Genomic DNA, 115,343 nt, shown 5'->3' with positions numbered 1-115,343 from the left:
TTCAATAAAACGCATAAAGGCGATTTGACCTTCTTTTGTGTACTTGTAAACACCTGCATCTTCCAAGACACGTTTGAAAATCTGACCGACCGAAGCACGCACAATTGATTGAGCTGATTCTGCCGTTATATTTGAATGGCTAGCTTTTAACTGTTCAGCCCACACTTGATGATAAGGAGCCACTTCTTTTATTTGCCCCAAAAGAAATTCTTCAACTTCTTTTAACTCATTTTTCAAACGAGATGGGAGAATTGCCAAGCCCATGACCTCAATCAAGCCGATATTTTCTTTCTTGATGTGTTGAACATCTTTATGCGGATGATAAATACCATCTGGATATTCTTTTGACGTTTGATTGTCCCGAAGAACCAAATCTAACTCAAACTTACCATTTTTTTGACGTGCTATTGGAGTAATCGTATGATGTAGTTCACCATTTGACTCAGCTAAAATCTGAACAGTCGGATCGGAGTAACTGCGCCATTTCTGTAAAATTTTATCCGCCAAATCTACCAATGCGGATTTATCAGTTGATTGCAACCTTAAAACCGACATGGGCCAGTTGACAATACCAGCTTCTACATTTTCAAAACCTGCAAAGATGAAAGTTTTGTCCAGCTCTGCCTTTTCCATAGGAAAAGTATGTCGTCCACCTTGATAATGGTCGTGAGTGAGAATGGAGCCTCCTACGATAGGAAGATCCGCATTGGAGCCTGCAAAATAACCTGGAAAAGTCTCTACAATGTCCAAAAGACGCGCAAAAGTACCACGGCTGATAGCCATAGGAGTATGTTTGCTATCTAAAAAGATACAATGCTCATTAAAATAAGCATAGGGAGAATACTGAAAGCCCCATTCTCGTCCGGCTAAGTCAAAGCGGATAATTCGATGATTCGCTCGCGCTGGATGATCTAGTCGCCCTTGATACCCTTCATTTTCAAAACAAAGCTGGCAAGCTGGATAGTGGCTCGTCTTGGCTTTCTTAGCTGCTGCAATTTCCTTGGGATCTTTTTCTGGTTTAGAAAGGTTGATCGTAATCTCCAAATCACTATATTCAGTCGGTGTTTGATAGGCAATATTCTTAGTAATGGCTTTGACCTTGATATAATCATTGCGCTTACTAAGCTCATAAAAATCAGCAATAGCTCGTTCAGGATCTTGTTCATAAGTTTGCCAAAATTGCTGATTGAGCTGACTAGGTGCTGGCGTGACTAAATTCATCAACTCTGCCCCAAGAATATCCTGTTCTGCAAGAGTTGAGCCGATTTTTCCAACTGCTAAAGCAACTTCTAGTAAATCATCTTTGAGATCAATTAAGCTGGTTGCTGCTGTCTCTTGCTTTGCAGCTTCTTCTCCAACCAGACTCATGACGCGATTTGTCAAATAAATTCGGTCGATTTCTGTAAAAGAGCTATTTGCTATGACCTCTGTTACAAAGGCATTCAGTAAATTTCGTGCCATTGATTTTCCTTTCTTTTATAGAAAGGGCTGAAATCCTCGTCAGCCCTTATTACTATTATGTAAAACGCTCGCTTAATCCAACACACGGCTGCCACCAGCGATTTCAGCAATATAGAAGCTCGGTGCATAACCTACGACTTCTTCATATTTTTGCCCAACATTTTTTTGAAAAGCTTCCACTGCATCTTTGCGAACCAAAGCAATGGCACAACCGCCAAATCCTGCTCCTGTCATGCGAGCGCCCAGCACTCCTTCTTGCTCCCATGCAGTATGAGCCAAGGTATCTAACTCTAATCCTGTGACTTCATAATCATGTTCAAGTGAGACATGAGACGCATTCATTAAGCGACCGAATTTTTCCAGATTGCCAGCTTGCAAAGCAGCTTGAGCTTGAAGTGTCCGTTGATTTTCCAATACAGCGTGACGAGCACGTTTGAGTCGATTTTCATCTTGAATTAAGTAGCTGTATTCATCAAAATCCAACTCATTTAATTCACCCAAGGTTGCAATAGAGAGTTTTTGCTTTAATTCCTCGACTGCTTTTTCACACTCTGCACGGCGTTCATTGTACTTGGAGTCTGCTAGTTCACGACGCTTGTTTGTATTCATGATGACAACCACAGTGTCTTTGAGATCAAGCGGTACCAACTCGTATTCGAGCGTGTTCGTATCTAAGTAAATTGCCCGTTGATATGCTCCCATGCCAATGGCAAACTGATCCATGATTCCAGAATTAACACCGATAAATTCATTTTCTGTTTGTTTACCAATTTTTACTAAATCTAAACGCTCTAATTTTAAATCAAATAGTCTCTCTGCAATTATTCCTGTTAGTAGCTCTAAAGAAGCCGATGAAGAGAGACCTGAACCATTTGGGATATTTCCAAAAACATAGACATCCATCCCTTTATCAATGACATGTCCTGCTTTTTGCAAGAAATGAAGCACCCCTTTCGGATAATTCGTCCAATTATGCTCTTTTTCAAAACGAAGATCTTCTAGCGGCACCTCAATAATCCCTTTGTCTTCAAAATTTGCTGAGTAAAAACGAAGTAAATTATCGTCACGCTTGCGCGCCACTCCGTAAGTTCCTAGCGAAATAGCTGCAGGAAAAACGTGACCACCATTGTAGTCTGTATGCTCACCAATTAGGTTAATGCGACCCGGTGAAAAGAATGTATGATCTGCTTCTGTTCCAAAAACTGTTGCAAAATCTGAACGTAATTGTTGAATAGAAAGACTCGTTGACATAAAAGTCTCCTTTTGTAATCGTTTTATTTACTTCTATTATATCCCTTTAAGGAATGAAAATCAATAACTTTACTAAAATTTTACTCACCATTTTACTTTTTGTAAAAAATATATCCGAGAGTCAAAATCTTGCCTCATTTCTCTATACTCATCATATAAAGCTTGTCCACATGATGCATCTGTCAAACTAAATCCAACTATATCAAAGAAAACCTTACAGCTGAATTAGTTTATAAGATACAGTTTTAGAAGTTCGAAAGTTTATTTTTATATCTATTCAAAGGTGACGGCCCGGCCGTTTTCTGTCGCACTGTAGGTCAGGTCCTTGAGATTGATGACCACTTGGGCTGTCACAGACTGGTCTGCATTGCTACGGACAATCCGGAGACTATTTTCATCCAGTAGATTCACTTCAATAGTGCCATCTAGGTCAAAGGCAGCAGACTGATTGCGGTAACTGAAAAGTTTGAGCAAGGCTTGCACAACTGGACGCTTGACTTCTTCAGCAATCTCCTCATTACTGTAATAATGACGGTTGATATTGCGGCCTTCCTTAGTGTTTTCTAGCAGCTCAAGGTCATTTTTCCCAGCTAAGAAACCAACATAATAGACCTGTGGAATTCCTGGAGCAAAAGCCTGAATCAGACGACTAATGAAGTACTTCTTGTCGTCATCGCCCAAGGCTGAGTAGTAAGTCGAGTTAATCTGGTAAATGTCCAGATTGTTGTACTCAGCTGAGGAATACTTACGCTTGACATTAGCCCCAACCTTATATAGTTCATTGGTTGCAAAGTCAATTTCTTTATCAGTCAGAATATCCTTAACATCAACAACCCCAATACCATCATGAGTATCCAGTGTTGTGAATTGCTTCATAGGACTCATCTCAAGCCACTTGACTAGACGCTCAGCTTTACCACTGTATAGAGAATAAAGAGTTACCATCGGCAGCGCAAAATCATAGACAAAGTAGCCATGCTCTGCAATCTTGAACTGGATAGAATAATGCTCATGAATTTCTGGTAAAATATCCGTCCCAAACTCAGCAGCTTGCTGCTGGACTTTTTCTAAGAGATCCCAGATTTCTGGCTCAACAAAGAAATCATTGGTATCTAACTTTTTGACTGCATAGGCAAATGCATCTAAACGAATCAGATCACAGCCATGCTCTGATAGTTGACGCAATGTTTTCTTGATGAAATCATTAGTTACCTGACTGCGAACATCTAGATCAATCTGCTCTTCACCAAAGGTGTTCCACAGATACTCGGTGCTTCCATCTGCAAAGACGATTTCCTGCTTAGGCGCCCGATCCTTACGTTTATAAATCAAATCAACATCAGCTTGCGTCGGACGATTTTCTGGCCAAAACTTATCCCAGCTGAGAAAGAGGTCACGATACTCACTCTGATCCTTCTTTTCCTGAAAATCCTTATAATACTTGGACTGGCGTGAAATGTGGTTAATCATAAAGTCAAACATGAGATAATATTTCTCGCCCAGCTTTTCTACATCCTCCCAGTCACCAAAGGCTGAATCAACCTCTTCATAGTCTACTGGGGCGAATCCCCGGTCACCAGTTGATGGGAAGAAAGGAAGCAAATGCACTCCTCCAACCGCATCCCCAAAATGCTTTTCTAAATTGTCATATAAATCTTTTAAATTCTCCCCCAAGCTGTCTGAGTAAGTAATCAGCATGGTCTTATTTTGAATAGCCATAGTCTTCTCCTCTAAAATCTTGTCTTATATACTCTTTCCCGTGCGCTGAATAGAACACGCCCTAAGCTCTGTGCGAAAGATGAATCTTCCAAGATGCTGAAGCTTCTTTTTCAGATTCCCTATTTTCCACAGCCGTTACTAATTCTGTAGTTTACGGATGTGGTTGCCTTTGTATACATTGTGAGCTTTTTACAGTCTTTGTATCTTGAACTTACTTCACTGCTCCGTTGCTCATTCCAGCAATAATGTTGCGCTGGAAGATGAGATAGACGATAGTTATGGTGATAATCCCAACAACATAAGAAGCAAAGCTTGGTCCATAATCATTAAAGTATTGACCTGTGTAGTTATATTGGAAGAGTGGCAGAGTCCACATCTTGGAGTCTTTATTGAGTACCAAGAGAGGAAGCATGAAGTCATTCCAGAACCAGAGGGCATTGATAATCATGGTTGTCGCATGCATGGGTTTCATCATAGGAAAAATAATCTTAAAATAAGTTGTAAACTTTCCAGCACCGTCAATTTCTGCTGCCTCATCCAGACTGTCCGGAATGGAAATCTTAATGTAACCTACATAGAGAAAGAGAGTCTGTGGAACAGCGTAAGCCAGATAGAGGATAATTAATCCCCAAGTGTTAGCTAGACCTAGCTTACTCATCATAACTGTAATAGGAATCATGATAACTTGAAAAGGAACGAAAATCCCTAAAATCAAGAGCGTATACATAATACCAAAAGCTTTTCTCTTAGACATATTACGTGCTATAGAGTAAGCAGCCATGGGAATAAAAATCATGACAACAGCCAAAGATACAACCGTGATTACAATTGAATTCCAATAGTAGCCTCCGATACCATCAGCCAAAAGGCGTTGAAAATTCTCTAAGGTCGGTTGAGTCGGAAATCCGAAAAAATTATTAACGATGTCTTTGGTAGACTTAAAGGAACTAAATATTGTTGCTAAGAGTGGAATTAAAATGATAATAGATCCCAGTGTTAGCAAGATATATTTACTGAAATTAGCTTTTCTTTCTGCATTTTTCATCAGGTTTCTCCTCTTAGATTTCAAATTTCTTAGATACTCTCAACTGGATAATAGAAATAACCGCAATCAAGAGGAACAAGATAACTGCAATGGCATTGGCATAACCAAATTGATTGCTCTTAAAGGCATAGTTGTATACCAGAAGTCCTAGAGAGGTGGTCGCATTATTCGGACCGCCGCCTGTCATGGCAAAGACCTGGTCAAATGCTGTCAAACCACCTTTTAGAGCCAAGATAAATACCATGGAAACGCTTGGTAGGAGATAAGGAAGTTCCACCTTCCAAAAGATTTGTTTGCTACTAGCTCCATCAATTCGAGCTGCTTCTGTTATTTCAGCAGGAATTGACTGTAGACCAGCTAGAAAGATGATAATAGGCATAGCTACCCCTTGCCAAAGCAAGACGAAGATTGCTGCAAAGATTGCGCCACCATTTGTTCCTAGTAGGCTGGTTTTAAGAAATTCAATTCCTAAGGCATTCCCTATAGCTGGCAACCCGTAGTTAAAAAGTTGCTTAAAGATAAGAGCCACAGTCAATCCAGATAGGACAGCGGGGAAGAAAAACCAAGCTCGGAAGAAAGTTTTTCCCTTTATCTTCGAGTTGAGAGCTCGCGCTATCCAGATTCCCAGCATAATCTCACCAACCACCATACAAATAGTAATGATCAATGTAAATCCTATCGCGTTCATAAACTTAGGATCGCTCATGAGGAGCATAAAGTTATTGAGTCCGACAAACTTATAATTATAGGTCAAACCAGTCCAGTTTGTCAGGCTGTAGAAGGCACCCTGAAACATGGGCACATAAAAGAATACAGCCTGTAGTACAAGGGGAACTATGACAAAGAGCCAGCCCCAATATTTCTCAATCAATTTTTTCATAGTAGATCTACTCCTACTCTACGTCTGCTTTCATCGGATTGAAGAAGGCATTTAGTGCTTTCGCCATATCCTCTTTGTTTCCAGTTGTAATATAGTTCCCGGTCAAGGTATAAAAATCACTTTCACTGGCCCAGTCTTGAGCTAGCCAAACGAGGTGTCGGTCTGTAAATGCTAATTCAGCAAGACCAGCTAGCGGTGCATCTGAACCTGCTTCCTTGACACCTTCAATAGCTGTTGGTGAGCCGTCCACATCATAATATTTCTGCATAACTTCTGGACGTGACATATATTCAACAAAAGCATTGGCTTCTTTCTTGTGCTTACTACTTGACGAGATAGACCAAGCTAGGTCTCCCGCTCCAATGGTCAAGCTTTGTCCTTTTTGCTTTCCAGGGAAAGGGAAAGTTCCAACATTAAACTTAGGATCTTGCGCATTGATTGCTGTGATAGCCCAAGAACCATTTGGAGTCATCAGGGCATCGCCTCTAGCAAAGGCACCGACAACATCAGTATAGCCTGCTCCCTGCCAGTTGGTCTGCATGGCCCCTTTTTTGCGGAATAAATCTAACAGCCTGAAATCATCTTTAAGCACTGAATCTGAAGACTTGATGGCATTTGGCTTGGAAAAACGTAGGTAATCATTCGCTTCCTTACCACCTCCTGTAGAAGTGGCAAGAGCTAACTGATGATAACCATTCAAGGTCCAAGTATCTGCTCCTGCAATGGCAAAAGGTGTTTCCCCTTTTGCTATAATCTTATCAACTAATTCCTCAAATTCCTCCCAAGTCTCTGGAACTTTCAATCCCAGTTCTTTAAATTTATCTTTGTTGTAATAGATACCGTATGCATTAGCAGTATAAGGAATATTGTAAATCTTTCCATCTATCGCATATTTATCTGCGTAATGATTCTTAACTCGCTTAATATAGTCTTTGTCAGATAAATCTTCAAAGTACCCAGCCTTAGCCCATTCTTGCAATTCGATAGACTGGGGATAGATATTGACAACATCTGGGATATCTCCAGCCAGAACGCGCGTTTTGAGTACTTCCCCAGCATTAGGGACGTTTACCACTTTCACATGCACATTCGGATTTTCTTTTTCAAAGTCTTTAGCAATCTCACGAAGGGTATCAACCATTTCACCCTTTTGATTGAAGTACTCAATCGTTACCTTACCATCTGTCGACTCCCCTTGGTTGCCGCAAGCTGATAGACCCAGAAGGGTTAGTCCTGCTGTTACTAAGAGACCAATTTTTTATACCATTTCATTATTCCTTCTCCTTATTGCTTTTTAACAAAAACATACTGTTTACTGAGGAAATCTCCTTGAGGGAGAACAACGGTCAAACCAGCATACATCAACTCTGCACCTGAATATAGTTGATTGGTACCTTCCAGTGAATAGAGCGCATCCTCTTCTAATCCTTTGAGTTTTAGTGTGGTTTCTATCTCTTCGACAGTTGCTAAAACCCTTACATAAGTTACAACCGAGTGTTCTTTGTAGTTGAACTGCACCGCTGATTCGTTGGAACCTTGACTCGGATTAATTAATCGAAATTGCTGACCGAATTGAATAATTCTGCGAATAGATTTATAATGAGCAACTTGAGCTGCGATTTCATTCAACTCTTCTTGAGGAAGACTGGTCAGATCCAATTCATAACCCAGATTTCCCATCATAGCAACGTTACCTCGTGTTTCAAGAGGTGTAATCCGTCCCACCTGATGATTAGGTACAGCTGACACATGGGCACCCATTGAAATAGTCGGATAAAGATAAGAAGACCCATATTGGATTGACAAGCGAGCTATGGCATCGGTATTGTCACTAGCCCAGACTTGAGGGAAATACCGCATCATACCAAGGTCATTTCGGCCACCGCCACCTGAGCAGGACTCAAAGAGAATATTCTCATATTTCTCTGTCAAATATTTTACAATTTCATAAAGCCCCAAGATATACTTATGCGACTGCATTTTGGTCGCCAGATAGTTAGTGCCATTCCCAAGATTGGTAATATTACGATTCATATCCCATTTTATGTAGTCAATATCGTGCTGACTCAACAGCTGATCCAGTGTTCCTTTGATATAGGCTACCACATCTGGATTAGCATAATCCAATACGAGTTGATTGCGAGAGTAGGTATGATCCCGATCAGGCACTTGAATAGCCCAGTCTGGATGTGCCCGATAAAGCTGACTGTCTACGGAAATCATTTCTGGCTCAACCCATAAACCAAATTGCAATCCTCTGCTATGAACTTCTGCTATGAGCTCCGTCAAACTGCCACCTATCTTATCTTCATTGACAAACCAGTCGCCCAAAGCCCGATTGTCATCAAAACGGTTGCCAAACCAGCCATCATCGAGAACAAAGAGCTCAATACCAACTTTCTGTGCCTCATCTGCTAACTCTAGCAACTTCTCTTTTTTGAAATCAAAGTAAGTTGCTTCCCAGTTATTGATTAGAATTAGCCGCTCTCGCTTCGCAAAAGCTTTAGGAATGATATGCTCTTGAACAAAAGCTTGGCTCTCATGACTAAGACCAGTCAAACCCTGAGCCGAATAATTCAACAGAGCAACAGGACTATAGAAAGTCTGCCCCGCTTCCAGTTTCCAAGCAAAGTTATCTTCATTGATACCGATACCTAGCCGAACTTCACTCAACTGATTTTGCTGAATCCAAGCTTCAAAGTTTCCGCTATAAAGGAGCTGAATTGCCCAAACTTGACCGGCCTCTTCCGTCGTTTCACTGTCACAAAGGATAAGGCTTGGAGTCTGCGCGTGACCAGAAGCTCCTCGGTTGGAAGCTATTTTGAAAATCCCCTGTTCTAGCTTGTGACGACGAACTGTTTTTTCCCTAGCATAAGCTCCCTGTAAACTAATCACATCATAAGCACCTGCCGGCAAATCTGTCATTAAGCTCAAGTTCTTATGTATGACTACTGTCTCTCTACCGATATTTTCCAGCTTAGTAAAGGTTGCAATGGTATTGCTATCCTCAAAAGCTGTGTAATAGAGAGTGAGGCGTAAGTGAGCTACTGTATCCTCTAAAATAAAGGCCAGTGTTTCTGCATCTTCTGTACTGTGAGGGCTAGGCAGTCCTGGAACTTCCAAACCTCCCATAATCAGCTGACTTTCAACAAACCGAAAATCTGTTACTTCATTATTAGCATGTTGGACTTGCAGAGAAGGTTGCCGGAAGTCTCCTAAACCATGCTGCCCCAAAACCTGCCGCTGGGTATCTAAGCTAAAACTCCGCTCATTCGACTTCGGATTACCAGAAAAAGCATGATCTCGCTCAAATACTGTATTGGAAAAATGATAGGATTCGATTTTTCTGCCTAAGTGTTTAAGCAAAAGGTAGCCATCCCTTTCCTCGATGATAAGACTGGAATCTTTTGTATTGATGTAGAATAGATGCTTGTCTATTTTGATAGCCATTTCTGAACCTCCATATTTACTAATATTTTACCTTTTGAAATCGCTTCCTAAAATAGAATTATGTTAGGGAAATATGGTAAAATGTTAGGTGACAATAAAAAATACAATACTATTTCTAATGTACGGAGATGTAAAAAGTATGCTTATATTTTCTGAATACCAGACGGGAACAATTGATTTATTATTAGACTTTTACGGCTATGAGGATTGCCAGCCGAACTATTCTTTCGGGCCTGCTATTCGTGACGGTTTCGTCCTTCATTTTATTACAAAAGGCAAAGGTGTCTTTCACTATAAAGGAGAACAAATTTTCCTGAAAGCTGGTGATTTATTTCTACTAAAACCAAACGAACTAACTTACTATAAAGCAGATTTTGAAGATCCTTGGTCCTATTATTGGCTCGGAATTAGTGGAACAAAGGTTTCGGATTATTTTAACTTATCAGAAATTGGCAAAACAGGATTTCTAAGAAATTCAAGTACTAGTCCTACTGATAGTTTGGGAAAGTTTATTATAGATATTATTCAAGAAGCTGAACATTCCCAATCTACTATGTTAAGTCATTTACAACTTCTCGCCATGCTCTATGAACTACTATTTAAACTAGGGAAACTCGCACCAAACCAACAGCTCCTGAAACAACAAAATTCCACTTATCAGTTGTATATAGATACCAAACGTATTCTAGAAACTCGCTATCCGCTTGAACAACTGAGCATTCAAGGTATTGCTAATGAACTAAATGTCAATCGCAGCTATTTGACAACCATTTTTAAAGAATACAATGGACTCTCTCCCAAAGAGTATCTGCATTATATACGCATGCATCGAGCTAAACAACTCCTCGAAAGCACCCGTGAGCCTATCCAATTTATCGCCTATTCTGTCGGTTTCTCAGATCCCCTTTACTTTTCAAAGGCTTTTAAAAAATATTTTGGCTTTTCACCCAGCTCATTTCGAGAACAAAGTTAAGTTTTACTAAACTTAACTTTGATATTTACTATTTTTTGAGTTATAATTTATGTAGACAGTAAATTAAAAAGGACCAAATCAAATGGCTACGATTAAGGATATTGCTCAGGCTGCTGGTGTCTCTCCGGCTACGGTCTCTCGCGTACTCAACTACGACCCTGCCATGTCAGTCAGTGATCGCACCCGAAAAAAGATTTTTGATATTGCAGAAGAATTAGAATATAAAAAGACAAAGCGAAGAGACAAACGATATTCCCAAAACCGCAGAATTGCGATCGTAGAATGGTACACAGAAGAGGAGGAACTAGACGACCTCTACTACTATGCCATTCGTCTTGGGGTAGAGAAAAAAGCCCAAGAGTTGGATTATGATGTTATGCGCTTTTTCAATAATGAAACATTAAATCATCTTGAGCAAATTGACGGCATCATCGCGATTGGAAAATTCAGCCCTCAAAAGATAAAGGAGCTGGAACTCCACACAGAGCAGCTTGTTTTTATTGATAGCAATACACTTACCTATGGACATAGCTGCGTTACGACAGACTTTGAAAATTCCGTTACAACTGTTTTGAACCACTTCTTAGAAAAGGGACACCGACAAATTGGGCTGTTAGTGGGGCAAGAACAAACTTCTGACAAAACCACTACCTTATCTGATCCACGCTTGGTAACCTTTAAAAATTATCTAACCGAAAAACAACTTTATCAGGAAAAATACGTTAAAATAGGAAACTTTTCATCTGAATCAGGTTATTCTATGATGAAAGAATTGATTGAAAATTTAGGTGACCAATTTCCAACTGCATTTTTCATGGCAAGTGACGCCTTAGCTGTTGGCGCCCTTCGAGCACTTCAAGAAGCGGACATCCCTGTACCAGATCGTGTTAGTTTGATTGCTTTTAACGATACATCTATTGCAAAGTACGTCTATCCACCACTCAGCACGGTTACTGTCTTTACAGAAGAAATGGGCAGACAAGGCTTGCAACTGCTGCACGAGGAATTTCAACATCCTGGCTCGACCATTCCACGCATGGTAACACTTGCTACCACCCTAACCCTTAGAAAGAGCAGTTTATAGAAATGAAAACATACGAAATTTTATTTGACATTTTAAGTCGAGAATCTGACTATATCAGTGGTGAAAAATTAGCACAGGAGTTAGGAATTTCACGCACTTCTATCTGGAAAGCCATTCAACATTTGGAAAAAGAAGGCATTCATATTGAATCGATAAAAAATAAAGGCTATAAGCTCCTTTCAGGTGATTTATTGATTGCTGAGAAAATCGAAAAAACTGCTCCCATTCAAGTTTCCTTCAATCCAAACTGCAAATCCACTCAACTTGATGCCAAAGAAGGAATTGAAGCTGGTAAGCCTGCCAATACGCTCTATCTTGCTTCTTCTCAGACAGCTGGTCGTGGACGCTTTGGCAGAAGTTATTTTGCTCCAGAACAAGGAGGAATTTATATGACGCTTCACTTGAAGCCCAATCTGCCTTTCCCACAAATTCCCGCCTATACTATCCTGACTGCTGGGGCCATTTATAAGGCTATTAAAGATCTCACTTTAATGGAAATGGACATTAAATGGGTCAATGACATTTACTACAAGGACAAGAAAATAGCAGGCATTTTAACCGAAGCTATTACTTCTGTCGAGACGGGCTTAGTCACTGATGTGATTATTGGAGTGGGCATCAATTTCGCAATCTCTGATTTTCCGAAAGAGTTAAAAAATAGGGCTGCCTCTCTCTTCCACGAAAAGCAACCTATCACACGCAATGAACTCATTGCTGAAATTTGGAAAGATTTTTATGAATGTGATCCAGACGAGCTGGTTTACCTTTACAAACAACACTCCCTTGTCTTAGGTCGGACGGTCACTTTTTGCCAAAATGACAAAGACTACAAAGGAGTTGCCAAGGAAATATCAGATACCGGGCAGCTATTGATCCAATTAGATACCGGACAAGAAATGTGGCTAAACAGCGGTGAAGTTTCTTTAACAAGTTGGTAAATAAAAGAAGGAGATAAATTGAATAAACATCAACTTGTCTCCTTCTTTTTTCGGCACAAAATCAATGACCTTTGTGCTTTTCTTTGCGTTTTTGCTGTTTTAATTGGAATTTTCTATTTTGCATATATTCTTTTTGATCTTTCAATCTGGAACGTTTAGCTTGTTTATCTAACTCTTGTTGCAGTTTTAGTGCATCTTGTGATTTCGTTGAGCGTTTTTCACGCTTCATTTCTTTTTTTGCTAATCGCTGCAAGCGTTTGGGATTTGCACAATGTCTTTTTTTCTTTAGTGCAACAGCCGGGCTAAATTGTAGTTGTGAAAACTTCTGATTAACAAATTCCAAAACCTCGTTCATTTGGGGCTCAACTCCAAATGTCACCCGACAAACGGACAAACCTTGAGCATTTTCTTGCTCAAATAGGCCATAATAAAAGCCATTTTCAAAGTATATGGTCAATTCTAATGAAACATGTTCCATACAGCATCCTCCTTAAATACATTACAAAGAAGGGACAACCAAGGAGGAGGGTTACTGATAGTCGTGACCTACTTCAATTGTCATTAGAAAAACAAATCTAGCCTGTCACGAATATGTTCGGACTACCAACCGAAACTGTGTTTTTATCTTTGCACTTTTATTTTACAGCAAGCAGAATATTTTTTCAAATTGAAAAGAAAAGGTTGAGGATTTTCACCCCAACCTTTCTTGTTATTTTTTACGTTTGATATGTTTGTCAATTTCGTCCACTATTTTACCCATGACATAGCTCACCTGTAAATTGCGAATCACTAGAAGCGCCCAGAAAACGGCAAATAAATAGTGTCCTGACATCATTGCTTCGTTAAAAAAATACGTTTCAATTGCTGTGAAAAAAGCTGTTGTAAGAAATTGTTGTCTTGTCATGATTCTATTATAGCACGAAACAGCAGAAAAATCTAAATTCAGTCCTCTTGAACGGTAATTTTTTCCGCTAAGAAATCAAATCCTTCTGGAATGACCGTATTCTCTTTTTCTTCAGCTTGTGGTGCATTTTCTCCACGCGCTTTAGCCGAAAATTCAGCCCGAATCCCTGTCCAATCTGTCATAGAAACCGCCAAGATGTCTGGTGAAAATCCAGCAGCATTGCTTAATAAATTCCCAAACATGGTGTTGAGATTTTCCCGTTTCATGGTCTGTTCTGCATTAAAGCTTGACTCAAATGCAAGAATAGCGTGGTTTTCGTTAGCTGCGACGGGTTGTGAGCCGACTAAAAGTGCCTTATCTGCTCCGGCTAAACTTTCAATAATTTCTCCCCAAGCATTCTGCAACTTGGTTAAATTACTGCGAGCCAGGCTAGGATTTTCAACTGCTTCTTGCAGAATGGCATTCACTTTATGGCGGTCTACTCGATAACCCTTGCTTGTTTTGGCTGAGCGTGTTTCCTGTACTGGCTTACTAGGTGCGGAACTTGACTGCAAACTTGCCAATTGATTTTTAAGCTGGCTGATTTCTTCTTTGAGCGTTTCTATCTCGCCTGCTATATTGGAGGGTAATTCTGCTTTATCTTGCCCTTCTGCCAGTCGAATGGTCATCATTTCTGTATAAATCTTGGGTTGCAAGCTGTTCTTGATTTCCGCAAGGCTCTTCGTTGCAATCTCAATCAACTCAAACAATCTTTCCTGCGGAGTCTTGAGGTTTTCTAAAAAGCTTTCACTCGTATGCGTATTTTCTCCACCCGTTTTAACGATGAGCAAATCTCTGAAATATTGCAGCAGGTCTGTGACAAAGCGAGCCATATTTTTGCCGCTGTCGAATATGACATCAAGATTTTTTAATGCCACTGACGTATCATGCGCTAATACAGCTGCTACATAAGCGTCTAGCGCACCTAGACTAATAGAACCCGTGATTTCTTCAGAAATAGCCGTTGTCAGCTGATTGTCTTGGGTTAGGCTGAGAGCTTGATCTAAGATAGATAGAGCGTCTCGCATACCGCCTTCTGCTCGTCTTGCAATAATCTGCACCGCTTCATTTTCAAAGTCAATATTTTCTTGCTGCAAAATCCACTCAATGTGCTCTACAATATCTTTGGTTTTAATCGACTTGAACTCAAAGCGCTGAACACGCGAAAGGATGGTTGCTGGTATTTTATGCAGTTCTGTCGTTGCTAAAATAAAGACAACATTCTCTGTCGGCTCTTCCAAAGTCTTAAGAAGCGCATTAAAAGCGCCTGTTGAGAGCATGTGAACCTCATCAATGATATAAACCTTGTGCTTCGCTAGACTGGGAGCATAAGTAGATTTGTCACGAATATCTCGGATTTCATCCACACCATTATTAGAAGCCGCGTCAATCTCAATGACATCTTCTAGGCTTCCTTCGGTAATGGCTTGGCAAATATAACAGTCATTGCAAGGCTCTCCATCCTTTTGGTTGGGGCAATTCATTGCCTTAGCAAAAATCTTGGCTACGCTGGTCTTTCCTGTCCCTCTGGGACCTGAAAAGAGATAGGCATGACTGATTTTATCCTGTTCAACTGCCTGCCGCAAGGTTGTCGCCACAACCTCCTGCCCAACTAGCTGACCGAAGGTTTGGCTTCTGTATTTTCGATATAAAGCTTGATACATTAGGCTTTGTCTCCAAACATTTCAAAATTCCAACTTGTTTTCTCTAGCAGGAGAGCCACAAAATTTTCCAGATATTCTCGGTCAATCTCATCATAATCTGCTACCAGATGAGAATCCAAATCCAGCACTCCTACTAAGCGGTCGTTTTTGACCATTGGTACTACAATCTCGCTGCGAGCTCTGCTATCACAGGAAATGTAGTTACCATACTGAGTAACATCTTCGACGATCACCGTCTGCCGTTTGGCGGCGGCTTCTCCGCAGACTCCTTTTCCCAGCCCAATATGTACACAGGAGACACCACCTTGAAAAGGTCCTAACACCAACTCGTTTCCGTCATAAAGATAAAAGCCAGTAAAAACGGAATGTGGCAAGGCTTGGTTTAGCAGAGCAGAGCTGTTTGAGAGATTCGCCAACGCATTGCTTTCGCCCTCTAGTAATGCTTCAAGCTGCGCTAAAAGTAATTGATAATTTGAAATTTTTTCTGATTGATTCATACTTTCTATTATATCAAAAAAACAGCCTCGTGACTGTTTTTTCGCAAGTGGACAAATCATTCTTCTTATTTCCTGTTCCAATACATAGAAATATCATCCCAAAAGTTCTTTACTAGCTGCTGGTGATAGACTTTAGGAGCGGTTGAATGTTTCACTTTCTGCCAAAGAATAGCAGCAACTTTTAGTTTTGGCTGAAAAGCAGCATTATTCTCATCAGCACAAAAGTCTTTGAGAAATTGATTCCATTGGCAACTAGCATTATCGTATTTTGCGTAAGTTGATTGTCCCTGATAAATGGCTAACATGTCTCGCAGAGTAAATCGGTCATTCCCCTCAGCTTTTACCTTTCGCCAAGCTGCCGCCATGTCCGCTGTAAACTTGAATGAACTGCTACCCGTCTGCTGAGCGAAAAACTCCCGAAATCGGGTATTAAATGCAAAACCACAAGTAAGTAAGGGCGTGTCTAAAGTAAGCTCTACATCTTTCTCTTTCTTAGTCTTTAAACGGACTTTCTTTTGAGCAACATTCCCTGCAAAATATTGTTTGATTTGTGCTTCTAGCTCTTTTTTGACCCCTGAATGCTCCTTCCCCAATCGTTTGCAAATGTCTGCCAATTCTGCACGATACCAATAATATTGAGAAAACTCTTGATAAGTTTTTATCGTTGTAAAATCCGGTCTATCCCGCATGATGTGTTTCCCTTCCCTCTTTTTCATAACCTATTATACCACCAATAAAGTCATTCCTCAAAAATGATAGATTTGTTAGTTTATAAAAAGTCGTTCGAGGGTCGGACGAAGTGAATCAATTTTGGTTGAGACAAGCCGACCCTCGGACAGGATAAATTAGTTTTGGTTTGTTCTATTCGCTCGGCGGACAGAATGAATTCCTTTTGGTTTTGCTTGTCCGCTCGGCGGACGGTGTGAATCTCTTTTAGTTTATCTTATCCGCCCAGCGGACGGAGTGAATCTCTTTTAGTTTATCTTATCCGCCCGGCGGACAAGATAAACTTCCCTTTATAAACATAGAACAACAAAAAAGCTGGAAAATAAATTTCCAACTCTTAAGGGGTGTGTTGTTAAGAAACCATTTCTCCTGTGAGTACATTGATAGACTTGACAGCACCTGTTGTATCAGTATAGCTGACCGTCTTGTTTTCAGGATGATAGGTAAACTTTTCTAAGCTCAAACCATATTTAAAAGCAATTTTAATCATTTTTGCTCGGAAATCTTGCAGAGACAATCCATAGCTTGCTGCGCGTGCCTTTTCAGCTTCTTCTTCAGCATTAACTGTTGGTTTTTCAGTCCCTTCTGAATTTTCCTTTTCATCATCTACCTCTTTACTTGCAGAGTCGTCTTTCTTATCTTCTGGCTCTTCATTTGGTGCATAATTCTTGCCATCATCTGATTGGTTTTGCTTACCATGGTCGCTGTCATTACCAAAGCCATCATCAGAGTGAGGACGATCGTTTGGATTTTGCACATAATATTTCACCGTAGCAAGGAAATCTTCCATGCTATAACCCTCTGGCGCGTTGTAAAGACCTTCGTCAAACCAAGAGAGAGAAATATTGTGATAATGATCATGGTGCGGAATAATCAATTGCCCATTCTTGTAATCCACAACATAAGCCGTATGATATGGCATTGCCTCAACCGGAACTTTTTTAGCTGGTGTCACACGCTCATAGATTGCTTGTGCAGTCTCTTTTTGAGGTTGTTTTGGATCCGTACTTGGCTTCTCCTCTTTCTTTTCCGGAGTTTTCGTTTTCAGATACTCTTCCGTCGCTTTACGCTCAGATTCTGACAAATCATTCTTAGGAATATAGTGGCTGTGTGTCATGTGTGGAGCAGTATAGCCATCTCCTTCATCTTTAATCACATCATGTGGATCAAAGATATAACCGTCCGATGTTGCATAACGACCTACAGCTTTAGCTAATGCTACTTCATCAGCCGTATAAGCAATTTGCGAATTTGCTTTGCCTGCACGATCAGGGTGCACTTCGGCGGAGAGTTTCAAGACTTGGTCTAGCAAAGCCAATTTATCCGCATTCTTGTCTGCCACTTTTTGGAGCAAATCATTCACTTGAGCCAGTTTATCACTTGCATTTCCCTTTTCTTCCAGTGCTTTTCGGATAGACATCAACACAACTTTCGCTTTCTTTGCAAATTCTGTGTTTTGACCAGCAGAATCATTATCTGAACCAGTTGCTTTCACCATTTCAGCTAACAAAGCTTTTGCTTTCGCAAGCAGGCTCTCTTTCTCTTCTATGCCTAATAACAGATTTGAGTTGAGACCATTTATTTGCTCTTCAAAGTTTGCTTTTTGACGTGCATCTGAAACCTTCTCTAACAAAGCTTCTGCTTTAGCAAGGAAAGTTTTGATTTGCTCATCGCTAATTTCCGTTTCAGCAGATTCTTCTTTCTTCTCGTTTTTATCAGAAGTTTTGCCAGTATCTTGCTGATTTTTATCTGGTGTTGCTTGATGATCTTGTTGCGCTTGATCCGACTGCTTAGCTTCAGAATAATCCGCACCCGGCGTTATCATCTGCGCAATCTTTCGTTCCAAGTCAGACATTTTATTGTAATAGATAAAATGATAATGATTGCCGTGCGGAACAGCCACTCCATTAGAAGTCCGCTTTGTAATCTGTGCTGGGTCAAATACCAGACCGTCTGATTCTACATGCCGATAACTCAAAGGAGTCGCATACAATTGCCGCAGTAATTTAATGATTTCAGCTTTATTTCCGCGCTTCGTTTCAGTTTGTTTTGGAGCTGGTTGAGAAGGCTGAGTTTGCTGATTTCCTATATGCTTAGACGTTCCCAGATTAGCAGGACGATAGTCCAACGATGGATGGTTCATTCCTCTGTTTGACCGAGGAATTTGACCTGAATTGGACGGATATTGTGGACGACTTTTGCCTGTTTTATTGTCCCAATAGTTTTGAGCAGCAGCTAACTCACTAGGAGACAAATCGCTCTTTGGAATGTAGTGGAAATGATTGCCATGCGGCACGATAAAAGCATCACCTGTATCCTCAATGACATCAGTTGGATTGAAGACATAGCCATCGTCTGTCGTATAACGACCTTGCGCACGAGCTTCTTTGACAGCTGTTGTTACAGTTCCTTTTGAGCCCTTATGCCCTTTCCTACTGTATTCTTCCCTTTGACGAGCAATTTCTTCTTTTGTCCGAACATTGCTGGTATGATTTGGATCTTTCAGATAAAGATAATACTTGCCATTCACCTTGATAATGTAACCGTCTTTTACTTCGTTGACAATATCAGACTGCTGCAAAGTGTAGTTTGGATCGCGCATGATCAGTTCTTCACTGATAATGGCATCGTAAGGAACTTTCCCATTGTAATAGTGATAATGATCCCCGTGAGAAGTTACATAGCCTTGGTCTGTAATCTTAACGACAATCTGCTCTGCATTGATTCCTTCTTTGGCACTTATTTCATCTGGAGTTAAATTCTCAGCCTTTTTCCCTTTTTCTTTGGACTTACTATCAACATAAGCCACACGATTGTCTGCTTTGCTAGAAACACTCTGATAACGCCCCAGCTCATACGCACAAATACTCAATGCAAGAACTGCAATAGAACCAATGATATATTTTTTCTTCATATTTCTCCTCATTTTTTTAATTCTTTTGCCAATACCGCTAGATTGGCGTCTAGATTTTCAAGATAAGTTTTATTATTTTGTGGGTCAGCCTCCAAAGGATTCAATTCTTTTAATTTCACTCCTGTAGATTTGACCAAGGTTTTAGCAACTTTTGAAGAAGCATTGCTTTCCACAAAAATTGTCTTGACCTTGTATTGTTTCACAAACTCTTCAATTTCCGTCAGCTGACGTGGACTAGGCTCTTGCTCTGGTGAAATCCCAGCAATTCCCAACTGAGTTAAACCAAATCGTTTCGCTAAGTAAGAAAAGGCCGTATGCTGCGTCACAAATGTTTTTTGTTTCGCCGCTTTAAAAATCGGTTGATATTTTTTAGTCAACTCTTTTGCCTTAGCTACCAGCTCTTTCACATTTTTTTGATAGGTTTCTTTATTTTTACTATCAATCTTCGAAAGTTTATCCGCGATAATTTGCGCTTCTTCTGCCACTTTTTCTGGATCTAACCAAGTATGCGGATCGTATAGAGTTTTTTCATCCACTCCCTCACCAGCAGCAACATCTTCTAATCCCGGCACACGCTCCAGCTTCATACCTTCTGACGCTTCAAGAACTTTTACTTTGGATTTTTTCAAGTTTGGATCTAGTTTTCCTGCCCACGACTCCAAGGTATGAGAATGATAAACAAAGACATCTGCATCATAGATAGCTGCTACATCGTTGGCTGATGGTTCAAAAGAATGAATACCGCTACTTGACTGAATCATCCGAACATCATTTAAATCGCCTGATACTTCTTTGACCATAGCATAAATCGGATAAAAACTTGTTACAATTTTCAGACCTTTACTCTGTTTTTTTGTACTTGTTCCACACGCTGTCAACAACAAAGTCAACCCTACCACAAAAATAGAAAATATATATTTCTTTAATTTCATATATCACTCCTCAACTAGTGTTTAACCAGTTTATTAACTGGTTAATATGATACCACGATAGAAATTAACTGTCAAGAATTTTTTATCTATTTTTTTAACAATAAGAAAAAGTCCTCTAAATTAGAAAACTTTTAATCTTTTATATCATTGCTCTTTTCTCTACGAATCTCTTCTAGCATTCCTGCTTCTTCGGCTGTTAATTCATATTTTTCTAATAAATCTGGACGACGTTCATAAGTCTTTTTCAAACTCTCATACAGACGCCATTTTCGAATATTTTCATGATGACCGCTCATCAAAATATCTGGCACAACCATTCCACGAAAATCATAAGGACGAGTATATTGAGGATATTCTAAAAGACCTGATGAAAAACTGTCATCAGTATGACTAACTTCCTTACCAAGAACTTCAGGAATCAGTCGTACTGTTGCATCGATCATCGTCATAGCAGGCAACTCTCCACCGGTCAAAACATAATCTCCAAGAGAAACCTCGTCTGTCACCAAACTTTTAATCCGCTCATCATAACCTTCATAATGCCCGCAGATAAAGATTAATTCTTCTTCTTGAGAAAGTTCTTCCGCATAGGCTTGATTAAACGTTCGACCAGCGGGATCTAACAAAATAACCCGTGGCTGTTTTTTTTCAATCGCATCATAAGCATCAAAAATTGGTTGCGCTCTGAGCAACATTCCTTGACCGCCTCCATAAGGCTCATCATCAACATGTCGTGATTTCTCTGCATTTTCCCGAAAGTTATGATAGTGAATCTCTAACAATCCTTTTTCACGCGCCTTGCCAACTATTGAATGCTCCAGCGGAGCAAACATCTCCGGAAATAATGTTAAAATATCAATCTTCATCATCCAGTCCTTCCGGAATTTCCACATCTACTCGACTATTTTCAAGATCAATATTCAACACAACAGGCGGAATATAAGGTAACAGTAAATCACGCTTGCCTTTTCGCTTTACCACCCAAACATCGTTGGCACCCGGTTGCAAAATTTCTTTAATAGCTCCAATCAAAACATCCTGTTCATAAACATTCATGCCGATGATTTCATGATAATAAAATTCGCCCTCATCTAAATCCGATAAGTCTTTCTCAGCCACTTTCAAGGTAAAATCACGATATTTTTCAATGTCATTGATATGATACATTCCTTTGAATTTGACAATATCAAAATTTTTCATCTTGCGATGACTGGCAATTTCCACATTCATGACAAAATTATCCTTCTTGTCAAAAAGAGCTAAAACACTTCCTTTTTTGAAACGCTCCTCTGCAAAATCCGTCACAGACATAACACGCATTTCACCCTGCAAACCTTGCGTATTCACAATTTTTCCAACATTATAATAGTTCATTTTCTCTCCAAATACTAGCATTATTCTATCTATTCTATCATGAATAAAGGGAATTCTCAAGAAAACAAAAACCCCACCAAGATAAATCCTTAGTGGGGTAATTGGGGAATGACATCATTCCTCTGATTTTAAATCGCCTTAAGCAACTCTAAAACCTTGATTTATTAGGCTTCCGCAATTTCTTGCGATACTCTATTATTTAAGAGTAACTGAAGCTCCAGCTTCTTCCAATTTAGTTTTGATTTCTTCAGCTTCTGCAGTTGCAACACCTTCTTTAACAACAGTTGGTGCTCCGTCAACAAGTTCTTTAGCTTCTTTAAGACCAAGACCCGTGATTTCACGAACAGCTTTGATAACGCCGACTTTCTTGTCGCCTGCTGCAGTCAATTCAACGTCAAATGAATCTTTTGCAGCGGCAGCTTCACCAGCACCAGCAGCAGCTACAGCTACAGGAGCAGCTGCAGTTACACCAAATTCTTCTTCGATAGCTTTTACAAGGTCGTTCAATTCAAGGATTGAAGCTTCTTTAATTTCAGCAATAATATTTTCAATGTTCAATGCCATTGTCATTTCCTCCAAATATGTTTTCGTTATTTATTATTAGTTTGTAGCATAGGCTACGCGCAACTTAAAATTAAGCTGCTTCTTCTTTGTTGTCTGCAACCGCTTTGACTACAAGAGCAACATTGCGAACTGGTGCTTGAAGCACAGATAGTAGCATAGATAGAAGTCCTTCGCGATTTGGAAGAGTTGCAAGAGCAACGATTTCTTCTTTAGATGCAACAGCACCTTCAATAGCTCCACCCTTAATTTCAAGTGCATCAGCTTCTTTAGTAAAATCATTGATGATTTTTGCTGGTGCTACAACATCTTCATTTGAAAATGCAACAGCAGATGGTCCAACAAATGCATCAGCAAGACCTTCAAGTCCAGCTTTTTCAGCTGCACGACGTAAAATTGAGTTTTTAATAACTTTATACTCAACTTCGCTTCCACGAAGATTACGACGAAGAACTGTGTCTTGTTCAACTGTAAGACCACGAGCATCCACAACAACGATACTTGCAGCTGCTTTCATTTTTTCAGCAACTACATCAACTAGTTCCGCTTTTTTAGCAATACTTGCTTCACTCATTTAGTGTTTCACCTCCGTAATTATTTTGCTTGGGAAATTTTTCCAAAAGAAAAACGCGCCCAAACCTAGACACGAAAGTACAATACGTTTCTTTTACATGATCCGTTTTGTCCTCGGTAGGATCTTTATGAGTCGAGCTCCCCTACTGTCTTAGGCAGTTTTTTCAAACCAATGATTATTGTAACATAAGAAAAAAAAGATTGCAAGAGTTTTTAATAATTTTTATAATTAGAACGAAAATCTATTCTTTTTAGTTAGCAGATTTATTAAATTGTTGGAAAAAAGAGAAAATGGTAAAGGCTAATACGAAAAGACGATAGAATGTTTCATTTCTACCGTCTGTCTGATGTGTTTTTATTCCTTGTTCAGTTCGACACTGGTTTTTTAATCTTCCCAAAATCAACGATAATCTATTAAAGTCTTTTCTTTTAGAATGACAGGTATGCTAAAAGCTATGATTTCCGCTAATACAGTAGCAAGCACATCGTATACGTCAAATACTGCACTAGTATTAATCAATGGTAATAGCTCATTAATAAAAGACATCAGTACAAACACTATACATATATACATAAGTGTCTTTTTAGAAAATTCAATAGTTGAGACTTTATTTGTACTGAATGTTGGACTAAAAGGTTGTTTTAGCATAGCTGTTGCAATCCATGCTCCTCCAAAACTAGGTGTGACATAAAACATAGGAACAACTGAATTAATTGAATAATATTTTCTTAAAAATATTGTGAGTAGCCAAATTAATAATCCTAAAATCGCCATAATTTCAATGGAACTGATTCTCAATTTTCTTTTCTTCATATGTTCCAACTTCTCATCAACTTTCAATTTATCCATTTCTATTATACTAAATATCCCACCCTTATCTCATCATAACAAAAAATATGACAATCTTGTAATATCAGTGTTTCCATTCAGCCTAGTTTTATCTTTTCAAACATTTCTTCTTGCAGATTTAAATGCTAAAGTCCTCCGTAATAAAAAATTCACTAGTTCATCGTAAATGCTCCCAACATTTTACAAGCCTAAAATGCTTCCTTCAATCTTCAAAAAATGGAAGGATATAGGCTTTTTCTTCCTCTGTACAGGCAACAAGCGGGAGGCGGAGTGGTCCGACTTCAAACCCTTGAGAATTTAGCACAGCTTTAAGTGGTGCTGGGCTTGTCACAGAAAAGAGAGCTTCTATTTTTGGTAACAGCTGACGTTGAATCTGAGCAGCTTTTTTCAGCTTACCCTCATCTAAAGCAGCAAACATTTCATAAAAGTCATCTCCATTGGTATGAGCCGCAACAGATATAACCCCCTGTGCTCCGATTGCCTTTGCATGAAAAGCTTGTCCGTCTTCCCCAGTATAAATTAGAAAGTCCTGTGGAGCGTTTTCAACCAAATGAGTAAGAGCATCTATGCCTGTACAATCCTTGATTGCAATAATATTTGGCAATTGTGCTAAGCGCAAGGAAGTTTCTACTGTCAAACCAGCAACCGTTCGGCTAGGAACATTATAAACGATGACTGGCAGATTTGAAGCTTCCGCAATCGCTTTATAATGCTGATATAGACCTTCTTGAGTCGGTTTGTTGTAATAAGGTGTTACTGCAAGTCCGGCAGCAAAACCACCAAATTTGTCAACTTCACGCACGAATTCAACTGAATCTCGAGTATCATTTGTACCAATTCCGGCTATCAGCGGAACTCGCCCTTTTACAATCTTTTGAACTGCTGCAAATAATTCCAGCTCCTCTTCATGCGTCAGAGTTGGGCTTTCGCCTGTCGTTCCTGCGATAATCAATCCTTCTGTATGATGCGCTAAAAGATGTTCAATCAGCTTAGAAAGAGCCTCAAAGTTAATGCTACCGTCCTCTTTAAACGGTGTTACAAGTGCTGTTATGATTCTTGCTTTTTTTAAATCTTCTATAGACATAACTATCGTCCTCCTAGCCTGCAAAATACAACTATACGAATATTATCTCACATTTTACTTCAATTTGAAAATGACCTCTGCTGTTGGATGCACCAAGCCACGTTCATGCAAGGTCTCAGCGATTTGAACAGAATTCCAAGCAGCACCTTTAAACAGATTGTCTGAAACCACCCACATATGGATGCCTTTTTCAGCGTCCAAATCCTTGCGGATACGACCAATAAATGTTTCTTTTTTGCCGACAGCATTAACAGCCTGAGGGTAGATTTGATGAGCAACATCATCCTCTAATACTGCTCCTGGAAAGTTCGCAATAGCTGCTTTGACTTCTGCGATGGGTGCTACTTCTTTTGTCTCGATGTAGACAGACTCTGAGTGCGCTGAAAGAACAGGGATACGAACACAAGTAGCAGAAACCGCAATCGTGTCATCTTCCATGATCTTCTTGGTTTCATTGGTCATCTTCATCTCTTCGTAGGTGTAGTCATTGTCCGTAAAGACATCAATTTGAGGAAGAGCATTAAAAGCAATCGGATAATGTTTCTTGTCACCGCCGGAAGGCAAAATCTCAGCCTTAACATCACGCGGATTGACACCGTCATTTAAGACCTCACGCAGTTCACGCTGAGTTTCAAGAATAGCTCCCATACCAGCTCCAGACACGGCCTGATAGGTCGATACGATGATGCGCTCTAAGCCCCATCTCTGACGAATCGGCTCCAAAGCTACCATCATCTGGATAGTGGAGCAATTTGGGCAGGCAATAATTCCGTTATGAGCATCAAGTGCATGTGCATTGACCTCTGGTACAACCAAAGGAACATCAGGATTCTGACGGAAATGAGAGGTATTGTCAACGACAACCGCTCCTGCCTTGACAGCGTATGGAGCATACTTGGCAGACGTTGAGGCGCCTGCTGAAAAGAGAGCGATATCTACACCTTCAAAGGCAGTCTCCGTTGTTTCTTCAATTGTGATGTCTTGGTCTTTAAATTTCAAAACTTTCCCCGCTGAACGAGCTGAAGCCAAGTAGCGTACTTTCTCAATCGGAAGAGTTGATTCTTCCAGCATTTTAATCATTTGAGCTCCAACGGCACCTGTAGCACCTACCACAGCAACTGTGTATCCCATAACATACCTCTCTGAATTTTCAAAAAATTTGTGTATTGCTGGTATTATACTACTTTTCTAAAGAATTGAAAAGACTTAGAAGAAAAAAATCCCCACTAAAAAGTAGGGATTGAGGGCACTTACGTGTGATGAGCAGGTTCACACAACTCATCAAGGTCCGCTCCTGCGTATATGACCTCCCATGCTCAATATGTGGCTTGCGCCACCTATCGACTCATCGCATATCTAGCATTCTACTATAGAGAATCCTAAAAGTCAAACTATTTTTTATGAGAGATTTTCTAGCTTATCCATATTTGAAATTGGTGCCTTAAAAGAGTAAAATAGTTTTTAGGAGGATAAAGTTATGGATACTACGAAACAGCCTGTCCCCATGCCTCAAGATAGGCGAACAATGGCTATATTGCTAGGAGCTGTGGGTGGTTGCCTAGACGTTTTTTCGCATATACAATTTAGTACACTAATCGCCACTCAGACAGGGAATATTATTTTAATCGTAGCCGATTGGGATGGACCAACCGTAAAGACCGCTTACCGTATCCTTTCGCTTGTCTTCTTTACCTGTGGCTTTATCCTTGGTATTCTACTTAAGGAACGGGCGCAAAGCTCACATTGGCGTACTTGGGGAGTCTTACCATTGACTCTCACGACTTTCCTCTTTCCTTTTTTTCATTCTCATTATTTTATCTGGGTGATATTACTTGCAACCTCTACAGGCATGGTCATGCTAACTTATACAGGCTCAAAAATCGAGTCTTATCCCTACATGATTATGATGACTTCAGGAAACTATCGGAGAATGGTCACTGCTTGGTATGAATATATTCGTTTTAAAGATCGTAGACATATTATTAGAAGGCAAGCGGCTAATTACTCTATGATTGTCGCTAGTTTCATCGGCGGTGCTATTTTTACTGGATTTCTCACACGTTTCATTCATCAATACGCTATCTGGACAGTCACTACTATTTTGACGACTATTATCATTCATTATACCAGATACAATCATATACATCACTTAGAGCAAAAAAATATCTAACACTCAATGAAAATCGAAAAGCAAACTAGGAACTAAGTAAGACAAAAAACCGAACCAATCCTCTTGGGTAATGCTCACAAAGAGAATTGGTTCGGTTTTTGCTAGTTCATCAATACTTGCCTGCGATATTTCATTTATCGATCCTCTTCCTCATCTATCAATCTCACAAATACTTGCTTCCTTCTTTAATGCTGAGTTTGCTCAGCCTGTCTTTGTATTTTTCGATAAATTCCCGCACCCAGTCGGGATTGGTCTTGGAGTAGTCCCGAAGTGCCCAGCCAATGGCCTTATTGATGAAAAACTCGGTCTTATTAAGATTATTAATCAGGATTTGCTCTAGCAGCTGGACATCCGTTTGCTCTTTTTGAAGTAATTGGTGTTCGATAGCCAATCGGCGCAACCAAATGTCCTCATCCGTACTCCAATCCAATACTATTTTCTTTGTCTCAGGATAGTGTAAACAAATATAACCTACCGAGCGACACAAAAAGTCAATCGTGTCCCACCAAGGCTTTGTTTGTGCCAATTTCTTTACCTTTGTTAAATCGTTTGAGGCTAAAGATGTTTGTTTTAGTTGTAAATAATCCAGCACCACATATTGCATTTCACGATAGGGATTTTCCCAAGCCTGATTGATAAATTTCCAATCTATCGTAGACTTGTGACTTTTCTTAAAAAATATTTTAGAAATTTGCCGCCTAATAGGTGTTTTGACCACTAAAAACTCGAACTGATCTTTCATGTATGCTTTCATGTGAATAGCATCTTCAGGGTTTGCTACTTCTTTTAATCCTTGGAAAACATCTTCTACTTTCATATTACCATTCACTTTCAACATTCATATCTTTGAATAATTTAATTGGTCTTGCTGGTTTATCTAAACTCTTCTGCAACCAAACTGTAGCATGTCAGCAGCCAAATTTATAGCCGATTTTTGGGAAATGCGCTACTTGCTGATAACCAAGTTTTTTTATGGAAAGAAATACTGGCGTCATTCGGCAGAGCAATACAAGCTAGAAAATGAACAAACCCTTGCTGTTCAAGAATTTCTTCCAATTTGTCATAAAGCTGCTTCCCAATCCCTCTGCCGCAATTCTCATCAGCTACATAGACCGACAGCTCAATAGCCCAGTTGTATGCCTCTCGACCATAATAAGTCGAAGCATAAGCATAACCCAGAATGACTCCCTCTTCCTCCGCCAACAGATAAGGATACCTTTCCAAGGTCTTCTCAATCCGACCAGAAAATTCCTCCACCGACGGAACATCATACTCAAAAGTAATGGCTGTTTTCTCAACATAGGGTGCGTAAATAGCAATGAGAGCAGCAGCGTCGTTTTTATTTTCTAATCTGATGTTCATCCAAACGTTCCTTTCTTCTTATTACTTTCATAAAAATGAAGTATATCACCATGTATATTTTACCAAATTCAAAAAGAAAAGGCTCTCTCGAACCTTTTTCGTTTTAAAATAGTCCAATAGCAGTTCCGTCTGCTGCTACGTCCATATTGAGGGCTGCTGGGCGTTTTGGCAGACCGGGCATCGTCATAACATCACCAGTTAGGGCGACAATAAAACCTGCACCCAATTTTGGAACTACTTCGCGGATAGTGATTTCAAAGTTTTCTGGCGCTCCTAGAAGATTTGGATTATCTGAAAAACTGTACTGGGTCTTGGCCATACAAATTGGCAGCTTATCCCAGCCGTTCTTGACAATTTGAGAAATTTGAGTTTTTGCTTTCTTTTCAAAATTGACTTTTGTTCCACGATAGATTTCCTTGACAATTTTCTCGATTTTTTCTTCGATAGACAGATTGTTGTCATAGAGTCGAGTGTATTTGGCAGGTCTCGTTTCAATCGTTTTGACCACAACTTCCGCAAGAGCCAATCCACCGTCAGCACCATCTGCCCAGACACTAGCCAATTCCACCGGGACATCAATCTCTGCACAAAGTTCCTTGAGAACGGCAATTTCAGCTTGGGTGTCCGTCACAAATTCATTGATAGTCACCACGACCGGAATACCAAATTTACGGATATTTCCCACATGGCGTTTGAGGTTGGCAAAACCTGCTTTAACCGCTTCAACATTCTCAGTTGTCAGATCTTCTTTAGCGACACCACCGTTCATTTTCAATGCTCTAAGAGTTGCAACAATAACCACTACATCTGGAGCAGTCGGAAGATTGGGCGTTTTGATGTCTAGGAATTTTTCAGCCCCTAGATCCGCACCGAAGCCAGCTTCAGTCACCGTGTAGTCCGCCAAATGCAAAGCTGTTGTCGTTGCCAAAACGGAATTACAGCCGTGAGCGATATTTGCAAACGGTCCACCGTGAACAAAGGCAGGGGTTCCATAAATAGTCTGTACTAGATTGGGCTTTATAGCGTCTTTCAAGATGAGAGCAAGAGCCCCTTCTACTTCCAAATCTCGAACATAAACAGGCGTCCGATCATAACGATAACCAATAACGATATTAGCTAGACGTTCTTTCAAGTCTTCAATACTTGTCGCTAAACAGAGAATAGCCATGATTTCAGATGCAACCGTAATATCAAAACCATCTTCCCGCGGAATTCCATTAACCGGACTGCCCAGACCGACGGTCACATGCCGCAAAGCACGGTCATTCAGATCTACCACGCGCTTCCAGATAATGCGACGTTGGTCAATTCCTAGAGCATTTCCTTGATGTAAATGATTATCAATCAAAGCAGAAAGGGCATTGTTGGCAGTGGTAATCGCATGCATATCTCCTGTGAAATGCAAATTGATGTCTTCCATTGGTAGAACCTGTGCATAACCACCTCCAGCGGCTCCGCCTTTGATTCCCATAACTGGTCCAAGAGACGGTTCACGAATCGCAATCATGGTTTTCTTTCCAATTTTGCTGAGAGCATCTGCCAAGCCAATAGTAATAGTTGATTTTCCTTCGCCGGCCGGTGTTGGGTTGATGGCTGTTACCAAAATCAGCTTACCAACTGGCTTCTTTTGCAATTCCTGAATCTTGTCAAAAGATAATTTCGCCTTGTATTTACCGTAAAGCTCCAAATTATCGTAATCAATTCCAACTTTCTTCACTACATCAGCAATCGGATGCAAGTCAACACTCTGAGCAATTTCTATATCCGTTTTCATTTGGAATCCTCCAGTTTTGATAGGATTATTATACCAAAAAATAAAGAAAACAAACACTTTCAAAGCTAAAATTCTCAAAAACGTTCGGAAAGGTCTTTTCTATTTACGAATTAACTTTTTTTGTGTAAAATTTAGTTATGAAACTATTGATTACTTCTGGCGGAACGAGCGAAAAAATCGATCAAGTTCGTTCTATTACGAATCACTCAACAGGAAAGCTTGGTGCTCTTATTGCGGAGAGTTTTTTAGCACAAGGCGATCAAGTTACATTAGTCACTACACAGAGTGCTGTCAAGCCTGCTGCTCATCCGAATTTAACCATTCAAATCATTGAAAATGTACAAGATTTGCTGGAAACGATGCAGCCTTTAGTCAAAACTCATGGTGTTTTAATTCATTCAATGGCTGTTTCTGACTACATGCCTATTTACATGACAGGTTTTGAACAAATCACTGCTTCACAGGATTTAACAGAGTTTTTAAACAAGACCAATGATCAAGGCAAGATTTCATCAAAAGATGAATACCAAGTGCTCTTTCTCAAACAAACACCGAAAATTATCAGTCAAGTCAAAAAATGGAATCCCAATATCCGTCTAATTGGCTTTAAACTCTTAGTTGGTGTTTCTAAGGAAGAATTACTGACAGTTGCTCGTGCTAGTCTCATAAAAAACAAAGCAGAAATAATTGTAGCAAATGACTTGTATGATATTTCCAATAATCAACATCATGCTTTCTTGGTCAAACAAGATTCCGTAATAGAAGCCACTACTAAAGAAGAAATTGCCCAATTATTGCTGACACATATTCACACAAAGGACAATCTATGAAACATATTACACTAGCTGTCACAGGAAGCATTGCCGCCTATAAAGCTGCCGACTTGGTCAGTCAATTGACAAAAGACAATCAAAAGGTGACTGTTCTGATGTCTCAAGCAGCTACAAATTTCATTACACCGCTGACTTTGCAAGTATTGTCGAAAAATTTAGTGCATACAGATGTCATGGAGGAGCCTGCGCCAAACAAGGTCAATCATATTGAAATTGCCAAGCAAACGGATCTTTTCTTAGTTGCACCTGCTTCCGCCAATACGATCGCTAAATTAGCTAATGGCTTTGCAGACAATATGATAACCAGTACCGCACTTGCTCTGCCATCAACAGCCAAAAAGGTATTAGCCCCAGCTATGAATACCAAAATGTATGAAAATCCAATCACTCAAGAAAATCTATCTAAACTAGAAAAATACGGCTGGCAAATTATTCAGCCTAGAGAAACCGTCCTAGCCTGTGGTGACCACGGAATTGGCGCCCTTGCTTCTGTAGAAACAATTATAAAAAAAGTAAAGGAAATGATTTATGAAGAAACAATCTAATATTGCTCAAATTGCTATCTTTTTTGCGATTATGCTCGTCATTCATCTATTGAGTTCAGTAATATTTAACCTTTTTCCCGTCCCAATCAAACCAACGATTGTCCACATTCCCGTTATTATTGCAAGTATTTTATATGGACCAAAGGTAGGCGCTATTTTAGGGGCGCTAATGGGTATCATTAGTCTGGTTACGAACACACTTGTTCTCTTGCCAACCAGTTACTTGTTTAGCCCGTTTGTACCTAATGGGAATATTTATTCGCTCATCATTGCCCTTGTTCCGCGAATCTTAATCGGAGTCACCCCTTATTTTGTTTATAAATATCTTAAAAATAAGATCGGACTTATCTTAGCTGGAACAGTCGGTTCGTTGACAAATACAATTTTTGTTTTAGGAGGGATTTTCTTATTATTCTCCAAAGTATATAATGGGAATATTCAGCTCTTACTCGCATCTGTCATTTCAACCAATTCCATTGCTGAAATGATTATTTCTGCGATTCTGACAGTTACCATTATTCCAGCCCTTGAAAAAGTTAGAAAATAATCACGTGAAATCGTGATTTTTTTATGAAAAAATGCTATAATGAAAACGATTAAACAATGCAGAAAGCTGAAAAATTGAGAAAACTGGATGTGCTCGCTCCTTTATTAAACAGGTAATGACATTTCCTGTTTTCACTAATTTTTCATAAGCTTTCCTATTTTAAAAAGGAGATTTCGTAATGACTTACCAAGAAAATTTCAAAAAATGGCTTGATTTTGCAGAACTTCCAGACTACCTTCGTAAAGAATTGGATTCGATGGACGAAAAGACAAAAGAAGATGCTTTTTATACCAATCTTGAATTTGGTACTGCTGGTATGCGTGGTCTGATAGGCGCTGGTACGAATCGTATCAATATTTATGTTGTTCGTCAGGCAACTGAAGGTTTAGCACGTTTGATTGATGAAAAAGATGAAGATTTCAAAAAACGCGGTGTCGCTATCGCTTATGACTCTCGTCACTTCTCTCCAGAATTCGCCTTTGAATCTGCTGCTGTTTTAGCAAAACATGGCATTAAATCTTATGTATTTGAAAGTCTCCGTCCAACACCAGAACTGTCATTTGCAGTTCGTCACTTAAAAGCTTTTGCCGGGATTATGATTACAGCCAGCCACAACCCTGCTCCATTTAATGGCTATAAAGTTTATGGCGAAGATGGTGGTCAAATGCCGCCTCATGATGCTGATGCTCTAACAGCTTATATTCGTGCCATTGAAAATCCATTTACTATTGAAGTAGCTGATGTTGAAGCCGAAAAAGCTTCTGGTTTGATTGAAGTTATTGGTGAAACTATTGATGCCGAATATCTCAAGGAAGTTAAAGACGTCAACATCAACCAACAATTGATTGATGAATATGGAAAAGACATGAAAATCGTCTACACTCCGCTTCACGGTACAGGTGAAATGTTAGCACGTCGAGCATTTGCCCAAGCTGGTTTTGATTCTGTTCAGGTTGTTGAAGCTCAATGCGTGCCAGATCCAGACTTCTCCACTGTCAAATCACCAAATCCAGAAAACCAAGCTGCTTTCGCTCTTGCTGAAGAATTGGGACGTAAAGTTGGTGCGGATGTTCTTGTCGCAACGGACCCAGATGCTGACCGTGTGGGTGTTGAAGTTCTCCAAAAAGACGGTAGCTACCGCAATCTTTCAGGAAATCAAATCGGTGCGATTATGGCTAAGTATATCCTTGAAGCGCACAAGACTGCTGGAACACTTCCTGCCAATGCAGCACTTTGCAAATCCATTGTGTCTACCGATCTTGTGACCAAGATTGCTGAAAGCTACGGCGCTACCATGTTTAACGTCTTAACTGGTTTCAAATTTATCGCTGAAAAGATTCAAGAATTTGAAGAAAAACACAATCACACTTACATGATGGGCTTTGAAGAAAGCTTTGGCTACTTGATTAAACCATTTGTGCGTGACAAAGATGCTATCCAAGCTGTATTGGTTGTTGCAGAATTAGCTGCCTACTACCGTTCTCGCGGCTTAACTCTTGCAGACGGAATTGAAGAAATCTACAAAGAATATGGTTATTATGCTGAAAAGACGATTTCAGTTACTTTGTCTGGTGTTGATGGCGCTGAACAAATCAAAGCTATTATGAGCAAGTTCCGTGACAATGCACCGAAAGAATTCAACGCTACTGCTATTACAGTCACAGAAGATTTCAAAGCACAAACCGCTACCGATTCTGACGGCAATGTAAGGAAATTAACAACTCCAGCAAGTGACGTATTAAAATACACACTTGCTGATAGTTCATGGATTGCTGTACGTCCTTCAGGAACTGAACCAAAAATCAAATTCTACATTGCTGTTGTCGGAAATTCTAGCCAAGACGCTCAAGCAAAAATTGCAAAAATTGAAGCAGAAATCAATGATTTTGTAAAATAAGCAAAAAGTAAGAAGGCTTTGATTTCTCATTCTAACTTCCACAATATTCAAACTTCGAGTCTGGGACAAGAATATCTCAGACTCGAAGTTGTCTTGTAACAAATAACAGATAATTGCTCAGATGCTGCTTTTTAAGATAGCAGACAGATCTTTCGAAGCAGGTCTCAAGGTCTTTTCGCTTTTTAACATTTGCTCAACATTATAGGGGAGACTATACAAAATAGCTAGGAAACATTTTATATCGGAGTCTTGAAACAAGAGCACGACAATTAAAATTTTCAATTTCTAGTCCTGTTTCACCTCTCTTTCAATGTTTTACATTTCATTTCAAATCTCTGCATTATTTTCCTATTTGTGGCATACTAGAATGAACAAAAGAAATGAGGTTATTTTATGGATAAATTTACACAAGATATCAATGATTTAGAAGTCACGACTGTTGAACGTGCCCGACAAGCCATTGCAAATAAAGAAAATGCAACTTTTTTCATTGGGCGTAAAACGTGCCCTTACTGTCGTAAATTCGCCACTACGCTAGCTAGTGTTGTCGCTGAAACCCAAGCACATATTTTCTTTATCAATAGTGAGGAACCTAGTGAACTGGAAGAGCTCCAAGCTTTCCGTTCCGAATATGGAATCCCAACTGTACCAGGATTTTTACATACAGAAAATAGTCATGTGACTGTCCGTTGTGACTCCTCTATGACGGCTGACGAAATCAAGTCATTCGCTAACTTATAAAAATGAAGCTGAGATAAATCACCAACTTCACAGCATATTATAAACTAACTAGGCAATAGCTTTTTACAATCACAAAGCGAGGCAGGGAACATATTATCCCTGCCTCTTAACATTTAATTTCCTTTTAATTTACCTTCTTGAAAGGCTTGCCATATCTTCTGCTGAGGTTTCGCAAACGGATAGTTGGTAAAGTCATCAGGATGCAGCCACAGAACTTGTTCCTCTTTTTGATTTTTTATCATATTTGCTACTCGACCGTAAAGCAAACGAATCTGCCACTTGCGATGACTGAACACATGTTGAATTGTCGGAAAAGCTTGCTCCTGCCAATTCACTACCACATCATAATCCTGCTCAAAGCTTTCTTGCGGAGATAATTCAAATGCAACTTGATTTTCTGCCACTTCAAAAAAGGATAACTGTTCACCGTCCGGAAATTCTTCTACTTCAATCAAAGGAAAGTGCCAAAATCCTGATAAAAGACTGCTTGTTTCATTTTTCTCTAAAAGAAATTCTCCTTGATTATTCTGGATAATTAAACCATACAAATAAACTGGAACTGGTTTTTTCTTAGGAGCTTTGATAGGGTATCTATCCATTGTTCCATGTAAGTAAGCAGCGCTAAATTCCCTTACTGGACTGTCATCAGGTCTAGGGTTGATAGGTGCTTCAATATCTGATCCTAAATCCATCAAAGCTTGGTTGAAATCTCCCGGTCTTTGGGGGTCAATCAGAATTTCCATCATCGCTTGAAAAACCTTTCGGTTAGCAGGGACACCAATATCCAAATTCACTTCAAATAAACGGCTCAGGACCCGCATAACATTCCCATCAACCGCTGGCTCAGGCAAACCAAAAGCAATACTTGCAATAGCTCCTGCTGTATAAGGACCAATTCCTTTCAGACTAGAAATCTCCTCGTAAGTGTGAGGAAACTCGCCACTAAAATCTGTCATAATCTGCTGAGCAGCCTGTTGCATATTGCGTACTCGCGAGTAGTAACCTAGCCCCTCCCAAGCTTTAAGCAAACGTTCTTCTGAAGCCATTGCTAAATCTTTGATTGTCGGAAACCAAGCTAAAAAGCGCTCATAGTAAGAAATAACCGTATCTACCCGTGTTTGCTGAAGCATAATTTCTGAAATCCAGATATGATAAGGATTACTGCTTCTCCGCCAAGGCAAATCACGTTTATTCTCATCATACCAAGCTAATAATTTTTGACGAAAGGAGGCAATTTTTTCATCCTCCCACATCTCAATTTCATATTTTTTCAAATCTAACATAACTTTAGTATAACATAAAATAAAAAGAGAACCCAGAACTTGAATTCTGGATTCTGTCTTGGCTTTCTAATAATTACCAACTGCTTGGCTGGCAGTAATCAATGTTAATTTATAAACATCATCAGCGTTGCATCCACGTGAAAGGTCGTTTACTGGATGATTCAATCCTTGCAAAATAGGACCGACTGCTGAAAAGCCACCGAGACGCTCTGCCATTTTATAGCTGATATTTCCAGCTTCAATACCAGGAAATACAAAGACAGTTGCTTGACCAGCTACATTGCTGCCAGGAGCTTTTAACTCTGCTGTTTTAGGTACAAATGCCGCATCAAACTGTAATTCTCCATCAATAGCAAGATCTGGTCGCATTTCTTGCGCAAGTTTCGTTGCTTCGATGACTTTATCAACCTTTTCACCAAATCCAGAACCTTTAGTTGAATAACTCAGCATAGCTACTTTAGGGTCAATGTCAAAGATTTGCGCGGTCAAGGCAGAGTTAATAGCAATTTCTGCTAATGTTTTAGCATCTGGATCAATATTGATTGCACAATCACTGAAAACATAGCGTTCCTCACCGCGAACCATGAGAAAGGCACCAGATGTGCGAGAAACCCAAGGAAGTGTTTTGATAATTTGAAGAGCTGGGCGAACCGTGCTTGCTGTAGAATGAATCGCACCAGAAACCATACCTTGTACTTTACCAAGATAAACAAGCATGACACCAAAATAATTGACGTCCTCTTTCAATAATTTACGCGCTTCGTCTTCTTTGATTTTTCCTTTACGACGTTCTACAAAAGCTGCCACCATTTCTTCAAAGCATGAACAATTTTGAGGGTCAATGACTTCATAACCTTCTGTCACACCTTCAATTTCAAGGTAAATACGAATTTTTTCAGGATTTCCCAATAAAACAGGTGTGATACTTGTTTCTTTTACCAAACGTTTAGTAGCTTGAATAATACGTGGTTCTTCACCTTCTGGTAAGACAATCTTCACTTCTTTGTCTTGCAATGTTTCACGAATTGTTTCAAAAATTTTCATGTTTTACTCCTTACTTATTGCTTAATTTTTGAATGACTGTTTGAAAATCTTTCGGAAAAGGACTTGATTTATTCACAACTTCCTTATGGAATGGATTGTAAAAACGCAATGAATGACAATGAAGCGCTTGCCGCGTTATTCCGTCAGTCATACTTCCACCATATAAGTCATCTCCCAAGAGAGGAAAACCAATATAAGAAAAATGAACCCTAATCTGGTGTGTTCGTCCTGTATGAAGATGAATATCCACGAGATAAATGTCATCATACTGCGCTAAAACTTTATAACTCGTATGAGCATATTTTCCATTTTTTGCCACACAGCGAGTAATGATACTACTATCTTCACGCGCTATGGGAGCAATAATATCTCCTTCTGGCTTTAACGGTGCCGAACCCTTGACCAAAGCATAATAATGCTTCTCAATGACTTTCTTTTGCAATTGTTTATCTAATCTTGCATGAGCATAACCGTGCTTTGCAAATAACATCAGACCACTCGTATCACGGTCTAAACGAGTCACAATATGAATCTGCTGATTTTCATAATGATTTGCAATGTAATAAGCCTTCACAAAATTGGCCATTGTATTGGAATGATTCACACTAGGAATGCTAGCTACGCCTGCTGGCTTGTTCAAAATCAGAAAATGTTCATCTTCGTATACAATATCCAATTCTTTTTCTACTGCACATAGACTGCTAAATCCTTCTTCCGCCGGAATATCAACGGCAACTTTGTCACCAATATCTAACAAATAAATGGCGTTTTGCTTCTTTCCGTTTACCCGAATATCCCCACCAGAAAACTTAATTTTTGCAAGTAAACTTTTGGAAATTTCCTGTTTTTTTAGAAAGGTTTTGACTTTCACATGCTCATCTGCGATAAATTCAAACCTCATTCCTCCACCTCGCCGATAAAGGCATCTTTGACACGATTCCAAAAACTAGTATGACTCGGTGTAGCAAGAAAGTTAATCTTATGTTGATCAATTTGAAATTCAATTTTAGAAATATCATTTATCATAAAATTTTGATTGTCAATCGAAATCGCATGTCGATCATTCCAAGTCGGCACAATTTCAATTTTATCATTCTTAGGAACGATAATTGAGGAGCCCAAAGTCCGAAACACACGATTGTTCAAGCTTGCAACTTCTGCAATCTGAAGAGCTTCGATGGTTGGGTGGAGAACAGCTCCGCCCAACGATTTATTGTAAGCTGTACTTCCTGTCGGCGTTGATACTGAAACGCCATCACCACGAAAGCGCTCAAAATGCACTTGATTGATAATAACATCGGCGACCATTGTTCGTCCAGAACGCTTGATTGTCGCTTCGTTTAATGCACGCTTTATACAAATTTCATTATTTCCATGGAAAATTTTAACATTCAAAATCGGATAAGACACCTTTGCACCTGTATCTAATTTTAAATTATCAATTAGTTTGTCCAACTCAAAATCTCGATAATCTGTATAAAAGCCCAAATGTCCTGTGTGAACACCAACAAAGCGAACTTTGTCTAGCTGATCTTCATATTTGTGAAAGGCTGACAAAAGCATCCCGTCGCCACCGATTGAAATGACAATATCAGGATTATTATCATTCAAAATAAAATGATTTTGCTTTAATTTTTGTTTTAATTGGCGACAAAGTTCTTGACTTTGCCGTCTACGATTACTGATAATCCCTATTCTTTTACCTGTATTCTTCATCTGTATCGTCACTATTTCCTACGCCATCATTTAATTTACGACTAATTGGGTCAAATAAAGCTTGCGCTTCTTGAATATCATCACGAATTTTCCCCATTTCTTCGTCCAATTGATAGGCGATTTTTGCGGTAATCTCTAGACGTTTCTTAATTTCATCTGGAAATTCACCCTTATATTTATAATTCAACGAATGTTCAATTGTTGCCCAAAAGTTCATGGACAAAGTGCGGATTTGAATCTCTGCCAAAACTGTTTTGTTGCCATCAATGGTATCAACTGGGTATTCAACAATGACATGATAACTTCGATATCCACTAGCCTTACGGTTTTTAATATAGTCTCGCTCCTGGATAATCCGCATGTCGTGGCGCTTTCGTAAAACATCCAAAACTTCTTCTACGTCATCCACAAATTGAACCATTACGCGCAAACCAGCTATATCTTGCATATCTTGCGCTAGATTTTCCTCTTTAATCCCACGCAAAGCCATTTTTTCTTTGATACTTTCTATCGGTTTTACACGACCTGTTACAAATTCAATCGGAGAATGTTTTTTTTGTTTTCGATACTGTTTACGAATCCCACGCAGTTTGATCTTTAATTCACCAACCGCTTGAATATAAGGATCCAGAAACTCTTCCCACTCTAATTGCATACACTCACCTTGTCATTTTACTTAATTTTTTATAAAATAAACACAATACTTATTATAACATAAATCGCTTTCAAACAAAAGAAAAGGATTGGAAAATGGATCATTTGGAAATTGAATACAAAACGCTTCTGACAAAAAATGAGTACCAACAGCTGTTACCACTGTTTTCAAAGATAAAAGCTACCAAGCAGATAAACTACTATATTGACACAGCCGACTTTTCAATTCGAGATGCAAAAATGGCACTTCGGATTCGTACTTTTGAAACTCGTGCCGAATTAACTTTAAAAATTCCGCAGCAGGTCGGTAATATGGAATACAATCAATTTCTCACTTTAGAAGAGTCTCACACTCTCATCAATACATGTGTGCTACCTGAAGGAGAAATACACACTCTGCTGACTCAGGCTGCTATCAATCTCGAGAAATTAAAGATTCTAGGGAGCTTAACAACTATTCGCTATGAAAAAGAAACCACTATTGGCTTAATGGCACTTGATGAAAATCATTATTTTGACAAAACAGACTACGAATTAGAGCTGGAAGTGACAGATGCAAAAACTGGAAAAGAACAATTCGAGTGCTTTTTACAAGCTCATCATATCCATTATAAATATGCAAAGCCTAAAGTTGCAAGATTTGCTCAAAACTTATGAATAAAAAGCTGAAATTTTACTTATTTTTTGATAAAATGGAGTGTAGAAATCAAAAGGAGTCTTAATAAGTTATGATGAATATACTGACGGATAAAGCACAGATGAAGTTGTTTGCACTAAATTCCAATCACGATATTGCCGAGAAAATTGCTAAAGCTGCTGATGTGCCTCTTGGAAAACTTTCATCACGTCAATTTTCAGACGGAGAAATCCTAGTAAACATCGAGGAAAGCGTGCGTGGCTTTGATGTATTTATCATTCAATCAACAAGTTTTCCTGTCAATAATCATTTGATGGAACTTCTCATCATGGTGGATGCTTGCAATCGCGCCAGCGCTAATTCTGTCAATGTTGTGATGCCATATTTTGGCTATGCTCGTCAAGACCGAACAGCCGCTCCTCGCGAACCAATTACAGCCAAGCTCGTAGCGAATATGCTGGTTAAGGCAGGAGTTGATCGTGTTCTAACCCTAGATTTGCATGCTGTCCAAGTCCAAGGCTTCTTTGATATCCCTGTTGATAACCTTTACACCGTTCCTCTTTTTGCCAAACATTACTGTGAAAAGGGCTTGTCTGGTGAAGATGTTGTTGTGGTCAGTCCAAAAAATTCTGGTGTTAAACGTGCTAGAAGCTTAGCAGAGCATTTAGATGCTCCGATTGCGATTATCGACTACGCTCAAGACGATACCCACCGTAACGAAGGCTATATTATCGGAGATGTAGCTGGGAAAAAAGCTATCCTTATTGATGATATTTTAAATACTGGTCGTACATTTGCTGAAGCCTCAAAAATTGTTGAACGCGAAGGTGCAACAGAGATTTATGCAGTTTCTAGTCATGGTTTATTTGTTGAGGGAGCCGCTGAAAAGTTAGATAACTCTCCTATCAAAGAAATCCTGGTTACTGACTCAGTTGCAACGAAAGAAAAAACTCCGAAAAATGTTCAATACATTACTGCAAGTGGGCTAATCGGAGATGCAATCGTTCGTATCCATAAAAGAAAACCAGTCAGTCCACTGTTTGCTTACAATAAAAAGAAATAAGGAGAAATCTTGATTTATTTCGATAATGCAGCAACAACTCCTATGTCAACAGCTGCTATTACTGCTATGACACAGGTTATGGAAAATACCTTTGGCAATCCATCTAGCATTCATAGCCACGGAAGAGCTGCTAGTAAAATTCTTCGCAAAGCCCGACAAGAGCTTGCTGAACTGCTTCATACTAATAGTCAACATGTCATCTATACATCTGGTGGGACAGAAAGTAACAATACAGCCATAAAAGGATATGCCTTAGCCCATCAAGATCAAGGGAAACACATTATTACAACTGCTATTGAGCATCATTCGGTTCTTGAAACGATTGAATATCTGGTGGATAAATTTGACTTTGAAGCTACTTATATCCAACCTAAAAATGGAGAGATTACGGCTCAACAGATAAAAGAAGCCCTTCGAGAAGATACAATACTTGTCTCAACCATGTATGCCAATAATGAAACAGGCTATATGCTTCCAGTCAAAGAAATTGCTGACGTTGTGAAACATCATCCCGCTGCTTATCATGTGGATGCTGTGCAAGTTATAGGCAAATTACCTGTCTATCCTGACGAGCTAGGAATTGACTTTATGAGTGCATCGGCTCATAAATTTCATGGTCCAAAAGGCATCGGCTTCTTGTACTTCAATCATGTAAAATTTGACAAATTTTTACATGGTGGAGATCAAGAGGATAAAAGACGTGCAGGAACTGAGAATTTAGCGGCTATTGCCGGTATGGTTGCGGCTCTAAAAGAGAGCCTCAATTGCTACCAAGAAAACATGGAACATGTTGAAAGTTTGAAACAGCAACTTCTCTCTGAACTTGACGGAATCCATTACTATATAAATAATGATTCACACACACTTCCCTATGTCGTAAATCTTGGCTTTCCAAAGCAGGCTAACGATTTATTGCTCATGCGTTTAGACTTATCTGGAATTTCTATCTCAACTGGCTCTGCTTGTACAGCAGGAGCTATCGAACCCAGTCATGTGCTTAAAGCTTTTTATGGTAGCGACTCAAAGCGATTAAGAGAATCTATTCGCATTAGCTTTTCAGAACAAAATACTTCAGAAGAAGTTCGACAATTTACTACAACATTAAAAGAAATTTTAGGAGGATAAATAGATGGCTTTTCAGACCACTATTCACTTAAAAGACTGCTCTTTCAGCTATTCTCTTGGAGAAAATGTAAAAAAATTTACTTTGCGCGATAACACATTTGTCGAAACCAAAGTTGGAAATTACGAATTGACACGCTTATTAGAAAATGTTCCCAATAGTGGAGACGGCTTTTTGTTGAAAATCATTATCAACAAAAACCTTTCAGGTGTAAAAATCAACATCACAGATAAATCTGGCCTTCGGTTAGTGAATATTTTTAAATCAGAAGACAATCACATCATTCAAGAAAAGTTTTATTTCTTAATGGATAGCTTGGTAGAACGTGGTATTTTCACTAAACAAGAACAATAAACAAATAGCTTAAAAACTCATTTTTAAATCATTAGTAAAACAATAAAGAGTAGGAAACAAGCCAAAAATCTTTGATTTTGTCCTACTCCTTTTCTATTTTTATCAAATAAGTTGATTTTTTCACAAACTTTCTATAAAATAGTCTTTGAAAGGATGTGATTTTGTGAAATCTGAAAAAAATACAACCATTCCACGCGCAACTGCTAAAAGGCTCTCTCTGTATTATCGGATTTTCAAACGATTTAATTCCGAAAAAATCGAAAAAGCCAATTCAAAACAAATCGCAGATGCGATCGGGATTGATTCTGCAACTGTCCGTCGAGATTTTTCTTACTTTGGCGAATTAGGTCGTCGTGGATATGGTTATGATGTAAAAAAACTCATGAATTTTTTTGCTGACTTACTTCATGACAATTCCATTACCAATGTGATGTTAGTTGGTATCGGTAACATGGGACATGCTTTGCTCCACTACCGTTTCCACGAACGGAACAAAATGAAGATTGTTATGGCATTTGATACAGATAATCATCCTGAAGTTGGGACTACTACAAATGACGGGATTCCTATTTATGGCATTTCACAAATCAATAACAAATTAAAAGATGTGAATGTCAAAACAGCTATTTTAACCGTTCCTAGTGCAAAAGCGCAAGAGGTTGCAACTGTTCTTGTGGAAGCTGGTGTAAAAGGTATTCTCAGTTTTTCTCCTGTTCACTTAACCGTTCCAAAAGATGTTGTCGTTCAATATGTTGATTTGACAAGTGAACTACAAACACTCCTTTATTTTATGAAAAAAGAGCATTAAGCAATTAGAAAGAGCAGACATCTATTTATGAAGAAACCTATTATCGGCATTACTGGAAACGAAAGACCAAACCCTGAAGATGAATTTGCCATCATGAGTTATGCTGCTAAGGGATTTGTAGAGGGCGTAAAAGAAGTTGGTGGAACTCCTATCATATTGCCGATTGGAGATGCAGATATGGCACAGCGCTACATCCAGATGATTGATAAACTTATCCTAACGGGTGGGCAAAATGTATCACCACAATTCTATGGCGAAGAAAAAACAATTGACAGTGATGATTACCATTTGGAGCGTGATTTGTTTGAATTAGCCTTAATCCATGAAGCTATCCAGCAACAAAAACCAATTTTTACCGTTTGCCGCGGTACGCAATTGTTTAATGTTGCAATGGGTGGAACACTTTATCAAGATATTGAGCACCATTGGCAAGACAGTTCTGCTGAATATACTACTCAAAAACTAGTCACTAAATCCGGCTCTGTTTTGGAAAAGATTTACGGCGAAGTATCTCATATCAACTCTTTCCATCATCAGAGTATCAAAGATTTAGCAGAAAATGTCGAAGTCATTGCCCGTGATCCGAAAGACAACACCATTGAAGCCATTACAACAACTGATGAAATCGCTTATCTGGGAGTCCAGTGGCATCCAGAATTCTTATTTGAAACACGCCCTAAAGATCGAATGTTATTTGACTATGTTGTCAATAGACTTTAAATCAAGTCTGTTTCTTCGCGATAACTATAATAATCTTTCTCTGCGACGATGAGATGATCCAGTAAGATGAAGCCCATTAATTCACACGCTTCTTTTACATGTTTGGTCACTTCATCGTCATTTTTGCTTGGCAGTACAGCTCCTGACGGATGATTGTGCACCAAAATAATGGATGTCGCCATGTGTTTCACAGCATAATGCAGGATTTCTCGTGGCTCTGCAATACTGCGTGATACACTACCGATAAAAATCGTCTGCTGATGAATGATTTTGTTTTGAGTATTCAGATATAAAGCCACAAGGTGTTCCTGCTTCTTATGCCCCAATTCTTGTTGCATTTTTTTCGCCAGCTTTTGACTACCTAAAATTTGCTCTTGCGTAATCAATTCTGCTTTACTGACTCGCTGGCCTAATTCAATCATAGCTTGTAATTCAATAGCCTTGATACGACCAATTCCAGAGATTGATTGCAATTCTTGTAGCGTCATATTGCGCAAATCATTCAAACTAGAAATAGTTGATAAAATCCGTTGAGAAACTTGAAAAACAGTTTCTTTTTTATTACCTGTGCGGATAAGAATGGATAACAATTCTTGATTGCTCAATTGTTCTGCACCTTCTGCAACTAAACGTTCCCTTGGCAACAAAGAATCTTCCTGAAATGAAATACTATACATAAAAAACCTCCTCATATCCTTATTCGGAAAAAGAAGAGGAAAATAAAAAATCTGAGAAATAATTGGCACTAGCCCCATAAAATGAGACACAAGAAAAACCCTTCTGTTTCTAGTTTACTAGAAACAGGAGGGTTTTGTTATGGTCAAAAAAGCGTATTCGGTAGAAACTAAGTTAGCCTGTATCGAAATGAAGAAAGCAGGTAAGTCCAATAAGGTTATCATGGAGACTCTGGGCATCAAAAATGTTAGTCAGGTCAAAACCTGGTGGCGATGGTATCAGAATGATGAACTGCACCGTTTCCACCAACCTGTGGGGAAACAATATACCTACGGTAAAGGAATGGAACAGCTATCCGAAGTGGAACAGTTACGACTACAGGTGGAACTACTAAAAAAGTATCGGATCTTGATAAGACCATCGACAAAGTAAGTCTTATCAAGCTGGTGGAAGAATACAAAAACGTCTGCTCAGTATCCGTCACTCTGGACTGTTTTGGTATCAAACGATCCACTTTCTACCGTTGGAAAGCAGAAGGTGAGAAGCCTAAAAAAGGGACGAGGTTGTAGAAAAAATCGAGCGAATCTGTATGGGAAATCAGGTTATCTACGGCTACCGTACCATCACTCGATTGCTCAAGAAGAGGGATAACCTTGTCATCAATCCTAAAAAGGTTTATCGTATCATGAAGGAGAATGGTTGGTTCTGCCGTGTACGTCCTAAGAAGGGACTGAGTCTAGGTAAGCCCTACTATGTAACAGAAAATAAGCTAGACCGTGATTTTCAAGCAGAAAAGCCACTGGAGAAGCTAGTCACAGACATGACCTACCTCTACTTTGGAAACTGTAAACTCTACCTTTCCTCTATCATGGACCTCTATAATCGTGAGATTGTGGCTTATACAATCTCAGATTGTCAGGATACGGACTTTGTGTTGGATACTTTGAACCAACTGAATGTGTCTCAAGGAGCGCTGTTGCACAGCGATCAGGGCTCTGTCTACACCTCAAAAGCTTATTACCAGGCTTGCACAGAAAAAGGCATCACCCGCTCTATGTCCCGTAAGGGAACACCAGCAGATAATGCCTGTATCGAATGGTTTCATTCTGTCCTAAAGTCTGAAACCTTCTATCTCCATAACTGGAGAAACTTAACCAAAGATAGTAGAACAGATATTGTTAATCTTACATCATATTTTATAATGAAACTAGAATTCAACAGAGATGAAACGACCGGTCTCCTGTAGATTACAGAAATCTGGTCGCCTAAAAAGGTTTTTTCTTCTGTCCCATTATTGGGGTGCAGTACCGATTCTCAAATTTTTTAAGTTAGTATTTACATTTCAACAATTTTACCTGTTTCAAAATAAACAACCCATTCACAGATATTTTTGGCGTAATCACCAATACGTTCTAAGTACGAAATAACTTGGAAGTAATCACGACCTGTAACAATCAAATCTGGATTTGACTTAATTTCTTGCGTTGCTAAGTCTCGAATATCATCAAAGTACTGATTGATTTTCTCATCCATAGCAGCTACTTCATAGGCCTTATCCACGTCGCCATTAAGGTAAAGATCAAGCGCTGCTTCCACAAAGTTCTTAACATCACGCCCCATCTTGCTGATTTCTTCCTCAACAGACTGGATGCGAACTTCTCCTTTCATGCGGATCGTCGCTTGTGCAATGGAAACGGCATGATCCCCCATCCTTTCCACATCACTACTTGCTTTCAAAACTGTAATAACTGTGCGTAAGTCTTGTGAAACTGGCTGCTGCAAAGCAATAATTTCCAGAGATTTTTTCTCCAACTTTACTTCATATTCATTTACTTCTGCGTCTTCTTCGATAACCTCTTTTGCTAATTCACGATCGTGGGTCACAAATGCACGAACTGTGCGATTAATCTGTGACAAAACTTCATTTCCCATTGCATAAAATTGGTTATGAAGTTTTGCTAAGTCTTCTTCAAATTGTACTCTAAGCATAAATTTTCCTTTCCTAAGATCTAAAGAATTTTATACGAAAATCCATCTTTTTACATAATTCTTGTCTACAAGCATATGTGCATTTATATATATAGGAAATCGGTAATCTCCAAAACATTAGAAATAACCACAATATTGTAGTGAACAATTACAATCTCTAACCAAACTTGCCTGTGATATAATCTTCCGTTTCCTTATGAATCGGACTGAGGAACATCTCTTTCGTGGCATTAAACTCAATCAAATCACCATTTAGGAAGAAAGCTGTCTTATCTGAAATACGACTAGCCTGTTGCATTGAGCGGGTTACGAGTAACATTGTATATTGATCTTTCAGCCCATGAAGTGTTTCTTCAATTTTTCCTGCAGAAATGGGATCAAGTGCTGATGTTGGCTCATCTAAAAGGATGATTTTCGGACTCGTCGCCAAAACACGAGCCACACAGACACGTTGCTGCTGACCGCCTGACAAACCAATCGCTGAATCATTCAAACGATCTTTCACTTCATCCCAAATAGATGCTCCTTTTAATGATGTTTCAACTACTTCATCTAGTATCTCTTTGTCTTTAACACCATTGATTCGCAAACCGTAGACAACATTTTCATAAATCGTCATTGGAAATGGATTGGGCTGTTGAAAAACCATTCCAATTTCTTTGCGAAGCTCCACCGTATCTGTCCGTGGACTGTAAATATTGTGCCCGTTATAAATTACAGTACCTGTCGTTGTCACCTCTGGATTTAAATCACCCATGCGATTAATTGCTTTTAAGAGTGTTGATTTTCCCGACCCAGAAGGACCAATCAAAGCTGTAATCTCATGAGGCAATACATCCAACGATACACTATTAAGTGCTTTCTTTTTGTTATAATAAACCGACAAGTCCTTGATTTGTAAAATAGGTTCTGTCATTCTGATAGTCCTTTAATAAATTCTAATTAATCAGCAATTTTCTTAGCCAAAATGACCAGAAACATAGTCATTTGTAGACTGTAACTTAGCATTTTGGAAAATATTGGCTGTTTCATCATATTCGATTAAATCACCAAGATAGAAGAAACCGGTATAATCGCTCGCACGCGCCGCTTGCTGCATGCTGTGGGTCACGATGATAATCGTATAGTTCTTCTTCAACTCTAACATCGTTTCTTCTAACTGCGCTGTTGCGATTGGATCGAGTGCAGAAGCAGGTTCATCCATTAGAAGTATTTCTGGCTTCACGGAAATGGCTCTGGCAATGCAGAGACGTTGCTGCTGACCGCCTGATAACATCAAAGCAGATTTATGAAGGTCATCCTTTACCTGTTCCCACAGAGCTGCTTGTTTTAGAGATGTTTCTACAATTTCATCTAAGATTTTCTTATCCTTAACACCGGCACGTTCATGCGCAAAGGTGATGTTGCGGTAAACAGATTTGGCAAAAGGATTTGGTCTTTGAAAGACCATTCCGATATGCTTCCGCATTTCATAGACATTGATATCTGGGCGATTAATGTCAATACCTTCATACCAGATCTCACCAGTGACCTTAGCAATGTCAATCGTATCATTCATCCGATTCAAGCTGCGAAGATAGGTTGACTTACCAGAACCTGAAGGCCCGATAAGAGCTGTAATCTTATTTTTCTTGAACTGCATATCAACCCCTTTAATGGATTCGTTTTTACCATAGTAAACATGCAAACCCTTCGTTGATAAAACAACCTCTTCCTCAGGAAAAGTAACGATATGTTTTTCATTCCAGTTATATTCTGTCATTTCTTCTCCTTTTAGGCAGATGTTAATTTCTTATGCAGATAACTTCCGAGCTTACGAGCTCCAAGGTTAAAGATTAAAATAAAGATAAGAAGTACTGCCGCTGATCCAGCTGACACTTCTACTGCATCAGGAATCGTTCCTTCACTATTGACTTTCCAAATGTGAACAGCCAAAGTTTCAGCTTGACGAAAAACAGAAATTGGGCTAGTTACACTGAAAATATTCCAATTTGACCAGTCAAGTGCTGGGGCAGACTGACCTGCTGTATAGATAAGCGCAGCAGCTTCCCCAAAAATACGTCCAGAAGCTAATACAATCCCCGTCACAATACTTGGTAACGCTTCTGGAACGACGACATGGACGATCGTTTCCCAGCGAGAGATGCCAAGTGCAAGTCCAGCTTCGCGCTGTGTATGATGCACATGCTGTAAGCTGTCTTCCACACTACGTGTCATCTGCGGTAGATTAAATACAGTCAAAGCCAAGGCTCCAGAAATGATTGAGAAACCATATTGGAATTGAATAACAAAAATCAAATATCCAAAGAGACCCACAACAACGGAAGGCAAGGAGGATAAAATTTCAATACAGGTTCTGACAAAATCTGTCACTGGGCCTTTTTTAGCATATTCAGACAAGTAAATCCCTGCTCCCATTGATAGAGGAATGGAAATAATCAAGGTGATAACTAACAGAAACAATGAATTATAGAGCTGAATTCCAATTCCGCCGCCCGCTTGATAGGAAGACGATTGTCCAGTCAAGAATTTCCACGAAACATGAGGTAAGCCCCTTACTAAAATGTACAAAATCAAGGAAGCAAGAATAGCAACAATGATTCCTGCAATGGTATAAAGGACGCCTGTTGCTAATTTATCCATCTTTTTAGCGTGCATAGTTCTTCTTACCTCTTTCCTTTGTAATCAATTTAATCACAGTATTGAAGGCTAAACTCATCAAAAGCAGAACCAGAGCAAGCGACCACAAGACATTGTTATTAACGGTTCCCATAACGGTATTTCCAATTCCCATTGTTAAAATAGAGGTCAAGGTTGCAGCAGGTGTTGTCAGAGAAGTTGGGATAACCGCTGAATTTCCGACAACCATTTGAATCGCCAAAGCTTCACCAAAGGCACGAGCCATTCCAAAGACAATAGCCGTAAAAATACCTGAGCGAGCTGCTTTTAGCGTCACACGCCAAATCGTTTGCCAACGAGTCGCTCCCATTGCCATACTAGCTTCTCGATAATGCCGCGGTACAGCACGCAGGCTATCTGTTGTCATAAAGGTCACCGTTGGTAAAATCATGACAAAAAGAACAAAAATTCCTGATAAGATTCCAAAACCTGTTCCACCAAAGATACTGCGAACAAAGGGAACAACTACCTGTAATCCAATAAATCCATACACAACCGATGGAATTCCGACTAGAAGTTCAATAGCTGGTTGTAGAATTTTTGAGCCTTTAGGGGAAACCTCCGTCATAAAAACAGCTGCTCCAATTGCAAATGGTGTTGCTAATAAAGCTGATAGGAGAGTTACGAGGAAAGAGCCCAGAATCATTGGTAAAGCACCGAATTCCCTACCGGATGGATTCCACCTTGTTCCAAAAAGAAAACTGAAGATGTTTACTTTATTAACAAAGAAAGTCGAAAGTCCTTTCTCCGCTACAAATAATAAAATCATTGCAACGACAAAAACAATTAAACTCATGCAAAGAAAAGTAATGGTTTTTCCAAATGTTTCTAAACGAGAGTTTTTTGACTTTGTCAGCATTTTTTTTGCTACTTCGTTCATGTTATTCCTAAATTCTTTCTTTTACTTTGAGCTGATAGTTCCGTCAAGACTACGAGTAACTTTCATGTCGTTGATAGGAATGTAACCCATTTTACCAACAATATTATTTTGGACTTCTGCTGTCATCATATAATCTAGAAGTTTTTTAGCTAATTTGTTAGGTTCTCCCTTAGTATACATGTGCTCATAAGACCAAATAGGCCAGTTGTTCGTTGTCACATTCTTCTTCGTTGGCTTGTAGCCATTCAAGTTTAAACTTTTCACACTCGTGTCCACATAAGAAAAAACTAAGTAAGAAATGGCACCTGGAGTCTGTGAAACAATTGTTTTGACCATTCCGTTAGAATCCTGCTCCTGCGCCTGCTTGGCTTCTTTGCCATTCATAATAACACTATCAAAAACTGCTCGACTACCAGAACCAACGGCACGGTTGATGATGGTAATTTCCAAATCTTGACCACCAACTTGCTTCCAATTGGTGTATTCTCCGGTAAAAATTTTACATAGCTGCTCTGTGGTTAAGTTGTTTATCTTAATCCCTTTATTTGCTATGATAGCAGTACCTGCAACAGCGACCTGATGATCAACTAAAGCCTTAGCATTGATACCACTTTTTTCTTCTGCAAATAAATCACTATTTCCAATATCTACTGCACCGGATTGGACTTGTGATAATCCAGTTCCCGATCCTCCACCTTGCACATTTACAATTTTTTTCGGATTTTCCTCGGTGTATTTATCCACAACTGCTTCAACCAACGGTTGTAGAGCTGTTGAGCCAACTGCTGTTATCGCCTCACCGCGGTTAATCCAGGAAGAACAGGCTGAAAGACCAATGCTGCAAATCACGAGAGTGACTGCCCAAATTATTTTTTTGTGTTTAATCACATGAAACTCCTTTTCAGATGTGAAAGCATTTTCATTCTAAGATTTCCCTAATCTTTTCACATCTAATCTCACTATAGCATATCTTTAGACATTTGGAAAGATTTTTTATTGAAATCTCAGGCCTTTTGGAAAATAATTTTTCAGAATATTTCCAGTCACTTTTGCAAACCCTAAACCATTACCTTGGACAACAACTTGATACCAACCATTTGCAGTGTTCTGATGGAGATTGACTGTCTCCCCGGCAACGTACTTTTTAAACTGCTCTTCATCAATTTCAATTATGTGCTTTACTTCACTTGGTTTTAAAGTCAGTCCTAAAGCAAAACTCGGTTCAAATCGTTTTTTCTTAAAAACACCTAGGTGCAAACCATTTCTGGCAATTTTAAGTTTCGATAATTCTGGAAGACCTAGTGGCAATAGATATAAATGTTCACCAAAAGTCTGTAACTCGCCAGTTAGCTCTATGGCAAGATGTTCTCTTTGAAACTCTTTCCACAACATCTTCTGCTCCGATGTCAAACAGCTTTTTCTTGTCTTTATCTTTTTAGCTGACTGCTCACCATAAAAACGAAATTTTGCAACAAATTGTCCCTCTCCCTTAAAATGATGAGGATACATACGTGCAGTTCCCGAAAAGTGAATACCAGCCACCATACCATTGATTTTTGGAATTTCAACCAATTCAAGTGGATAGTTTTCTAACAGCCAGTCAACGATTTCCTCGTTTTCCTCTGGTGCCCAAGTACAAGTGGAGTAAATCAACTCACCATTCGTCGCCAACATTTTTATCGTATCTTCCAATATCTCACGTTGAAGCTGTGCACATTGAGCAGGATAAGATTCACTCCAATACTCCATTGCTTCTGGCTGCTTTCTAAACATTCCTTCACCAGAACATGGTGCATCTAAGACAATCAAGTCAAAATAACCTTGAAAGACTTGACTTAATCTGCCAGCTGATTCATTTGTCACCACAACATTTCTCGCTCCAAATCGCTCAATATTTTCTACTAACACTTTACATCGTTTTGGATTGATTTCATTGGAAACAAGAAGACCTGTGTTGTTCAAGTATGACAATAGATGAGTGGATTTTCCACCCGGCGCTGCTGCCAAATCAAGTACTTTCATATTCTGTTGTGGCGCTGCAGCTTGGGCAACCATTTGTGCAGCAGGTTCTTGTGAATAGACTAATCCTGTGACATGCTCTATTGATTTTCCAGAAACTTTGCCATAATAACCCCAGTTCGTATTTGGAATAGGATTTGGAAAAGTTTTTTGCTGCTCTTTTAATGGATTGACCCGAAAAGCGGAAACTGGATCCTCATCGAAAGTTAGAAAAAAAGAGGGAGCCTCCTCTCCCAAAAGATTGTTGTACTTTTCTTCAAATCCTTTTGGAAAATTCATCTAATACTCTCGCTTTCGATATATGTATTTTTTAATTTCGTTCAATTTCATAGTTGGAATCATCATAATACCTTGGTGGCTTTCAAAATCAGGCTCCTCACCCTCAAATGTCAATGTCATATAGCCTAGCTTATCTCCCATAATCGAAGCTGCAGCATAATCCCAAGGCCAAATATAGGAAATATAGGTCAACAGTTGTCCTGATAAAACCTTGCTAAAACTAATCGCAGCACTTCCGTACACTCGAACGCCCAAGGTTTCTTTTGCCAAATCCGCAATTCCCCAATCATTGCGCTCAAAAATACCAGCATTTGATGCCATTAAAAACTGATTTAAAGGGCGATCTTGGTAGGGAAGCAATTTCTGCTCATTGCAATAGACATCAAATTGACCACCGCCGTGATACAATTTATCTCCTATCACATCATAAATGACACCAAATTGACCAATGCCATTTTCAAAATAAGCCAGAACAACAGCAAAATCTGCTTTTTGTGCTACAAAGTTATTCGTGCCGTCAATAGGATCAATGACCCAAACATTGCCATCTGAAATAGAATGACGCAAGCCATTTTCCTCAGCTAAAATGTGATCTGCAGGATAAGCTTCTAAAATCCAGGTTACTAAATTATCCTGAACTTCTTTGTCCATTTGAGTTACCAAATCAGTCGGACTGGACTTGGTCTCAATTTGCAACTGATCATTCAAATGCTCTTTAATATAAGAAGCCGCATTCAGTACAATGTGCTTGGCAAAATTAAATTTCTTTTCCAAGAGAAAACGTTCCTTTCTCCTTTTGTTTTGCAGCTTGAACGGCTCGATATAAAGAATAGCCACTCGCTGTTTCAAATTCACGTCCGATACGCTTTTCTTCAGCTTTGCTTGGAACAATTTTTTTGAATTGTTGATAAGATGCTAATATCTTTTCTGCTGCTATTTTCGCTTCATAAGCCTGCTCAACATCATTCAAAAAAGAAAGCACTGAAGCAAGCTCTTCAGTGCTCCACGACATGTCTAGTGGGTAACGATAATTTTTATTCATATTATTCAATCTCAGCTCTCAAAGTTGCATCGCACAATTCTTGTTTACGATAACCACGAGGCAAAAACGCACGGATTTCGTCTTCGTTAAATCCAATCTGCATTCGTTTTCCCTCTAAAATAATTGGACGACGCAAAAGGCTTGGATTTTCCTCGATTAAACGAAGCAATTCAGAAATTGATAAACTTTCAACATCTAAATTTAATTTTTGAAATATTTTGGAGCGAGTTGAAATGATGTCGTCTGTTCCATTCTCCGTCAGAGAAAGAATATGTTTCAATTCTGGTGCAGACAGTGGACTAGTCATGATATTGTGCTCCTCAAAAGGAACTTCATGATTGGATAACCATGCACGCGCCTTGCGACAACTTGTACAACTCGGTGATAAAAATAGTGTAACCATGCATTTCTCTTCTTATTATTTGTAACTGTTATCATTATACTAAATTTTATGTAAGATTACTAGGTATTTTTACAAATTTTCTCCTATTCTTTTAGGAAAAATAAGAAGCTTAATACATGATTTAGTGGTTATCATTTTCAGGAATCCAATATCTTGCGATTTCCTCATCTGCTTGCAATTGTTTGACTAGTTCGTCCACATTGTCGAATTTTACCATATCTCGGATTTTATCCAACCAAAAAATACGTATAGTATCACCGTAAATATCTTGTGAAAAATCAAAAATATTAGCTTCAAAACGAAGTTCATCACCTTCAAAAGTGACATTTTTTCCAACGCTAGCCATTCCGCGATATATCTGCCCATCGTGCTCTACATCAACCACATAGACCCCATCTGCTGGTAAAATAACCCGATCCAAGGGAGCAAGATTTGCCGTTGGATAGCCAATCGTCCGCCCTCTTGCATTGCCATGAACGACAATTCCGCGGGTGGATAGCGAATAGCTCAGCAATTGATTGCTTTCGGCAACATTTCCTGCTAGTACCGTTTCACGAATGCGAGTTGAACTAATTTTTGCTCCATTGAAATTTACAGAAGGAACTATGATAACTTGTCCTTCAAACAGTTTCTCCAAATCCTCTGCATTGCCTCGATCTGAACCAAAATGGTAATCAAATCCCGCAATGACAACTTTTGCTTTCAAACGCGAGATGTATTTTGTAAAAAATTGTTCAGCCGTATTACGAGCAAATTGACTGGTAAAATCAATCAAATAAAGGTAGTCTACACCAAGATTTTTCATTTGCTGCAAGCGATCTTCTGGACTAGTCAAATGAAGCATTAAAGAAGGATGGTAGCGTACAAAGGCCAATTTGGGAGATTCTGGAAATGTCAGCACTGCAATCTTCAAATGTTTTTCTGCTGCCATTTTTCTCGCTTCAGCAAACAAAGCTTGATGTCCTTTATGTAACCCGTCAAAATACCCTAGCACTAATACTGTGTGTTCAATTTGCTGAATGTCTTTTTCATTTTTTATTCTAATCGTTTTCATCACTTAACTATTTTATCACAAAATTTTAAAGAAATACTTTTCTAGGTTTATATTCTTTGTCACGCTTTTCTAAAATGGCTTGTAATTTCCCTTGATAAAAGCCAGCCACCTGTTCTGCCTTGGTATCTATATGAATAAAGCGTCCAAATCGTACTTCTTCAACCTGCTCTTCCGTAAGGTTTACCTTAGGTAAATCTCCTATGCCGAATTCAATGGGCTGCAAAAATGAAAAGTCTCCTTTATTCACCTTCTCATCAATTTCTGCTAAAGTCAATGCTTCTTCCAAAGACATGCCAGCTGCAGCAGTGCGAGTCAGTTGAGACATGTGGGAAGCATAACCCAACTTCGCCCCTAAATCAACTGCCAATGTTCGCACATAGGTCCCCTTGCTGCATTTAACTCGAAAAGGAAAACGTGCCAAGTCACTTTCATAGACAATAGCTCCTGTCCGCTCAAAGTTATAAATTGTCACCTGACGCTTCGGTCGCTCTACTGTCTCTCCAGAACGAGCATACTCATAGAGTTTTCGCCCATTGACCTTGACAGCCGAGTACATAGGCGGCACTTGAGTCTGCTCTCCAACCATACTAGCAATGACTTGATCCACTAAGTTTTCATCCAATATTTCAGTCACAGGGCTGAAAGCAATCTGCTCCCCACTAGCATCCTCTGTCGTTGTTGAGCAGCCCAGAGTAATCTCCCCCTCATAGACCTTGCCTTCCTCCTGCATAAACTCAACCAAGCGCGTCGCCTTGCCCACAGCAATCGGAAGCACCCCGACCACATCTGGATCCAAGGTACCCCCATGACCGATTTTCTTAGTTCCTAAAATTTTGCGCAGCTTAAATACCGCATCATGCGAGGTCATCCCCGCTTCCTTTTTTAAATTGATAATTCCGTTCATTGATTCCTTATTCTGCTAAAAATTCTATTAGTAGTTGATTAAATTCCTTGTTTTTTCAGTCCACAAGAGCCATAATGAAGCTGTATCCAAACCTCTAGTCAGACTTGAAGTAATCGTCGGATAGCCTAAATCTTCATAGAGGGGTAGCAAGGCTTCTATGTCTTTCAAGGTTGCTTGTCGTATCTGCATCGTTTCCTCCTAGTCGTTCTTCAACGCCTCAAACTTAGCTTTCATAGTTGGATTTTTGCGGGTCAGTTTCTTAACGGAGACGTCATCTAGTTTGTTGTTGGCGAGGCGCAGTTGATTGTCTGATGTCTGAAGTGCCTGTTTGACTGCTTCCATTCGCTTAATGGCTTTGTCAATTTCTTCGATTGCCTTATTGAAATTCTTAGAAGCTGAATTATAATTTTTAGCAAAGGCTACTTTAAAGGTTTCTAAATCATCTTCAAAGTGGGTAATGTCAATATTTTGCTCCCGAACCAGAGCCAGCTCCTGCTTGTATTTAAGAGAATTGAGCGCAGCATTTCGTAAAAGCCCAATGAGCTGGATAAAAAATTGAGGACGAACCACATACATTTTTTCATACTCATGGCTAACATCAACAATGCCAGTGTTGAAATAATCATTATCTGCTTCCAGCATACTTACCAAAACAGCATACTCACATTTCTTTTCCCTGCGATCCTTGTCCAATTCTTTGTAAAAATCAGCGTTTTTATGCTTCTTCTCCGTACCGTCTGCTTCATTTTTCATCTCAAACATGATAGAAATGATTTCTACTCCGCTTTCATCTTCCTCACGGAAAATGAAATCTCCTTTAGACCCTCGTGCAGAAACCTGATTATCCTTCTCAAAGTAAGCATTCGGGAATGCAAAACTGCGAACCTTGTTAAATTCGCTTTCAGCGTAGTGTTCTAAGCTCTCTCCAATCGCCTTAGTAGACTGTTGTGCTTTAAAGTTCTTGTAAAATTCTACTTGCTCATTGGCCGCCTTAAGTTGTGCTTCATAATTTTGTTTAACAGATGCAAGGGATAATTCATTTTCTTTCTCTTGCAACAAAAGCTGGTTTTGGATTTGGTCGCGTTCTTTTTCAATATTTGTCAGCGAAGCTTGCAGTTCATTTTGGTGTTCCAGTCGAAGACGGTCTAGTTGGGCTTGTAGCTCTACCAATTCTTTTTCTTTATCCGATAGTTTTCCAGACAAAGCCTGCTCTGTATTCTTTTTGATTAGCTCTTTTTGGGATTCAAAATTGGAAATAGTCGCCTTGAGCTCTTGAATTTCAGATTCTTTCTGACTTAACGCTTGCTGTTGCTCATTCTGTGCCTTTTGTTTTTCTAAAGCTAACGCCTGCTCAATTCGAGCATGGATTTCCTTGTCGAATTCTGTCGTCCGTACCTGAGCCAAGAGCTCGCTGTACTGACTTTCGTTGACTGTAAAGACTTCCCCGCAGTTGGGGCATTTGATTTCGTTCATGGATACCTCTTCATTAATCATTCTTTATAACATCTCATTATACCATTTCTCATGATGATTTTAAATCAACAGCTTAAATATAAAAAGACCGTTGCATATTTGAACAACGATCTTTTTTTAAATTAAGCCTCTATCCGCCAACTGGCAGCACTGCGTCTTTCCTGAATAAAGCGACTATATAATCCTTGTTTAGCAAGCAATTCTTGGTGTTTGCCTTGTTCGACTATACGACCTTGATTAAGAACAATAATTTGATCGGCATGCTCTACTGTTTTTAGCCTATGAGCAATCATGATAATGGTTTTATCCTTTGTCAAAGAATGAATGGCTTGCATAAGCGCTTCTTCATTTTCAGGGTCGACATTGGCTGTTGCTTCGTCCAAAATGATAATTGGATCGTCCTTGATAATGGCACGAGCAATGGAAATCCGCTGCCGTTCCCCACCGGAGAGACTGGGTCCGCCCTAACCAATCTTGGTCTGATATCCCTCTGTCAAAGACAGGATAAAGTCATGACAAGCAGCTTTTTTCGCAGCAGCGACAACTTCTTCATGACTAGCGTCTGGATTTCCAAATTTAATGTTATTTTCCATGGTATCTTCAAACAGATAGACCGTTTGAAAAACAAAACTGAAATTACGAATAAGGCTGTCATAGCTGTATTCTTTTACATCATGACCATCTAAGCTGATGCTGCCATTTTCTATATCCCAAAAACGAGCAATGAGATTGCAAAGAGTTGTCTTTCCAGAACCAGAAGGTCCCACCAGAGCTGCTGTCGTCTTTTCTGGAATATCCAACGATACATCATCAATAATTTTCTTACTTTCATAGGAGAAACTGACATGATCCAACTTGATATTGCTGGTTTTTGGCTGCAAATCTTTTCCGCTAATATCCATTGGTTTAATCGACAAAACTTTATTGACCATATCAACTGACAAATCAACAATGCGAAGAAGAGAAGAAAAGCTACCAACTCCGTCCAGACTTTCGTAAATCATAAAAGCACTGATGAGCATCATGATACAAATCAAAAGGCTCATACTTTCCTGCAGGTAAAAGTAAATGGAGAACAGTCCCATAATCGTTCCAGTCAGCTTGGTAATCATCCCTTGCAGAGCGATATAAGGCAAGGTAACCCAAGTCAGCTTTGTATCTAAATGCCTTTTATTCTCAATAGCATGCAATAGCTTTTTAGCAGATGATTGAACAATATTATAGTTCTTTACTTCCGCAATCCCTTGACTGTATTCTAGCACAACTGCTACCAAATCTGTATCAGCTTGTTGTTTAGCTTCTGATACTTTCCCAGCTTGCCAACGCATCAATCCATTTGGCAAGAGAAACAGTATCAATCCTGCCAACAAGATTAAACCAATTCGCCAATCGTAGATAAATACAAAAACCGTAATAGTTCCTGCCGTTAGGAATCCTTCCAACGTCATCATAACAACCCGAGTCGCAACATCTGCTAGACTTTCAAGCGTATTAGTTGTGACGCTGGTAATTTGTCCCAGACTATTTTGATTAAAATATCCCATTGGCAGGTAGCGCATGTGTTCAGCAATTTCAATCCGCTTATGGGTACAAGTATGATAACCTGCTTCTGTCTGCAACATCGTAACTTTCAGGCTAATCAAAATATTAAGAATAACAGACAAGAGCATCATTCCAAGAGAGAGCCATACAGTCTGCATAGAAACATCATTGTTAATGATAGCCATAACAACCAACCCATTAGCTGGAATCCGAAAAGCAATAATGAAAGCTTTTAGAACCCCTAAACAAACAGAAGTATAGAATTTCTTACGATCTTCTTCCGTACAAAAATCAAAGAATTTTTTCAATGTACTAAGCATCTGCCAATCCTCCTTCTGTCATTTTATCGCTATCCTTTACTGCAAGATGAGCCTGCCACATAGAAGCATAAAGCGGACAAGTCTTTAGCAAATCTATATGTCTTCCTTTTGCCTCAATACATCCTTCATTAACTACGACAATCTGATCTGCACTTGCAATCGTTGAAAGACGGTGAGCAATGACCAGAAGCGTACGACCTTCTATCAAATGAGCTAAGCTAGACTTAATGAGAGCTTCATTTTCAGGATCGGTATAAGCCGTTGCCTCATCCAAAATAATGACTGGTGCGTTTTTCAGCATAGCTCGTGCAATTGCAATCCGTTGTCGTTCTCCACCAGATAAATGATTACCACCAGTTCCAACACGGGTCTCAAAACCATTTTCTAAATTACTAATAAAATCATAGCAGCCGCACTTGCGAGCAATGTCAATCACTTCTTCATCCGAAGCAGCGGAATTACCCATACGAATATTTTCCATAATCGTTTCATCAAAAAGGTAATTATCCTGTGTGACATAAGCAATCTGACGACTGTAATAATCAAGAGGTAGGTTTCGAAGATCTACGCCACCAAAGGTAATACTACCAGAATTGACATCCCAGAAAGAAGCTATAAGTTTAGCAATCGTAGATTTCCCTGAGCCAGAAGGGCCGACAAGAGCAGTTACTGTATCAGGCTCAATCGTTAAGGAAATACTATGCAATACTTCTTCCTTATCTGAATAACCAAAGCTAACATCTGTCATTTGAAGTTCTGTTCCTTTTGGAATGTCCGTTAATTCTGTCGGACGAGGCAAATCAGGTTTTTCCAAAATAGCAATCACTTCACCAAAGATTGTCGCAATTTTCCGTAAATCATCCATATAGGAAGCCACTAAAATAAACGGCGTCAAAAGGCTAAGAGACAGAATGATTAGTAAAATAAAGTTACTAGCTGTTAGGCTACCTTGAAGGTAAAAGAGAGTTCCAAAAGGGAGTAAGAAAAGCAAACCAGACGGCAAGAAAGCTGTAACAATGCCCATTTCAATACGCATTTACGCATCCATTCAATAAAGCAATCAGCTCCTTCTTTGGCAGCCCTGACAAATTTATCGTAAGAAAATTTCTCTTTTCCAAAAACCTTGATAACTTCAATCCCATTGATGTATTCTACTGCTGTATCATTGAGCTTCTTCGTTTTCTCGACTGTATTTTCAAAATCACCTTCGCTCTTGCGTAGCATATTCCCATAAGCTAAGATAACAATCAGGATTGTCAGAAGCGAAAGCATGGTTAGGCGCCAATCAATCACTAACATGGCAATTAAGATAATAAAGGGACCAAATAGCCCGGATGTAAACTCAGGAATTAAGTGTGCCAAAGTTACTTCTGTGGCATCCACTCGCTCAACAATGATATTTTTGTAAGTTCCAGAAGATTGACTTAAAACCGTTCCCAGAGGCAATTTGGCCAATTTCTCTGTCAGACGATAGCGCATTTCTGCTAAAATCTTAAAGGTTGCTGTATGAGACAAGAGCGTCGAAATCCCGTGAAATCCCCAATGTGCTATCCATGCCAGTCCTATCCAAATGGACTGAAGAACATAAAAATTCCAATCTCGATTGCCTTGTAAGAGCTGATTGATGATATTTCCTACAAAAAAATAAGGCAAAAATCCGCATAAAACAGATAAAAAGGCAAAAACAAGACTAACAATAAAATAAAATTTGTGAAGAGAGACAAATTCCAGTATCCAAGATACAACCGACTTTTTCTTCATACAAATCCCTTCTTTCTCCTAAAAAACAAATAAAGAACCCTAGTCAAACAATTCATGATATGCTGTCATTTAATTTATACTTATATTATAAATTCTGACAATTCTAATGTCAAACAAAATAAAAAAGTGAGACAGAAATCAGTAGTTTCGTAGAAACCTGATTTCTATCCCACCTCCACACAGCTCGAAAGGTTTGGAGAACCTTTCGAGGTTGGAAATAAAGTCAAATGAAGCTTGAAAAAGTAGACACTGCTATCAGTTTTTATATTTTTGTGCCATACGTTCAATCATTTCTGTTATTTGCACACGAATCTTTGTTGGCTCCAGCACTTCCACATTGTCTCCAAAAGAGAGAATATAGCAGTACAGACTATAATCATTCGGAATTTCTATCTCTGCATACAAGTTTCCTTGCTCATCTTCTTTGACTGGACAATCCAGTTCATCATATACTCTGAAAGCAACTTTTTTATTAAATTTCAGCTTGACTCGTACGACCTCTTCTAATCGCGCTTCTTTTTCCAAGCTAACATTGTCAAAGTTATCTGCAAAATGTTGTGGTAAAAGCTTTAGCTGGCTTATGCGAGAAAGTTTAAAATAACGAAAATCATTTCGGACTAAGCAAAATGCATGAAGAAACCAGGATTGTCCTTTAAAAAACAGGCGAACTGGTTTTACTTGACGCTGGGTGAATTCCTCTTTGTTGCTAACATAAGAAAAGGAAATCACTTGCTTACTGATGATTGCATTTTTCAAATTCTGAAATAGCTCTTCATATTTCTTGCTATTGGACCAGCTGGTAAAATCTACTTCTATCCAGTTTGGTTGGTTCAATTTAAATAAAGCCGATAGTTTGGTCAAAAGCTCGTTTTCATGCAGAAGACCCGTAACCCCTAATCCTTGTAAAGCAACCAACAGTTGCTCTTTTTCCGATTGATTAAGCAAAGAACTATTTAGGACAAATTCCTCCGTCAGTCGAATGCCTCCGTCTCTGCCTTATGTCGTGTAAATTGGAATACCTGCGCTGCTAAATCGGTCAACATCTCGATAAATCGTTCTAACAGATACTTCAAATTGTTCTGCCAGCTCCTTCGCTGTAACGTTATCCCTTTCTAAAAGAACATACACTATTCTAAATAATCTACTCTCTGTCATAGACCGTGCCTTTCCATGAACACCTTATCTCAATTTCTCTAAAATCTTTTGAAAAGTCTCTTGATTGCTCTGCCAGTATAATATATCAGGCACCTTTTTAACTTCTGTCCACATAAAATCAATGTGCTCATCAGAAATACGAATATCTTTTTGCTTTGTTTCCACAAGAAAAAGTGTTTTAAAAATGGTCAAGTCTTCATCAATAACAACTGTGTAATGACCGACTTGCAACAGTTTTGTTAGCTCGATTTCCAGTCCAGTTTCTTCAAAAATCTCACGAATACAAGCTATTTCAGAACTTTCACCATTTTCAATGCCACCAGTAATCGGTTGCCAGAAAGAAAGTTGTTCAGTTTTAACTTTTAAGAGCAAAATTTCCTTAGCAATCGGGTTATAAATCCAGGCTTCAATGGAATATTTCATCGCAGTAGTCCCTTAGATTTCACTTTTTCTCAATTGGTGCAACACTTGCCAACAGTTTCTTTAATCCAACCTCTGGGAAATTGATTTTCAATTCTTGGCTACTATCGCTGCCTGACACTTCCAATACCGTTCCGTCTCCCCATTTTTTATGGTGAGCAATATCACCGATAGCCCAATCAATAGTCGGCTGATTAGCAGCTACATTCTTACCAAATGGCAACTGGCTTGAGGAAATGCTGCTCGGTGCAGCTTGCCGCTTGCGTTCCTGCAATGCTTGAGCGAGACTCATTCCTTGACCAAACTGAACAGTTTTACCATTCACATAGGAAGCTTTAAAGGATGTATTAGCAGGTCGAGCCAAGCCTTGATAATCTAGCAAGCTTGAGCTAATTTCATTGAGAAAACGAGTTGGACGATTGTAATTGGTTTTTCCGTATAGCAGGCGCGAGTTTGCATTGGTTAGGAACAAGACTTTTTCAGCACGAGTAATTCCAACATAGGCTAATCGGCGCTCTTCCTCTAGCTCGTCTTCATCTTCAGCCGCACGACTAAGTGGAAAGACATTCTCTTCCATACCAATGATGAAAACCACTGGAAACTCTAATCCCTTGGCAGCATGTAGCGTCATAAGTGTCACTTCCGAGCTTTCCTGATTGCCATCATCTGTATCCGCAATCAAAGCCAAATCATTGAGAAAACGGCTAAGTCTGTCTAAACCAGTCTCTTCAGTATCATTTTCTGAATCTTCGTCAAAATTCTTAGTAACAGAAAGAAATTCTTCGATATTTTCAATCCGAGCCTGACTTTCCAGTGTAGCTTGAGCTACTAATTGCTCGGTGTAACCAGTCCTTTCAAGCACCAGCTCTACCAATTCTGTCACGGTCAATTCGTCCAATCGTTCGCGCAGATTCAAAATGAGATTGGCAAAGTCAAAAACAGCCTGAGCAGCTTTCCCCTTGACAGGTGAGAGCATAATCTGCGAGGAAGCATCTAAAAGAGACATCTCTTGACCAGCTGCAAAATTACGAATTTTCTCCACTGTACCCGGTCCAACACCCCGCTTGGGCTCATTGACCACGCGCTCAAAACTAATGTTGTCGCTAGTGTTAGCAATAAGATTGAGATAGCTGATGACATCCCGAATTTCCTTACGGCTATAAAACTTAGTCCCCCCCACCATGGTGTAAGGAATATTAGCTTTGAGGAGAGCTTCCTCAATATTCCGAGATTGGGCGTTGGTTCGGTAAAGAACAGCAAAATCCCGATAGACATAGTCAGATGTGCTAGATAGCTCATCAATGGTTTTAGCCACAAAGAGAGCTTCGTCTTGCTCATCATTAGCCCGATAATAGACAATATCCTCACCATCAGCATTTTGTGTCCAAAGATTCTTTGGTCGACGGTTGCGGTTATTTTTGATCACATCATTAGCAGCTTGCAGAATGGTCTTGGTTGAGCGATAATTTTCTTCCAAAAGAACAACTTTAGCTTCAGGATAATCCTTTTCAAAATCCAAGATATTTTGCATATCAGCACCTCGCCAGCCATAAATAGACTGGTCGGCATCTCCTACCACACAAATATTTTTAAAGCGTGAAGCTAACAGTTTAACTAGTTGGTACTGAGCGTGGTTCGTATCTTGATACTCGTCCACATGGATGTATTGATAGCGCTGCTGGTAATAAGTCAACACATCTGGATTTTTATCAAAAATGCGCAAGGTCAGCATGATTAAGTCATCAAAATCCATCGCTTCTGACTGACGGAGTTCTTTTTGGTACATCTCATAGCACTTCGCCACAATCTCTGTGTACATATCTCCTGCTAAAGCTACATAGGCCGCTTCATCAATCAAATCATTTTTCGCATTGGAAATCGTGCCTAAAATAGCTCGTTCATTCCACTTTTTAGGATCTAAATTGAGCGTTTTAAGAATTCGTTTCATCAGAGTCCGTTGCTCACTAGGATCGATAATCGTAAAATTTCGGTTATAGCCGATATGGTCCGCTTCCCTACGCAAAATCCGCACGCACATTGAGTGAAAAGTCGCAATCAAGCAATCTTCTGTTGCTGGATTGAGAGTGTAAGCACGCTCCTTCATCTCACGAGCTGCTTTATTGGTAAAAGTAATCGCCAAGATATTCCAAGGATTGACTAACTTTTCATCAATCAAATAAGCAATACGGTGAGTTAAAACACGGGTTTTCCCAGACCCAGCTCCTGCCATAATCAGCAAAGGTCCTTCCGTTGTTTGAACCGCCTCCGCCTGACGATCATTCATACTAGTTAATAAAGGATTCATCTTTTTTCCTCTTTCAAAGTCAGTAACTCTATTATAACAAAAATCACTCATAAGCTAAACTAGAAAAGAAAATCTTTGTTTTATTTTCTTACTATATAAAAGTTTGAAAAATCACTTAAAAAGCGTTATAATAAACATTCTGAAAGGAAAATGCATGAATAATCCAGCAAAGAATCTTAAACTCGCAGAGCGTGGTGCTATTTTAGCCATTCTAGCCTATATCGTTTTATCCATTGCTAAAATCATTGCCGGTTCTGTCTTACAGTCCTCTAGTTTGACAGCCGACGGTTTTAACAATGTTTCGGATATTGTTGCTAATATTGCCGTCTTGATTGGACTTCGCATGGCACGTAAGCCTGCCGATACAGATCACAAATTTGGTCACTGGAAAATCGAGGACTTAGCTAGCCTTATCACTTCTCTTATCATGTTTTTTGTCGGATTTGATGTTTTAATTGACACCGTTCAAAAAATCATCTCTAATCAAGAAACGACCATCGATCCCTTAGGAGCCATCATCGGGATTATTTCCGCCTTGGTCATGGCAGGAGTGTATTTTTACAATAAAGCCTTAGCAAAAAAAGCGCAGTCTAAAGCACTCGACGCTGCTGCCAAAGACAATTTATCTGACGCTATCACTTCGCTTGGTACAACCATTGCAATCATCGCAAGCGCCTTCAATTTCCCGATTGTAGATAAACTGGTTGCTATCATTATTACCTTTTTCATCCTTAAAACGGCTTACGAAATTTTCATGGAATCTTCTTTTAGTTTATCAGACGGTTTTGATGAAAATCTTTTAAAAGAATACAAAGAAGCCATTTTAGAAATTCCTAAAATTTCCCGTGTTAAATCTCAAAGAGGGCGGACTTACGGTAGCAACATCTATCTTGACCTCATTTTAGAAATGAATCCCGACTTGTCTGTCTATGAAAGCCACGAAATTGCCGATCAGGTTGAAAATATGCTCAAAGAGCGCTTTGGTGTCTTTGATATTGACATCCACATTGAGCCTGCTCCTATCCCCGAAGATGAAATATTGGACAATGTTTATCGAAAGCTCTTTATGAGAGAGCAATTGGTTGAGCAGGGAAGCCAATTAGAGGATTTACTAGCACCTGAATTTGTTTACATTTCTCAGGAGGGCTGCCAAATGAACAAAGAGGAATTTCAAATCGAAAAAGGAAAACAATCTCCTATCAAAAATTTTCAATTAACTTCTATCAGCCAAAAAACCAAATTAATTTGTTACGAAGAAGACGGGATTATTCATACCAGCCTTTGGCGTCGTCACGAAACGTGGCAAAATATTTTCCACCAAGAAACACGAAAAAACGAGATAAGAAAGTCGTAATTCCATAGAATCGACTTTCTTATCTCGCTCCCACAAGGCTAATAAGGAGTTTTGCTATAAAAAACAAGGCTGAGATAAAAATATTCTCAGCCTATATTTTTGGAGAATTTATCAGTAAAACAAACTAATTTGTCCCTCGTTTCTCAAAATCAATAAATCATCAAACCCCAAGCCCTCACTAAGATGATACTCCTAGCAAAAACTTTGGGTTTTGTCTTTACTTCTTCTGTGGGTGATTGGTGCAACAATCAGATGTTCTCTCATTGTTTGACTTCATCTGCCGCAATATCCTCACCAAACCACTTATCTGCTATTTTTTGAAATTGACCTGTTTGATATAATTTTTTAAATGCTTGATTTATGTTTTCAACGAGCTGCTTATCCGTTTTTCTAGCACCTACTGCAAAGGATTCGCTATCAAATCCAGCTGGGAAAACATAATAATCCTGCAAAATTCCTTCTTCTTTTAAATAATAATTAGCATAAACTCGGTCAATCAACAACCCATCAATCCGACTATTTTGCAAATCAATCAACGCCTCTGTAAAACTTTGATATTGAGCAGCTTTGTGATTTTTAACTAGATTCTTCAAAAGCTCTGGATGAGCTTCAAACTCATCGTAACCCGAAGAACCCGTCTGAGCACCAAGAATTTTATCCTTCATGTCAGCTGTTTTTGCAATGTTCGACGATTTTTTAGTAACCAGTACTTGTTCATTTTTCATATAAGGAATGGTGAACTGTACTTTCTTCCACCGCTCATCGGTTGCAGAATAACCGTTCCAGATGAGGTCAATCGTTCCATTTGTGAGCTCTGTTTCTTTCATATCCCAATCAATCGGCTGCCAATTCACTTTTACCCCATATTCTTTAAATACAGCATTTGCCAAATTAATATCAAAACCAACGTATTGACCATTTTTTTGTTCAAATCCCATAGGAACAAATGTATTGTCAAAACCAATAGTAATGCTCTTTTTTTGTTGGTATTTTGACCAATTATCTACTTTAGGGTTGCTAACATTACTACAAGCTGTAAGGAGCAAAAAAGAAATCAAACTACAGATCGCAAGGACGTAACGTTTTATCTTCATATTCTCCTCCTATTTAAGCTGAACTTTAAGAATCGTATCTGCGATATTTTCCGCAAACTGCAAATCATGGGTCACTACAATTTGCGTCATTCCTAGCTCACGATTCTGAAGAATCAACTTTTCAACTTCAAGACGCAATTCTGGATCCAATGCGGAAGTTGGCTCATCATAACCGATAATTTCTGGGTCAATCATCATCGCACGAGCTAATGCTACACGCTGTTTTTGACCACCTGATAAAGAATAAGGATAAGCATTTACATGTTCTGCTAACCCCAATCGGGTCAATAAGCTAATTGCTTTCTTTTCTGCATCCTCTTTTGTAAAATTTTTTGTTTTAATGGGTGATAAAGTTAAATTCTCAAGAACCGTTAAATGTGGAAATAGCTGAAAATCTTGAAACACAAATCCCAATAAATTACGTTTTTCAAGTTCATCCAAGGGAAGCTCTTCGCCATTGTAAATAATGTCACCCGAATCAATTGTTTCCAAGCCAGCTAACATCCGCAATAATGTCGTTTTCCCGCCGCCAGACGGTCCTACAATGGCAAGAATTTGCTTTTCTGGCACTTTTAAATTCAAGTCGGAAATAATTTGCTTTTCGCCAAACCGTTTGCTAATATTCTTCAATTCTAACATAAGCGCCTCCTACTTATAGTAACTATATCTCTTTTCAACTTGCTTCGATATAATCGTCACAAGACCAATCAAGATAAGGTAAATAGCCCCCGCTATAAACATCGGTGCTAAACTCGCATCACGATTGGCTGCAGTCCGACTAGCCAAGATTAAGTCGGAAACACCAAGCGCATAAACAAGAGACGTGTCTTTTACCAACGTCATCACTTCATTAAAGACACTCGGAAGCACCACTTTGACAACTTGCGGTAAAATAATAAACCGTATCGTTTGAAATGGTGTAAACTTCAAAACCTTAGCCGCCTCATATTGTCCTGCTGGAATAGATAAAATCCCACCACGGAAAATTTCGGCGAAATAAGCAGCATAATTTAGCGTGAATGCTATGATAGCTGCTGGAAGCCGATCCAAACGCACACCAATGTTTGGCAAAACATAATAAATAAAAATTAGTTGTAACAAAAGAGGTGTACCGCGCATAATCCAAATATAAATATTTATAAGCCAATGAAGCAGCTTAAAGTGAATTTGCATTAAAAAGGAAATCACAATTCCAAGTGGTATGGATAAAACTAAGACTAAAACAAATACTTGTAAAGTCACCAATGCGCCATTCAATAAGCTTGGCAAAACTTCAAAAATATAGTTCATGCGTACACCTCCTAAATAAATATTTATCATTATATCAAAAATTTTTATATATTCAACATCTTTTTGAAAATATATTCATGAATTTTTACTAAATATCGCAAAAACTTCATTTTCCAAAGAATAAAAAAAACAAAATAGTTGAACTACTTTGTTTTAATAAATCCCAATTGATTAAGCGGGAGTACTCTAAATGAGATAACTCCTTTAATTTGTTTCTCTGTAATCAAGCCAAACATCCGACTATCTTCCATATCTTGCCGATTATCATTCAGAATCAGATATGACTGCGCTGGAATTTTATTTGCATTCGATTTAGTTAATGTCTGAATGGTGAAATCATGAGTAAAATAACCCGTACTAGTAGCTTTTGCTAAGTACTCTTCCTTAGCCTTCGTTAAATAATCTTCTGACTTGATTTTATTATTTAAGTAAAGAACATCATCCATATAAACAACGGAGTCATTTCCTAGACCAATGACACGTCCGACATACTCTTTTCCCTTCACCTCGTACAAGACAAAATCATCTCTTTTGATTGCTTCATTTTTATTGGCAATAACAACATCTTTATCTTGCAAAAAATGATTCGCATCTTTTGCAGTAATCCTGTATGGTGTAAAAATAAAAATTCGCAAATAAGCAATGATTATCACAACAATAGATAAAAAAATAACATTCCTAATTAAATCTCTTTTAACCATAGTCTCTCCTCTTCTTCTACTCATTATATCATGTTTTCAGAAAATAAACAAAGGTAGTAAAGTCAACTCTTATCTCTGCCCCCATTTACAACTAAAAAGCCTATCAATCAGATAATCATTGGATTGATAGGCTAGTTTTCTGAATGAAATAGATTAACGGACTGTACGGATACGCATTGTGTTTGTTCCACCAGTTCCGACCGGAACACCAGCTACAATCACAATATTGTCGCCAGATTCCACAAGACCACTTTCAAGAGCAACTTTTTCAGCAACTTCAAACATATCATCAGTAGATGCAGGTTTTTCAGTTACTACTGGAATAACACCCCAGTTCAACATCAATGAACGTTGTGTCAATTCATCAAATGTAATTGCCAAGATGTCAGCATCTGGACGATATTTAGAAATCAAACGAGCTGTATTTCCTGATTCAGTCATTGTTACGACCAATTTGATGTCCATTGAGTTTGTAGCATCTTTAACAGCTGATGCCACAACTTCTGTTTTAGAACTACGTGCGTAATCAACTGATGACAAGCGTCCATACTCATTCAATAGAGTTTGAGCGTTTTTATCAATTGTAGCCATTGTTGTTACAGATTCAAGTGGGTATTTACCATTTGCAGATTCGCCTGAAAGCATTGTTGCATCTGTTCCGTCAATAACAGCGTTAAATACGTCTGATACTTCTGAACGAGTCGCACGTGGTTTTTCAGTCATTGTTTCAAGCATGTTTGTTGCTGTGATCGCAATTTTACCTGCAGCATTGACTTTTGTGATAATCATTTTTTGGTAAACTGGAACCATTTCAAATGGTACTTCGATACCCATGTCACCACGAGCAATCATGATACCGTCCGCTACTTCAAGGATTTCATCCAAGTTTTCGATACCTTGTTGGTTTTCGATTTTAGCGAACAATTTCACATGTCCATTACCAGTTTCTTCACAGATTGCACGAACTTCATTAACATCTTTTGCAGTACGTACGAATGAAATAGCGATAAAGTTGATTCCTTGTTCCAAACCGAAACGAATATCATCATTGTCGCGTTCAGCAAGCGCTGGGAAAGGAATTTTTGTATTTGGAATATTAACACCTTTTTGTTTAGCGATAATACCGTCGTTTTCAACTTCTACTTCAAATTCACGTGTAGCAGGATCTTTTGCAATAACGCGAAGACCAAGTTTACCGTCATCAACAAGAACTTGTTTTCCAACTTCAACATCGTCATAGATATCAAGTGCACCAGCAACATTCAATGCGATAACTTCACGAGTTGATTTGATACCTTGTTTAGTTGCAACACGGATTTTTTCACCTGTTTTGTAAGAATATTCTTTAGCATCGCCTTCAAATAATTCTGTACGGATTTCAGGACCTTTAGTGTCAAGAAGGTAACCAACTTTTTGACCAGCAATTTCTTCAGCACGATGAACAGTAGCCATACGGTCACCTTGCTCTGCGTGGTCACCATGTGAGAAGTTGAAACGGAAAGTGTTAGCTCCAGCTTCGATCAATTTAGCGATATTTTGCGCTGATGCTTCAACGTCAAGCTTTTCGCCCCAATATCCGTCTTCACCGAATCTTTTACCACCACGGATTTCTACCGCAGGACCTAAAGTTGCAACGATTTTTACACGTTTATTCATGATATATGAAAACTCCTTTTTATTTAATGTTCTTTATGACCAGGATAACAAATTAAAATTACATTGAAATGCTACGGTTTAATTTAGCGAGATCAAGGTCAGCTTTATGTGGATTATTAACAATAATCTTACCGTCTTCTGTTAAACTAAACAAAGCACCTTCTTCTGCTGTACCGAGGATTGGATTTTCAACCATTTGTTCGTTGCGAATACCAACTGCAACACCACCAATACCTTTTTTAAGAAGGCTAACAGCATGCGCCCCCATACGAGAAGCAAGAACACGGTCACGAGCAGTTGGTGAGCCACCACGTTGGATATGTCCAAGTTCGGTCACACGAAGGTCACTCAAATCACCAGCTTCTTTCAATTTCTTACCAAACTCATTCGCTGACATGACACCTTCTGCAAGAACGATAATGTTATGCTTCTTACCTTCTTCATAGCCACGTTTAATGCTAGCGACGATATCCTCAATCTTAAAGTCTTCTTCGGGAACGATGATTTCATCGGCTCCTGTAGCAATACCAGCCCAGAGAGCGATGTCTCCAGCATTGCGTCCCATGACTTCAACAACAAAAGTACGACGGTGACTAGATGATGTGTCACGAATCTTATCAATGGCGTTCATTGCAGTTGTTACAGCAGTATCAAAGCCAATCGTGAAGTCTGTGCCAACAATATCATTGTCAATCGTACCAGGAAGTCCAACAGCTGGGAAACCATGTTCTGTCAAACGCATAGCACCATGGTAAGAACCGTCACCACCGATAACTACGACTCCTTCGATGCCATGTTTTTTAAGTTGCTCAATTCCTTTTAATTGTCCTTCTAATTGGGCAAATTCTGGATAACGAGCTGAGTGAAGGAAAGTACCACCACGTGAAATAATATCTCCAACTGATGCGGCATCAAGCGGATAAATTTCACCAGCAACCATGCCGGCATAACCGTCATAGATACCGTAAACTTCCATTCCTTCTGAAATTGCTTTACGAACAACTGCACGGATAGCAGCATTCATACCAGGGGCGTCTCCACCACTAGTTAAAACAGCAATACGTTTCATTCATTTGTGCTCCTTTTTCTTTTTACATTCACCCTTGATTATACCACAATCAAAATCAAAATTCTTCTTTTTTCCTAATTTTTTATTGATAAATCGTTTTCATGGTTATTTTTTTCAATTCTTCTTGTAATTTATCTGATTTTTGAACACGATATTGAGAAATTGCTACTGTCTTTCTTTCATTTTCATAACGGATAACGACTGGAATATCTCCTCGAAATTGCCGTAAAATAGCGGATATTTCTGCATCACTTTCATGATCTTCTACTTGTATCCAAAAACGTTCGGTGATAGCTTCCTGCAAATGATTTAAAATCATCTGCAAACGATTCTCTCGTTTCTGAATCCGACCAGTCAGATAATAGAAACCTTTTTCATGCAAACCATTGCCGAACTGTTTAAAGGTATCTGGAAACACTGTCACTTCCATTTTTCTTTTAGCATCACTTACTTGCAAGAAGGCCATATTTTCCCCCGTTTTGGTACGGATGACACGAATGGACAAAATCTCTCCTAAAATCGTTGCATGATTGTTTTCAACTAGCTCTTGAATAGGGGTAAAGGATTGAGTAGCAGTTTTTGCAAGCTTTACCAAAGGATGCTCGCTCAAACCGACACCGATGATTTCTTTTTCTGACTCGAATTTCTCTGCTTCTGTATAATCCTCTGCTTCTGTCCAACTGTAATTTGTATCTGCAAAAAGACTGCCCAGCTCATCCGCAAAGACAAATAAGTTCGGAAGATTTTGTAGAATTTTTTGGCGATTCTTTTCAAATACATCAAACAAACCGACTTGTACCAAAGGAGTTATCAACTGAATCTTATGATATTGCGTTGGCAACTTCATAATAAAATCTTCCACATTTGTAAATGGGCGGTTTTCAATAATCCAATAAGCAAAATCTCGTGGCAAACCTTTGATATTTTTCAGTCCTAAATAAATCTGCTTATCTTGAAACTTATCTCTATAAGGAATGTTATTGATATTTAAAGAAGCAACTTGGAAGTCGAATTCTAGCGCATCTGTGATGTAATCACTGCTTGAATAATTCAGCATAATATCAAAGAAAATATCAGGATAATGCACCTTGAAATAAGCCAACTGAAAAGCAAGTGCAGAATAGGCATAGGCGTGGCTGCGGTTGAAGCCATAACCTGCAAACTTTTCCATAACTGCAAATACTTCTTTTGCTTTAGTTTCAGAATGCCCAAGTTCGAAAGCTCCTGTGACAAACTCTGCTTCCATTTTGTGCATTTCGGCAACATTTTTCTTACCCATGGCACGACGTAGAATGTCAGCTTTTCCGAGTGAAAATCCTCCAAACCGCTGCGCCACTTGCATTACTTGCTCTTGGTAAAGCATAATACCGTAAGTTGGCGCCAAGATGTCTTCCAAACTTGGATCCAGCATTTCCACCTTTTCTTGTCCATGCTTTCTTCTGACAAAATTATCTATATAGTCACTAGCTCCTGGACGATTGAGTGAAGTTGTTGCAACCACTTCTTCAAATTGAGCTGGCTGCACCCGTTTCAAAAGGTTAATGGCACCTGCTTGCTCAAATTGAAAAATCCCTTTGGTTCTGCCAGCAGCGAAAAGCTGCAAGGTTGCTGCATCTTCTAAGTTAATCTTTGCAATGTCAATAGCGACACCGTATTTCTCCAAAGCTGCTTCTTTCATTCGTTGAACAAAAGTCAGATTGCGCAAGCCAAGGAAATCCATCTTGAGCAGACCGTTACTCTCAACACCATGTGCATCGTATTGCGTGATATACATATCTTCCCCGTATTTAAGTGGAATGTGATCTGTCAAATCATTGTCACTCATCACCACACCCGCTGCATGGATAGAGGTTTGACGAGGGTTCCCTTCAATTTTTTTCGCAATTTCAAAAGCTTTTTGATATTCCAGCTTACTGTTAATAATCTGACGAAAAGACATATTTTTTTCATAAGCTGAAGTCAATGTGTCACGAAAACTGATTTTACGAGTAATGTTGGTCAATTCATATTCTGGCACCCCGTAGCGTTTAAAAACGTCACGAATTGCTTGCTTAGCACCAAAAGTAGAATAGGTCACGATTTGCGCTGTATGCATCGTCCCGTAACGATCGCGGACATAGCGGATAAATTCAGGGCGATAGACATCGGGAATATCAGTATCAATATCAGGCATAGTATAACGTTCCAGATTTAAAAAGCGCTCAAAAAGGAGGTTCTTTTCGACAGGATCAATCCCTGTAATCTCTAGCGCATAGGCAACCAGACTTCCAACTGCAGATCCACGCCCCATACCCATATAATAGCCCTGACTACGACCAAAACGCAATAAATCCCAGACAATCAAAAAGTAGTCGTCAAAACCCATTTGGTGGATGACAGACAGCTCTTGCTGCAATCGCTCTTTATAAACCAGACTATTTAGCCTTTTTTTCTCTAGCCCTGCTTCTGCTCGTTCTTGTAATTCTTCTGCTGCTGGCCGTTCTGGATTAAAACGTGGTAATTTCAACTCTGTATTGATTTCGTAATGAATGCCTGCAACTAGCCGCTTTAAATTATCCAGACTTTCTGGATAATTTTCTTGAAAGGATTGTGTGAATTGCTCAGGTGATAAGAGATACTCGTGATTTGGCAAATTTCCAACTTCCCGCAAGCTACTATTTTCACGAATGGCACATAGCATTTGCAAGGTTTCTAAATCGCCTGTATCAAAATAGCGAACTGTCTGCAAAGGTAAGGTTTCATGAGAAAATGCCTTCTTAGGAGTGTCAGGAAATACGCCAATATAAAACTCTCGTCCCAAGTCTAAGGCTTCAATGTCCTCAAACACAGGCACAATAATCGCTATCCCTTCCAATAAGTGCTGAAATTCTTCCCACTTGCTTTTTCCTATCATCTTTAAAGTAGAAAGTTTCATTAAATTGCGATAACCTTGACTGTCAAGAGCTAGAAAGCGAAGATTAAGAGGAAGTCCAACATAATCCAAGGTCATTTCTACGCCTAAAAGCGGCTGAATTCCTTGCTCGGTCGCCGTTTCCATGAAATGATAAGCCCCATAGAGATTATCAATATCCATTATCCCTAGAGTTTGATAGCCTAAATTTTTAGCTGTTTCTACATATTTTTTTATAGAAATCAAACTATCCATAAATGTATAAACAGTTTTGGTATCTAATTGAGCAACCACGGCATCCTCCTTTGATCCTTCTTTTTTCTATTATACTAAATTTATGGCTTGCTTGCTAAAGAAAAAATAATAGAAGTTTTTTATAAAGGCTTGCTTTTTTTTAAAAATATTGTATTATTTAATTGGTACAAAGACACAGAAGGAAGGAGAAATTATGAGTTGGACTTTTGATAATAATCTTCCCATTTATTTACAAATCATGGACAGGATAAAACTACAAATCATCTCCAATCAACTGCATGCTGGCGAAAAGCTACCTGCTGTTAGAGAATTGGCTGCTGAAGCGGGGGTCAATCCAAATACAATCCAGCGTGCTTTATCTGACTTGGAAAAGGAAGGGTTTGTCTATTCTCAACGAACATCAGGACGTTTCGTCACAGATAACCGCGACTTGATTTTACAAGCAAGACAAAAACTTTCTGAGGAGGAAGTAAGAAAATTTGTAGAAAATATGACTCGCTTCGGTTATCACAAAGAAGAATTACCAACTATCATTGCAGATTATATAAAAGGAGTTTAGTAAATGGTATTACTTGCATTTGAAAACGTCTCAAAATCATATGGCAGCACACCTGCTTTAGAGCACATCAATTTTGAAATTGAAGCTGGAAAAATTATAGGATTGCTTGGTCCAAATGGCTCTGGAAAAACAACCATGATAAAACTAATCAACGGTTTACTTCAACCAAATAACGGAAAAATCCTCATCAACGGGCTTCAACCGTCGTCAGAAACTAAGAAAATCGTATCTTATTTGCCAGATACGACCTATCTGAATGAAAATATGAAAGTCAAAGATGCTTTGCAGTATTTTCAATCTTTCTATGCAGACTTTGAGATAGAGCGTGCACAGGCACTCTTGCAAGATCTTCATATTGACGAAAATTTGACATTCAAAAAATTGTCTAAAGGAAACAAGGAAAAAGTTCAGTTGATTTTAGTCATGAGCCGCCAAGCCAAACTGTATGTTCTGGATGAACCTATTGGAGGGGTTGACCCAGCAGCGCGGGACTACATTCTAAAGACGATTATCAACAATTACTCACCTAGCGCTTCTGTTCTCATTTCAACACATTTGATTTCAGATATTGAACCAATCCTAGATGAAATCATCTTTATTGATAATGGCAAGATTGTTCGACAAGGGAATGTAGATGATATTCGCTATGAGTCTGGTGAATCTATTGACCAGCTCTTCCGCCAAGAATTTAAGTCTTAGAACAAAGGAGATTGACTATGTTTTGGAATTTATTAAAATATGAATTTAAAAATGTAAATAAGTGGTATTTAGGATTATATGGAATCGTACTCTTTCTATCTATTAGTATTGGACTTTGGCTAAGACATTTTGCAAATGGAAGGAACTTTTTCGACCGTTTGCAGTCTTCTACTAATGAAGCAGGGAGTATGACAAGTACTTTCTTCGGTTTAACAATGCTGATTTTCTCAGGTCTCCTTGTAGCACTTGCCATTTCAACACTCTTTCTGATTATTCGTCGCTTTAAAAATAGTGTTTATGAAAGAGAAGGATATCTAACGCTCACTTTACCAGTTAATGAACATCAAATTATCCTCTCAAAATTACTCGGTGCTGTTATATGGACGATTCTTAGCACACTTGCATTGTTTCTTAGTTTTGGAATCATTGTTCTTATCGTAGGGGTAGCTTCTCATACACAATTTGAAATGGGAACAGTTCTACAATTATTCGGCAATCACTTTTGGAAAATTGCTAGTGAACTATTGAAATCATTTGGATACTATCTTGTAGCCCTTATTCCAAATATCCTATTGATTTATCTCTCTATCTCTATTGGTCAACTTTTCCAAGACCACCGCACCGCTATAGCCTTTCTAGCTTATTTTGGAATTCAATTTGCTCTGATTATCGCTGCTAATCTATATGTTTCAGCTTTCCCATCGCTTTCAACTTCTTTAGGTAGTTTGAGCGGAGTCATAACCTCTCTTATTTTGGGGCTTATCTACTATACTGGAACGTATTACATCCTCAAAAATAAAGTGAATTTGCAGTAGATAACACAAGCTGATAGCAATACTTATATAAACAATAAAGTCATGAGATTCATCTTACTCATGACTTTTTTATTATGTGACTTTCAGTCCGTCTCGCGGCCTTCGGTGCGAGACAAATAAATAGTTCATCTAAAATTTAGTTTGAAAATTCATCTTTTTCTATCAGATAATCATAAATTTCCTGCACAGTTCCTAGAGCCATAAGCTCCTGCTCCTTGACTGTTTTCTTCAGTTCTTGATAAATATGGCTGTTTTCAATAGCTTTTTTTTCTGCTTTTTTGTTTACTTGCATCACTCCATCTTGAATTGTCACAAAGTCCAGCTCTTCAAATATCTGAATCATCTTTATGAGTAGAATTGGGTCAATCTTGAGATAAGCAGCCAGTTCTTTGAGCTTATAACGAATGTCAAACTCTGGAAATTGATAAATTGTTTTATAGAATTTGGCAAACTGGTCTCTCGTTCCGAAACCTGTCAGATAATAGGGCTGAGCAATCTCATTTTTAAAGTAAATTGCTTCAAAATGTCCTTGCTGAATGATTACTTTGAGCTGATTTAGGCGTTCAGGCAAGTCATACACCACAACTGCTCTGCTCTTTTCCAAATTAGGCATTTCTTCTGAAAAACGCAGGACGGGCACATTTTCAGGTAAAGGAGCATTTTTACCTCGGATATTAAAGAGCTGAATCCCATTGACCCTAGCATCCACCAGCATAAGCTGGAGACTAGTTTGACCATTCCATTTATTGACCGACAGCGTAACCGCCAGCTCTAAGTTTTTAGTTTGGGAAAATTCTGTCGCAAGATTACCTAGACCAAAAGCTACGACCTCAAAAACTGCGTCAGCCTGAGAAATTTTCAGCTTAAGGTGAGTATTCCCTGCTCCCATGGTGCGGGCATTTTCAATTTTAAAATCTTTCAAATAAAAAACAGGCTTTTTATTGTCCATGCCAAAAGGAGCTAACTTTTCAAAGTTTTTGAGGGTCTCTAGTGTCAAATCTGGCAAGGATAATTCCTCATCCAAAAAGAGCTCATTCTTAGTGGACAAATCCACTTGATTATCTTCAATATATGCTACCAAAACCTGGCTGAGTGCTTCTAACTTGCTGGCCTCTAGAGTCATCCCAGCTGCCCCTGCATGCCCACCAAAAGCCACAAATAAATCTCGATGAGGGTCTAACGCTTCAAAAATATCAACTGCTTCAATGCTGCGGGCGCTGCCTTTTGCTAATCCATTCTCAATATTCAAGACGATGACCGGCTGGTGTAATTCTTCCAAAAACCGCCCTGCCACAATTCCCAAAACACCTGGATTCCAACCTTCACCGGCTAGAACCTGAACAGGTTTATTGAGATCAACCATGGTCTTGGCTTCATCATAGATCTTCTGAACAATTTCTTTGCGCTCTTCATTTTTATGGTTAATCATAAGGGCAATGTCACGCGCTTCTTCCTCATCAAAGCCCGTCAGAAGTTCAATAGCAGGATTTGGATCATCAAGTCGACCTAGAGCATTGAGTCTGGGAGCTATCTGAAAACCAACTGTTTCTTCATCCACTTCATTTTCCTGAATACCTGCAATCTTAAAAAGCTCCTGCAAGCCGATTCGTTGAGTGTTTTTGAGGACACTTAGCCCATATTTGACCAGAATGCGATTTTCATCTGTTAGGCTGACCATATCTGCAATAGTTCCAATAGCGACTATATCTAGCAACTCTACTTGTACTTCCTCTAAAAGAGCAGTCGCTAACTTAAAAGCTACACCGCAACCAGCTAAATGCTTAAAAGGATAATCAGCTTCCGGATGTTCTGGGTGAATAATTGCATAAGCATCAGGAAGTACCTCTGGCATAGAATGGTGATCCGTCACAATGACATCCACTCCCATAGACTGAGCTAGTTCGATTGCTTCATGTCCTGCAACTCCATTATCCACTGTAACGATGAGTGAAATTCCCTGATTTTCAATAAAATACTTGTAAACACTTGCGTTAGGACCATAACCGTCTGTAAATCGATTGGGCAAATAGACCTGACACTCTGCTCCAAGTTGTTCTAGTGCTTCTTTAACAATAGAAGCCGAAGTCATGCCATCCGCATCATAATCTCCATAAATCAAGATCTGCTCATAATTTTCAATCGCTTGACGAATGCGCGTCACTGCCTTATCCATATCATGCAGTTCATAAGGATCATGCAGCTGGTCCAAACTAGGCTCTAGAAAATCTCGCAGTGCTTCTTCTGTCTGGATTCCTCTCTGGTAGACCAGATTAGCTACCGAAGCCTCCAAGCCAAGTTTTTTAGCTTTTTTAATAAAGCTCTCATCTGAAAAATTTGTGGCAATCTGCCAATCATATTTTGATGTAATCATGCTTTTATCTTTCTGTTGCAATATAAAGTCTATTATAACACGAAAAGACTAGCTTTCACTAGCCCAAACCTCCAATTTTATACACAAGCATTTATCTAATAGCTTTTACCTCTATAAATCAAACCCGTGCAATTCAAATCCGACAGTTCCCGAAATCCTAAAGAGCGATAAAAGGCTAAATTTTTGTCTGACTGCTCTGTTATTAGCTGAATCTGATAAACATCTGCAAATGTCTCCAGCGTTTTCCGAACCAATTCTCGACCGATACCTCGGCGCTGATAAGACGGAAAAACTAACAAGTCCTGAATGAAAACACTAGAAAATCCGTCTCCGACTGCTCGAAGGAGACCAACTAACTGTTCCCCATCATAGGCTGATACAGTAAACAGTGAATGCTGAAATGCTTGCTCTAACATATCTGCTCGTTCTGTATAGTTAGTCCAGCTAACAGATTGGTAAAGCGGAAGCAAGTCTTCAATAGCAATTTGTCTATTTGCAAAGTAACGAATCATTCTCGTCTCCTTTTTGCAGCCAAATATGTTGAAAAGCAGCAATATCACGATAAGGAGACTGTTGGCAAACTGCAAGCTCTATCTTCAACATCTTTTCCCGCCAAGCGACTGCTGTTTTAACTGCATTGTCTTGCAAGCCATAAAAAATTCGAATTCCTTGATAATTCTGAACAGTCAATTCAGACGTGACCTTTTGTAATAAGTCTGCTAAATCATAATAGGTTGCTTGTCCCATTGTATGTGATTGATAAGACTGCCCTGATAATAAATCTAACGCTAAATTCGTATCATTTGCAAACACTACTGTCTGCATAATTCGCCCCACTTCATTGTGCTTAACGAACGAAATTTGTCCGCCTTTTTTCAACAATCTGCTAAATTCAGCTAGATAAAGAGCTGGTTCATCCACATACTCCAGAACATTGTGGCAAATGATAAGGTCAAAACGAGCACTTGGAATTCCCTTCAACATTTCTAGACTGCCTTGTAGTTGCTGATAATGGAAATTCTGCTGACGTTCTGCAATCATCTCGTCATTTGGTTCTATAGCTATTACCTGATTGTTTTGTGGCAAAAAATCCGCCACCAAACCAAAACCACTCCCAAAATCTAATACCTTTTTATTTTTTATATGTGCTAACTGAGCAAATAGAATCTCATAATAAAGCTTCCCCCATGCTTGATTTAAAAATTCCTTGTAAGCTGCCACGTCCATAAACGTCTCCTACTTATAATTGAACATTTTACTAGCTAGTCTGTCACCAAGGTTGGGAAAAAGCGTATAGAGCTTGTGAGCCGCCTTCAGTGTGAAAGGCATGATCAACTCTCGCTGCTTTTTCCCAAAATTGTTCACAATCTGCTTAGCAACAGTATCTGCTTCTAAAATGTATTTATCAACCGCCTTGACATAACTGCCGTCAGGGTCAGCTTTGTCGAAGAAAGCCGTCTTAATCGGTCCTGGATTAACCGTCGTCACATAGACATTGTAAGGCATCAACTCTAAACGCAAAGCATTGGAAAAACCGATAGCCGCAAACTTAGTAGCTGAGTAGAGACTAGATTTAGCACTAGCAATCAACCCAGCTGTACTAACAATATTAACAATGTACCCACGTCCCGCTTGCTTCATTCTCTCCCCAAAGAGACGAGATAGATTCATAAGAGCAAAGGTATTAACTTCAAACATGGCATGAATATCCTCGTTGCTAATCTTGTCAAATTCTTCAAAAATCCCGTAACCAGCATTGTTGACTAGAACATCCACCTGAGCATACTTCTGGTAAATTTCTTAAGTAAAAGCTTCTAAAGCTTTGTAATCCGTAATATCCAACTCAACGAATTCGCAATGCGTATGATTTGAATAAAGTTTTGTTAATTTTTCTTGACTGCGTCCCACTAAAATCAGCTGGTCATTTGGCAACAACTTCACCATTTCCTGAGCGACACCGCCACTAGCCCCTGTAATAACAATTGTTCGCATGTGTCCTCCTTATTTTTCTTCTAAAAAATCCGTTTGGTTTTCAACCTCAAAAACAAGCGTTTTTGTATTCAATAGACTAATGCTGCAATGTTTGACGTGGAATAGATTGCTTTTATTCGTCCATTCTATCTGGTTCACTAAATGATAGATAATGTTAATCACTCCACCATGTGTGACCACAATTTGTGTCTCATCTGAGTTATGATTTTCCTTCAAAAAAAGTTCAAACCAAGTTTTTATCCGTTGATAAAATTCTCTCGGACTTTCTCCATTTGGATAATGTTCGTCCATTGCAAGACTTCTAAAATAAAGACGAGGAAATTTTTGATCAGCCTCGCTATTTAACATTCCTGCCAAATCGCCATTATTCGTTTCGCGTAAGTCTCTTTCTTTCTCCAATGGCAGTTGAATTGTCTCTGCTAAAATTGTTGCAGTTGTCTCAGCTCTTTTTAAATCACTCGTAATAATTTTCGTAAAGTGATAGTCTTCTTTGTGTTGTGCTAAATAATCCGCCAAAGCTTCGGCTTCTCTTTTCCCCTCAGGAAGCAAATCAAGCTGACTCCAGCCACCTCTGTGTTGATCAGAATCTTTCCCATGTCTGACAAATAATATGTTCATGATTTCCTATTTCCTTTAAATTTTAAGAATTATCCTTGCCAAAATTTCATAGTTCTACTTCTTCTAAATCCTTGACCAAGTGAACGTTCTTAAAAATGGAACTGGCATCTCTGCGCATTTGACCTATATCTTTTGATAGAAAGCGTGCGCTAATATGATTGAGAAGGAGGCGCTTGACACCAGCTTCTTTAGCAACTTCTGCTGCTTGTAGATTGGTAGAGTGACCGTGATTGCGAGCGATTTTCTCATCTCCTTTACCATAAGTGGATTCGTGCACCAAAACATCTGCATTGACAGCCAGTCGCACGCTGGCATTTGTTTTACGCGTATCACCTAGAATAGTGATGATTTTCCCAGGTCGCGGAGCTGAAATGTAATCTGCTGCTATAATCTTCGTCCCGTCCTCTAGCACTACATCTTCTCCATTTTTTACCTTACCAAAGAGAGGGCCAAAAGGAACACCTGCGACTTTCAATTTCTCAGCATCCAATGTACCTTCCAAATCTTTCTGCATAATGCGGTAACCCACACAAAAAATACTGTGGTCTAGTTTCTCTGCATAAACTGTAAATTTATCAGTTTCTAAAATTTTCCCTAAACTTTTTTCGTCAAACTCATGAAAACGAATCCGATAAGGCAGGCGAGACCCCGACACACGCAGACTTGTCATGACAAAACTTTTGATGCCAACTGGTCCATAAATTTCCAAATCTGTCTGTTTTTCATTAGCCTGAAAAGAGCGAGTAGCCAAAAAACCCGGCAGGCCAAAAATATGATCCCCATGCAGATGAGTAATAAAAATTTTTCTGATTTTGCGCGGTCGAATCGCTGTCTCTAAAATACGATTCTGAGTTCCTTCGCCACAATCAAACATCCAGATTTCATTGATTTCATCCAATAGTTTCAAAACCAGACTAGAAACATTCCGAGCCTTAGAAGGCTGACCAGCTCCTGTACCTAAAAATTGTAGTTGCATATTTTTCTTTCTATTTTTCTTTAATATAAATCATAGCAGAGCGATTCTGCGAGCGATAGTAAAGCTGACCAGCATAGTCTTGAGCCAACTGGATTAGCTCTTCCTGATTGTACCCTTCCAGTTTCAGGCGACCATCTGCTAGCTTATAAAGATCTGTCAGAGCAGAGAGCGGCTGCTTTTGGACTACTTCTTCAGGAATTGCTGGTATCATCCGAATGACATTTTCCTCTTCATAAACCAGATAGTTAGGAAAAATCTGAGCAATTTCAAAAAGCAAATTGGGCTCAATTTCCTCTGGAGTTTCCGGAAAAATCAAGCCAGTTTCGACTTCATTTTCAAAGCAGAAACCATAAGACCTACCTGAAAGATTCAAGCGAATAAAAGGCTTTTCCTCTTCAAAGTTAGGGTGGTCGTTAAAAAGAGCCAATTCTTTACTTAATTCTAAAAAATAATCCGTTGCAGCTTCCGGACTCTTTTTTTGATAGAGTTCCGAAAAATACGCATTTATAACACTTGGCGGTGGTGTGATAAAGGTCAACTTTTGCGAATCGGACAACTTGTCCAAAACCTTTCCTAGATAAACACGGTCTAAGCTCGTGAAACCGCCATATTTAAGTGCTAATTTGATATAATCAGTCATAAAATTCTTCTAGTCTCCATTTATTCTTTTCTGCTATATGGCCAGAAATTGTTTCACTTTCTTCCAGATACTCTCTCTTATCAATGATTGCCAGACTTTCTAATTCATGTAACTTATAAGCCTTGCTAGGACTAACCTTGACACGAAAAGGGACAAAGAGTTCTCTCATCTTATTCAACAGAGCATTCTGCAAAATTGCTCTGCTATTTTCATTTTTCGCCGAAATCAGGGCATAGGGAGTTAAGGTTGGAGTGAAATTCTCTACTTTGTCTGCTTTATTATAGAGGGTCAAGCGAGGAATATCTAGCATATCCAAGTCCTTCATAATAGCCAAGACTGTTTTTTCATGCTCTTCGTGGTTAGGGTCGCTAGCGTCAATCACATGAACCAAAAGGTCCACATTTTTGCTCTCTTCTAAAGTAGATTTGAAGCTAGATACTAGCTCGGTCGGTAAGTCTTGAATAAAGCCGACTGTATCCGTCAAGGTCACATTGAGCCTGCCTGTCAGATTGACACTTTTGGTTGTCGCATCCAAAGTAGCAAAGAGTTCGTCCGCCTCATATTGGCTCTTGTTGGTCAAGATATTCATAATGGTAGATTTTCCAGCATTGGTGTAGCCAATCAGACCGACTTTAAAAACACTGGAGTCCAGACGTTTCTCCCGTACAGTTGCGCGGCTTTTCTCTACAATTTTGAGTTGGCGCTCAATATCGTGGATCTGATTGCGAACACTACGACGATTGAGTTCCAACTGACTTTCACCAGGACCGCGGGAACCAATTCCCCCTGCCTGACGGCTAAGCATAATCCCCTGTCCGACCAAGCGAGGCAAAAGATATTTAAGTTGAGCCAAGTGAACTTGAAGTTTTCCTTCGTGGCTTCTAGCCCGCATAGCAAAAATATCCAAAATTAATTGCATGCGATCAATAACCTTAACCCCTAGAATTTCTTCCAAATTGATATTCTGGCGAGGTGTCAGACGATTATTGACAATGACGGTGGAAATCTCATCTGCTTCTACCATACGCTTGATTTCTTCTAATTTTCCAGCACCAACAAAAGTCTTGCTGTCATACTTCTCTCGTTTCTGAGTGTAAGAGGAAACCACCTGAGCACCAGCAGTCTTGGCTAAACTGGCTAATTCTTCCATAGACATAGCAAAATTAGCCGCCCCCTGCAATTCTACTCCGATGAGGATCACTCGTTCCTGCTGTTTTTCTGTTTCAATCATTCAAAAATTCCTCTATATCCTGCATGATCCGTTTTTGGGCATTCGGATCTGAGACCTGATAAAAAGTAGCATTCATGCGATTTCTAAACCAGGTTAGCTGTCGTTTGGCAAAGCGACGAGTATTTTGTTTGAGTTTATTGATAGCTTCCTCCAAGGTCAACTCTCCAGCAAAGTAGGAGAAAAGTTCCTTGTAGCCAATTCCTTTGCTGGCTTGGACATGTGGATAGTTGTCATAGAGCCACTTTGCCTCTTCTAAAAGACCAGCCTTCAGCATTAGATCTACTCGCTGATTGATACGCTCATAAAGAACTTCTCTGTCATCGTTCAGACAAACCAGCAGGGCTTCATAGTCAGGCTGTTTGTTTTCAAGTTCATTCCCAAAATGAGCAATTTCCAGCGCTCGCATAGCTCTCCTACGGTTAATCTGGGAAATTTCCAATCCAAGCTCTGCTATTTTGCCAAATAGTTCCTCATCATTCAAAGTATCTAGCTCGGCTCGATAAGCTAAAATCTCCTCATGAGAAGCTGAACCACCCAGATGATATCCTTCCAGCAAACTTTGAATGTAAAGCCCCGTTCCGCCTGCAATAATCGGCAGTTTCCCTTTTGCTACAATCATCTCAATAGCAGCCTCGGACTCCTTTACAAAATCAAAAGCCGAATAAGACTCGGTCACTTCCCGTACATCTATCAAATAATGAGGAATCTCCTCCTGCTCATCTGGAGTGACTTTAGCCGTTCCGATGTCCAGTTTTCTATAAACTTGCTGACTATCACCACTAATAATCTCACCATTGAAACGTTTTGCGAGGTCTATGCTGAGAGCTGTTTTTCCGACAGCAGTTGGTCCTACAATTACAATTATCTTGGTTTTCATCTTTTCCCTTGAAAAAAATTTAATTTTTCGTTACTATATATTATAACATAAATAAAGTTCAGAAAAGGAGAAATCTCATGGCTAAAGGATTTGTTAAAGGTGTTGTAACTGGCGTAGCTGGTACTGTTGCTGCTGTTGCAGGTGCAGTTTATACATTCAAGAAAAAAGTGATTGAACCTGAAGAAAAGAAAGCAGCTTTCATCGAAGAAAACCGTAAAAAAGCAGCTCGCAAACGTGTATCACACTAAAAATCATTCATTTCATATAAAAACTCCAATGGATAACTCACTAGAAAAATGAGTATCTGTTGGAGTTTTTTTACACGTTCTTTCTCATACTATAAAAGATAGTTTTTTATTCATAACGCAAGGATTCGATTGGATCCAATTTAGAAGCCTTATTAGCCGGCAAAATACCGAAAACAATCCCGATAGTTGCAGAAAAGAGCACACTTCCGACAGCAGATACTGTCGTAATGGTAGGTGGAGCTCCGAAAAATGCATCCAAACTATGACCGATAAATGCCACGATAAGAGCTGCTAAAGCAAGCCCAATCAAACCGCCAATCGCTGTCAACACCATTGACTCAATGACAAATTGCATCAAGATATTACCACGTGTGGCTCCAAGGGCTTTCCGAAGACCGATTTCACGGGTTCGTTCTGTTACCGATACAAGCATAATATTCATGACACCGATACCACCAACGAGAAGTGCTATCCCGGCAATCGCTCCAAAAACCACTTGCACAATGGCAACCTGACTTTGGATCGCAGCCAATTGACTGGCTTGATCAAACATCTGGTACTCGCCTTCTCTCACACCAGACAATTTTGTCATCAAGCGCGCAGCTGCACTTCCGTCTTTCAGCACATCATCTAATTTTTTAACATGTACCACGACATTCATAATCTCAGCAACATTGTATTCAGCTGCCAACTGAGTGTTAGCCATTAGTAAATTTCCGTTGTTCATATTGGCTAAGCGATTTCGCGTTTCATTTGGATCTTTATAAACCCCAATCACACGGTAATTATTAGATCCTAGCTGGACAATCTGATTGAGCGCCTTATCTGCACCTCCAAAAAGAATATCAGCTAGTTTCGTATCCAGTAATACAACTCTTGCAAACGTTTGATAATCATTTGATTTCAATGTCCGTCCTGCAACGATTTGGTATTTCTTTACCGTAAAGTAAGTGGAATTGATACCTGTTATAGGAATATTATCCGCCTTTTTCTTACCATAATTTACTGTAGCGGTTGTGTTATTTGTAACATAATAATTGTCAATTCCGTTAATATCATTAACCGCCTGCTTGACCCAAACTTCTTGGATTTGAGGCTCTTCTTCTGTCGAAACTGTCTCATCACCATTTCCACTTTCAGCTTCGTCACGCATCTCTTGATACGTCATAACACCATCACCATTTTTACTTCTCTTGTGTGAGTAAAATAAGGAAACATCTTGCTGTGCACCACCCAGAACATCTGTGAAGGCATTGGACATACCACTTCCTAGAGCCACAATAACCACAACAGACATAACACCAATGATAATGCCCAACATCGTTAAGAAAGAGCGCATTTTATGCCCCATAATGGAGTTGATTGCAAATTTCCAATTCTGCATCATGCTTCTCCTTTCTTACTGTCTGACGAGATGACACCGTCTCGAATAACGATTTGTCGTTTTGCAAAGGCTGCAATCTCAGGCTCATGAGTGACCATGATAATGGTTTTTCCTTCACGATTTAGCTCCGTCAGCAATTCCATAATTTGCTCACCCGTCTTGGTATCCAAGGCTCCCGTCGGCTCATCTGCTAAGATAATGGAAGGATGATTGACCAAGGCACGCGCAATAGCCACCCGTTGCTTTTGCCCACCAGAAAGTTCTGATGGTAAATGGTGCATCCGCGTTTCTAACTCAACTTTTTTAAGATATTGCTCTGCTAAAGCTTTCCGTTTGGATTGAGAAACCCCTGCATAAATCAAAGGAAGTTCTACATTTTGAAGAGCATTTAATTTTGACAAAAGGAAGAATTGTTGGAAAACGAAGCCAATCTGCTGATTACGCACTTTGGCTAGCTTTTTCTCACTAAGCTTGGCAACTTCTTCACCTTCCAAGTAATATTCGCCACTCGTTGGGCGATCCAACATACCAATGATATTCATCAAGGTTGACTTTCCTGAGCCAGAAGGCCCCATAATCGCAACAAATTCACCTTCTTCAACTTCTAAATGAACATCTTTCAAAACTTGAAGCTCTTGATCTCCATTGCGGTAACTTTTGCTAACATTTTTTAAATCAATGAGTTTCTTCATACGATTTCACCTCTTGACCGTCTTTCAAGCTATCTGTTGGATTGGTGATAACTTTACTATCTTTTGTCAAACCAGATGAGATTTCTTGATTTTTAGCATCTGCATTTCCTAGTATCACTTGCACTTTTTTTGCAGTTCCTTTTTCTAGTGTCCAAACATAGTTTTTATTGTTTTCAGAAACAACGCTGCTGACCGGAACTAGAATCCCTCTTGTATTGTTTTTTACTTCAACATTGACGGAAAATCCTTGCTTCAAATCACCAATTTCGCTTGTAATATCTACTGTATAGGGGTATTTTGCTCCTGAATTTGCAGTACCTGTACCAGCTGCTGCTGTATTTTGACTGTCTTTTGGATAATTTGAGATATAGCTGATTTTCCCAGTCCATTTCTTATCTGGATAGACCTTGGACGTAATTGTTACTTCTTGCCCGACCGAAAGATTTGCCAGATTGTACTCAGATAATTCTCCCTTCACTTGGAGGTTGCCGTTATTGACAATATGAACGAGTGTTTGATTAGTACCTGTCGTAGATTTAGAAACATCACGATTGACTTCTACTACAGTTCCATTATTTGTACTGGTGACAGTCGTTGCATCTAGTAATGCCTGTGCTTTATTGATATTGTCCACAGCATCTGCGCGATTGTCCTGCAAATCGTTTAATTGAGAATCCACCGAACGTTTTGCAGACGCAGTTGTTTTATTATCTGCCGCTTCATCACCCGTCACATCAACAGTTGTTCCATACGTTTTCAAATCATAAATTTGGCGATCAATCTTGTTTAAAGCACGAACAGCAGCATCATATGCAGCTTGTGCTTCAACACTCTTGTATTGAACTAAAGCTTGTCCGGCTGTAACTTGATCTCCAACATTTACAAGAACATTATCCAAATCCCCCTTTGTCCCGTCATAGTAGACATATTGCTCATTGTTAGTCGCAACATTTCCTGACAGCAAAACAGATGAAGCAACTGACCCTTCTTTTGCTTTCTGCACTTGAATCGTTTCTTCTTTATCTTTATCAGTAGTACTATTACCATTAAACAATAACATCGTACCTATCGCTCCTAAAACGACGACCACAGTTACACCAATCAAGCTGTACAACTGCCACTTTTTCAATTTTTTCATCTCTTTCTCCTCCTGATGAAAACGGTCTATTTTTATATTATAACACATACGATTAAAAATAAGATAACATCTATAAGAAATCCTTTACTCTTTTAACATCCGTCTCCCTTCTTTCTAGTTATTTTATATTGTGTTAAATATATAATACAATAATACGATTGAATAATCAAGCCTTTCATCAATTTTTGTAGCAGATTTTTGCAATCATTTTCTAAAAACGTTACAATAATTTCATACTACAGATAAAAAGGAGACTCGTATGAGAACATTTGACATCATTGCCATTGGTGGCGGTAGCGGAGGAATAGCAACCATGAACCGTGCTGGAGAACATGGTGCAAAAGCTGCCGTTATTGAAGAAAAGAAATTAGGGGGCACCTGTGTCAACGTCGGCTGTGTTCCTAAAAAAATCATGTGGTATGGCGCCCAGATTGCCGAAGCCATTCGCGATTATGGACCAGACTATGGTTTTACTTCGGATAATCAGCAGTTTGACTTTAAGACGCTTCGGAAGAATCGCGAAGCCTATATTGATCGTGCCCATAATTCTTACAATAATAGTTTCAATCGAAATGGCGTTGAGTTGATTGAAGGTCGCGCCAAATTCATAGACCGCCATACAGTTGAAGTCAACGGCGAGCTTATCCAAGCCAAGCACATTGTCATTGCGACAGGCGCTCATCCGCATATTCCAGCTATTTCCGGAGCAGAATTAGGTGAAACCTCTGACGATGTTTTTGCATGGGAAGAACTCCCTCAATCTGTTGCCATTCTTGGTGCTGGTTATATTGCAGTTGAATTAGCCGGACTCCTTCATGCTCTGGGTGTAAAAACAGACCTTTTCGTTCGTCGAGATCGTCCTCTCCGCAACTTTGATTCTTATATCATTGATGGTCTTGTGGAAGAAATGAAGAAATCAGGTCCTACTCTACATACGCACAAAATACCAGAAAGGCTTGAAAAACTTGAAAACGGAGCGATTCGTATTACCTTCGAGGACAGAACGAGCCACACCGTTCAACACGTCATCTGGGCAACTGGGCGGACTGCAAACACCAAAGGGTTGAATTTAGAAGCGGCTGGTGTTACCCTAAATTCTCGTGGTTTTATAGCAGTTGACGAATTTCAAAATACAACAACATCGGGTATTTATGCTCTAGGAGATGTTACAGGCGAAAAAGAATTAACCCCTGTTGCTATCAAAGCAGGTCGTACCTTAGCCGAGCGCTTATTTAATGGAAAAACTGAAGCTAAAATGGATTATTCTAACATTCCAACTGTTGTCTTTTCTCACCCAGCGATTGGAACAGTTGGCTTGACCAAAGAGCAGGCAATTCAACAATACGGAGCAGAAAATATCCATATTTACACTTCTAACTTTGCTTCCATGTATTCAGCTGTCACCCAACACCGACAACAAGCCAAGTTCAAGCTCATTACAACTGGACCAGATGAGAAAGTCATTGGTCTCCACGCTATTGGCTACGGTGTTGATGAGATGATTCAAGGTTTTGCTGTTGCTATTAAAATGGGAGCTACCAAAGCAGATTTTGATGCGACTGTCGCCATTCACCCAACCGGTTCAGAAGAGTTTGTCACCATGCGTTGAGCATCATAAATGTCTTACTCCCAAAAATTTTCCCACTTTATCTCAATACTCAGAATTGCAATCAGCGCTTCTGACTATTTTAGTTTACACGATAACTTCTTCTCATTCCATAACTTATTCTTTCATACTATCTGCTAGGGAGTGGGACAATTTTTGCCCAACCTCTCCTTTTTCCTATGATTTTTTAGTTGATAAAGAGATACATTTTGTTATGATAATATTAAAGCGATTTTACGAGGAAGTGCTTTTATGCAAAAGACCAAAATAATTCTAACAACTGTCTTATTTATCTTTTTAAATGTCTTTGGACTAATTGCAATTTTGATATTATTCCTTCGCAGTAAAAATAAAAAAAAGTAATATCTCAGAAAAAGTAAACATTTTGAAAAAAGGTGAATTCAGTCTATGCTTTTGCCTTTTTATTTAACCCTTGACATTTTTTTTATTTGTTCTATAATAGTTACCATATTATAAAATAAAGGGTTACAATTATGAAAAAATCATTTACACTCGTTTTACCAGCAATTGGCGCAGCTTTGATAGCCGTTTTTGCTCAGATTACTATTCCTATCGGTCCAGTTCCTTTTGCTTTGCAAAATATGGCAATTGGCTTAGTGGCTACTATTTTTCATCGAAAAGAAGCTCTATTAGCAGTCGCTCTTTATCTTCTCTTAGGCGCTATTGGTCTTCCTGTCTTTGCAGGAGGAAACGGTGGATTTCAAGCACTTGTCGGTCCAAATGCAGGTTATCTCTGGTTTTATTTGTTCTACGCCCTAGTAACAGCTAGTCTAACTTCCAAAAATAGCAGCTTTTTAACGATACTCGTATCAAACCTACTCGGAGATGCTTTGGTTTTTGTCGGTGGTGTACTTGGTTTAATGTTTCTAGCAGTTTTTCAACTTGATAAAGCTATTACAGTCGGAGTCATCCCCTTCATTTTACCAGATCTCATAAAACTGATTGCAATTAGTTTTATCAGTAGACCTATTTTTAAAAGCTTAAAAGATCATCCCTACTTTAAAAATTGATAAAGTTGTCTCACTCCCATTATTAGAACTCACGTGTTGTGGGTTCTTTTTACATTGCTCAAAAAGATTTTTTCATTTTCTTCTTGACAAAAATGACCAACAGTCCTATTATATTTTAAAAGAAAATAACCGACGGTCACCAAAAGGAGCTCACCATGCCTATTAGAAAAGCAGTCCCAAGCGATATTCCAGCACTCAATAATCTCTTAGAGCAAATCTTGCTTGTTCATCACAACGTCCGACCAGACATTTTCCAAGAGAGTAGTCGCAAATTCAACGATGAACAATTGAAAACACTGATGTCTCAAGAACATACACCAATCTTTGTCTATGAAAATGAAGAAGGTAAAATCTTGGGTCACCTCTTTTGCATCATTAAAGAACCACACAGTCTCGTATTGACACCTATCAAAACACTTTTCATTGAAGACCTTTGCGTTGATGAAAGTGCTCGTGGTCAAAAAATTGGTGAGCAGCTTTGCCGTTTTGCAGAAGAATTTGCCCAAGAAATGGACTGTTACAACTTAACCCTTAATGTATGGAATGATAACGCTGGTGCCTTACGATTTTATGAACATCAAGGTTTTAAACCACAAGAAACCATCATGGAAAAAGTTTTTAAAAAATAGGAAAAGTTCATGAGTAAAAGAGAAGAGAAGAAAACGGCGACAAAGCAGAACATTACGGTGTTTTCTTCGGTATCAATATTATCGGGGTTTCAATCATCAGTATGCTTAATCGTCGGTTAGTTGATCGTTTTTCTCTACGAAATCTCTTGCACATTGCCACTAGCTGTGCTCTTGCTTTTGCTCTTTTACTACTACTGTTTAATATTAGAAATTTTCGTAGTCTTTGGGCAGTCGTCTTTCCTATGCTTCTCATTTTTAGTACCAATGATATCGTTGCAGCATGTTCAAATGCCGCAGCTCTCAATAGCGCAGAGGATTCGATGACAGGTTCAGCAGCCGCTCTACTTGGCTCTCTCCAATACGGAAGTGGGATTCTTTCTTCCTTGCTCCTCGCTCTTTTTTCAGATGGCACTCCTAAAGCCATGGTAGTCATTATTTTTCTAGCCATTCTAGCTTCTACTCTAATGGCTTGGATAGCACGAAAATAAACTATAAAATAATAAGACAGAGGTGGTATGATCTCTGTCTTATTATTTTATCAGCAAATCCAACAAATCCTGATAGGACTGAAAATTATAAGTCGGTTTCGCTTGCGTATGATTACTCAACCTTTTAGGATTATACCAAGCCGTATCAATGCCTGCATTGTTCCCGCCCGTTATGTCTGCTGTCAAAGAATCTCCAATCATTAGAGTTCGATTTTTGTCAAAATTTGGTATTAGCTCTGCTATTTTTTCAAAAAATAGAGCATCGGGTTTTTGCGTGTGGAGTTGCTCAGAGATGAAAATCTGATTAAAATAGGGGGAGATATCCGAACGAGCCAGTCGACCAGTCTGAATGAAGCCGATACCATTGGTAGCAGCGTAAAGTTCATAATCTGCCTCTGTCAAAACATCCAAGAGCTCACTAGCTCCAGTATAGGTCTGACCTTGCTGGGCAATATGTTGCTGGTAATGGAGAGCCAACTCAACACCGTCCTTATCCACACCAAAGTGGTTAAAGAGACGAGAAAAGCGTGTGTTAATCAGCTCAGATTTGGTCAGTTTTTCCTGTTCCAAGTCCCGCCAAAGAGCTTTATTCATAGGAATATAGTAGTCTTTATAAGCCTGAATATCAGCCACACCCTGCTCTTTTAGAAAAGCAGTCAAAGCCAAATCCTCCGCTAAATCAAAATCTAACAAGGTGTGGTCAAGATCGAATAGTAGAAATTTGTAATGCAATTTTGTCGTTTTCCTTTCTAGGGGATACAAACTATTTATAATTATTTGGAAAATATTCTTTTCCCAGCTGCCATAAATATTGGTCTATTTGTTTAAGATTGAATTGCTCTAGTCCGTAATAACTTCTAAAGGTTAGAATTAGATTTTTGAATTGCTGGTAATCCTTTAAATCAGCATTCTTAAACTTTGCAAAATGATCTGTTTTTCTAAAGTACTTCAAGACCTTTTCAACATAACTATCGTATATGGGATACGCTAAAGGATTGTGATGCGAGCAATACTTAGTTGCAAAAGAATAGAATTTTCGCTGCACACCTTCTTTTATGGTTATATTTTGAATTTCATTTACTAGAAAAATATCACCACTCTTTAACCTCTCATCAATGTCAAGTGATAAAATATGTTTTGCTACAGGAAATATTGAAAAAATATTAGTACTATAAAAGTCATTTAGTGTTGCAACCTTTAACAGAATATCTGAAATATCTGTATTTTTCGGTGATAGTTCAAAAAACAAGCGATCTAATGCCGTTTCTTGTAATTTATAGCTTTCAAGGTTAGCCCACTCTTGCAAATACTTTTCAACTTCCATGACAGTTGGTCTAGGCACAAGCATGGTACTTTGCGAAGTCTGTGAAACAGAAAGAGCAGAATCTGTTAAAGAATCATAGGTATGTCTATCGTCATGACGAATGATAATTTCTTCTGTCTCTAGTTTTTTTAATTCATCTAAGATAGCATTGTTAAAATTTGAAGCCACTAATTTTGTTGTATAAGGGAAAAATGATGAAAAGAAAAGCATGATTATAGCAGTCCAGACTGTTTTTTGACTAATTTTCTCCACTACCTGCGATGAAGAGTGAAAGTTTGTCCACATAGCCCCAAGCCAGAAAAAGGACAATCCATAGGCAAAAAAATTAGTTCGGAACTCCCATAGACCTTGTAAATCAAAGGTTTTCGGCTTTTCCAGTTCCAATACCAAAATGGTCATAATAATAGCAATCACCGCATCAATAAAAGCTCCCAAACGCTCTTTACCCATTACTTGACGATTCATTTTTCTCTCCCTTTAAATAGTTCTTTAAAATATGTGACATTATACTACTTTTACAGTTGTAAATCAAAAGCACTAAAAAACGGCTTGGGTCGTTTTTTAGTACTTAACAACTCAATTGGCAGAGAATTTTACGATAAAATTTCTTCTAAATTTGCAATAATTTCCCTTAATTGTTTTTCAAGAATTTCAGGGCTAGCAGTAATGCTCATTAGTAAAGTATTTAAAGATTGCTCAAATTGATTAGGAAGAAGGTTCGCATGTGCTGCTGCATATGATATCATTCTCTTCTCGCCGGGGTGGGTCAATTCATTAACTGCAAAAATTATGTCAAAATAGGATTCTAAAAAGGCTGCAATACGGTGATTGACACTGACAAGGTCTTTTCGTTTTGCTGCTTTTAAAATCTGCGTATCATAGGATGGCAAATGCCCGGTTAACAGACTGAAATTTCGTGAAATGATGTTGTCTTTTAATTTTGGAGGAAAAGGAACGTCAAACCGTTTTTTCAATTTTCCGAACTCTCCATTAGCATCATAAAGAATCTTGCAGGTTTTTAAATTGTGCCAAAAGCAAGTGGTGTAGCCATTTCCTGCTTGGTGCTTTTCGACGACATTTTCAATATCTCGCGCAAAATCACGAATATTCCGATAAAGAATATCAATATCAATGTCATTATTTAAGGTACAGTCGTCTTCCAATTCCCAAAATTGATTGCTTATTTCCATATAAGAACAATATTGGGTCAAAATCAACTTCCGACTGTCTTCATCTGGAATGCTCGTGCAGTAAATATATAAATCATAGTCCGAAGTCTCATCATAAGTTTCTCCGCTACGAGATCCGCCTAAGGCAATCGCTGTCACTTCTGGTAAATTGGAAAATGCTTTCCAAAGTTGTGTAAAAACTGTCATTTTCTCCTCCGATATAAAACTTTTCCTTATTATACATTATATTACTACAAGAAAAAACTCCTAAACTTCAATTTAGGAGCTTTTCATGTCTTACCGCACTTCTGCACCAATCGTTACTTCAAGAGACTTTTGGATTTTTTCCATATAACGAGCTACTTCCTCATCTTCCAGAGTATCCTCTGGATTTTGGAAAGTTAAGGTGTAAGCCATTGATTTCATGCCGAGTCCCAGTTTTTCACCTGAGAAGACGTCAAATAATTTGATATCTGTCAAGCGTTTCATACCAGCAGCCTCAATAGCTGCAACCACCTCTTTGTGACTGATTTCTGCTTTCAGAAGCAGTGCTATATCACGTGTTACAGCTGGGAATTTGGTAATTTCTACAAATAGTTTTGCTGGTTGCATTACTTGTTCAATCGCTGTCAAGTTGATTTCTGCTACATACGTTTCTGGGATATTATAATCCTTAGCAGTTACTGGATGAACTTGACCGACAAAACCAACGACTTGTCCGTCTAGTGAAATAGTCGCTGTACGACCTGGGTGCATACCAGCTAATGCTTGTGTCGCTGTGTACTCTACTTTTAGACCCAGACGGTCAAAAAGTGCTTCCAAAATTCCTTTTGCATAAAAGAAATCAACTGGTACAGCTGGAGTTTGAAAATCCTTTTCAGTAACCAAACCTGTCAAAGCAAAGGCAAAGCTGTTGATTTCAGTTGGCAATTCTTCCTGTGGATTCCCCGTTTGCTCGAAGACTTTTCCGATTTCATACAGAGCCAAATCCTTATTTTTACGTGCTACATTATAGGCAACAGTATCCAAAATGCCAGCTACCATATTTTGACGAAGAACGCTGCGATCTACTGTCATCGGCCACATCAGCTCTGTCAAGTTACTTGGATTAGTGCTAAATTGCACAGCTTTTTCAGGAGTAGTCAAAGCATAGGTGATAACTTCTGTCAATCCAGCACCTTCTGCAACTGTACGAACTTTGCGACGAAGTTTTTGGGTTTCTGTCAATTGACCAGCTGTTCCGTCACCTTTTGGAAGAGTTGCTGGTAATTTATCATAACCATAGATACGCGCAATTTCCTCATAAAGGTCTGCTTCAATGTGAATGTCCCAACGACGGCGTGGTACGCTGACTGTGAATTTCTCTGCATCGCCAGTAAGACCAAAACCAAGGCGACGGAAAACATCTTCAATATCTGTATAAGTTAATTCCGTCCCAAGTACACGATTGACATCTGATAATGTTGAAACAATTTCAACATCTGATGTGTCCACTTGACCCGCTGAGACGATACCGGCTTGTACCGTTGCACCTGCAAGGTCTGCAATCATGCTAGCCGCAGCATCTAGAGCTTCTGTTACTGTCGCTAGGTTAATTCCTTTTTCAAAACGAGAGGATGATTCTGAACGAAGATTGAGACGTCCGCTCGTCTTACGAATGGAAGTTCCGTCAAAAACTGCTGCTTCAAGCACTACACGGCTTGATTGAGAAGAAATTTCCGTTGCAGCTCCACCCATGACACCAGCAAGAGCGACTGGCTTATCTGCTACCGCAATCACAAGATCGCTCATTTCTAATTCGCGCTCTTCGTCATCAAGAGTTACTAATTTTTCGCCCGCACACGCTTCGCGCACTACAATTTGATTGCCCTCAAAAGTATCTAAATCAAAGGCGTGCATTGGTTGTCCAAAGTAAAGTAGAATATAATTTGTCACATCTACTACATTATTGATAGGACGAATCCCTGCATTCATAAGCAGATTTTGAAGCCATTGCGGACTTGGAGCAATGGTTACATTTTCCAAAATACGTGCTGCATAAAAAGGAGCCTTGTCCGTTTCAATCGCAACAGAAAGTTGTTCTCCAGCTTGCTCTTGTGTTTCCAACAACGGAAAATCTTTAAAATGAACCGACTTGTCGTAGATAGCTGCTACCTCATACGCTACTCCACGCATTGAAAGCGCATCTGCACGGTTCGGTGTGATAGAAAGCTCAATAATTTCATCATCCAAGTCAAGATAAGGAAAAACGGAATCCCCCGGTACAGCTTCTTCTGGCAAAATTTGAATACCATCGGAAAATTCTTTTGGAACAACCGAGTCCGAAATGCCTAATTCTCCAAGGGAACAAATCATTCCAAGGGATTCTAACCCACGGATTTTTCCCTTTTTAATCTTGTAATTATCTGCAATACGAGCTCCTGGAAGAGCTACCATAACCTTGATTCCTGCTCGTACATTTGGAGCGCCGCAAACGATTTGTCGAAGCGCTTCTTCTCCAACATTCACTTGACACACATGTAAGTGCGTCTCAGGAACCTCTTCACAGCTGACCACTTCACCAACTACAATTTTTGACAATCCATCAGCAGGAGAGCTAACCCCTTCTACTTCAATCCCTGTCGTTGACATTTTTTCAGCTAATTCTTCACTCAGAACAGTTACGTCAACTAGTTCTTTTAACCATTTATAACTTACTAGCATAATTCATCTATATGAGTGCATAGAAATCTTTGAGAGCTACTGTTTCTGCTCAAAAATTTTGTCTCATATTACTTCCTTTCTTTTTGAGGCTGGGACAAGTGCCCAAGCCAAGTGCTTTTTCGCTTAATTTAATTCTTTCCGAATGAGCCAGTCAATATCAACCGTTTCACCAGTCGCATATTCATGCTCACTAAAACGTTTAAAACTATATTTAAAGTAAAAGTTTTGTGCCTTAAAATTCTTTTCCCAAACACCTAACCAAACCCAGAAAAAGCCACGTTTGACAGCTTCTTGCATAGCAAAATCAAACATTTCCTTGCCAAAACCCTGTCCTTGATGAGATTTCAAAACATAAATCCGATGAACCTCAAAAGCATTCTCCATTGAGTGCTCTGCCTCTACGGGCTCAGTCTGTGCTTGCCCCCAGTTAAATTTGAGCAAACCAACAATCTTTTCTTTCTCATCTAGTGCAAAATAAGTCTCCGACTCTACTTGCGCCAAATCCTTCTGAATCTGCTCAAGGGAGAGTTCATGGGTAAAATAATCTTGCATATCTTCCGCTTTGATATAAGGGCCGAAAGTTTCTTGATAGGTTTGCACTTCCAGTTCTCGTAGAACTTCAGCCTGTTCTTCTTTTACTTTTACTAACATAGCATTTATTTAAATTGTTCTGAAAAACGAACATCACCTTGATAGAAGCCACGAATGTCATTGATACCGTAGCGCAACATAGCCACCCGTTCTTGACCCAGCCCAAAAGCAAAACCAGAATAAACATCAGCATCAATGCCACTCATTTCAAGGACGCGTGGGTGTACCATTCCAGCTCCCATAATTTCAATCCAGCCAGTCTTTTTGCAGACATTGCATCCTTGCCCACCGCATTTAAAGCAAGAAACATCCACCTCAACAGACGGCTCTGTAAATGGGAAATAAGACGGACGCAGACGAATACTGCGGTCTTCTCCAAACATTTTTTGCACAATGAGCTGCAATGTTCCTTGAAGGTCTGCCATAGAAATATTTTTCCCGACAACCAAACCTTCAATTTGATGAAATTGATGAGAATGCGTCGCATCGTCCGTATCCCGTCGGAACACACGCCCTGGCGAAATCATCTTCAAAGGTCCTTTAGAAAAATCATGTGCATCCATCGCTCGAGCTTGAACCGGACTAGTGTGAGTCCGCAGTAAAATTTCTTCTGTAATGTAGAAAGTATCCTGCATATCACGCGCGGGGTGGTCTTTTGGTAAATTCATCCGCTCAAAGTTGTAATAGTCTGTTTCGACTTCAAAACCATCTACGACTTGATAGCCCATGCCGATAAAAATATCTTCAATTTCTTCACTTGTTTGGCTAAGAACATGACGATTCCCAGCAGGAATTTTCCGACCAGGAAGGGTGACATCTACTGACTCATTCGCCAACTGATTGGTAATTTTTTGCTCTTCTAATAGCTTTGCAGATTCTTCAAAAGCAGCAGTCAAAATATCACGCACTTCATTGACATGCTTCCCGATAATCGGACGCATATCGGCAGAGACGTCTTTCATTCCTTTTAAAATCTCTGTTAAAGAGCCTTTTTTCCCAAGAACAGAAACTCGTAGATTTTGCATTTCTTTTTCATTTTCAGTCGAGATTTTTTTCAACGACGCCAGAGTTTCTTCTCTAAGCTTATTTAATTGTTCTTCAATGGTTGACATAATTCCTCCAAATATAAAGACCGCATGCCAAACTCCATAAGCGGAGCGTTGACACGCGGTACCATCCGTTTTTATCTGGTTTCCCAGACCTTAATTCTCAATCCTATTGCAAGTGAATTCACCTAGTTTTCATCTAAAGAGCTCTCAGTCTCTGGCTCTTCTCCCTGTCAAACTTCCCCTAAGCTACTAGTCTTGCGGATTCTTATTTAATTAGTTGATATTATACCAAATTTTATAGGACTTGTAAATAGACCTTGTTTAAAAATGCAATCATACTCGACACACATTATAAACAGTAGTCAATTCTATACTAACTCGCTCAAGTATTCATAGCGCTCATATTTCTCCAAAAGTAAATCGTTTTTGCTATCCAACTCTTTTTGGAGTTCAGCGAGCCGACCGAAGTCCGAAGCATATTCCTGCATTTCCCGCTCAATAGCTGCAATGTCCTCCTCAAGCTTCTCTATATCTCCCTCAATAGACTCCCACTCCTGTTTTTCAAAGTAGCTTAAGCGCTTCTTTTCCTCTCGCACTTTTGCTACTTTTTCCTTTTCCGACTTTTGGTAAATGGCAGAGCTCTCTAGCTCAAACGCCTTTTCATCCAGATAATCAGTATAATTACCGAAATATTCTCTGATAGTTCCCTCTTCAAAGGCTAAAATCTTATCTGCTACTTTATCAAGGAAATACCGATCGTGACTAACAGTCATAACTGGGCAGGCAAAGCTTTGCAAAAAGTTTTCCAGCACCGTTAATGTCGCAATATCTAAGTCATTAGTCGGCTCATCCAACAGCAAAACATTCGGCTTTTCCAACAATAACTTGAGAAGATAGAGCCGCTTTTTCTCTCCTCCGGATAATTTTTCAATCAAAGTTCCATGAGTGGAACGAGGAAAGAGAAATTGTTCCAAGAGTTCGGCAATTGATGTCGTCCCCGCAGATGTCTTAACTTCTTCTGCGACCTCCTGCAAGAAATTGATAACGCGTTTGGACTCATCCAACCCTTCAATTTGCTGTGAGAAATAAGCCACACGAACTGTCTCACCAATGGTCAGTTGACCAGATTGAGGTGCTAATTTCCCAGCAATTAGATTGAGCAAGGTGGATTTTCCAACACCATTATCCCCCACAATCCCAATCCGATCTTTATTTTGAACTAACAAATTGAAATGAGAAAGAATCTTCTTGTCACCATAAGCAAAGCCCACATCTTTAAATTCAATCACTTTCTTCCCAATACGACTGGTCTCGAAATTCATTTCTAAGTCTTTCTGAGTCGCTTGATCAGACAAATCCTTTTTCAAATCTTGAAAACGATTGATTCGAGCTTGCTGCTTGGTTGCTCTAGCCTGTGGCTGGCGATGCATCCAGGACAATTCCTGCTTATAAAGCTGTTGTTTTTTATGGAGAAGGGCAGCATCTCGCTCGTCTTGTTCTGCTTTCAAACGGACGTAATCTTGATAATTTCCTTGATATTCAAGCAAATCTCCGCTGTCCAATTCAAAAATCCGCGTCGAAACATGGTCTAAAAAATAACGGTCATGGGTAATGAAGAGAACCGTTTTTTTGGAATTCTTCAAAAAATTCGTCAGCCATTCGATACTATCAATATCCAAATGGTTGGTCGGCTCGTCAAGGAGCAATAAGTCATCGTCTCCTAACAAGACTTGCGCTAATTGCACGCGGCGTCGCAAACCACCTGACAGGTCGCCGACCTTAGCAGATAAGTCGGTCAAACCTAGCTTCGACAAAACCGTCTTAACTTGACTTTCAATTTCCCATGCTTGAAGAGCATCCATTTCAGCCATAATCTTCTCTAAACGAGATTGATTGCTTTCATCATAGTTAGACAGCAATAACTCATACTCACGAATGAGCTGCATTTCTCGCAGATTGCTTGATAAAACCGTATCTAGTACCGTTTTGTCGTCATCAAAGTGCGGTTCTTGGGTTAAGTAGCCAATCTTATAGCCCGATTTAGCTGAAAAAGGATTAACGTCCCCATCAAATCCAGATTTTCCAGACAGAACATTCAAAAGAGTCGTTTTTCCAGTTCCATTAGCCCCAATCAAGCCAACCCGATCCAAACCATGAATAATAAAGGAAATGTTTTTAAAAACAGTCTTATCTCCCACCGTTTTAGTCAACTTTTCAACAATAAAGTCACTCATCTTCTCTCCTCTACAAAAGCTAAGATAGCTTCAAGACGGTTGTCCAAAGCACCATTCACAATAGCCGACTCAATCTCAGTCAAGAGCTGTCCTAAAGCAGGACTCGGCTTAAAGCCAAATTCTTTGATTAACAGACCGCCATTGACGACAATTTCATGTTTATCATGAATCGTTAGTGAATCATAAGTAGAATGAATCTTTTCAAAATCAACAGCTAATCCCTGTGCTTGACGAATTTCTTCTGCTTGTATCATCAGTTCCAGTTCAAAACGATAGCATTCTTCCTTATCCAGAAAATGCCTTTGGCGAATATTATAAATCGTGACAATTTGCTCTATGCGCTTTTGAAATTCATTTGAAGTTTTCCAATGCCTGAGGAATTTTTTAACATTTTTTACTTGAAGAGTCATTAAAAGAGTAGCCCAAGCTTGCTCTGAACTCGTAAATTGAAAATCTGCTTTAACATCAAACATCGTTTCCAACTGAGATTGGCTGCTGCGCATGTCAGGCAAATAGTCTGTTGCACCACTGGCAAGCAGACTTTTCAATCCTTTACGCCAATAAGACGCTGTCAGTAATTTGTCAAATTCAATAAAAATCCGCTCTACAGAAATTTTTTCTAATAACGGAGCACACAGTTTCATAGCATTACATGTGTCTGTATCTAATGAAAAGCCTAAGGATGCCTGAAAACGAAATCCTCGCATAATGCGCAAAGCGTCTTCGTTGAAACGTTCCGAAGGTATTCCTACAGCACGTAAGATCTGATTTTCTAAATCAGCCAACCCTTCAAATAAATCAATCACATTCCCTGCTTCATCCAAAGCCAAAGCATTGATCGTGAAATCGCGCCGTTTTAAATCTTCTTCGAGAGAACGAACAAACGTGACATTGCTCGGTCTGCGATAATCTACATAGATATCCTCTGTCCGAAAAGTCGTCACTTCGTATTCATGATTATCTTCTAAGACTAAAACTGTCCCATGCTCAATACCGACATCAATCGTTCGCTCAAAAATACGTTTGGTTTCTTCTGGATAACTAGAACTCGCAATATCCACATCATGAATCGGTCGATTCAATAAAGCATCGCGGACTGAACCACCGACAAAGTACGCCTCAAAACCGGCATTCTTAATCTTCTTTAATACTGGTAAAGCCTCCTGAAATTCAGAAGGCAGATTTTTTAATCTCATAACAAATATTCCAATCCGTAGACAAGCTCTTTTTTCTTGACCACTTCCTTAATACCTAAATTCACCCCCGTCATGAAAGACTTACGATCGTACGAATCATGACGAAGTGTCAGTCCTTCACCTTGACCGCCAAAGATTACTTCTTGATGAGCCACCAATCCTGGTAAACGAACCGAATGAATGCGCATGCCGTCCATTTCTGCACCACGTGCTCCTTGTAATAACTCTTTTTCGTCCATTGCACCTTGATGCTTCTTGGGGCGAACCTTGCTGATCAATTCAGCTGTTTTAATCGCTGTGCCACTCGGCGCATCCTTTTTCTGATCATGATGTAATTCAATGATTTCCACATCTGGAAAATATTTAGCTGCTTGCGTTGCAAATTGCATCAAAAGAACCGCTCCCACAGCAAAATTAGGAGCAATCAAGCCTCCTAGCTCTTTTTGACGAGAAAACTCAACTAAGTCTTTGATTTCATCCGATGTAAATCCAGTCGTTCCGACCACAGGTGCAAAACCATGCTCTAATGCAAAACGAGTATTTTCATACGCCACTTTAGGAGTTGTAAAATCAACCCATACATCCGCTTCTATGCCACTCAAATCTTCTTTCTGATTAAAAACGGGAACACCAGCTACTTCTTTTTCTGGAGTAAGTGGGTCAAGCAATCCAACGAGCTCTAATGCAGGATCTTCTGTCACCATGTTATAAGCAGCTTGTCCCATTTTTCCTTTGAAACCAGCAATAATAACCTTTATACTCATGGAATCCTCCTTAAATAATCGGAATATAGGCTAAGGCAATACTTCCAGCACCCAAGTGAGTTCCAATCACACTACCAAATGTCGCAATCGGAATCTCTCCAGAAACACTATCTTCTAACAATAATTGATGTAAATGTTCTGCTTTTTCCAGTGCATTTCCATGAATAATCATCACTTGGTAATTTCCTTGTGCAGTTTGCTCTTTGACAATCTCAATCAGGCGTTTCGTAGCTTTTTTCTCGGTACGAATCTTTTCATAAACCTCAATGCCGCCCTCGTCATTAAAGTAAAGAATTGGTTTGATACTGAGCAAGTTTCCCAGAATTGCAGCGCCATTCGACAAACGACCGCCTTTCACCAAATGATTTAAGTCATCTACCATGATGAAGCCACCAATTCCCTTGATTTGAACGTCAAGATTGCTCAGAATTTGCTCAAACGCTAACCCTTGTTCAGCCCAGTTTAAAATATGCTCCACCATCATTCCAAGCGGCGCACTTGTGATTTTTGAATCTGGAAAAGCAATTTCTAAACTTGGAAATTCATCTTTCAAATACTGGATATTTTGATAAAAGCCAGAAATGCCGCTCGATAAAAACAGACCAATAACATGAGTATAACCTTGCCCTTCTACTAAAGACAGAGTGTTCACTAAGCTGGCGATACTCGGTTGGCTGGTCTTTGGTAATTCACTAGAGGCTGCCATTTTTTGATAAAATTCGCTAGCAGAAAGATTCTTTCCTTCGATGTACTCAACCCCGTCAATACTAACGGGAATATCTAAGATAAATAAATGCTCATTTTCGATGACTTTGCTATCCAAATATGCTGACGAATCAGTAATTACGGCTAATTTCATGCATTAAAACTCCAAATTGATACCTGGTAAATCCAAGGCGATTTCTGTTACTTCATAGGTCAAACGATTTAATATGGACAAACTTGGACGAGCAAGTTGTTCTACTTCGTCCTGCTCAAATTCACTTAGCTCATTGACAATTTGTCCCATGATATGGTTGACTTGTGAGATTGTTCCACTAATTACAAAAGCATCAAAGACAATCATAAAGTTCACAATTACAACGATAGAAGTTACTTGTCCTTCTTGATCTTGATTTAACAATTGAAAATTGACATCCACTTTTGTTTCTGGGGTTCCGTTTTCTTTTTCCCACTCTAAATTACGTGCGTCATAGTGATATTGACTGACAAATTCTTTTTCGCGTTGTAATTCCATTTCATTTCTCCTCAAAATATGCGTTATTAAAATTATAACATATTTTCCAGCGCCTGACTAATTTTATCAGTATGAAAATCATCTCCTTTCAATGTTTCTTTTAGATTAAAAAAGGAGCTAGAGAATTTTTCTCCAACTCCTAGAACGATGAAACTCATCATTATTTATTCAATGGTTTGCGAAGCGCTCCGAATAACACACCACTTACAATTGCGCCAATCAAGATGAAGATGATATAGAGAAGAGCATTTGAAGTAAGTGCAATAACGAAGATACCTCCGTGTGGTGCCATGAGTTTAATACCAGCCATGCCGACAAGTGCGCCTGCTAAGGCTGAACCAACCATAAAGCTTGGAATGGCACGGGCAGGGTCAGCAGCACCAAATGGAATAGCACCTTCAGTAATGAAGGATAGTCCCATAACAATGTTTGTCAAGCCTGAATTGCGTTCTTCTTCGGTAAATTTATCTTTGAATAAAAGCGTTGCAACAAAGACTGCTAGAGGAGGAACCATACCACCAGCCATAACCGCTGCCATTACAACTGTACCACCTGTTGAAACAGTTGCTGCAAGAGTTCCTGTACCAAAGATATAAGCCGCTTTGTTGAAGGGACCGCCCATATCAATAGCCATCATACCACCTACAACGAGTCCAAGGAGGACAGCTGAACTACCAGATAAGCCTTCTAGGAAACTATTCAAGCCAGTATTGATAGCGGCCATTGGAATATTCACCAACAACATCAAGAAGCCAGTTAGCAAGGTTCCCAACAGTGGATAAAGTAGAATGGACTTGATACCCTCAAGCGACTTTGGAAGACAACTCAAGGCTTTTTTAAGGAAGTTTACAACGTAACCTGCAAGGAAACCACCCACTAGGGCTCCAAGGAAACCAGAAGGTACACCAGCAAGTGCAAGAGTAGCTTTCCCACCTTCTGCAAATGGAATTTTACCAAAAGCAAGACCTGCGGAAGCCATACTACCTGCTACAAAACCTGGCGCTAAACCTGGTTTTTCAGCAATAGAATAAGCGATATAACCAGCAAGTACAGGAAGCATAAAGCCAAAGGCCAAGCCACCAATATTCTTAAACATAGCTGCCAACTCATGATAAGTACCGAGATTTGCCAATTGATCTTTTGGTACTCCCATTGCTTGGTCAATCAAGAATGCCACCGCAATCATGATACCACCGCCAATAACGAATGGAAGCATTTGGCTAACACCACTCATTAAGTGTTTGTAGAAACCGCCTGCTGCATTCGCTGAAGAGGACGCAGCTGCTTTATTGGCTGCATGATATACTTCTGCTTTTCCTGACAATGCCAAGTTAATCAACTCTTCTGTCTTACGAATACCGTCAGCAACTGGGCGGTTAATCAATGGCTTGCCGTCAAATCGATCCATTTCCACAGCTTTATCAGCCGCAATAATAACCGCTTTTGCTTTTTGAATATCTTCTGCGGTCAGTTTGTTTCCGATACCACTAGCACCGTTGGTCTCAACCTTGATACCAACTCCCATTTCATCCGCTACCTTTTGAAGAGCTTCTTGCGCCATATAAGTATGTGCAATTCCCGTTGTACATGCTGTTACCGCAACAAGGAAATCACCATCTTTGGTTGCCGGTGCTACCGTTGTAGGTTCTGCTGCTTTTTCAGACGCTTGGTCAAATAATGCAATCACTTCATCTGGCGAAGTTACTTGACGAAGTTTGTCTGCAAATCCATCTTTCATCAGGTACTGTGACAATTCTGCAAGTGCAGCCAAGTGAGTATCGTTCGCTCCTTCTGGTGCAGCAATCATGAAGAACAAATCTGTCGGTTGCCCGTCTAAACTTTCATAATCCACACCTTTGTTTGATTTTGCAAAAAGAACGGTTGCTTCTTTGACTGCCGCATTTTTACTGTGTGGCATGGCAATCCCGTCGCCCAAGCCTGTTGACGTTAAAGCTTCACGAGCCAAGATTCCTTCTTTGAATGTTTCAAAATCTGTCACATAACCGTGGTCAACTAAACTGTGAATCATTTCATCAATAGCAGCTGTTTTTTCAGTTGCTTGTAAATCAAGCAACATCACATCTTTTCTCAGTAAATCCTGAATTTTCATATTTTTTCTACCTCTACTTTTTCATATGTTTCGTTAATAAAAGCGGCTGTTGCCAAATCATCAGAGAAAGTCGTTGCCGTTCCGCAAGCCACTCCCCATTTGAAGGCTTCAACAGCATTTCCTGAACGAACAAATTCGCCAGTAAAGCCTGCAACCATTGAGTCACCAGCTCCAACAGAATTTTTCACGATTCCCTTGATTGGTTTTGCAAAATAAGCTCCGTCCTTTGTTACCAAAAGCGCTCCATCACCTGCCATAGAAATAATGACATGTTGCGCACCTTTGGCTAGAATTTCACGAGCATATTTCTCAATCTCATCCAGCTTTTCCAGCTTCACTCTGAAAATATCACCAAGTTCATGGTTATTCGGCTTAACCAATAATGGCTGAAACTCTAGTGAATCAATAAGTGTTTGTCCCTCGAAATCACAAACGACTTGTGCTCCAGTTTGCCTCGTCAGACTAATTAACTCTTTATAGACGACATTGCCTAGATTTTTATTGCTTGACCCTGCAAAGACAACTGTATCTTTCTCTGAAAGCCCTGAAAGAATATCTTTTAAGGCTGCCAATTGCTCTGGTGAGACAGTCGGACCCGTTCCATTGATTTCTGTCTCAGCGTCTGCTTTAATCTTAACGTTGATACGCGTATCCTCTGACACTTGGACAAATTTAGTCGCAATCGCTTCATTTTCCAAGGTATCAGTAATAAATTTTCCAGTAAAGCCACCGATAAAGCCAGTCGCTGTATTGTCAATTCCCAAACGTTTGAGCACACGACTGACGTTGATGCCTTTTCCACCAGCAAATTTATCATCGCTCTCCATACGATTCACGCTTCCAACATTGACCTTATCCAAACGGACAATATAGTCAATAGAAGGGTTAAGCGTAACAGTATAAATCATACTTCAATAACCTCCGTTTTTTCTTTTATCTTTTCCAATTGCTCATTGGCGCATGCACTCGTAATAATGCTAGCACGTTTGATAGGGGCGACTTTCACGAAAGAGGAATGACCGATTTTTGAAGCATCAGCTAAGATGTAGGTCTGCTTGGCGTTGTCAAGAATCGCTCGTTTGACTGCTCCTTCTTCCATATCAGGCGTTGTATAGAAATTTTCATCAATTCCATTCATACCAATAAAAGCTTTGTTGAAATTCAACTGACCAATTTGATTCAAAGCAACACCACCAATACTAGCATCTGTTGAGCTTTTGACAACTCCTCCGATAATAACCGTTGGAATGTTTTTCTCAACTAACTTTGTAGCATGGTGAATGGAGTTGGTCACAACCGTCATATGTTTGCTTGAAAGCTCATTGATTAACAATTCATTTGTCGTTCCAGCATCAATAAAAATAACATCCTGTTCTTGTATCAATTCCGCCGCTTTTTGAGCAATTCGTAATTTATCTTGAACGTTTTTGATAGATTTTTCTTGATTGCTTTCTTCCTCTTGAAGAAAATGAATGCTTTCTGCTCCACCGTGAATCCGGCGCAGTTTTCTTTCATCTTCCAATTCGTCTAGATCTCTACGAACTGTTGATTCAGACGTATTTAACAAACGAACTAAGCTATCCAGAGAAACAACTTGATGATGATTGATTTCCTCTAAAATTACCTGTTTGCGTTCTGATTTTAAGATAGACCTCACCTCTTCCTGCAATCGTTTACAGATTTATTATACACCAATTCATTTCAAAGTCAAACATTTTCTTTCAAAAACTATCACTTTTTTAATAAAACAGCAAAATGCAATAAGAAAAGGCTGAAATTCGCATTCAACCTTTTCTTTTCTATACTGTTATACTGTCGCTTTGATTGCTGCTTCAACAGCTACTTTTTCTTTGTCAATCAAATCAATACGAGCGCAAATTTCTTTGATTCCCATACTAATGTTACGGCTAATTGCCAAATCAGATAATTGTGGTTCAAAGAAGGCTTTGTATTCTGCTAAACGTTCATACGTCTTAAAGGTACTTGCTGGATAAATGACAAATTTGTCAAAACTCATATCTCCACCAAGAGCTGCCTTAATCCAATCCCAATTGTCACGCGCCCAGGTCCAGACAGTTCCTTGTGTGAAATCATGTTGTAAGAAAGTAAAATACCAACTCATTGCTAAATCCTGCGGTTTTACAACATCCTTATTTTTCCATTCTTCTAAAAGATGGGTGAGGGTTGTTTCGTCCTTGGTATAAGAAAGAGCCGAAGCCAATTGACGTTGGAAGTTACCGTCAACCGTTGTAATGTAGGTTGCTAGATATTGATCGGTCAATTCCTTTGTCTCATGGTGTTTGATTTGGTTAATCAAAATTTGCAAACGAGTGGCTGCTGGAAGTTTTTCCAAGTTTTCTTGATGCGCTTCAAAGATTTGGCTCGCTTTTTGGCTCGCTTGTTCATCATCAGCTGCAATCATATTTGCCACAACAATTTGACGTACCAATTCATCTTCATCTGTTTCACCGTCTTTCGCTTCAAAGCCAAGTCGGTCAAAGTTATCTTCATTCAGCTTAACGAGTAATTTTTTAAAGGCTGCCTCTGTTTCTGTCCCTTCGTCCACAAAAGTCTTCAAACCATTTAGAACAGCCTTCACAGCAGATACTACAAGATAAGATGTTTCATTGGTTAACTTTTCAACCACTGGAATCAAATCTGCAAATGAAACAAAACCAGCTTCCGCCACCAGACGACGTTCTTGTACTACTTGTAACTTACTTGTATTATCCAAGTCCGTAATAGTTGCTAAAATATTATCCAACAATTCCCCTTGATAATCAGTAATGTAATGCGCCGTATTTTCTGTATTGAAACGAAGTGCTCCTTCATTTTGCGCTGCCAGAGCTGCATAATTTGGAATCTCAAGCGTTTCGGTTTCTAAAGTATCTGGAATACCAGTCCAATTGCTATTCAATGGCACAACCCATAAACGGTCTTTTTCTTCTTTTTCTCCAACAAAGAATTGTTTTTGAGAAATTTTGAGAGTGTCATTTTCCACAACCGCTGTTAAAACTGGATAACCTGGTTGTTCTAACCACGAATCCATAAAGGCTGCCACATCACGTCCTGAAGCTGCACCGAGAACATTCCACAAGTCACGACCAATCGTATTACTGTATTGGTGTTTAGCAAAATAAGTATTCAAACCTTTTGCAAAGGCTTCATCTCCTAACCAACGACGAAGCATGTGCATGAGACGACTTCCTTTAGCATAGACAATTGCTGGGTCAAACAAGGTATTGATTTCGTCTGGATGCTTTACTTCCACATGGACAGATTGAACACCGTCAGTCGCATCCCGTTTTAGAGCCAGAGGAACGCCACTTGTTTGGAAGTCCTCAAAAATGTTCCAAGTCGGCTCAATAGCGTTCACACAGACATATTCCATCATATTGGCAAAACTTTCATTGAGCCAAAGGTCATCCCACCATTTCATTGTAACCAAATTACCAAACCATTGGTGAGCCAATTCGTGAGCAATCACAAGAGCTACTTGCTGACGGCTTGTAACAGTTGAATTTTCATCTACTAAAAGATAAACTTCACGATAAGTGACCAAGCCCCAATTTTCCATAGCTCCTGCAGAAAAGTCTGGCAAAGCTACATGCAGAGATTGAGGAATCGGATATTTTACTCCGTAGTATTCTTCATAAAAATCAATAGAGCGAACTGCAATATCTAAAGCAAATTCCAAATTTGAAGCAGGGTGAGCTTTGGTAGAGTACACGCCGACCAAGGTACCATTCTTCGTTTTTGCTGTAACACCCTGTAAATCACCAGCCGCGAACGCCAAAAGATAAGACGACATGCGAGGAGTCGTTGCAAACTTCCAGATGCCAGTTGCTTTTCGATTTTCTACATCAACTTCTGGCATGTTTGAAAGTGCGATTTCTCCTGCTTCTTGGTCAAATTTCAAAGAAAGGTCAAATGTAGCTTTTGCTTCTGGCTCATCTACACTTGGAAAGGCTTCACGTGCAAAATGACTTTCAAATTGAGTAGAAAGAACTTCTTTTTTGACTCCATCAACAGTATAGTAAGAAGGATAAATCCCTGTCATATTGTCTGTAATTTTACCTGTATAAGTCAGCGTTACTTCAACAACCCCTGCTTGACCAAGCTCAACGTAAACTGCTTCATTTTCATTATCTACAGAGAAAGGACGAGCTTCGCCAGCTACCTCAACGGACTGGATTGTCAAATCCTTCTGATGAAGAGAAATTTTTTCACCTTTTGCTTCTCCGCTAATGCTGACCTTACCTGTGAACGTTTTTTGCTCCCGATTCAAATCTAAAAAAATATCATAATGTTCTGGAACAAATGTTTCAATAAAATGTGCAACTGCTTGCATGTATGTCTCCTTAATAATATAATCTGTAACTATTGTAACATAATTCACGTGTCCTAACACAATTTCTCTATCGTTTTCCTCATTTTGTGATAAAATAGAAATACGTTACTATTTTAAGGAGAAATCATGTCTGAATTTTTTGATATTACGATTGTTGGTGGGGGGCCTGTGGGTCTTTTTGCTGCTTTTTATGCTCACATGCGTCAAGCAAAAGTGAATTTGATTGATTCGCTGCCTCAGCTCGGTGGACAGCCAGCTATTCTCTATCCTGAAAAGAAAATTCTGGATGTTCCTGGTTTTACTAATCTAACAGGTGAGGAATTGATTGAGCGTTTGATTGATCAAGTAAAAACATTTGAAACAAGCATACATCTCAATGAGACTGTATTAGATATTGAAAAAAACGATGAATTATTTACCTTAACAACTAGCAATGGGAAGCACATTTCAAGAGCCATTTTGATTGCTATGGGAGGTGGTGCTTTTAAACCTCGCTCACTTGATTTGGACAATGTAGAACAATTTGAAAACATTCATTATCACGTTTCCAATATCAATCAATACGCTGGACAAAACATTGTGGTTCTAGGAGGTGGTGATTCTGCAGTGGATTGGGCACTTGCTTTTGATAAAATCGCTCCGACACATATCATCCATCGTCGAGACACCTTCCGTGCTTTAGAACACAGTGTCAATGAACTAAAAGCTTCTACTGTCACGATTAAAACACCATTTATCCCAAGTCAACTTATAGGTGAAAGAAACAAACTCACTCATCTTGAAATCACTAAAGTGAAAAGCGATGAAACGGAGCTCTTGCCGCTTGATCAGCTTTTCGTCAATTATGGCTTTAAATCATCTGTTGGAAACTTAAAAAAATGGGGAATAGAACTCAATCGCCACAAGATTATCGTCAATAGCAAACAAGAAACTTCTGTCGCAGGTATCTATGCTGCTGGCGATTGCTGTAGCTATGACGGAAAGATTGATTTGATAGCCACAGGACTAGGCGAAGCTCCTACAGCTATCAACAACGCCATGAATTATATCTATCCCGACCAAAAAATACAGCCAAAACATTCGACCAGTCTTTAAAAAGCAAAAAGAAGCTGGGACAAAAGTCCGACCTCAAATATAAAAAGCGAACAAAACTAGTTTTCTGGTAATCAGAATTCTGCTTTGTTCGCTTTTCGCATTTAATTATAGATTTGAAGGGCTTAATAATTAAGATTTTTAAAAATTGAAATCTTTTTGTCCCAAACTCTTTTATATGTTCTTATTTCACACTATCCATTTTTTCTCGGCAAGCCTTTTCGATGAGGTCAAGTTTTTCAACACTTTCCTTTTCATCTTTACCAATTGAATAGATGTATAGTTTGATTTTAGGTTCGGTCCCTGACGGTCTGAGTGCATACCATGAACCATCTTTAAAGTAATATTTCAAACAGTTTTGTTTTGGAAAATCAAGGTAGCCATCTTTAAAGTCAATCACTTTTTCAAGTTCCATTGCTCCAATTGTTGTCAACGGATGTTCTCTAAATTCTTCCATCATTCGAGCGATTCTCTCTTGACCTTCTACACCTTCTAGCTCAAGCGAAACTTGTCTTTCATTATAGAAGCCAAACTCTGCATAAATATCATTTAAAACATCTAACAAAGTCTTACCTTGTTTTTTAAAGTAAGCAGCCATTTCTACAATCATCATAGAAGCACTAACAGCATCTTTGTCTCTGACAAAAGTTCCATAGCAAAAGCCAATACTTTCTTCATAACCGAACACATACGTTTTTTCTTTAGTACGATCATATTCGTTGGCTTTGCCACAAATATTTTTAAATCCAGTCAGGGTTTCTACTGTTTCAATACCATATTTCTTCGCAATCGCTCTAGATAAATCACCTGTAACAATAGATTTCACCATGACAGGATTTTCAGGTAAATTATTGAGAGCAGAACGTTGTGAGAAAATATAATAAGAAAGCAAAGCACCGATCTTATTTCCGTTTAAAAAGACATAATCACCGTTTGCATTTCTTACTTCCAGCGCAACACGATCGCAGTCTGGGTCATTAGCAATCAAAATATCACAATCATTTTCTTTTCCAAGTTTTTCAGAATAGGCAAATGCTTTTGGAAATTCTGGATTGGGATAACCAACTGTTGTAAAATCTGGATCAGGAAATTCTTGTTCCTTTACGACATAAATATTTTCAAATCCTCTTCTTTTCAGAATTTCTCTGACAGGAATATTTCCTGTACCATTCAAAGGCGTATAGCCAACCTTAATAGATTTATCAACATCTTCATTGATTGTTAAATTGAGAACTTCTTGGTAGTAATCTTCTTCGACAGATGCATCAATATAATTTGCAAGACCACTTTCCAAAGCTTCTTCAAAAGGAATAGATTTGATGTCTTCAAAGTTGACAATTTCATCCATGTGACCTGCAATTTGGCCTGCAATGTCATCTAAAATTTGTGACCCTTCTTCCCAATATGCTTTATAGCCATTGTATTCTTGTGGATTATGACTAGCTGTCACCATCACGCCAGCCTTACAGTGCAATTTTCTAATTGCATACGAGCACATTGGCGTAGGATGAATGCCATTGTAAATATAAGTTTTGATGCCATGAGCAGCCATGATGGAGCAGGTCAATTCAGCAAATTCTTTTGATTTATATCTGACATCATAGCTGATTGCAACGCCTCTTTTAATCGCTTCTTCACCATGGTCTTTCAAGGTTTCAGCCAATGCTTGGGCTGCTTTTCCCACCATGTATTTATTCATACGGTTGGTACCAGCACCCAATTTCCCACGAAGACCAGCGGTCCCAAACTCAAGACCCTTGTAGAATCGATCTTCGATTTCAGCTTCATCATCCTGAATAGACAGCAAATCAGCTTTTGTTTCTTCATCGAAGAAATCATTGTTTAGCCATTGTTCATAAACTTCTTTGTAGTTCATATAACGACTCCTTTTAATATATTATTTCTCAATAATTCCATTCTATACTACCTTTTCATTTTTATCAATCCTTTTCCCAATTTTTCTTTAAAACGCTTGCAGTTTTTTGTTTGAAACAGTTATTTATATGTAAGCCTCACAGATTTTATCTCTCTGTGGGTGATTGTTGATTAGGTAAATTTTAGGCTCTATAATATTTGTAGTGGGTAAACCCCCTATAGATCTTATAGAGCCTATTTTTGTGTAGAAAAAAG

The 115,343-nt window shown here is 39.1% G+C and carries 102 protein-coding genes, 9 pseudogenes and 1 other annotated feature (1 of these 112 running past the window's edge); of the genes and pseudogenes, 26 read left to right on the top strand and 85 right to left on the bottom strand.

The annotated features are described in order from the left end of the window. The 7 genes and pseudogenes from galT to HMPREF2876_RS05835 form a co-directional block, all read right to left on the bottom strand. A protein-coding gene (galT, locus tag HMPREF2876_RS05865; RefSeq protein ID WP_070584464.1) for a UDP-glucose--hexose-1-phosphate uridylyltransferase crosses the window boundary here: on the bottom strand, positions 1-1,461 show its 5' portion. Its footprint begins 21 nt before the window's first position; only the first 1,461 of its 1,482 coding nucleotides appear in the window; the start codon lies at positions 1,459-1,461; the stop codon falls past the left edge of the window. Positions 1,462-1,533: 72 nt separating this feature from the next. Further along, the gene (locus HMPREF2876_RS05860; protein ID WP_024053104.1) at positions 1,534-2,712 is read right to left on the bottom strand and encodes a galactokinase; all 1,179 of its coding nucleotides are present in this window, start codon (positions 2,710-2,712) and stop codon (positions 1,534-1,536) included. Between the two features lie 273 nt (positions 2,713-2,985). Then, on the bottom strand, positions 2,986-4,431 hold the full coding sequence (gtfA, locus tag HMPREF2876_RS05855) for a sucrose phosphorylase (RefSeq protein ID WP_024053103.1): 1,446 nt from the start codon (positions 4,429-4,431) through the stop codon (positions 2,986-2,988). Between the two features lie 211 nt (positions 4,432-4,642). Then, positions 4,643-5,476 carry a carbohydrate ABC transporter permease gene (locus tag HMPREF2876_RS05850; protein WP_024053102.1) on the bottom strand — a complete coding sequence of 278 codons (834 nt, stop codon included), beginning with the start codon at positions 5,474-5,476 and terminating at the stop codon, positions 4,643-4,645. Positions 5,477-5,489: 13 nt separating this feature from the next. After that, positions 5,490-6,356 carry a carbohydrate ABC transporter permease gene (locus HMPREF2876_RS05845; protein WP_004224901.1) on the bottom strand — a complete coding sequence of 289 codons (867 nt, stop codon included), beginning with the start codon at positions 6,354-6,356 and terminating at the stop codon, positions 5,490-5,492. Positions 6,357-6,369: 13 nt separating this feature from the next. Then, positions 6,370-7,628 (bottom strand): annotated as a pseudogene (locus tag HMPREF2876_RS05840) (extracellular solute-binding protein). Positions 7,629-7,640: 12 nt separating this feature from the next. Further along, the gene (locus HMPREF2876_RS05835) at positions 7,641-9,806 is read right to left on the bottom strand and encodes an alpha-galactosidase (protein ID WP_070584460.1); all 2,166 of its coding nucleotides are present in this window, start codon (positions 9,804-9,806) and stop codon (positions 7,641-7,643) included. Positions 9,807-9,945: 139 nt separating this feature from the next. Between HMPREF2876_RS05835 and HMPREF2876_RS05830 the strand changes: the two genes are divergently transcribed. The 3 genes from HMPREF2876_RS05830 (at position 9,946) to birA (ending at position 12,801) form a co-directional block, all read left to right on the top strand. Further along, positions 9,946-10,779 carry an AraC family transcriptional regulator gene (locus tag HMPREF2876_RS05830; RefSeq protein WP_003031194.1) on the top strand — a complete coding sequence of 278 codons (834 nt, stop codon included), beginning with the start codon at positions 9,946-9,948 and terminating at the stop codon, positions 10,777-10,779. A gap of 82 nt (positions 10,780-10,861) precedes the next feature. Then, positions 10,862-11,863: a LacI family DNA-binding transcriptional regulator gene (locus HMPREF2876_RS05825; protein ID WP_003031199.1), complete on the top strand. Its 1,002-nt coding sequence runs from the start codon at positions 10,862-10,864 to the stop codon at positions 11,861-11,863. Between the two features lie 2 nt (positions 11,864-11,865). Continuing rightward, positions 11,866-12,801: a bifunctional biotin--[acetyl-CoA-carboxylase] ligase/biotin operon repressor BirA gene (gene birA, locus HMPREF2876_RS05820; protein ID WP_024053100.1), complete on the top strand. Its 936-nt coding sequence runs from the start codon at positions 11,866-11,868 to the stop codon at positions 12,799-12,801. 61 nt (positions 12,802-12,862) lie between these two features. Here the strand turns inward: birA and HMPREF2876_RS05815 are convergent, their stop codons facing one another. The 14 genes from HMPREF2876_RS05815 to HMPREF2876_RS05750 form a co-directional block, all read right to left on the bottom strand. Continuing rightward, entirely contained in the window at positions 12,863-13,279 is a 417-nt protein-coding gene (locus HMPREF2876_RS05815) for a YjdF family protein (protein ID WP_024053099.1), read from the bottom strand. A 231-nt stretch (positions 13,280-13,510) separates the two neighbouring features. Next, positions 13,511-13,705, bottom strand: a complete 195-nt coding sequence (locus tag HMPREF2876_RS05810; RefSeq protein ID WP_003024260.1) for a DUF3272 family protein — start codon at positions 13,703-13,705, stop codon at positions 13,511-13,513. A gap of 38 nt (positions 13,706-13,743) precedes the next feature. After that, on the bottom strand, positions 13,744-15,408 hold the full coding sequence (dnaX, locus tag HMPREF2876_RS05805) for a DNA polymerase III subunit gamma/tau (protein ID WP_070584457.1): 1,665 nt from the start codon (positions 15,406-15,408) through the stop codon (positions 13,744-13,746). Beyond that, the gene (locus HMPREF2876_RS05800; RefSeq protein WP_042754202.1) at positions 15,408-15,905 is read right to left on the bottom strand and encodes a GAF domain-containing protein; all 498 of its coding nucleotides are present in this window, start codon (positions 15,903-15,905) and stop codon (positions 15,408-15,410) included. Before HMPREF2876_RS05800 ends, dnaX begins: the two co-directional genes overlap by 1 nt. Positions 15,906-15,970: 65 nt before the next feature. Next, positions 15,971-16,594 carry an SAP domain-containing protein gene (locus HMPREF2876_RS05795; protein WP_024053096.1) on the bottom strand — a complete coding sequence of 208 codons (624 nt, stop codon included), beginning with the start codon at positions 16,592-16,594 and terminating at the stop codon, positions 15,971-15,973. A gap of 389 nt (positions 16,595-16,983) precedes the next feature. Next, a complete protein-coding gene (locus HMPREF2876_RS05790; RefSeq protein ID WP_070584455.1) occupies positions 16,984-19,545 on the bottom strand; it encodes a pneumococcal-type histidine triad protein in 2,562 nt (853 codons plus the stop codon). Positions 19,546-19,553: 8 nt separating this feature from the next. Beyond that, complete coding sequence (locus tag HMPREF2876_RS05785) at positions 19,554-20,477, bottom strand: metal ABC transporter solute-binding protein, Zn/Mn family (protein WP_024053094.1); 924 nt, start codon at positions 20,475-20,477, stop codon at positions 19,554-19,556. Between the two features lie 131 nt (positions 20,478-20,608). Next, on the bottom strand, positions 20,609-21,343 hold the full coding sequence (trmD, locus tag HMPREF2876_RS05780) for a tRNA (guanosine(37)-N1)-methyltransferase TrmD (RefSeq protein WP_024053093.1): 735 nt from the start codon (positions 21,341-21,343) through the stop codon (positions 20,609-20,611). Beyond that, positions 21,333-21,851, bottom strand: coding sequence for a ribosome maturation factor RimM (gene rimM / locus HMPREF2876_RS05775; protein ID WP_024053092.1), 519 nt, complete (start codon positions 21,849-21,851; stop codon positions 21,333-21,335). Before rimM ends, trmD begins: the two co-directional genes overlap by 11 nt. A gap of 195 nt (positions 21,852-22,046) precedes the next feature. Continuing rightward, positions 22,047-22,415 (bottom strand): 50S ribosomal protein L7/L12, encoded by a 369-nt coding sequence (rplL, locus tag HMPREF2876_RS05770; protein WP_003024225.1) that lies wholly within the window; start codon positions 22,413-22,415, stop codon positions 22,047-22,049. Between the two features lie 70 nt (positions 22,416-22,485). After that, positions 22,486-22,986: a 50S ribosomal protein L10 gene (gene rplJ / locus HMPREF2876_RS05765; RefSeq protein WP_070584453.1), complete on the bottom strand. Its 501-nt coding sequence runs from the start codon at positions 22,984-22,986 to the stop codon at positions 22,486-22,488. A gap of 38 nt (positions 22,987-23,024) precedes the next feature. Then, positions 23,025-23,159: a sequence feature (ribosomal protein L10 leader region), on the bottom strand. Between the two features lie 226 nt (positions 23,160-23,385). Beyond that, on the bottom strand, positions 23,386-23,835 hold the full coding sequence (locus tag HMPREF2876_RS05760) for a hypothetical protein (protein ID WP_081333915.1): 450 nt from the start codon (positions 23,833-23,835) through the stop codon (positions 23,386-23,388). Positions 23,836-24,037: 202 nt separating this feature from the next. Next, positions 24,038-24,919 (bottom strand): 4-hydroxy-tetrahydrodipicolinate synthase, encoded by an 882-nt coding sequence (gene dapA, locus HMPREF2876_RS05755; protein ID WP_024053089.1) that lies wholly within the window; start codon positions 24,917-24,919, stop codon positions 24,038-24,040. 54 nt (positions 24,920-24,973) lie between these two features. Next, the gene (locus HMPREF2876_RS05750; RefSeq protein WP_070584451.1) at positions 24,974-26,050 is read right to left on the bottom strand and encodes an aspartate-semialdehyde dehydrogenase; all 1,077 of its coding nucleotides are present in this window, start codon (positions 26,048-26,050) and stop codon (positions 24,974-24,976) included. Between the two features lie 346 nt (positions 26,051-26,396). Between HMPREF2876_RS05750 and HMPREF2876_RS05745 the strand changes: the two genes are divergently transcribed. Further along, a complete protein-coding gene (locus HMPREF2876_RS05745) occupies positions 26,397-27,089 on the top strand; it encodes a YoaK family protein (RefSeq protein WP_024053087.1) in 693 nt (230 codons plus the stop codon). A 163-nt stretch (positions 27,090-27,252) separates the two neighbouring features. On the opposite strand, the gene HMPREF2876_RS05740 is transcribed toward HMPREF2876_RS05745, so the two are convergent. From HMPREF2876_RS05740 to HMPREF2876_RS05730, 3 genes and pseudogenes are all read right to left on the bottom strand, one after another. Beyond that, positions 27,253-27,906 (bottom strand): DNA alkylation repair protein, encoded by a 654-nt coding sequence (locus HMPREF2876_RS05740; RefSeq protein WP_042754200.1) that lies wholly within the window; start codon positions 27,904-27,906, stop codon positions 27,253-27,255. A 1-nt stretch (position 27,907) separates the two neighbouring features. Then, a pseudogene (locus tag HMPREF2876_RS05735) lies at positions 27,908-28,451 on the bottom strand (N-acetyltransferase family protein). A gap of 103 nt (positions 28,452-28,554) precedes the next feature. Continuing rightward, positions 28,555-30,225: a formate--tetrahydrofolate ligase gene (locus tag HMPREF2876_RS05730; protein ID WP_024053084.1), complete on the bottom strand. Its 1,671-nt coding sequence runs from the start codon at positions 30,223-30,225 to the stop codon at positions 28,555-28,557. Between the two features lie 137 nt (positions 30,226-30,362). On the opposite strand from HMPREF2876_RS05730, the gene HMPREF2876_RS05725 reads away from it, so the two are divergent. From HMPREF2876_RS05725 to HMPREF2876_RS05705, 5 genes are all read left to right on the top strand, one after another. Further along, positions 30,363-31,055, top strand: a complete 693-nt coding sequence (locus HMPREF2876_RS05725; RefSeq protein ID WP_024053083.1) for a phosphopantothenate--cysteine ligase — start codon at positions 30,363-30,365, stop codon at positions 31,053-31,055. Beyond that, positions 31,052-31,603: a phosphopantothenoylcysteine decarboxylase gene (gene coaC / locus HMPREF2876_RS05720; protein WP_024053082.1), complete on the top strand. Its 552-nt coding sequence runs from the start codon at positions 31,052-31,054 to the stop codon at positions 31,601-31,603. The genes HMPREF2876_RS05725 and coaC overlap by 4 nt, the downstream gene beginning before the upstream one ends. Continuing rightward, on the top strand, positions 31,587-32,150 hold the full coding sequence (locus HMPREF2876_RS05715; RefSeq protein WP_024053081.1) for an ECF transporter S component: 564 nt from the start codon (positions 31,587-31,589) through the stop codon (positions 32,148-32,150). Before coaC ends, HMPREF2876_RS05715 begins: the two co-directional genes overlap by 17 nt. Before the next feature lie 178 nt (positions 32,151-32,328). After that, positions 32,329-34,047, top strand: coding sequence for a phospho-sugar mutase (locus HMPREF2876_RS05710; protein ID WP_024053080.1), 1,719 nt, complete (start codon positions 32,329-32,331; stop codon positions 34,045-34,047). A gap of 393 nt (positions 34,048-34,440) precedes the next feature. Next, a complete protein-coding gene (locus HMPREF2876_RS05705) occupies positions 34,441-34,788 on the top strand; it encodes a DUF6568 family protein (protein ID WP_024053079.1) in 348 nt (115 codons plus the stop codon). 113 nt (positions 34,789-34,901) lie between these two features. Here HMPREF2876_RS05705 and mutY read toward each other — a convergent pair whose 3' ends face one another. From mutY to HMPREF2876_RS05680, 5 genes are all read right to left on the bottom strand, one after another. Further along, complete coding sequence (mutY, locus tag HMPREF2876_RS05700; RefSeq protein ID WP_070241709.1) at positions 34,902-36,071, bottom strand: A/G-specific adenine glycosylase; 1,170 nt, start codon at positions 36,069-36,071, stop codon at positions 34,902-34,904. 66 nt (positions 36,072-36,137) lie between these two features. Next, positions 36,138-37,115 (bottom strand): phosphate acetyltransferase, encoded by a 978-nt coding sequence (gene pta / locus HMPREF2876_RS05695; RefSeq protein WP_070584449.1) that lies wholly within the window; start codon positions 37,113-37,115, stop codon positions 36,138-36,140. A gap of 10 nt (positions 37,116-37,125) precedes the next feature. Then, entirely contained in the window at positions 37,126-38,016 is an 891-nt protein-coding gene (locus tag HMPREF2876_RS05690) for an RluA family pseudouridine synthase (RefSeq protein WP_024053076.1), read from the bottom strand. Continuing rightward, a complete protein-coding gene (locus HMPREF2876_RS05685) occupies positions 38,013-38,831 on the bottom strand; it encodes an NAD kinase (RefSeq protein ID WP_024053075.1) in 819 nt (272 codons plus the stop codon). The genes HMPREF2876_RS05690 and HMPREF2876_RS05685 overlap by 4 nt, the downstream gene beginning before the upstream one ends. Continuing rightward, positions 38,815-39,486 carry a GTP diphosphokinase gene (locus HMPREF2876_RS05680; RefSeq protein WP_024053074.1) on the bottom strand — a complete coding sequence of 224 codons (672 nt, stop codon included), beginning with the start codon at positions 39,484-39,486 and terminating at the stop codon, positions 38,815-38,817. Before HMPREF2876_RS05680 ends, HMPREF2876_RS05685 begins: the two co-directional genes overlap by 17 nt. A gap of 95 nt (positions 39,487-39,581) precedes the next feature. On the opposite strand from HMPREF2876_RS05680, the gene HMPREF2876_RS05675 reads away from it, so the two are divergent. From HMPREF2876_RS05675 to HMPREF2876_RS05650, 6 genes are all read left to right on the top strand, one after another. After that, entirely contained in the window at positions 39,582-40,142 is a 561-nt protein-coding gene (locus HMPREF2876_RS05675) for a CYTH domain-containing protein (RefSeq protein ID WP_024053073.1), read from the top strand. Between the two features lie 83 nt (positions 40,143-40,225). Further along, positions 40,226-41,185 carry a ribose-phosphate diphosphokinase gene (locus HMPREF2876_RS05670; protein WP_101749702.1) on the top strand — a complete coding sequence of 320 codons (960 nt, stop codon included), beginning with the start codon at positions 40,226-40,228 and terminating at the stop codon, positions 41,183-41,185. 9 nt (positions 41,186-41,194) lie between these two features. Continuing rightward, positions 41,195-42,310 (top strand): cysteine desulfurase family protein, encoded by a 1,116-nt coding sequence (locus HMPREF2876_RS05665; RefSeq protein WP_024053071.1) that lies wholly within the window; start codon positions 41,195-41,197, stop codon positions 42,308-42,310. A 4-nt stretch (positions 42,311-42,314) separates the two neighbouring features. Beyond that, entirely contained in the window at positions 42,315-42,662 is a 348-nt protein-coding gene (locus HMPREF2876_RS05660; protein ID WP_003024175.1) for a DUF1831 domain-containing protein, read from the top strand. 163 nt (positions 42,663-42,825) lie between these two features. After that, positions 42,826-43,470, top strand: a complete 645-nt coding sequence (locus HMPREF2876_RS05655) for a redox-sensing transcriptional repressor Rex (RefSeq protein ID WP_024053069.1) — start codon at positions 42,826-42,828, stop codon at positions 43,468-43,470. Between the two features lie 27 nt (positions 43,471-43,497). After that, positions 43,498-44,190: a gamma-glutamyl-gamma-aminobutyrate hydrolase family protein gene (locus HMPREF2876_RS05650; RefSeq protein ID WP_003042762.1), complete on the top strand. Its 693-nt coding sequence runs from the start codon at positions 43,498-43,500 to the stop codon at positions 44,188-44,190. On the opposite strand, the gene radC is transcribed toward HMPREF2876_RS05650, so the two are convergent. Beyond that, the gene (radC, locus tag HMPREF2876_RS05645; RefSeq protein ID WP_003024167.1) at positions 44,187-44,867 is read right to left on the bottom strand and encodes a RadC family protein; all 681 of its coding nucleotides are present in this window, start codon (positions 44,865-44,867) and stop codon (positions 44,187-44,189) included. The genes HMPREF2876_RS05650 and radC overlap by 4 nt on opposite strands. Before the next feature lie 139 nt (positions 44,868-45,006). On the opposite strand from radC, the pseudogene HMPREF2876_RS10195 reads away from it, so the two are divergent. Continuing rightward, positions 45,007-46,092: pseudogene (locus HMPREF2876_RS10195) on the top strand (IS3 family transposase). A gap of 108 nt (positions 46,093-46,200) precedes the next feature. Here the strand turns inward: HMPREF2876_RS10195 and phoU are convergent. The 19 genes and pseudogenes from phoU to pcrA form a co-directional block, all read right to left on the bottom strand. Continuing rightward, a complete protein-coding gene (gene phoU, locus HMPREF2876_RS05630; protein ID WP_003033270.1) occupies positions 46,201-46,854 on the bottom strand; it encodes a phosphate signaling complex protein PhoU in 654 nt (217 codons plus the stop codon). 157 nt (positions 46,855-47,011) lie between these two features. Continuing rightward, positions 47,012-47,770, bottom strand: a complete 759-nt coding sequence (gene pstB / locus HMPREF2876_RS05625; protein ID WP_022526152.1) for a phosphate ABC transporter ATP-binding protein PstB — start codon at positions 47,768-47,770, stop codon at positions 47,012-47,014. 42 nt (positions 47,771-47,812) lie between these two features. Further along, positions 47,813-48,616 (bottom strand): phosphate ABC transporter ATP-binding protein PstB, encoded by an 804-nt coding sequence (gene pstB, locus HMPREF2876_RS05620; protein WP_024052402.1) that lies wholly within the window; start codon positions 48,614-48,616, stop codon positions 47,813-47,815. A gap of 11 nt (positions 48,617-48,627) precedes the next feature. After that, positions 48,628-49,512, bottom strand: coding sequence for a phosphate ABC transporter permease PstA (gene pstA / locus HMPREF2876_RS05615; RefSeq protein ID WP_003024156.1), 885 nt, complete (start codon positions 49,510-49,512; stop codon positions 48,628-48,630). Beyond that, entirely contained in the window at positions 49,502-50,413 is a 912-nt protein-coding gene (pstC, locus tag HMPREF2876_RS05610; protein ID WP_024052401.1) for a phosphate ABC transporter permease subunit PstC, read from the bottom strand. Before pstC ends, pstA begins: the two co-directional genes overlap by 11 nt. A gap of 21 nt (positions 50,414-50,434) precedes the next feature. Beyond that, positions 50,435-51,301: a phosphate ABC transporter substrate-binding protein PstS family protein gene (locus HMPREF2876_RS05605; RefSeq protein WP_070584447.1), complete on the bottom strand. Its 867-nt coding sequence runs from the start codon at positions 51,299-51,301 to the stop codon at positions 50,435-50,437. 105 nt (positions 51,302-51,406) lie between these two features. Continuing rightward, complete coding sequence (locus HMPREF2876_RS05600) at positions 51,407-52,711, bottom strand: RsmF rRNA methyltransferase first C-terminal domain-containing protein (protein ID WP_070241714.1); 1,305 nt, start codon at positions 52,709-52,711, stop codon at positions 51,407-51,409. Further along, on the bottom strand, positions 52,712-53,485 hold the full coding sequence (locus tag HMPREF2876_RS05595) for an inositol monophosphatase family protein (protein WP_024052398.1): 774 nt from the start codon (positions 53,483-53,485) through the stop codon (positions 52,712-52,714). Continuing rightward, on the bottom strand, positions 53,469-53,753 hold the full coding sequence (locus HMPREF2876_RS05590; RefSeq protein ID WP_024052397.1) for a UPF0223 family protein: 285 nt from the start codon (positions 53,751-53,753) through the stop codon (positions 53,469-53,471). Before HMPREF2876_RS05590 ends, HMPREF2876_RS05595 begins: the two co-directional genes overlap by 17 nt. 1 nt (position 53,754) lies before the next feature. Continuing rightward, positions 53,755-54,156 (bottom strand): Spx/MgsR family RNA polymerase-binding regulatory protein, encoded by a 402-nt coding sequence (locus HMPREF2876_RS05585; protein WP_042754070.1) that lies wholly within the window; start codon positions 54,154-54,156, stop codon positions 53,755-53,757. A gap of 121 nt (positions 54,157-54,277) precedes the next feature. Further along, a complete protein-coding gene (locus HMPREF2876_RS05580) occupies positions 54,278-55,210 on the bottom strand; it encodes a bifunctional riboflavin kinase/FAD synthetase (protein ID WP_024052395.1) in 933 nt (310 codons plus the stop codon). Between the two features lie 25 nt (positions 55,211-55,235). Next, positions 55,236-56,114: a tRNA pseudouridine(55) synthase TruB gene (gene truB / locus HMPREF2876_RS05575; RefSeq protein ID WP_024052394.1), complete on the bottom strand. Its 879-nt coding sequence runs from the start codon at positions 56,112-56,114 to the stop codon at positions 55,236-55,238. An 81-nt stretch (positions 56,115-56,195) separates the two neighbouring features. Then, positions 56,196-56,303: pseudogene (locus HMPREF2876_RS10625) on the bottom strand (GNAT family N-acetyltransferase); the annotation flags it as partial. A 9-nt stretch (positions 56,304-56,312) separates the two neighbouring features. Next, positions 56,313-57,587, bottom strand: a complete 1,275-nt coding sequence (locus tag HMPREF2876_RS05570) for a DUF2130 domain-containing protein (protein ID WP_024052393.1) — start codon at positions 57,585-57,587, stop codon at positions 56,313-56,315. A 122-nt stretch (positions 57,588-57,709) separates the two neighbouring features. Next, positions 57,710-59,449 (bottom strand): annotated as a pseudogene (locus HMPREF2876_RS05565) (ABC transporter ATP-binding protein). Further along, positions 59,442-61,210 (bottom strand): annotated as a pseudogene (locus HMPREF2876_RS05560) (ABC transporter ATP-binding protein). The pseudogenes HMPREF2876_RS05565 and HMPREF2876_RS05560 overlap by 8 nt, the downstream one beginning before the upstream one ends. A 255-nt stretch (positions 61,211-61,465) precedes the next feature. Further along, positions 61,466-62,365: pseudogene (locus HMPREF2876_RS05555) on the bottom strand (helix-turn-helix transcriptional regulator). A gap of 24 nt (positions 62,366-62,389) precedes the next feature. Further along, positions 62,390-62,788 carry an NUDIX hydrolase gene (locus tag HMPREF2876_RS05550; RefSeq protein ID WP_024052387.1) on the bottom strand — a complete coding sequence of 133 codons (399 nt, stop codon included), beginning with the start codon at positions 62,786-62,788 and terminating at the stop codon, positions 62,390-62,392. A gap of 19 nt (positions 62,789-62,807) precedes the next feature. Then, positions 62,808-65,090 (bottom strand): DNA helicase PcrA, encoded by a 2,283-nt coding sequence (pcrA, locus tag HMPREF2876_RS05545; RefSeq protein ID WP_042754068.1) that lies wholly within the window; start codon positions 65,088-65,090, stop codon positions 62,808-62,810. 154 nt (positions 65,091-65,244) lie between these two features. Between pcrA and HMPREF2876_RS05540 the strand changes: the two genes are divergently transcribed. After that, positions 65,245-66,444, top strand: a complete 1,200-nt coding sequence (locus HMPREF2876_RS05540) for a cation diffusion facilitator family transporter (RefSeq protein ID WP_024052385.1) — start codon at positions 65,245-65,247, stop codon at positions 66,442-66,444. A 260-nt stretch (positions 66,445-66,704) separates the two neighbouring features. Here the strand turns inward: HMPREF2876_RS05540 and HMPREF2876_RS05535 are convergent, their stop codons facing one another. The 7 genes from HMPREF2876_RS05535 to HMPREF2876_RS05505 form a co-directional block, all read right to left on the bottom strand. After that, positions 66,705-67,538, bottom strand: a complete 834-nt coding sequence (locus HMPREF2876_RS05535) for an amino acid ABC transporter substrate-binding protein (protein WP_024052384.1) — start codon at positions 67,536-67,538, stop codon at positions 66,705-66,707. A gap of 9 nt (positions 67,539-67,547) precedes the next feature. Next, positions 67,548-68,177, bottom strand: coding sequence for an amino acid ABC transporter ATP-binding protein (locus HMPREF2876_RS05530; protein WP_024052383.1), 630 nt, complete (start codon positions 68,175-68,177; stop codon positions 67,548-67,550). 9 nt (positions 68,178-68,186) lie between these two features. After that, positions 68,187-68,828 carry an amino acid ABC transporter permease gene (locus HMPREF2876_RS05525; protein ID WP_042754066.1) on the bottom strand — a complete coding sequence of 214 codons (642 nt, stop codon included), beginning with the start codon at positions 68,826-68,828 and terminating at the stop codon, positions 68,187-68,189. 143 nt (positions 68,829-68,971) lie between these two features. After that, on the bottom strand, positions 68,972-69,529 hold the full coding sequence (lepB, locus tag HMPREF2876_RS05520; RefSeq protein WP_024052381.1) for a signal peptidase I: 558 nt from the start codon (positions 69,527-69,529) through the stop codon (positions 68,972-68,974). A 153-nt stretch (positions 69,530-69,682) separates the two neighbouring features. Next, positions 69,683-71,185, bottom strand: a complete 1,503-nt coding sequence (gene pyk / locus HMPREF2876_RS05515; RefSeq protein ID WP_003024114.1) for a pyruvate kinase — start codon at positions 71,183-71,185, stop codon at positions 69,683-69,685. Between the two features lie 58 nt (positions 71,186-71,243). Beyond that, entirely contained in the window at positions 71,244-72,254 is a 1,011-nt protein-coding gene (gene pfkA, locus HMPREF2876_RS05510) for a 6-phosphofructokinase (RefSeq protein WP_024052380.1), read from the bottom strand. Positions 72,255-72,336: 82 nt separating this feature from the next. Beyond that, positions 72,337-75,438 carry a DNA polymerase III subunit alpha gene (locus HMPREF2876_RS05505; protein WP_024052379.1) on the bottom strand — a complete coding sequence of 1,034 codons (3,102 nt, stop codon included), beginning with the start codon at positions 75,436-75,438 and terminating at the stop codon, positions 72,337-72,339. 154 nt (positions 75,439-75,592) lie between these two features. Between HMPREF2876_RS05505 and HMPREF2876_RS05500 the strand changes: the two genes are divergently transcribed. Genes HMPREF2876_RS05500 through HMPREF2876_RS05490 form a run of 3 tightly spaced genes read left to right on the top strand, consistent with a single transcriptional unit; the run spans position 75,593 to position 77,472 of the window. Next, a complete protein-coding gene (locus HMPREF2876_RS05500) occupies positions 75,593-75,958 on the top strand; it encodes a GntR family transcriptional regulator (protein WP_003024106.1) in 366 nt (121 codons plus the stop codon). A gap of 3 nt (positions 75,959-75,961) precedes the next feature. Next, the gene (locus HMPREF2876_RS05495; protein WP_024052378.1) at positions 75,962-76,657 is read left to right on the top strand and encodes an ABC transporter ATP-binding protein; all 696 of its coding nucleotides are present in this window, start codon (positions 75,962-75,964) and stop codon (positions 76,655-76,657) included. A gap of 17 nt (positions 76,658-76,674) precedes the next feature. Further along, on the top strand, positions 76,675-77,472 hold the full coding sequence (locus HMPREF2876_RS05490; RefSeq protein ID WP_024052377.1) for an ABC transporter: 798 nt from the start codon (positions 76,675-76,677) through the stop codon (positions 77,470-77,472). A gap of 136 nt (positions 77,473-77,608) precedes the next feature. On the opposite strand, the gene recJ is transcribed toward HMPREF2876_RS05490, so the two are convergent. The 9 genes and pseudogenes from recJ to miaA form a co-directional block, all read right to left on the bottom strand. Then, positions 77,609-79,843, bottom strand: coding sequence for a single-stranded-DNA-specific exonuclease RecJ (gene recJ, locus HMPREF2876_RS05485; protein ID WP_070241724.1), 2,235 nt, complete (start codon positions 79,841-79,843; stop codon positions 77,609-77,611). A gap of 95 nt (positions 79,844-79,938) precedes the next feature. Next, positions 79,939-80,355, bottom strand: a complete 417-nt coding sequence (locus tag HMPREF2876_RS05480) for a GNAT family N-acetyltransferase (protein ID WP_024052375.1) — start codon at positions 80,353-80,355, stop codon at positions 79,939-79,941. After that, positions 80,333-81,070 carry a class I SAM-dependent methyltransferase gene (locus tag HMPREF2876_RS05475; RefSeq protein WP_024052374.1) on the bottom strand — a complete coding sequence of 246 codons (738 nt, stop codon included), beginning with the start codon at positions 81,068-81,070 and terminating at the stop codon, positions 80,333-80,335. Before HMPREF2876_RS05475 ends, HMPREF2876_RS05480 begins: the two co-directional genes overlap by 23 nt. Before the next feature lie 9 nt (positions 81,071-81,079). Continuing rightward, positions 81,080-81,835, bottom strand: a pseudogene (locus HMPREF2876_RS05470) (SDR family NAD(P)-dependent oxidoreductase). A gap of 9 nt (positions 81,836-81,844) precedes the next feature. Beyond that, entirely contained in the window at positions 81,845-82,453 is a 609-nt protein-coding gene (locus HMPREF2876_RS05465; protein ID WP_024052372.1) for a histidine phosphatase family protein, read from the bottom strand. Positions 82,454-82,499: 46 nt separating this feature from the next. Next, on the bottom strand, positions 82,500-83,429 hold the full coding sequence (gene rnz, locus HMPREF2876_RS05460; RefSeq protein WP_070241726.1) for a ribonuclease Z: 930 nt from the start codon (positions 83,427-83,429) through the stop codon (positions 82,500-82,502). A 10-nt stretch (positions 83,430-83,439) separates the two neighbouring features. Beyond that, positions 83,440-84,069: a hypothetical protein gene (locus HMPREF2876_RS05455; RefSeq protein WP_024052370.1), complete on the bottom strand. Its 630-nt coding sequence runs from the start codon at positions 84,067-84,069 to the stop codon at positions 83,440-83,442. Beyond that, on the bottom strand, positions 84,062-85,300 hold the full coding sequence (gene hflX / locus HMPREF2876_RS05450; RefSeq protein ID WP_070584444.1) for a GTPase HflX: 1,239 nt from the start codon (positions 85,298-85,300) through the stop codon (positions 84,062-84,064). Before hflX ends, HMPREF2876_RS05455 begins: the two co-directional genes overlap by 8 nt. Next, the gene (gene miaA, locus HMPREF2876_RS05445) at positions 85,293-86,177 is read right to left on the bottom strand and encodes a tRNA (adenosine(37)-N6)-dimethylallyltransferase MiaA (RefSeq protein ID WP_024052368.1); all 885 of its coding nucleotides are present in this window, start codon (positions 86,175-86,177) and stop codon (positions 85,293-85,295) included. The genes hflX and miaA overlap by 8 nt, the downstream gene beginning before the upstream one ends. 77 nt (positions 86,178-86,254) lie before the next feature. On the opposite strand from miaA, the gene HMPREF2876_RS05440 reads away from it, so the two are divergent. Further along, positions 86,255-86,425, top strand: a complete 171-nt coding sequence (locus HMPREF2876_RS05440) for a DUF3042 family protein (RefSeq protein ID WP_003024081.1) — start codon at positions 86,255-86,257, stop codon at positions 86,423-86,425. A gap of 106 nt (positions 86,426-86,531) precedes the next feature. Here HMPREF2876_RS05440 and HMPREF2876_RS05435 read toward each other — a convergent pair whose 3' ends face one another. The 3 genes from HMPREF2876_RS05435 to HMPREF2876_RS05425 are packed head-to-tail and all read right to left on the bottom strand — an operon-like array spanning position 86,532 to position 89,639. After that, positions 86,532-87,809 carry an ABC transporter permease gene (locus tag HMPREF2876_RS05435; RefSeq protein WP_024052367.1) on the bottom strand — a complete coding sequence of 426 codons (1,278 nt, stop codon included), beginning with the start codon at positions 87,807-87,809 and terminating at the stop codon, positions 86,532-86,534. Then, a complete protein-coding gene (locus HMPREF2876_RS05430) occupies positions 87,809-88,501 on the bottom strand; it encodes an ABC transporter ATP-binding protein (protein WP_003024078.1) in 693 nt (230 codons plus the stop codon). The genes HMPREF2876_RS05435 and HMPREF2876_RS05430 overlap by 1 nt, the downstream gene beginning before the upstream one ends. Continuing rightward, on the bottom strand, positions 88,485-89,639 hold the full coding sequence (locus tag HMPREF2876_RS05425; protein WP_070241728.1) for an efflux RND transporter periplasmic adaptor subunit: 1,155 nt from the start codon (positions 89,637-89,639) through the stop codon (positions 88,485-88,487). Before HMPREF2876_RS05425 ends, HMPREF2876_RS05430 begins: the two co-directional genes overlap by 17 nt. A gap of 259 nt (positions 89,640-89,898) precedes the next feature. Here HMPREF2876_RS05425 and gorA point away from each other — a divergent pair, with 259 nt between their 5' ends. From gorA to HMPREF2876_RS10190, 4 genes are all read left to right on the top strand, one after another. After that, complete coding sequence (gene gorA, locus HMPREF2876_RS05420; protein WP_070241730.1) at positions 89,899-91,248, top strand: glutathione-disulfide reductase; 1,350 nt, start codon at positions 89,899-89,901, stop codon at positions 91,246-91,248. Positions 91,249-91,739: 491 nt separating this feature from the next. Beyond that, positions 91,740-92,276, top strand: coding sequence for a biotin transporter BioY (locus tag HMPREF2876_RS05415; protein WP_024052364.1), 537 nt, complete (start codon positions 91,740-91,742; stop codon positions 92,274-92,276). Positions 92,277-92,431: 155 nt separating this feature from the next. Then, positions 92,432-92,905: a GNAT family N-acetyltransferase gene (locus tag HMPREF2876_RS05410; RefSeq protein ID WP_024052363.1), complete on the top strand. Its 474-nt coding sequence runs from the start codon at positions 92,432-92,434 to the stop codon at positions 92,903-92,905. 101 nt (positions 92,906-93,006) lie between these two features. Continuing rightward, on the top strand, positions 93,007-93,393 hold the full coding sequence (locus HMPREF2876_RS10190) for an MFS transporter (RefSeq protein ID WP_024052362.1): 387 nt from the start codon (positions 93,007-93,009) through the stop codon (positions 93,391-93,393). Positions 93,394-93,435: 42 nt separating this feature from the next. On the opposite strand, the gene HMPREF2876_RS05400 is transcribed toward HMPREF2876_RS10190, so the two are convergent. From HMPREF2876_RS05400 to HMPREF2876_RS05330, 16 genes and pseudogenes are all read right to left on the bottom strand, one after another. Beyond that, the gene (locus HMPREF2876_RS05400; RefSeq protein ID WP_024052361.1) at positions 93,436-94,125 is read right to left on the bottom strand and encodes a pyrimidine 5'-nucleotidase PynA; all 690 of its coding nucleotides are present in this window, start codon (positions 94,123-94,125) and stop codon (positions 93,436-93,438) included. Positions 94,126-94,156: 31 nt separating this feature from the next. After that, positions 94,157-94,741: a hypothetical protein gene (locus tag HMPREF2876_RS11065; protein ID WP_042754072.1), complete on the bottom strand. Its 585-nt coding sequence runs from the start codon at positions 94,739-94,741 to the stop codon at positions 94,157-94,159. 114 nt (positions 94,742-94,855) lie between these two features. After that, positions 94,856-95,167, bottom strand: a pseudogene (locus HMPREF2876_RS10615) (TMEM175 family protein); the annotation flags it as partial. Between the two features lie 143 nt (positions 95,168-95,310). Further along, the gene (locus HMPREF2876_RS05390; protein ID WP_070241733.1) at positions 95,311-96,093 is read right to left on the bottom strand and encodes a nucleotidyltransferase domain-containing protein; all 783 of its coding nucleotides are present in this window, start codon (positions 96,091-96,093) and stop codon (positions 95,311-95,313) included. A 90-nt stretch (positions 96,094-96,183) separates the two neighbouring features. After that, entirely contained in the window at positions 96,184-98,589 is a 2,406-nt protein-coding gene (gene pheT, locus HMPREF2876_RS05385) for a phenylalanine--tRNA ligase subunit beta (protein ID WP_070241734.1), read from the bottom strand. 123 nt (positions 98,590-98,712) lie between these two features. Then, a complete protein-coding gene (locus HMPREF2876_RS05380; protein WP_024052357.1) occupies positions 98,713-99,240 on the bottom strand; it encodes a GNAT family N-acetyltransferase in 528 nt (175 codons plus the stop codon). A 5-nt stretch (positions 99,241-99,245) separates the two neighbouring features. Next, the gene (pheS, locus tag HMPREF2876_RS05375) at positions 99,246-100,292 is read right to left on the bottom strand and encodes a phenylalanine--tRNA ligase subunit alpha (protein WP_024052356.1); all 1,047 of its coding nucleotides are present in this window, start codon (positions 100,290-100,292) and stop codon (positions 99,246-99,248) included. 305 nt (positions 100,293-100,597) lie between these two features. Further along, positions 100,598-102,463 (bottom strand): ABC-F family ATP-binding cassette domain-containing protein, encoded by a 1,866-nt coding sequence (locus HMPREF2876_RS05370; protein ID WP_070584442.1) that lies wholly within the window; start codon positions 102,461-102,463, stop codon positions 100,598-100,600. Continuing rightward, entirely contained in the window at positions 102,460-103,659 is a 1,200-nt protein-coding gene (locus HMPREF2876_RS05365) for a CCA tRNA nucleotidyltransferase (RefSeq protein WP_070584440.1), read from the bottom strand. Before HMPREF2876_RS05365 ends, HMPREF2876_RS05370 begins: the two co-directional genes overlap by 4 nt. After that, a complete protein-coding gene (gene dapB, locus HMPREF2876_RS05360; protein WP_070241741.1) occupies positions 103,656-104,423 on the bottom strand; it encodes a 4-hydroxy-tetrahydrodipicolinate reductase in 768 nt (255 codons plus the stop codon). The genes HMPREF2876_RS05365 and dapB overlap by 4 nt, the downstream gene beginning before the upstream one ends. Before the next feature lie 10 nt (positions 104,424-104,433). Next, a complete protein-coding gene (locus tag HMPREF2876_RS05355; protein ID WP_070241742.1) occupies positions 104,434-105,282 on the bottom strand; it encodes a DegV family protein in 849 nt (282 codons plus the stop codon). Between the two features lie 3 nt (positions 105,283-105,285). After that, complete coding sequence (locus tag HMPREF2876_RS05350; protein WP_024052351.1) at positions 105,286-105,660, bottom strand: DUF1149 family protein; 375 nt, start codon at positions 105,658-105,660, stop codon at positions 105,286-105,288. A 160-nt stretch (positions 105,661-105,820) separates the two neighbouring features. Next, positions 105,821-107,770, bottom strand: a complete 1,950-nt coding sequence (locus HMPREF2876_RS05345; RefSeq protein ID WP_024052349.1) for a PTS fructose transporter subunit IIABC — start codon at positions 107,768-107,770, stop codon at positions 105,821-105,823. Continuing rightward, positions 107,767-108,678: a 1-phosphofructokinase gene (pfkB, locus tag HMPREF2876_RS05340; RefSeq protein WP_022526204.1), complete on the bottom strand. Its 912-nt coding sequence runs from the start codon at positions 108,676-108,678 to the stop codon at positions 107,767-107,769. Before pfkB ends, HMPREF2876_RS05345 begins: the two co-directional genes overlap by 4 nt. Further along, a complete protein-coding gene (locus HMPREF2876_RS05335) occupies positions 108,675-109,418 on the bottom strand; it encodes a DeoR/GlpR family DNA-binding transcription regulator (protein WP_070241746.1) in 744 nt (247 codons plus the stop codon). Before HMPREF2876_RS05335 ends, pfkB begins: the two co-directional genes overlap by 4 nt. A gap of 159 nt (positions 109,419-109,577) precedes the next feature. Beyond that, positions 109,578-112,121, bottom strand: coding sequence for a M1 family metallopeptidase (locus tag HMPREF2876_RS05330; protein ID WP_024052347.1), 2,544 nt, complete (start codon positions 112,119-112,121; stop codon positions 109,578-109,580). A 126-nt stretch (positions 112,122-112,247) separates the two neighbouring features. On the opposite strand from HMPREF2876_RS05330, the gene HMPREF2876_RS05325 reads away from it, so the two are divergent. Beyond that, positions 112,248-113,216: an NAD(P)/FAD-dependent oxidoreductase gene (locus tag HMPREF2876_RS05325; RefSeq protein WP_024052346.1), complete on the top strand. Its 969-nt coding sequence runs from the start codon at positions 112,248-112,250 to the stop codon at positions 113,214-113,216. A gap of 181 nt (positions 113,217-113,397) precedes the next feature. Here the strand turns inward: HMPREF2876_RS05325 and HMPREF2876_RS05320 are convergent, their stop codons facing one another. Further along, a complete protein-coding gene (locus HMPREF2876_RS05320; protein WP_024052345.1) occupies positions 113,398-115,089 on the bottom strand; it encodes a phospho-sugar mutase in 1,692 nt (563 codons plus the stop codon). Between the last annotated feature and the right edge of the window lie 254 nt (positions 115,090-115,343).

The organism is Streptococcus sp. HMSC073A12, assembly GCF_001812815.1.
In the GTDB taxonomy this organism is placed as follows: Bacteria; Bacillota; Bacilli; order Lactobacillales; family Streptococcaceae; genus Streptococcus; species Streptococcus vaginalis.
Note: the sequence above shows the minus strand (reverse complement) of the source record. Positions and strands in the feature narration are given on the sequence as shown.

Bases quoted from the DNA above. Each gene is read 5' to 3' on its own strand.
- HMPREF2876_RS05860 (WP_024053104.1), bottom strand. From the start codon at position 2,712: ATGTCAACGAGTCTTTCTATTCAACAATTACGTTCAGATTTTGCAACA.
- gtfA (WP_024053103.1), bottom strand. From the start codon at position 4,431: ATGGCTATTCAAAATAAGACCATGCTGATTACTTACTCAGACAGCTTG.
- HMPREF2876_RS05850 (WP_024053102.1), bottom strand. From the start codon at position 5,476: ATGAAAAATGCAGAAAGAAAAGCTAATTTCAGTAAATATATCTTGCTA.
- HMPREF2876_RS05845 (WP_004224901.1), bottom strand. From the start codon at position 6,356: ATGAAAAAATTGATTGAGAAATATTGGGGCTGGCTCTTTGTCATAGTT.
- HMPREF2876_RS05835 (WP_070584460.1), bottom strand. From the start codon at position 9,806: ATGGCTATCAAAATAGACAAGCATCTATTCTACATCAATACAAAAGAT.
- HMPREF2876_RS05830 (WP_003031194.1), top strand. From the start codon at position 9,946: ATGCTTATATTTTCTGAATACCAGACGGGAACAATTGATTTATTATTA.
- HMPREF2876_RS05825 (WP_003031199.1), top strand. From the start codon at position 10,862: ATGGCTACGATTAAGGATATTGCTCAGGCTGCTGGTGTCTCTCCGGCT.
- birA (WP_024053100.1), top strand. From the start codon at position 11,866: ATGAAAACATACGAAATTTTATTTGACATTTTAAGTCGAGAATCTGAC.
- HMPREF2876_RS05815 (WP_024053099.1), bottom strand. From the start codon at position 13,279: ATGGAACATGTTTCATTAGAATTGACCATATACTTTGAAAATGGCTTT.
- HMPREF2876_RS05810 (WP_003024260.1), bottom strand. From the start codon at position 13,705: ATGACAAGACAACAATTTCTTACAACAGCTTTTTTCACAGCAATTGAA.
- dnaX (WP_070584457.1), bottom strand. From the start codon at position 15,408: ATGTATCAAGCTTTATATCGAAAATACAGAAGCCAAACCTTCGGTCAG.
- HMPREF2876_RS05800 (WP_042754202.1), bottom strand. From the start codon at position 15,905: ATGAATCAATCAGAAAAAATTTCAAATTATCAATTACTTTTAGCGCAG.
- HMPREF2876_RS05795 (WP_024053096.1), bottom strand. From the start codon at position 16,594: ATGCGGGATAGACCGGATTTTACAACGATAAAAACTTATCAAGAGTTT.
- HMPREF2876_RS05790 (WP_070584455.1), bottom strand. From the start codon at position 19,545: ATGAAGAAAAAATATATCATTGGTTCTATTGCAGTTCTTGCATTGAGT.
- HMPREF2876_RS05785 (WP_024053094.1), bottom strand. From the start codon at position 20,477: ATGAAATTAAAGAAATATATATTTTCTATTTTTGTGGTAGGGTTGACT.
- trmD (WP_024053093.1), bottom strand. From the start codon at position 21,343: ATGAAGATTGATATTTTAACATTATTTCCGGAGATGTTTGCTCCGCTG.
- rimM (WP_024053092.1), bottom strand. From the start codon at position 21,851: ATGAACTATTATAATGTTGGAAAAATTGTGAATACGCAAGGTTTGCAG.
- rplL (WP_003024225.1), bottom strand. From the start codon at position 22,415: ATGGCATTGAACATTGAAAATATTATTGCTGAAATTAAAGAAGCTTCA.
- rplJ (WP_070584453.1), bottom strand. From the start codon at position 22,986: ATGAGTGAAGCAAGTATTGCTAAAAAAGCGGAACTAGTTGATGTAGTT.
- HMPREF2876_RS05760 (WP_081333915.1), bottom strand. From the start codon at position 23,835: ATGGATAAATTGAAAGTTGATGAGAAGTTGGAACATATGAAGAAAAGA.
- dapA (WP_024053089.1), bottom strand. From the start codon at position 24,919: ATGTCTATAGAAGATTTAAAAAAAGCAAGAATCATAACAGCACTTGTA.
- HMPREF2876_RS05750 (WP_070584451.1), bottom strand. From the start codon at position 26,050: ATGGGATACACAGTTGCTGTGGTAGGTGCTACAGGTGCCGTTGGAGCT.
- HMPREF2876_RS05745 (WP_024053087.1), top strand. From the start codon at position 26,397: ATGGATACTACGAAACAGCCTGTCCCCATGCCTCAAGATAGGCGAACA.
- HMPREF2876_RS05740 (WP_042754200.1), bottom strand. From the start codon at position 27,906: ATGAAAGTAGAAGATGTTTTCCAAGGATTAAAAGAAGTAGCAAACCCT.
- HMPREF2876_RS05730 (WP_024053084.1), bottom strand. From the start codon at position 30,225: ATGAAAACGGATATAGAAATTGCTCAGAGTGTTGACTTGCATCCGATT.
- HMPREF2876_RS05725 (WP_024053083.1), top strand. From the start codon at position 30,363: ATGAAACTATTGATTACTTCTGGCGGAACGAGCGAAAAAATCGATCAA.
- coaC (WP_024053082.1), top strand. From the start codon at position 31,052: ATGAAACATATTACACTAGCTGTCACAGGAAGCATTGCCGCCTATAAA.
- HMPREF2876_RS05715 (WP_024053081.1), top strand. From the start codon at position 31,587: ATGAAGAAACAATCTAATATTGCTCAAATTGCTATCTTTTTTGCGATT.
- HMPREF2876_RS05710 (WP_024053080.1), top strand. From the start codon at position 32,329: ATGACTTACCAAGAAAATTTCAAAAAATGGCTTGATTTTGCAGAACTT.
- HMPREF2876_RS05705 (WP_024053079.1), top strand. From the start codon at position 34,441: ATGGATAAATTTACACAAGATATCAATGATTTAGAAGTCACGACTGTT.
- mutY (WP_070241709.1), bottom strand. From the start codon at position 36,071: ATGTTAGATTTGAAAAAATATGAAATTGAGATGTGGGAGGATGAAAAA.
- pta (WP_070584449.1), bottom strand. From the start codon at position 37,115: ATGAAAATTTTTGAAACAATTCGTGAAACATTGCAAGACAAAGAAGTG.
- HMPREF2876_RS05690 (WP_024053076.1), bottom strand. From the start codon at position 38,016: ATGAGGTTTGAATTTATCGCAGATGAGCATGTGAAAGTCAAAACCTTT.
- HMPREF2876_RS05685 (WP_024053075.1), bottom strand. From the start codon at position 38,831: ATGAAGAATACAGGTAAAAGAATAGGGATTATCAGTAATCGTAGACGG.
- HMPREF2876_RS05680 (WP_024053074.1), bottom strand. From the start codon at position 39,486: ATGCAATTAGAGTGGGAAGAGTTTCTGGATCCTTATATTCAAGCGGTT.
- HMPREF2876_RS05675 (WP_024053073.1), top strand. From the start codon at position 39,582: ATGGATCATTTGGAAATTGAATACAAAACGCTTCTGACAAAAAATGAG.
- HMPREF2876_RS05660 (WP_003024175.1), top strand. From the start codon at position 42,315: ATGGCTTTTCAGACCACTATTCACTTAAAAGACTGCTCTTTCAGCTAT.
- HMPREF2876_RS05650 (WP_003042762.1), top strand. From the start codon at position 43,498: ATGAAGAAACCTATTATCGGCATTACTGGAAACGAAAGACCAAACCCT.
- radC (WP_003024167.1), bottom strand. From the start codon at position 44,867: ATGTATAGTATTTCATTTCAGGAAGATTCTTTGTTGCCAAGGGAACGT.
- phoU (WP_003033270.1), bottom strand. From the start codon at position 46,854: ATGCTTAGAGTACAATTTGAAGAAGACTTAGCAAAACTTCATAACCAA.
- pstB (WP_022526152.1), bottom strand. From the start codon at position 47,770: ATGACAGAACCTATTTTACAAATCAAGGACTTGTCGGTTTATTATAAC.
- pstB (WP_024052402.1), bottom strand. From the start codon at position 48,616: ATGACAGAATATAACTGGAATGAAAAACATATCGTTACTTTTCCTGAG.
- pstA (WP_003024156.1), bottom strand. From the start codon at position 49,512: ATGCACGCTAAAAAGATGGATAAATTAGCAACAGGCGTCCTTTATACC.
- pstC (WP_024052401.1), bottom strand. From the start codon at position 50,413: ATGAACGAAGTAGCAAAAAAAATGCTGACAAAGTCAAAAAACTCTCGT.
- HMPREF2876_RS05600 (WP_070241714.1), bottom strand. From the start codon at position 52,711: ATGAATTTTCCAAAAGGATTTGAAGAAAAGTACAACAATCTTTTGGGA.
- HMPREF2876_RS05590 (WP_024052397.1), bottom strand. From the start codon at position 53,753: ATGAATAAAAATTATCGTTACCCACTAGACATGTCGTGGAGCACTGAA.
- HMPREF2876_RS05585 (WP_042754070.1), bottom strand. From the start codon at position 54,156: ATGGTTACACTATTTTTATCACCGAGTTGTACAAGTTGTCGCAAGGCG.
- HMPREF2876_RS05580 (WP_024052395.1), bottom strand. From the start codon at position 55,210: ATGAAAACGATTAGAATAAAAAATGAAAAAGACATTCAGCAAATTGAA.
- truB (WP_024052394.1), bottom strand. From the start codon at position 56,114: ATGAACGGAATTATCAATTTAAAAAAGGAAGCGGGGATGACCTCGCAT.
- HMPREF2876_RS05570 (WP_024052393.1), bottom strand. From the start codon at position 57,587: ATGAACGAAATCAAATGCCCCAACTGCGGGGAAGTCTTTACAGTCAAC.
- HMPREF2876_RS05550 (WP_024052387.1), bottom strand. From the start codon at position 62,788: ATGAAATATTCCATTGAAGCCTGGATTTATAACCCGATTGCTAAGGAA.
- pcrA (WP_042754068.1), bottom strand. From the start codon at position 65,090: ATGAATCCTTTATTAACTAGTATGAATGATCGTCAGGCGGAGGCGGTT.
- HMPREF2876_RS05540 (WP_024052385.1), top strand. From the start codon at position 65,245: ATGAATAATCCAGCAAAGAATCTTAAACTCGCAGAGCGTGGTGCTATT.
- HMPREF2876_RS05535 (WP_024052384.1), bottom strand. From the start codon at position 67,538: ATGAAGATAAAACGTTACGTCCTTGCGATCTGTAGTTTGATTTCTTTT.
- HMPREF2876_RS05530 (WP_024052383.1), bottom strand. From the start codon at position 68,177: ATGTTAGAATTGAAGAATATTAGCAAACGGTTTGGCGAAAAGCAAATT.
- HMPREF2876_RS05525 (WP_042754066.1), bottom strand. From the start codon at position 68,828: ATGAACTATATTTTTGAAGTTTTGCCAAGCTTATTGAATGGCGCATTG.
- lepB (WP_024052381.1), bottom strand. From the start codon at position 69,529: ATGGTTAAAAGAGATTTAATTAGGAATGTTATTTTTTTATCTATTGTT.
- pyk (WP_003024114.1), bottom strand. From the start codon at position 71,185: ATGAATAAACGTGTAAAAATCGTTGCAACTTTAGGTCCTGCGGTAGAA.
- pfkA (WP_024052380.1), bottom strand. From the start codon at position 72,254: ATGAAACGTATTGCTGTTTTAACTAGTGGTGGAGACGCCCCTGGTATG.
- HMPREF2876_RS05500 (WP_003024106.1), top strand. From the start codon at position 75,593: ATGAGTTGGACTTTTGATAATAATCTTCCCATTTATTTACAAATCATG.
- HMPREF2876_RS05495 (WP_024052378.1), top strand. From the start codon at position 75,962: ATGGTATTACTTGCATTTGAAAACGTCTCAAAATCATATGGCAGCACA.
- HMPREF2876_RS05490 (WP_024052377.1), top strand. From the start codon at position 76,675: ATGTTTTGGAATTTATTAAAATATGAATTTAAAAATGTAAATAAGTGG.
- recJ (WP_070241724.1), bottom strand. From the start codon at position 79,843: ATGATTACATCAAAATATGATTGGCAGATTGCCACAAATTTTTCAGAT.
- HMPREF2876_RS05480 (WP_024052375.1), bottom strand. From the start codon at position 80,355: ATGATTCGTTACTTTGCAAATAGACAAATTGCTATTGAAGACTTGCTT.
- HMPREF2876_RS05475 (WP_024052374.1), bottom strand. From the start codon at position 81,070: ATGGACGTGGCAGCTTACAAGGAATTTTTAAATCAAGCATGGGGGAAG.
- HMPREF2876_RS05465 (WP_024052372.1), bottom strand. From the start codon at position 82,453: ATGAACATATTATTTGTCAGACATGGGAAAGATTCTGATCAACACAGA.
- rnz (WP_070241726.1), bottom strand. From the start codon at position 83,429: ATGCAACTACAATTTTTAGGTACAGGAGCTGGTCAGCCTTCTAAGGCT.
- HMPREF2876_RS05455 (WP_024052370.1), bottom strand. From the start codon at position 84,069: ATGACTGATTATATCAAATTAGCACTTAAATATGGCGGTTTCACGAGC.
- hflX (WP_070584444.1), bottom strand. From the start codon at position 85,300: ATGATTGAAACAGAAAAACAGCAGGAACGAGTGATCCTCATCGGAGTA.
- miaA (WP_024052368.1), bottom strand. From the start codon at position 86,177: ATGAAAACCAAGATAATTGTAATTGTAGGACCAACTGCTGTCGGAAAA.
- HMPREF2876_RS05440 (WP_003024081.1), top strand. From the start codon at position 86,255: ATGGCTAAAGGATTTGTTAAAGGTGTTGTAACTGGCGTAGCTGGTACT.
- HMPREF2876_RS05435 (WP_024052367.1), bottom strand. From the start codon at position 87,809: ATGCAGAATTGGAAATTTGCAATCAACTCCATTATGGGGCATAAAATG.
- HMPREF2876_RS05430 (WP_003024078.1), bottom strand. From the start codon at position 88,501: ATGAAGAAACTCATTGATTTAAAAAATGTTAGCAAAAGTTACCGCAAT.
- HMPREF2876_RS05425 (WP_070241728.1), bottom strand. From the start codon at position 89,639: ATGAAAAAATTGAAAAAGTGGCAGTTGTACAGCTTGATTGGTGTAACT.
- gorA (WP_070241730.1), top strand. From the start codon at position 89,899: ATGAGAACATTTGACATCATTGCCATTGGTGGCGGTAGCGGAGGAATA.
- HMPREF2876_RS05415 (WP_024052364.1), top strand. From the start codon at position 91,740: ATGAAAAAATCATTTACACTCGTTTTACCAGCAATTGGCGCAGCTTTG.
- HMPREF2876_RS05410 (WP_024052363.1), top strand. From the start codon at position 92,432: ATGCCTATTAGAAAAGCAGTCCCAAGCGATATTCCAGCACTCAATAAT.
- HMPREF2876_RS10190 (WP_024052362.1), top strand. From the start codon at position 93,007: ATGCTTAATCGTCGGTTAGTTGATCGTTTTTCTCTACGAAATCTCTTG.
- HMPREF2876_RS11065 (WP_042754072.1), bottom strand. From the start codon at position 94,741: ATGCTTGTGCCTAGACCAACTGTCATGGAAGTTGAAAAGTATTTGCAA.
- HMPREF2876_RS05390 (WP_070241733.1), bottom strand. From the start codon at position 96,093: ATGACAGTTTTTACACAACTTTGGAAAGCATTTTCCAATTTACCAGAA.
- pheT (WP_070241734.1), bottom strand. From the start codon at position 98,589: ATGCTAGTAAGTTATAAATGGTTAAAAGAACTAGTTGACGTAACTGTT.
- HMPREF2876_RS05380 (WP_024052357.1), bottom strand. From the start codon at position 99,240: ATGTTAGTAAAAGTAAAAGAAGAACAGGCTGAAGTTCTACGAGAACTG.
- pheS (WP_024052356.1), bottom strand. From the start codon at position 100,292: ATGTCAACCATTGAAGAACAATTAAATAAGCTTAGAGAAGAAACTCTG.
- HMPREF2876_RS05370 (WP_070584442.1), bottom strand. From the start codon at position 102,463: ATGAGTGACTTTATTGTTGAAAAGTTGACTAAAACGGTGGGAGATAAG.
- HMPREF2876_RS05365 (WP_070584440.1), bottom strand. From the start codon at position 103,659: ATGAGATTAAAAAATCTGCCTTCTGAATTTCAGGAGGCTTTACCAGTA.
- dapB (WP_070241741.1), bottom strand. From the start codon at position 104,423: ATGAGTATAAAGGTTATTATTGCTGGTTTCAAAGGAAAAATGGGACAA.
- HMPREF2876_RS05355 (WP_070241742.1), bottom strand. From the start codon at position 105,282: ATGAAATTAGCCGTAATTACTGATTCGTCAGCATATTTGGATAGCAAA.
- HMPREF2876_RS05350 (WP_024052351.1), bottom strand. From the start codon at position 105,660: ATGGAATTACAACGCGAAAAAGAATTTGTCAGTCAATATCACTATGAC.
- HMPREF2876_RS05345 (WP_024052349.1), bottom strand. From the start codon at position 107,770: ATGAAAATTCAGGATTTACTGAGAAAAGATGTGATGTTGCTTGATTTA.
- pfkB (WP_022526204.1), bottom strand. From the start codon at position 108,678: ATGATTTATACTGTTACGCTTAACCCTTCTATTGACTATATTGTCCGT.
- HMPREF2876_RS05330 (WP_024052347.1), bottom strand. From the start codon at position 112,121: ATGCAAGCAGTTGCACATTTTATTGAAACATTTGTTCCAGAACATTAT.
- HMPREF2876_RS05325 (WP_024052346.1), top strand. From the start codon at position 112,248: ATGTCTGAATTTTTTGATATTACGATTGTTGGTGGGGGGCCTGTGGGT.
- HMPREF2876_RS05320 (WP_024052345.1), bottom strand. From the start codon at position 115,089: ATGAACTACAAAGAAGTTTATGAACAATGGCTAAACAATGATTTCTTC.